The sequence below is a fragment of the Streptomyces sp. BE303 genome, assembly GCF_036290945.1.
Classification (GTDB): domain Bacteria; phylum Actinomycetota; class Actinomycetes; order Streptomycetales; family Streptomycetaceae; genus Kitasatospora.
Genome location: NZ_JAQYWZ010000891.1, coordinates 1 through 113174, shown reverse-complemented (window position 1 = coordinate 113174; position 113174 = coordinate 1). Strand labels below are relative to the sequence as shown.

At 74.4% G+C, this 113174-nt stretch carries 97 protein-coding genes and 7 pseudogenes (1 of these 104 running past the window's edge); 45 read left to right on the top strand and 59 right to left on the bottom strand.

The features are described 5' to 3' along the window. Nucleotides 1-518 carry the 3' portion of a TetR/AcrR family transcriptional regulator gene (locus PUR56_RS34150; protein ID WP_329879277.1) on the top strand. 73 nt of this gene lie to the left of the window's left edge, so 518 of the gene's 591 nt are visible here — the last part of the coding sequence; its start codon lies beyond the left edge, outside the window; its stop codon occupies nucleotides 516-518. 171 nt (nucleotides 519-689) lie between these two features. Next, nucleotides 690-1460, top strand: a complete 771-nt coding sequence (locus tag PUR56_RS34145) for an SDR family NAD(P)-dependent oxidoreductase (protein ID WP_329951792.1) — start codon at nucleotides 690-692, stop codon at nucleotides 1458-1460. Between the two features lie 175 nt (nucleotides 1461-1635). Here the strand turns inward: PUR56_RS34145 and PUR56_RS34140 are convergent, their stop codons facing one another. After that, entirely contained in the window at nucleotides 1636-1905 is a 270-nt protein-coding gene (locus tag PUR56_RS34140; protein WP_329879275.1) for a helix-turn-helix domain-containing protein, read from the bottom strand. Between the two features lie 123 nt (nucleotides 1906-2028). After that, nucleotides 2029-2295 (bottom strand): hypothetical protein, encoded by a 267-nt coding sequence (locus PUR56_RS34135; RefSeq protein WP_329879274.1) that lies wholly within the window; start codon nucleotides 2293-2295, stop codon nucleotides 2029-2031. 199 nt (nucleotides 2296-2494) lie between these two features. Here PUR56_RS34135 and map point away from each other — a divergent pair, with 199 nt between their 5' ends. From map to PUR56_RS34120, 3 genes are all read left to right on the top strand, one after another. Continuing rightward, complete coding sequence (map, locus tag PUR56_RS34130) at nucleotides 2495-3262, top strand: type I methionyl aminopeptidase (protein ID WP_329951791.1); 768 nt, start codon at nucleotides 2495-2497, stop codon at nucleotides 3260-3262. Nucleotides 3263-3443: 181 nt separating this feature from the next. Further along, nucleotides 3444-4349 (top strand): universal stress protein, encoded by a 906-nt coding sequence (locus tag PUR56_RS34125; protein WP_329951790.1) that lies wholly within the window; start codon nucleotides 3444-3446, stop codon nucleotides 4347-4349. A gap of 106 nt (nucleotides 4350-4455) precedes the next feature. Then, entirely contained in the window at nucleotides 4456-5295 is an 840-nt protein-coding gene (locus tag PUR56_RS34120; protein WP_329951789.1) for a universal stress protein, read from the top strand. A gap of 54 nt (nucleotides 5296-5349) precedes the next feature. Here PUR56_RS34120 and PUR56_RS34115 read toward each other — a convergent pair whose 3' ends face one another. Next, entirely contained in the window at nucleotides 5350-6276 is a 927-nt protein-coding gene (locus PUR56_RS34115; protein ID WP_329951788.1) for a hypothetical protein, read from the bottom strand. Then, a complete protein-coding gene (locus PUR56_RS34110; protein ID WP_329951787.1) occupies nucleotides 6273-7328 on the bottom strand; it encodes an SPFH domain-containing protein in 1056 nt (351 codons plus the stop codon). Before PUR56_RS34110 ends, PUR56_RS34115 begins: the two co-directional genes overlap by 4 nt. Before the next feature lie 120 nt (nucleotides 7329-7448). On the opposite strand from PUR56_RS34110, the gene PUR56_RS34105 reads away from it, so the two are divergent. Both PUR56_RS34105 and PUR56_RS34100 read left to right on the top strand, forming a co-directional pair. Then, nucleotides 7449-8531: a hypothetical protein gene (locus PUR56_RS34105; protein WP_329951786.1), complete on the top strand. Its 1083-nt coding sequence runs from the start codon at nucleotides 7449-7451 to the stop codon at nucleotides 8529-8531. 315 nt (nucleotides 8532-8846) lie between these two features. Further along, nucleotides 8847-11207, top strand: coding sequence for a transglycosylase domain-containing protein (locus PUR56_RS34100; RefSeq protein ID WP_329951785.1), 2361 nt, complete (start codon nucleotides 8847-8849; stop codon nucleotides 11205-11207). Nucleotides 11208-11298: 91 nt separating this feature from the next. Here the strand turns inward: PUR56_RS34100 and PUR56_RS34095 are convergent, their stop codons facing one another. The 3 genes from PUR56_RS34095 to PUR56_RS34085 all read right to left on the bottom strand — a co-directional run bounded on the left by PUR56_RS34095 (nucleotide 11299) and on the right by PUR56_RS34085 (nucleotide 13856). Beyond that, the gene (locus PUR56_RS34095; RefSeq protein ID WP_329951784.1) at nucleotides 11299-12585 is read right to left on the bottom strand and encodes a glycerophosphodiester phosphodiesterase; all 1287 of its coding nucleotides are present in this window, start codon (nucleotides 12583-12585) and stop codon (nucleotides 11299-11301) included. A gap of 251 nt (nucleotides 12586-12836) precedes the next feature. Beyond that, entirely contained in the window at nucleotides 12837-13109 is a 273-nt protein-coding gene (locus tag PUR56_RS34090) for a hypothetical protein (RefSeq protein WP_329951783.1), read from the bottom strand. A 201-nt stretch (nucleotides 13110-13310) separates the two neighbouring features. Continuing rightward, nucleotides 13311-13856, bottom strand: coding sequence for an RBBP9/YdeN family alpha/beta hydrolase (locus PUR56_RS34085; RefSeq protein ID WP_329951782.1), 546 nt, complete (start codon nucleotides 13854-13856; stop codon nucleotides 13311-13313). A gap of 240 nt (nucleotides 13857-14096) precedes the next feature. Here PUR56_RS34085 and PUR56_RS34080 point away from each other — a divergent pair, with 240 nt between their 5' ends. The 3 genes from PUR56_RS34080 to PUR56_RS34070 all read left to right on the top strand — a co-directional run bounded on the left by PUR56_RS34080 (nucleotide 14097) and on the right by PUR56_RS34070 (nucleotide 16963). Then, nucleotides 14097-14663, top strand: coding sequence for a DJ-1/PfpI family protein (locus PUR56_RS34080; protein WP_329879263.1), 567 nt, complete (start codon nucleotides 14097-14099; stop codon nucleotides 14661-14663). Between the two features lie 275 nt (nucleotides 14664-14938). Continuing rightward, entirely contained in the window at nucleotides 14939-16288 is a 1350-nt protein-coding gene (locus PUR56_RS34075; protein WP_329951781.1) for a serine hydrolase domain-containing protein, read from the top strand. Nucleotides 16289-16411: 123 nt separating this feature from the next. Further along, the gene (locus PUR56_RS34070) at nucleotides 16412-16963 is read left to right on the top strand and encodes a gamma carbonic anhydrase family protein (protein WP_329951780.1); all 552 of its coding nucleotides are present in this window, start codon (nucleotides 16412-16414) and stop codon (nucleotides 16961-16963) included. Between the two features lie 50 nt (nucleotides 16964-17013). On the opposite strand, the gene PUR56_RS34065 is transcribed toward PUR56_RS34070, so the two are convergent. Further along, nucleotides 17014-18276 carry an MFS transporter gene (locus PUR56_RS34065; protein WP_329879260.1) on the bottom strand — a complete coding sequence of 421 codons (1263 nt, stop codon included), beginning with the start codon at nucleotides 18274-18276 and terminating at the stop codon, nucleotides 17014-17016. Between the two features lie 145 nt (nucleotides 18277-18421). Here PUR56_RS34065 and PUR56_RS34060 point away from each other — a divergent pair, with 145 nt between their 5' ends. The 4 genes from PUR56_RS34060 (at nucleotide 18422) to PUR56_RS34045 (ending at nucleotide 20422) form a co-directional block, all read left to right on the top strand. Beyond that, nucleotides 18422-18658, top strand: coding sequence for a DUF2277 domain-containing protein (locus PUR56_RS34060; protein ID WP_329879259.1), 237 nt, complete (start codon nucleotides 18422-18424; stop codon nucleotides 18656-18658). Between the two features lie 152 nt (nucleotides 18659-18810). Beyond that, entirely contained in the window at nucleotides 18811-19047 is a 237-nt protein-coding gene (locus PUR56_RS34055) for a DUF6296 family protein (RefSeq protein ID WP_329879258.1), read from the top strand. A gap of 99 nt (nucleotides 19048-19146) precedes the next feature. Then, nucleotides 19147-19431, top strand: a complete 285-nt coding sequence (locus tag PUR56_RS34050) for a DUF427 domain-containing protein (RefSeq protein WP_329879257.1) — start codon at nucleotides 19147-19149, stop codon at nucleotides 19429-19431. 103 nt (nucleotides 19432-19534) lie between these two features. After that, nucleotides 19535-20422, top strand: coding sequence for a hypothetical protein (locus PUR56_RS34045; RefSeq protein ID WP_329951779.1), 888 nt, complete (start codon nucleotides 19535-19537; stop codon nucleotides 20420-20422). A gap of 223 nt (nucleotides 20423-20645) precedes the next feature. Here the strand turns inward: PUR56_RS34045 and PUR56_RS34040 are convergent, their stop codons facing one another. From PUR56_RS34040 to PUR56_RS34020, 5 genes are all read right to left on the bottom strand, one after another. Further along, on the bottom strand, nucleotides 20646-21047 hold the full coding sequence (locus PUR56_RS34040; RefSeq protein WP_329951778.1) for a hypothetical protein: 402 nt from the start codon (nucleotides 21045-21047) through the stop codon (nucleotides 20646-20648). Between the two features lie 109 nt (nucleotides 21048-21156). Further along, the gene (locus PUR56_RS34035; protein ID WP_329879254.1) at nucleotides 21157-21318 is read right to left on the bottom strand and encodes a hypothetical protein; all 162 of its coding nucleotides are present in this window, start codon (nucleotides 21316-21318) and stop codon (nucleotides 21157-21159) included. 364 nt (nucleotides 21319-21682) lie between these two features. Continuing rightward, entirely contained in the window at nucleotides 21683-22897 is a 1215-nt protein-coding gene (locus PUR56_RS34030; protein ID WP_329951777.1) for a cytochrome P450, read from the bottom strand. A 147-nt stretch (nucleotides 22898-23044) separates the two neighbouring features. After that, complete coding sequence (locus PUR56_RS34025; RefSeq protein WP_329951776.1) at nucleotides 23045-23290, bottom strand: ferredoxin; 246 nt, start codon at nucleotides 23288-23290, stop codon at nucleotides 23045-23047. Nucleotides 23291-23526: 236 nt separating this feature from the next. Beyond that, nucleotides 23527-25071, bottom strand: coding sequence for an ATP-dependent DNA ligase (locus PUR56_RS34020; RefSeq protein ID WP_329951775.1), 1545 nt, complete (start codon nucleotides 25069-25071; stop codon nucleotides 23527-23529). 343 nt (nucleotides 25072-25414) lie between these two features. Between PUR56_RS34020 and PUR56_RS34015 the strand changes: the two genes are divergently transcribed. Continuing rightward, nucleotides 25415-25909 carry a GNAT family N-acetyltransferase gene (locus PUR56_RS34015; protein WP_329951774.1) on the top strand — a complete coding sequence of 165 codons (495 nt, stop codon included), beginning with the start codon at nucleotides 25415-25417 and terminating at the stop codon, nucleotides 25907-25909. 126 nt (nucleotides 25910-26035) lie between these two features. On the opposite strand, the pseudogene PUR56_RS43685 reads toward PUR56_RS34015, so the two are convergent. Continuing rightward, nucleotides 26036-26287 (bottom strand): annotated as a pseudogene (locus tag PUR56_RS43685) (dihydrofolate reductase family protein); the annotation flags it as partial. Nucleotides 26288-26506: 219 nt separating this feature from the next. Between PUR56_RS43685 and PUR56_RS34005 the strand changes: the two are divergent. The 3 genes and pseudogenes from PUR56_RS34005 to PUR56_RS33995 form a co-directional block, all read left to right on the top strand. Beyond that, nucleotides 26507-26644: pseudogene (locus PUR56_RS34005) on the top strand (RNA polymerase subunit sigma-24); the annotation flags it as partial. A 139-nt stretch (nucleotides 26645-26783) separates the two neighbouring features. After that, nucleotides 26784-27812 carry a CAP domain-containing protein gene (locus tag PUR56_RS34000; RefSeq protein ID WP_329951773.1) on the top strand — a complete coding sequence of 343 codons (1029 nt, stop codon included), beginning with the start codon at nucleotides 26784-26786 and terminating at the stop codon, nucleotides 27810-27812. Between the two features lie 199 nt (nucleotides 27813-28011). Beyond that, nucleotides 28012-29631 carry a sigma-70 family RNA polymerase sigma factor gene (locus tag PUR56_RS33995; protein ID WP_329951772.1) on the top strand — a complete coding sequence of 540 codons (1620 nt, stop codon included), beginning with the start codon at nucleotides 28012-28014 and terminating at the stop codon, nucleotides 29629-29631. Nucleotides 29632-29757: 126 nt separating this feature from the next. Here PUR56_RS33995 and PUR56_RS33990 read toward each other — a convergent pair whose 3' ends face one another. The 4 genes from PUR56_RS33990 to PUR56_RS33975 form a co-directional block, all read right to left on the bottom strand. Further along, a complete protein-coding gene (locus PUR56_RS33990; RefSeq protein WP_329879247.1) occupies nucleotides 29758-30006 on the bottom strand; it encodes a hypothetical protein in 249 nt (82 codons plus the stop codon). A gap of 101 nt (nucleotides 30007-30107) precedes the next feature. Next, a complete protein-coding gene (locus tag PUR56_RS33985; RefSeq protein WP_329951771.1) occupies nucleotides 30108-30998 on the bottom strand; it encodes a hypothetical protein in 891 nt (296 codons plus the stop codon). Next, nucleotides 30985-31506 (bottom strand): SigE family RNA polymerase sigma factor, encoded by a 522-nt coding sequence (locus tag PUR56_RS33980; RefSeq protein ID WP_329879245.1) that lies wholly within the window; start codon nucleotides 31504-31506, stop codon nucleotides 30985-30987. Before PUR56_RS33980 ends, PUR56_RS33985 begins: the two co-directional genes overlap by 14 nt. Nucleotides 31507-32137: 631 nt before the next feature. Next, nucleotides 32138-33679 carry a M1 family metallopeptidase gene (locus PUR56_RS33975; protein ID WP_443034607.1) on the bottom strand — a complete coding sequence of 514 codons (1542 nt, stop codon included), beginning with the start codon at nucleotides 33677-33679 and terminating at the stop codon, nucleotides 32138-32140. Nucleotides 33680-34178: 499 nt separating this feature from the next. Between PUR56_RS33975 and PUR56_RS33970 the strand changes: the two genes are divergently transcribed. Beyond that, nucleotides 34179-35081, top strand: coding sequence for a carbohydrate kinase family protein (locus PUR56_RS33970; RefSeq protein WP_329951769.1), 903 nt, complete (start codon nucleotides 34179-34181; stop codon nucleotides 35079-35081). A gap of 48 nt (nucleotides 35082-35129) precedes the next feature. Here PUR56_RS33970 and PUR56_RS33965 read toward each other — a convergent pair whose 3' ends face one another. The 9 genes from PUR56_RS33965 to PUR56_RS33925 all read right to left on the bottom strand — a co-directional run bounded on the left by PUR56_RS33965 (nucleotide 35130) and on the right by PUR56_RS33925 (nucleotide 40481). Further along, complete coding sequence (locus PUR56_RS33965; protein WP_329951768.1) at nucleotides 35130-35657, bottom strand: 2'-5' RNA ligase family protein; 528 nt, start codon at nucleotides 35655-35657, stop codon at nucleotides 35130-35132. Beyond that, nucleotides 35644-36255: a GNAT family N-acetyltransferase gene (locus PUR56_RS33960; RefSeq protein ID WP_329951767.1), complete on the bottom strand. Its 612-nt coding sequence runs from the start codon at nucleotides 36253-36255 to the stop codon at nucleotides 35644-35646. Before PUR56_RS33960 ends, PUR56_RS33965 begins: the two co-directional genes overlap by 14 nt. A gap of 7 nt (nucleotides 36256-36262) precedes the next feature. Next, nucleotides 36263-36811 carry a GNAT family N-acetyltransferase gene (locus PUR56_RS33955; RefSeq protein WP_329951766.1) on the bottom strand — a complete coding sequence of 183 codons (549 nt, stop codon included), beginning with the start codon at nucleotides 36809-36811 and terminating at the stop codon, nucleotides 36263-36265. Then, nucleotides 36808-37650, bottom strand: coding sequence for a protein kinase domain-containing protein (locus PUR56_RS33950; RefSeq protein ID WP_329951765.1), 843 nt, complete (start codon nucleotides 37648-37650; stop codon nucleotides 36808-36810). Before PUR56_RS33950 ends, PUR56_RS33955 begins: the two co-directional genes overlap by 4 nt. Next, a complete protein-coding gene (locus PUR56_RS33945; protein WP_329951764.1) occupies nucleotides 37614-38270 on the bottom strand; it encodes a hypothetical protein in 657 nt (218 codons plus the stop codon). Before PUR56_RS33945 ends, PUR56_RS33950 begins: the two co-directional genes overlap by 37 nt. Then, the gene (locus PUR56_RS33940; protein WP_329951763.1) at nucleotides 38267-38686 is read right to left on the bottom strand and encodes a hypothetical protein; all 420 of its coding nucleotides are present in this window, start codon (nucleotides 38684-38686) and stop codon (nucleotides 38267-38269) included. Before PUR56_RS33940 ends, PUR56_RS33945 begins: the two co-directional genes overlap by 4 nt. Nucleotides 38687-38845: 159 nt before the next feature. Then, on the bottom strand, nucleotides 38846-39694 hold the full coding sequence (locus PUR56_RS33935) for a helix-turn-helix domain-containing protein (protein WP_329951762.1): 849 nt from the start codon (nucleotides 39692-39694) through the stop codon (nucleotides 38846-38848). 9 nt (nucleotides 39695-39703) lie between these two features. Further along, the gene (locus tag PUR56_RS33930) at nucleotides 39704-40225 is read right to left on the bottom strand and encodes a DUF6879 family protein (RefSeq protein ID WP_329951761.1); all 522 of its coding nucleotides are present in this window, start codon (nucleotides 40223-40225) and stop codon (nucleotides 39704-39706) included. A gap of 1 nt (nucleotide 40226) precedes the next feature. Further along, complete coding sequence (locus PUR56_RS33925) at nucleotides 40227-40481, bottom strand: hypothetical protein (RefSeq protein WP_443034606.1); 255 nt, start codon at nucleotides 40479-40481, stop codon at nucleotides 40227-40229. 313 nt (nucleotides 40482-40794) lie between these two features. Between PUR56_RS33925 and PUR56_RS33920 the strand changes: the two are divergent. The 3 pseudogenes from PUR56_RS33920 to PUR56_RS33910 all read left to right on the top strand — a co-directional run. Further along, nucleotides 40795-41268, top strand: a pseudogene (locus tag PUR56_RS33920) (MerR family transcriptional regulator); the annotation flags it as partial. Next, nucleotides 41268-41441: pseudogene (locus tag PUR56_RS33915) on the top strand (alpha/beta hydrolase); the annotation flags it as partial. The pseudogenes PUR56_RS33920 and PUR56_RS33915, both read left to right, overlap by 1 nt. A gap of 4 nt (nucleotides 41442-41445) precedes the next feature. Next, a pseudogene (locus PUR56_RS33910) lies at nucleotides 41446-41655 on the top strand (IS5/IS1182 family transposase); the annotation flags it as partial. A 504-nt stretch (nucleotides 41656-42159) separates the two neighbouring features. Here the strand turns inward: PUR56_RS33910 and PUR56_RS33905 are convergent. Both PUR56_RS33905 and PUR56_RS43680 read right to left on the bottom strand, forming a co-directional pair. Then, on the bottom strand, nucleotides 42160-42741 hold the full coding sequence (locus tag PUR56_RS33905) for an RICIN domain-containing protein (RefSeq protein WP_329951759.1): 582 nt from the start codon (nucleotides 42739-42741) through the stop codon (nucleotides 42160-42162). 452 nt (nucleotides 42742-43193) lie between these two features. Next, nucleotides 43194-43507, bottom strand: a pseudogene (locus tag PUR56_RS43680) (IS630 family transposase); the annotation flags it as partial. A gap of 174 nt (nucleotides 43508-43681) precedes the next feature. Here PUR56_RS43680 and PUR56_RS33900 point away from each other — a divergent pair. Next, a complete protein-coding gene (locus tag PUR56_RS33900; RefSeq protein ID WP_329951758.1) occupies nucleotides 43682-44083 on the top strand; it encodes an AbfB domain-containing protein in 402 nt (133 codons plus the stop codon). A gap of 79 nt (nucleotides 44084-44162) precedes the next feature. Next, nucleotides 44163-45134: a polysaccharide deacetylase family protein gene (locus PUR56_RS33895; protein WP_329951757.1), complete on the top strand. Its 972-nt coding sequence runs from the start codon at nucleotides 44163-44165 to the stop codon at nucleotides 45132-45134. A gap of 33 nt (nucleotides 45135-45167) precedes the next feature. Here PUR56_RS33895 and PUR56_RS33890 read toward each other — a convergent pair whose 3' ends face one another. Beyond that, a complete protein-coding gene (locus tag PUR56_RS33890; RefSeq protein ID WP_329951756.1) occupies nucleotides 45168-45605 on the bottom strand; it encodes a YchJ family protein in 438 nt (145 codons plus the stop codon). A gap of 441 nt (nucleotides 45606-46046) precedes the next feature. Here PUR56_RS33890 and PUR56_RS33885 point away from each other — a divergent pair, with 441 nt between their 5' ends. Both PUR56_RS33885 and PUR56_RS33880 read left to right on the top strand, forming a co-directional pair. Further along, nucleotides 46047-51185 carry a non-ribosomal peptide synthetase gene (locus PUR56_RS33885; RefSeq protein WP_329951755.1) on the top strand — a complete coding sequence of 1713 codons (5139 nt, stop codon included), beginning with the start codon at nucleotides 46047-46049 and terminating at the stop codon, nucleotides 51183-51185. Then, nucleotides 51182-56734 carry a non-ribosomal peptide synthetase/MFS transporter gene (locus tag PUR56_RS33880; protein ID WP_329951754.1) on the top strand — a complete coding sequence of 1851 codons (5553 nt, stop codon included), beginning with the start codon at nucleotides 51182-51184 and terminating at the stop codon, nucleotides 56732-56734. The genes PUR56_RS33885 and PUR56_RS33880 overlap by 4 nt, the downstream gene beginning before the upstream one ends. A 157-nt stretch (nucleotides 56735-56891) precedes the next feature. Here the strand turns inward: PUR56_RS33880 and PUR56_RS33875 are convergent, their stop codons facing one another. Next, on the bottom strand, nucleotides 56892-57533 hold the full coding sequence (locus tag PUR56_RS33875; RefSeq protein WP_329951753.1) for an NADPH-dependent F420 reductase: 642 nt from the start codon (nucleotides 57531-57533) through the stop codon (nucleotides 56892-56894). 160 nt (nucleotides 57534-57693) lie between these two features. Here PUR56_RS33875 and PUR56_RS33870 point away from each other — a divergent pair, with 160 nt between their 5' ends. Continuing rightward, nucleotides 57694-59343 (top strand): outer membrane protein assembly factor BamB family protein, encoded by a 1650-nt coding sequence (locus PUR56_RS33870; protein ID WP_329951752.1) that lies wholly within the window; start codon nucleotides 57694-57696, stop codon nucleotides 59341-59343. Nucleotides 59344-59374: 31 nt separating this feature from the next. Here PUR56_RS33870 and PUR56_RS33865 read toward each other — a convergent pair whose 3' ends face one another. The 10 genes from PUR56_RS33865 to PUR56_RS33820 all read right to left on the bottom strand — a co-directional run bounded on the left by PUR56_RS33865 (nucleotide 59375) and on the right by PUR56_RS33820 (nucleotide 69154). Then, entirely contained in the window at nucleotides 59375-59707 is a 333-nt protein-coding gene (locus PUR56_RS33865; protein ID WP_329951751.1) for a hypothetical protein, read from the bottom strand. A gap of 71 nt (nucleotides 59708-59778) precedes the next feature. Next, the gene (locus tag PUR56_RS33860; RefSeq protein WP_329951750.1) at nucleotides 59779-61122 is read right to left on the bottom strand and encodes an aldehyde dehydrogenase family protein; all 1344 of its coding nucleotides are present in this window, start codon (nucleotides 61120-61122) and stop codon (nucleotides 59779-59781) included. Between the two features lie 96 nt (nucleotides 61123-61218). Then, on the bottom strand, nucleotides 61219-62985 hold the full coding sequence (locus PUR56_RS33855; RefSeq protein WP_329951749.1) for an asparagine synthetase B family protein: 1767 nt from the start codon (nucleotides 62983-62985) through the stop codon (nucleotides 61219-61221). A 48-nt stretch (nucleotides 62986-63033) separates the two neighbouring features. Beyond that, nucleotides 63034-63579 (bottom strand): hypothetical protein, encoded by a 546-nt coding sequence (locus PUR56_RS33850; protein ID WP_329875603.1) that lies wholly within the window; start codon nucleotides 63577-63579, stop codon nucleotides 63034-63036. Between the two features lie 41 nt (nucleotides 63580-63620). Further along, nucleotides 63621-64475 (bottom strand): hypothetical protein, encoded by an 855-nt coding sequence (locus PUR56_RS33845; RefSeq protein ID WP_329951748.1) that lies wholly within the window; start codon nucleotides 64473-64475, stop codon nucleotides 63621-63623. Continuing rightward, nucleotides 64472-65605, bottom strand: a complete 1134-nt coding sequence (locus tag PUR56_RS33840) for a hypothetical protein (protein ID WP_329875607.1) — start codon at nucleotides 65603-65605, stop codon at nucleotides 64472-64474. Before PUR56_RS33840 ends, PUR56_RS33845 begins: the two co-directional genes overlap by 4 nt. After that, entirely contained in the window at nucleotides 65602-66831 is a 1230-nt protein-coding gene (locus PUR56_RS33835) for a hypothetical protein (protein WP_329951747.1), read from the bottom strand. The genes PUR56_RS33840 and PUR56_RS33835 overlap by 4 nt, the downstream gene beginning before the upstream one ends. Then, nucleotides 66828-67496 (bottom strand): cupin domain-containing protein, encoded by a 669-nt coding sequence (locus PUR56_RS33830; RefSeq protein ID WP_329951746.1) that lies wholly within the window; start codon nucleotides 67494-67496, stop codon nucleotides 66828-66830. The genes PUR56_RS33835 and PUR56_RS33830 overlap by 4 nt, the downstream gene beginning before the upstream one ends. A 126-nt stretch (nucleotides 67497-67622) precedes the next feature. After that, on the bottom strand, nucleotides 67623-68720 hold the full coding sequence (locus tag PUR56_RS33825) for a polyprenyl synthetase family protein (protein ID WP_329951745.1): 1098 nt from the start codon (nucleotides 68718-68720) through the stop codon (nucleotides 67623-67625). Next, the gene (locus PUR56_RS33820) at nucleotides 68717-69154 is read right to left on the bottom strand and encodes a hypothetical protein (protein WP_329951744.1); all 438 of its coding nucleotides are present in this window, start codon (nucleotides 69152-69154) and stop codon (nucleotides 68717-68719) included. The genes PUR56_RS33825 and PUR56_RS33820 overlap by 4 nt, the downstream gene beginning before the upstream one ends. A gap of 330 nt (nucleotides 69155-69484) precedes the next feature. Here PUR56_RS33820 and PUR56_RS33815 point away from each other — a divergent pair, with 330 nt between their 5' ends. Further along, nucleotides 69485-69898, top strand: a complete 414-nt coding sequence (locus PUR56_RS33815; RefSeq protein ID WP_329951743.1) for a hypothetical protein — start codon at nucleotides 69485-69487, stop codon at nucleotides 69896-69898. Nucleotides 69899-69983: 85 nt separating this feature from the next. On the opposite strand, the gene qcrB is transcribed toward PUR56_RS33815, so the two are convergent. After that, a complete protein-coding gene (qcrB, locus tag PUR56_RS33810) occupies nucleotides 69984-71636 on the bottom strand; it encodes a cytochrome bc1 complex cytochrome b subunit (protein ID WP_329951742.1) in 1653 nt (550 codons plus the stop codon). Nucleotides 71637-71998: 362 nt separating this feature from the next. On the opposite strand from qcrB, the gene PUR56_RS33805 reads away from it, so the two are divergent. The 3 genes from PUR56_RS33805 to PUR56_RS33795 all read left to right on the top strand — a co-directional run bounded on the left by PUR56_RS33805 (nucleotide 71999) and on the right by PUR56_RS33795 (nucleotide 73330). Beyond that, a complete protein-coding gene (locus PUR56_RS33805; RefSeq protein WP_329951741.1) occupies nucleotides 71999-72373 on the top strand; it encodes a hypothetical protein in 375 nt (124 codons plus the stop codon). 103 nt (nucleotides 72374-72476) lie between these two features. Further along, nucleotides 72477-72920 (top strand): SRPBCC domain-containing protein, encoded by a 444-nt coding sequence (locus PUR56_RS33800; protein ID WP_329875623.1) that lies wholly within the window; start codon nucleotides 72477-72479, stop codon nucleotides 72918-72920. After that, on the top strand, nucleotides 72917-73330 hold the full coding sequence (locus tag PUR56_RS33795; protein ID WP_329951740.1) for an ArsR/SmtB family transcription factor: 414 nt from the start codon (nucleotides 72917-72919) through the stop codon (nucleotides 73328-73330). The genes PUR56_RS33800 and PUR56_RS33795 overlap by 4 nt, the downstream gene beginning before the upstream one ends. A gap of 53 nt (nucleotides 73331-73383) precedes the next feature. On the opposite strand, the gene PUR56_RS33790 is transcribed toward PUR56_RS33795, so the two are convergent. After that, nucleotides 73384-77280, bottom strand: a complete 3897-nt coding sequence (locus PUR56_RS33790; protein ID WP_329951739.1) for an amino acid adenylation domain-containing protein — start codon at nucleotides 77278-77280, stop codon at nucleotides 73384-73386. Between the two features lie 485 nt (nucleotides 77281-77765). Then, nucleotides 77766-78662: a LysR family transcriptional regulator gene (locus PUR56_RS33785; RefSeq protein WP_329951738.1), complete on the bottom strand. Its 897-nt coding sequence runs from the start codon at nucleotides 78660-78662 to the stop codon at nucleotides 77766-77768. A 71-nt stretch (nucleotides 78663-78733) separates the two neighbouring features. On the opposite strand from PUR56_RS33785, the gene PUR56_RS33780 reads away from it, so the two are divergent. After that, nucleotides 78734-79519, top strand: a complete 786-nt coding sequence (locus tag PUR56_RS33780) for an NAD(P)-dependent oxidoreductase (protein WP_329875631.1) — start codon at nucleotides 78734-78736, stop codon at nucleotides 79517-79519. Nucleotides 79520-79653: 134 nt separating this feature from the next. After that, nucleotides 79654-80493: a hypothetical protein gene (locus tag PUR56_RS33775; RefSeq protein ID WP_329951737.1), complete on the top strand. Its 840-nt coding sequence runs from the start codon at nucleotides 79654-79656 to the stop codon at nucleotides 80491-80493. Between the two features lie 89 nt (nucleotides 80494-80582). On the opposite strand, the gene PUR56_RS33770 is transcribed toward PUR56_RS33775, so the two are convergent. After that, the gene (locus PUR56_RS33770; RefSeq protein ID WP_329951736.1) at nucleotides 80583-81497 is read right to left on the bottom strand and encodes an MBL fold metallo-hydrolase; all 915 of its coding nucleotides are present in this window, start codon (nucleotides 81495-81497) and stop codon (nucleotides 80583-80585) included. Between the two features lie 204 nt (nucleotides 81498-81701). On the opposite strand from PUR56_RS33770, the pseudogene PUR56_RS43675 reads away from it, so the two are divergent. The 7 genes and pseudogenes from PUR56_RS43675 to PUR56_RS33740 form a co-directional block, all read left to right on the top strand. Continuing rightward, nucleotides 81702-82292, top strand: a pseudogene (locus PUR56_RS43675) (cupin domain-containing protein); the annotation flags it as partial. Beyond that, nucleotides 82275-82778 carry a helix-turn-helix transcriptional regulator gene (locus PUR56_RS43670; protein WP_443034608.1) on the top strand — a complete coding sequence of 168 codons (504 nt, stop codon included), beginning with the start codon at nucleotides 82275-82277 and terminating at the stop codon, nucleotides 82776-82778. The pseudogene PUR56_RS43675 and the gene PUR56_RS43670, both read left to right, overlap by 18 nt. A gap of 339 nt (nucleotides 82779-83117) precedes the next feature. Then, entirely contained in the window at nucleotides 83118-84212 is a 1095-nt protein-coding gene (locus PUR56_RS33760) for a sugar ABC transporter substrate-binding protein (RefSeq protein WP_329951734.1), read from the top strand. Between the two features lie 267 nt (nucleotides 84213-84479). After that, nucleotides 84480-85268, top strand: coding sequence for an ATP-binding cassette domain-containing protein (locus tag PUR56_RS33755; RefSeq protein WP_329951733.1), 789 nt, complete (start codon nucleotides 84480-84482; stop codon nucleotides 85266-85268). Further along, nucleotides 85265-86539, top strand: coding sequence for a sugar ABC transporter permease (locus PUR56_RS33750; protein WP_329875643.1), 1275 nt, complete (start codon nucleotides 85265-85267; stop codon nucleotides 86537-86539). Before PUR56_RS33755 ends, PUR56_RS33750 begins: the two co-directional genes overlap by 4 nt. Nucleotides 86540-86733: 194 nt before the next feature. After that, entirely contained in the window at nucleotides 86734-86970 is a 237-nt protein-coding gene (locus PUR56_RS33745) for a hypothetical protein (protein WP_329875645.1), read from the top strand. Nucleotides 86971-87141: 171 nt separating this feature from the next. Beyond that, the gene (locus PUR56_RS33740; RefSeq protein WP_329951732.1) at nucleotides 87142-87654 is read left to right on the top strand and encodes an isochorismatase family protein; all 513 of its coding nucleotides are present in this window, start codon (nucleotides 87142-87144) and stop codon (nucleotides 87652-87654) included. A gap of 8 nt (nucleotides 87655-87662) precedes the next feature. Here the strand turns inward: PUR56_RS33740 and murQ are convergent, their stop codons facing one another. The 4 genes from murQ to PUR56_RS33720 form a co-directional block, all read right to left on the bottom strand. Further along, on the bottom strand, nucleotides 87663-88655 hold the full coding sequence (murQ, locus tag PUR56_RS33735) for an N-acetylmuramic acid 6-phosphate etherase (protein WP_443034605.1): 993 nt from the start codon (nucleotides 88653-88655) through the stop codon (nucleotides 87663-87665). Nucleotides 88656-88727: 72 nt separating this feature from the next. Continuing rightward, a complete protein-coding gene (locus PUR56_RS33730; RefSeq protein WP_329951730.1) occupies nucleotides 88728-89408 on the bottom strand; it encodes a DUF6445 family protein in 681 nt (226 codons plus the stop codon). Between the two features lie 100 nt (nucleotides 89409-89508). After that, nucleotides 89509-90510: a YdcF family protein gene (locus PUR56_RS33725; protein WP_329951729.1), complete on the bottom strand. Its 1002-nt coding sequence runs from the start codon at nucleotides 90508-90510 to the stop codon at nucleotides 89509-89511. An 86-nt stretch (nucleotides 90511-90596) separates the two neighbouring features. Then, nucleotides 90597-91853 carry an MFS transporter gene (locus tag PUR56_RS33720; protein WP_329951728.1) on the bottom strand — a complete coding sequence of 419 codons (1257 nt, stop codon included), beginning with the start codon at nucleotides 91851-91853 and terminating at the stop codon, nucleotides 90597-90599. A 94-nt stretch (nucleotides 91854-91947) separates the two neighbouring features. On the opposite strand from PUR56_RS33720, the gene PUR56_RS33715 reads away from it, so the two are divergent. Next, complete coding sequence (locus PUR56_RS33715) at nucleotides 91948-92568, top strand: MarR family winged helix-turn-helix transcriptional regulator (RefSeq protein WP_329951727.1); 621 nt, start codon at nucleotides 91948-91950, stop codon at nucleotides 92566-92568. A gap of 60 nt (nucleotides 92569-92628) precedes the next feature. On the opposite strand, the gene PUR56_RS33710 is transcribed toward PUR56_RS33715, so the two are convergent. From PUR56_RS33710 to PUR56_RS33690, 5 genes are all read right to left on the bottom strand, one after another. Next, nucleotides 92629-94212, bottom strand: a complete 1584-nt coding sequence (locus PUR56_RS33710) for a lipase family alpha/beta hydrolase (protein WP_329951726.1) — start codon at nucleotides 94210-94212, stop codon at nucleotides 92629-92631. Between the two features lie 221 nt (nucleotides 94213-94433). After that, nucleotides 94434-95387 (bottom strand): prolyl aminopeptidase, encoded by a 954-nt coding sequence (gene pip / locus PUR56_RS33705; protein WP_329951725.1) that lies wholly within the window; start codon nucleotides 95385-95387, stop codon nucleotides 94434-94436. Nucleotides 95388-95614: 227 nt separating this feature from the next. Continuing rightward, nucleotides 95615-96469 carry a lysophospholipid acyltransferase family protein gene (locus tag PUR56_RS33700; protein ID WP_329951724.1) on the bottom strand — a complete coding sequence of 285 codons (855 nt, stop codon included), beginning with the start codon at nucleotides 96467-96469 and terminating at the stop codon, nucleotides 95615-95617. After that, the gene (locus PUR56_RS33695) at nucleotides 96466-97359 is read right to left on the bottom strand and encodes a GNAT family N-acetyltransferase (protein WP_329951723.1); all 894 of its coding nucleotides are present in this window, start codon (nucleotides 97357-97359) and stop codon (nucleotides 96466-96468) included. The genes PUR56_RS33700 and PUR56_RS33695 overlap by 4 nt, the downstream gene beginning before the upstream one ends. A 424-nt stretch (nucleotides 97360-97783) precedes the next feature. Further along, entirely contained in the window at nucleotides 97784-99163 is a 1380-nt protein-coding gene (locus tag PUR56_RS33690; RefSeq protein WP_329951722.1) for a serine hydrolase domain-containing protein, read from the bottom strand. Between the two features lie 379 nt (nucleotides 99164-99542). On the opposite strand from PUR56_RS33690, the gene PUR56_RS33685 reads away from it, so the two are divergent. After that, nucleotides 99543-101213 (top strand): carbohydrate binding domain-containing protein, encoded by a 1671-nt coding sequence (locus tag PUR56_RS33685; protein ID WP_443034604.1) that lies wholly within the window; start codon nucleotides 99543-99545, stop codon nucleotides 101211-101213. A 160-nt stretch (nucleotides 101214-101373) separates the two neighbouring features. After that, nucleotides 101374-102696 carry a YhgE/Pip domain-containing protein gene (locus PUR56_RS33680; RefSeq protein WP_329951721.1) on the top strand — a complete coding sequence of 441 codons (1323 nt, stop codon included), beginning with the start codon at nucleotides 101374-101376 and terminating at the stop codon, nucleotides 102694-102696. A gap of 96 nt (nucleotides 102697-102792) precedes the next feature. On the opposite strand, the gene PUR56_RS33675 is transcribed toward PUR56_RS33680, so the two are convergent. The 5 genes from PUR56_RS33675 to PUR56_RS33655 all read right to left on the bottom strand — a co-directional run bounded on the left by PUR56_RS33675 (nucleotide 102793) and on the right by PUR56_RS33655 (nucleotide 110902). Next, nucleotides 102793-104169: a M1 family metallopeptidase gene (locus PUR56_RS33675; RefSeq protein WP_329951720.1), complete on the bottom strand. Its 1377-nt coding sequence runs from the start codon at nucleotides 104167-104169 to the stop codon at nucleotides 102793-102795. 154 nt (nucleotides 104170-104323) lie between these two features. Continuing rightward, the gene (locus PUR56_RS33670) at nucleotides 104324-108367 is read right to left on the bottom strand and encodes a Pls/PosA family non-ribosomal peptide synthetase (protein ID WP_329951719.1); all 4044 of its coding nucleotides are present in this window, start codon (nucleotides 108365-108367) and stop codon (nucleotides 104324-104326) included. A gap of 369 nt (nucleotides 108368-108736) precedes the next feature. After that, a complete protein-coding gene (locus PUR56_RS33665; RefSeq protein ID WP_329951718.1) occupies nucleotides 108737-109603 on the bottom strand; it encodes an NmrA family NAD(P)-binding protein in 867 nt (288 codons plus the stop codon). Between the two features lie 98 nt (nucleotides 109604-109701). Further along, nucleotides 109702-110169 carry a hypothetical protein gene (locus tag PUR56_RS33660; protein ID WP_329951717.1) on the bottom strand — a complete coding sequence of 156 codons (468 nt, stop codon included), beginning with the start codon at nucleotides 110167-110169 and terminating at the stop codon, nucleotides 109702-109704. 211 nt (nucleotides 110170-110380) lie between these two features. Then, the gene (locus tag PUR56_RS33655) at nucleotides 110381-110902 is read right to left on the bottom strand and encodes a MarR family winged helix-turn-helix transcriptional regulator (RefSeq protein WP_329875677.1); all 522 of its coding nucleotides are present in this window, start codon (nucleotides 110900-110902) and stop codon (nucleotides 110381-110383) included. A gap of 362 nt (nucleotides 110903-111264) precedes the next feature. Here PUR56_RS33655 and PUR56_RS33650 point away from each other — a divergent pair, with 362 nt between their 5' ends. Then, on the top strand, nucleotides 111265-112854 hold the full coding sequence (locus PUR56_RS33650; RefSeq protein ID WP_329951716.1) for an FAD-binding oxidoreductase: 1590 nt from the start codon (nucleotides 111265-111267) through the stop codon (nucleotides 112852-112854). A gap of 96 nt (nucleotides 112855-112950) precedes the next feature. Continuing rightward, on the top strand, nucleotides 112951-113174 hold a 224-nt coding region (locus tag PUR56_RS33645; RefSeq protein ID WP_329951715.1), incomplete at its 3' end, for a transposase.

Below are 113174 nucleotides of genomic sequence, written 5' to 3'. Positions count from 1 at the left end.
ACGAGGCCACCTCGATGGCCGACCTGGTCGACCACCTCGGGATCGCCCGCGCCAGCATCTACGCCACGTTCGGCAGCAAGCGCGAGCTCTACCTGCGCGCGCTGGAGCGGTACGGGGAGCAGCAGAACCCGTTGCTGCTCTCCGAGCTGTCCCAGCCCGGGCCGGTGCTGCCGGCCGTCCGCGCGCTGGTCCGCCGCTTCGCGGGGGAGTCCGCCGCGGACGGTGAGGGCGGTCCGCGGCGCGGCTGCTTCGTCACCAACACGGCGGTCGAGCTGGCCCCGCACGACCAGGGCGCGGCCCGTCGGGTGGAGGCCAGCCTCGGTCACCTGGAGACGCTGCTGACCGCGGCCCTGGTGCGGGCCCGGGTCCAGGGGGAGTTGCCCGAGGGGCGCGACCCGCGGGCGCTGGCCCGGCTGCTGCTGGTGCTGTTCCAGGGCATGCGGGTGATCGGCAAGGCCGGTGACGGCTCGGCGCGCCTGCGGGACGCCTCCGAGCAGGCGCTGGCGCTGCTGGACTGACCCGGGCCGGCCCGCGCCGCGCCCGTTCCCGCCCGGACCCCGTTGCTCCGGTCCGCCTTTCCGTCCGTCGCTCCGCACCACTGCCCGCACCACTGCCTGAACTGCTTCCTGAACTGCTGTCCCGATATTGAACCGAACGGTCAATTTAGACCTCGATCGAGGAGTCCCCGCATGACCCGCACCACCACGCGCTTCACCGGTACCTCCGTCCTCGTCACCGGCGGTGGCAGCGGCATCGGCCGCGCCGTCGCCCTCGCCTTCGCCCGTGAAGGGGCCCGGGTGGCCGTCGCCGGCCGGACCGCGAGCGCGCTCGCCGAGACGGTCGCCCTGATCGAGGGCGAGGGCGGCACCGCGGTGGCCCTGGTCGGCTCCGTGGCCGACGGCCAGGACGCCGCCCGACTGGTCCGGGAGGCCGTCGAACAGCTCGGCGGGCTGGACATCGCGGTCAACAACGCCGGCATACTCGGCGGCCTCGGCCCGGTCGCCGACGTCGCCGAGGACGACTGGCAGCGGCTGATCGACACCAACCTCACCGGCACCTGGCTCGCGATGAAGCACCAGATCGCCCACCTGCGGGCCAACGGCGGCGGAGCCATCGTCAACATCGCCTCCAACCTGGGCGTCCACATGCGTCTGGAGGGCCTGGGCGCCTACGCCGTCTCGAAGGCCGCCGTCGCCGCGCTCACCCGCAGCGCCGCCCGCGACCACATCGCCGAAGGCGTGCGGATCAACCTGGTCAGCCCCGGCCCGGTCGACACCGGCATGTCCTCCCGCCCGGGCGAGACCGCCGCCGACAAGGCGGACCGGATGAAGGGCGACGTTCCCGTGGGTCGCGCCGGTGCCGTCGAGGAGGTCGCCGCGGCCGTCCTGCACCTGGCCTCGCCCGAGTCGGCCTACACCGTCGGCGCCGACCTCGTCCTCGACGGCGGCATCACCGCCTGAGGCGCGCCGGAGCCACCGCAGCCCCGAACGGCCGGCCCCCCACCCGGCCGTTCGGCCCGTGCGCGACCCGCACGACCTGCACGACCTGCATGGCCCGTCCGACCTGCACGACCTGCGCGACCCGCATGGCCCGTCAGACCTGCGCGACCCGTCCGTCTTGCTCGCCGCGCGGCGGCTACGCCGAGAGCGCCTCGTCGTCGGCCGGGGCGCCGCACGCGGCGGCGAGGTCGTCGAGCGAGAGGCCGAGGGCGTAGGCCAGGGCGGTGACGGTGAAGAAGGCGGGTGTCGGCGCGCGTCCCGTCTCGATCTTGCGGAGCGTCTCGGCCGAGATGCCGGCCGCCGCCGCCACCTCCACCATGCTGCGCGCGCCACGCGCCTCGCGAAGCAGCGCACCGAAGCGCTCGCCGCGCTCGCGCTCCCAAGGGGTCAGCGGAGTCCTCACCATGCCCCGATGGTAGGCCAGCGCCGTGGCGGGAGGCAGCGCCCCCGGTCATCGGCTCCCGTCAGGTTCGTCGCCGACGGCGGAGAGCCACCCGCCCCGCCGCCGCCCCGCGGTCGGCGTGCCCGGTCACCGTGTCCTCAGGGCCCGCTCGCACTCGGCGCAGCGCCGGTCGGTCAGCCCCGGCGGGTACCAGGGCTCGCCCGGCCGGGCGGGCCGGTAGTGCGAGTGCTCCATCGGGCCGGTGTCCAGGCCGCAGAGGGTGCGGGGCTGCGGATCCTCGGGGACGTCCGGGTCGGCGCCCGCGGCGTGCACCGCCAGCACCGCGGGCTCGACTCCGTCCGGGCCGAGTGCCCGGTCGGGCTCCGTCTCGAAGAGGACAACGATCGATCCCATGAACCCAGGCTCGGTGACTCCGGCCGGACCCACATCCCGGGGTGCGCCTTCCGTGGCCCGGACGCCCCGTGGCCCGGCCGGGTGCGGCCCCGTGCCCGGCCGCAGGTCCCGCACGCCCTCCGACCGTGATAGAAATACCGGTATAAGAATTGGAGGCCGACCCCGCGGAGGCGTTGGCTCCTCAGGAGTGAGGTATCGCATGGTGGAGTTCAAGTCGGAGGCGTCGCTGGCGTCGATGCGGGAGGCCGGTCGGGTGGTCGCCACGGCGCTGGCGGAGGTGGAGCGGGCCGCCGCGGTCGGGGTGAGCCTGCTGGAGCTGGACCGGGTGGCGCGCGAGGTGCTGCGGGCCGCGGGCGCGAGTTCGCCCTTCCTCGGGTACCGGCCGAGCTTCGCGCCGGTACCGTTCCCGGCGGTGATCTGCGCCTCCGTCAACGACGTGGTGGTGCACGGGATCCCGGACGGCTACCGGCTGCGCGACGGTGACCTCGTCAGCATCGACTGCGGGGCCGTGCTGGACGGCTGGGCCGGTGACGCGGCCGTCAGCTTCACCATCGGCACGGCGCGTCCCGAGGACTCCGAGCTGATCGCCGCCACCCGCCGGGCGCTGGAGGCCGGGATCGCGGCGGCCGTGGTCGGCAACCGGATCGGCGACGTCGCGCACGCGATCGGCAGCGTGGCGCGCGAGGCGGGCTACGGTCTGCCCGAGGGGTTCGGTGGCCACGGCATCGGCCGGCGGATGCACGAGGAACCGGACGTCCCGAACGAGGGCCGTCCGGGCCGGGGTTTCCCGTTGAAGCCGGGGCTGGTGCTGGCGATCGAGCCGATGCTCACCGCAGGCGGCAAGGACGAGCACGCCACCGACGCGGACGGGTGGACGATCCGCACGGTCGACGGCAGCCGGGCCGCGCACGTCGAGCACACCGTGGCGGTCACCGAGGCCGGTCCCCGGATCCTCACGCTGCCGTAGCGGCCCGGCGCAGGCCGCGCCGCCGCGGGGCCTCGGGGCCGCCGCAGGTCCCAGGGGCCGGACGGTCCTCCGGGCGGGGGACCTTGGGCCCTGGGTGCACGGGGCCGCGGCGGGAAGGGTGGTGGGTGCGGCCGGGGAGGTACCCCGCCCGGCCGCTCCGAACGAATGCCGGAGGTCCCCCATGTCCGCTCCCGTCGTGGTCGGTGTCGATGGTTCGCCGGAAAGCCTGGCGGCCCTGGACTGGGCGGCCGACGAGGCGTCCCGCCGCGGCGCGCCGTTGCGGCTGGTGCACGCCTGGCCGAGCCCGGTCACGCCGCTGGCGGTCCTGGGCACGGCCGACCTGGAGCGGCGGCAGGCGGACGTGGTGCTGCGCGAGGCCGAGCTGAGGGCGCGGGACCGGTGCCCGGAAGCGGCGGTCACCGCCGTGCACGTGCCGGGCGACTCGGTGCGCGCCCTGGTCGGGGAGGCAGGTGAGGCCGGGCTGCTGGTGCTCGGTTCGCGCGGGCTGGGCACGGTGGCGGGGTTCCTGGTGGGCTCGGTGAGCCACCGGGTGCTCGGCCGGGCGGCCTGCCCGGTGGTGCTGGTCCGCCGCGGCGAGGACCCGGACGCGCCCGCCGGGGCGGAGGTCGTCGCCGGTGTCGACCCGTACGACGGCGCCGACGAGGTGCTCGCCCACGCCTTCGAGTCGGCCGCGCGGCTGCGGCTGCCGGTGCGCGCCGTGTACGCGTGGACGCTTCCGCCGTCCTACCAGTACGCGGGCATCGCGGCCGGTGTCGACGTGACCGGCGAGATGTCGGCGCAGGCGCGGCGCGAACTGGCCGCCCTGATCCTGCCGTGGCGCGAGAAGTACCCGCAGGTGACAGTGGTGGAGGAGACCGTGAACGCGCGGCCGGCCCGGGTGCTGGCCGAGCGCGCGGCGGACGCGGAGCTGCTGGTGGTGGGGCGCAGGGTGCGCCGATCGCCGGTGGGCGTCCACGTGGGCGCGGTGGCCCACGCCGTCCTGCACCACGCCCCGTGCCCGGTCGCCGTGGTGCCCTACGAGCGGGTGCGCGAGCAGGAGCGGGGCGCGGACGCCGACACCCCGTAGACGTCCCGGCTGCGCCCGGCGGCGTCCGGTGGACGGCGGCGGGCGCGGGTGGGCGACGGCGGACGGCAGGCGGCAACAGGTGGACCCGACAGCGCGGAGGCAACGGATGAGCGACCCGGTACTGGTGGGTGTGGACGGCTCGGAGGCGAGCCTGGCCGCCGTGGACGTGGGGGTCCGCGAGGCCCGGCTGCGCGGCTGCGGACTGAAGATCGTGCACGCGTTCATCTGGCCGCTGATGCACGTGTCGCTCGGCCCCTCCCCGAACGGCCCGGCCGAGGGCGGGCTGCGCCACCAGGCGGAGGGCGTCCTCGCGGACGCGCGACGCCGGGCCCGGGCCCTGGATCCCGCCCTGGAGGTCGAGGCCGAACTCGCCACCGGGGAGCCGCTGGGGGTGCTGGCCGGCCGGTCACGCCGCGCGAGCCTGGTCGTGGTCGGCAGCCGCGGGCTCGGCCGGTTCAGCGCCCTGGTGATCGGCTCGGTGGCGGTGCACCTGGCGGCGCACGCGGCCTGCCCGGTACTGATCGTCCGCGGCCGGCCGGATCCGGAGGGCGACGTGCTGGTCGCGGTGGACGGCTCGGGCGTGGGCGCGGAGGCGGTGGGCTTCGCCTTCGCGGAGGCCACCGCACGGAGGGCCCCGCTGACCGCTCTGCACGCCTGGCACCCCCACACGGGTCCGGCCGACCGGGCGGAGCCGGTCCCGGCCGACGCGGTGGTCGGCTGGCGCGAGAAGTACCCGGACGTCGACGTCCGGATCCGTCTGGTGGAGCAGCACACCCGCCCGGCCCTGATCGAGGCGAGCCGCGACGCCCAGCTGATGGTGGTCGGCGCCCGCGGCCGGGGCGGCTTCGCCGGTCTGCTGCTCGGTTCCACCAGCCAGGCGGTCATCCAGCACGCCCACTGCCCGGTCGCGGTCGTCCGCCACACCGAGGCCGCAGGCCCGGCCTGAGCCGTGTCCCGGGTCGCGGGGCCGCGACCCGGGGCGTACGGCCCCGCCCGGGCCTCAGACCAGCAGCCGCAGCCGGGCGGCGGCGACGCCGACCCGCACGGTCTGGCCCCAGGCGAGTTCCAGGGCGTCGCTCTCGATGCCGTCGCCGAACGCGACCAGCCGGTCCGACTCGACGGTCAGGACCAGCCGGTGGCCTGCGTCGAGCAGCCCGTGCACCCGGCCGGTGCCGGTGGCGGGGGAGGGCCAGGCCTCGCGCACGAACCAGGCGAGTGCGGCGGCGTCCGGCCCGGGCAGGGCGAGCGGGGCCCCGCGCTCCAGCCAGGCGGAGCGGCACCAGCCGGTGCCGCCCGTGCCGGTGCCGACCAGGACGCCCGAGGACGCCTGGGCCTCGCCGGCGTCGGGGCCGTCCGGAGCGTCCCCCGGGAGGCCCTCGACAGCCAGGCGGTAGCGGGCCGTCTGGTGGCCGGGCTGCCCGACGTAGACCTCGTTGAGCGCGAGCAGCCGCTGGGTGTCGTCGGCCACCGCCTCGACCATCGTGCGCTCCTCGACGCGCCGCGAGACCCCGGGGCCGGCGGCGGCCGGCAGGAGCAGCGGCAGCGCGTCCGCGCGGTGCCGGACCAGGACGCCGGGGTTGCGGCCGGGGTCGGCGTCCACCCCGATCACGGGTTGCCCGGCGAGGTACTTGGCGACGTTCGCGACGAGGCCGTCCTGGCCGACCACGACCACCACGTCCTCCGGCTCGAAGAGGAACCGGGGCAGATCGGCCCGTTCGACCCGGGTGCGGCGCCAGTCGAGCGGGACGGCGCCGGCGGCCCGGGCCAGGGCCTCGGCCTGCCGCCGGTGGCGCCGCTCGACGTCCTCGATCGAACGGCCCCGGCTGTGCAGGAAGTACGAGGCCTGGCCGGGCGTCCCGTGGTGGGCGACCAGTTCCTCGTACTCGGTGCGGCGGTGGACCAGGACCGCCCGGGGCGCGAGCGTCACCGCGCGCCCCCGCCGCCCGCCGTACCGCCGCCCGCCGGACCCTCACCCGCCGGACCGCCCATGGCGCCGAGCTTGGCGAGCAGGCCGGTGACCAGGTCCGGGGTGAGCGTGAGGTTGTCGATGCGCGGCAGGTGCTCGGCCAGCCGCATGAGGGCGAGAGCCCGCAGCACGGCCGGGTCGGCCTGCTGGTGGGCGGCCAGCCAGGCCGCCTCGCTGGAGGCCCGGGCGTCGCCGAGCGCCCGGGCGGCCTCGGCCTCGGCGACCGCGAGCCTGCTGCGGCGCTCGGCCTCGGCGTCGGTGCGGATCCGGTCGGCGGCGGCGTCGTCCTCGGCCTTGAGCCGGGTGTTGGCGGCCTGCTGGGTGATCAGCTGTTCCTCCCGCCGGGCGAGTTCGATCCGGTTGGCGAGTTCGTTCTCGGCGATGCCGCGCTCGTGCTCGACCGCGACGGCCCGTCGTTCGAACGTGGCCCGGTCGGCCTCCTGCTGGACCAGTTCGCGGGCGGGGGTGCGCAGCGCGCGTTCCACCTCGGGTTCGGGGCGCAGGGCGACGACGCGGACGGCGATGACGGCGAGCCCGGTCTCGGCGAGCCGCGGTTCGGCGGTGAGACCGGTGGACATCCGGTCGCGGACGGTCGCGACGCCGTCGGCCAGCGCCGCGGCGAGCGGGGTGCGGGCGAGCAGGCCGAGGGCGTGCTGCTGCGCGGTCTCGGTGAGCAGGGTGGCGAGCTGGTCGAGCGGGGCGGCCCGCCAGGCGCCGGTGTCGGGGTCGATGCCGAAGTCGACGCGGGTGGCGGCGGTGGCCGGGTCGGTGATCCGGTAGGTGAGGGTGGCCTGGACGGTGAGGTCCTGGAAGTCGGCGGTGCGGGCGTGGAAGAGCATGGCGAGTTCGCGGTCGTCGACCGGGACTTCGGAGAGGGCGGCGGTGAGCGGGCGGAACCAGAAGGCGAGCCCGGTGCCGTCGTGCGTGAGGCGGCCGCGCCGGAAGTGGCGGATGTGGGCGGTCGGGACGGCGCGCAGGTGGCGCAGTCCGAAGCGCCTGGTGATGTCGGCCATGAGTGCGTTCCCCTTGTCGTCACGCCGACGATATGGGGCGCCACTGGATCTCGTCAAGGTGACGAGAAGGGAAGTCCGGCCCGGTCGCGGGAGCCGTGGGAGGATCGGCTGGTGCTGAGGATGCGAACGAAGAGGCCGGCGACGACGCACCCCGCCGGCCCCGGGGCGGCCGTGCGGCTCTCCACCGCGCTGCTCGCCGTCTGCACCGGCGCCTGCGCCGTCCTCGCGGTCGGCGCACCGCCCGCCCGCGCCGCCGACGGCCCCGGCGAGGCGTTCACCCTCACCGACCCGCGAATCACCGAGTCCAGCGGGCTCGCCGCCAGCCAGGTCCACCCCGGCGTCTACTGGACCCACAACGACAGCGACGACGGCCCGTACGTCTACGCGGTCGACTCCGGGGGCCGCACCGTCGCGACCGTCACCCTGCGCGGCGTCGAACCGCGCGACGTCGAGGCGGTCTCGCTCGGTCCGGACGGTCGGCTCTACCTCGGCGACATCGGGGACAACCTCGGCGGCAAGTGGCCCGAGGTCTGGATCTACGCCTTCGCCGAACCCGCCGAACTCCGCGACCAGACGGTGGAGGTGACGCGCTACAAGGTCCGCTACGAGGACGGGCCGCGCGACGCCGAGGCGCTGATGGTCCACCCCGTCACCGGCCGCGCCTACATCGCCAGCAAGCGGCAGGGCGGCGGCGGCCTCTACCAGGGGCCCGAGAAGCTCTCCCCGACCGGTGTCAACACCTTCCGCCGGATCGGCGAGGTCTCGTGGATCACCGACGGCGCCTTCTCCCCGGACGGCACCAGGCTCGTCCTGCGCGGCTACTTCTCGGCCGCCCTCTACCGCTGGAAGGACGGCGCGCCGGCCCCCCTCGGCGCGCTCACGACCCCGTTCCAGCAGCAAGGCGAGTCGGTCACCTTCAGCGCGGACGGCCGGGCCCTGCTCTACGGCAGCGAGGGCAAGGGCAGCCCGGTCTGGCGCGCGCCGCTGGACGACGGTCAGCTTCCGGACACCGTGAAGCCGCTGCCCCGTCCGACCGCCACCCCGACGCCGGGTGCCGCCGCCCCGCCCGGTGGTGCGTCGCCGGACGCGTCGGCCCCCGGGGGCTCCTCGGACGGTCCTTTCGACCAGGCCCTCGGCGTGCTCTTCCTGGCGGCCGTGGTGGGGGCGGTCCTGGGCCTTCGGCGGAAGAAGAAGAGCGACTGACGGCGCCCGCCGGGCGCCCGTCCGGTCCACTCGCGCGGGCCGCGCCGGGCCGGCCCGGGTACCCGGGCCTGCCTGCTCCGCAGGGCCGCCGCCCGTCCGCCCCTTCGGTCTGTCCGTGCGCCGTCGGCCGGCCGACCGGCTGCCGCCGCCTTGATCCAACCGTCGGCACGTGTGCGAACGGGCGCCCCGTCCGGCGGATCGTTCGTCGACCCGCTCACCTGCCGTCGCCAACCAGGCCGATCTGTCGCCGATTTGTGACCAAGGTTGGCCAACACCGGCCCCTCGCGCGGTTTTCGTGGACGTAGTGTTCCGACTATGTCACGGAGAAGCCGCCGCAACGCCTCCCCGGAGCCCTTCGACACCTGGGTGCCACGTCCCCGGCGCCGCGAGACCCCGTTGGGCCTGCTCGGCCACGGGGTGAAGTTCCTCGGTTACAGCACCCTGGCCGGCGTCCTGCTGGCGGGCATCGCCCTGCCGGCGGCCGGCGCCCTCGGCCTCGGGGTGAAGAACAGCGTCGACGGATTCGACAACATCCCGGACGACTTCAGGACCCCGCCGCTCACCCAGGCGAGCTGGATATACGACTCGACGGGCGGCCTGATAGCCAAGGTCTTCGAGCGGGACCGCACGGTGCTCGCCGCCGACCAGATGTCCCCGCTGATACGCCAGGCCCAGGTGGACATCGAGGACGCCCGCTTCTACGAGCACGGCGCGGTCGACCTCAAGGGTGTCCTGCGGGCCATCTCCAAGAACGCCGAGAGCGGCGCCACCGTCCAGGGTGCCTCGACGCTGACCCAGCAGTACGTGAAGAACGTGAACGTCGAGAAGGCCGGTGACGACCAGGCGGCCGTGCTGGCGGCCCAGCGCAAGACCCTGGGCCGCAAGATCCAGGAACTCAAGTACGCCATCAAGCTGGAGGAGGAGCTGACGAAGGAGCAGATCCTCACCAACTACCTGAACATCACCTTCTACGGCCGCCAGGCGTACGGTATCCAGGCCGCCTCCCAGCGGTACTTCAGCAAGGACGCGAAGGACCTCACCGTCCCCGAGGCGGCGACCCTGGCGGGGCTGGTGCAGAACCCCTCCCAGTACGACCCGAAGCTCCACCCGGTGGCCGCGCAGAAGCGCCGCGACACCGTCATCGACAAGATGGTGGAGAACAAGCACCTCACCCCGGAGCAGGCCCGCGAGGCCAAGGCCGCGCCGCTCGGCCTGCGCTACAAGGAGCCGCAGAACGGCTGCATCACGGCGCAGTCGGGGATGGGCTTCTTCTGCGAGTACGTCCGTCGGGTGGTCAAGCAGGACCCGGTCTTCGGCAAGACCGCCGCCGAACGCAAGAAGCTGTGGGACCAGGGCGGCCTGGCCGTCCACACCACCCTCGACCCGGTCAAGCAGGCGGCCGCGCAGAACGCGGTGACCAAGCGGGTCAACGTGACCGACCCGGTCTCCGCGGCGATGACCATGGTGGAGCCGGGCAGCGGCCGGATCCTGGCAATGGCCCAGACCCGCCCGTACGGGCTCGACCCGAACAAGAACCAGACCGTCGTCAACTACAACGTCGACGCGGCGATGGGCGGTGGCAACGGCTTCCAGCCGGGCTCCAACTTCAAGCCGATCGTGGCCGCCGCCGCCCTGGAGGCCGGCCTGCCGGCCACGCAGTCCTACCCGTCGCCGAACCGGATGGAATGGCCGACGATGAGCACCTGCGACGGCACCTGGAAGAACCTGGCGAAGAACGACAAGAAGAACGGCACCATCCCCAACGAGTCCGCGGGCGAGGTCGGCCCGTACCAGCTCAAGGAGGCGATGGCGCTCTCGGTCAACACCTACTTCGTGCAGATGGAGCAGGAGATCGGCCTCTGCGCGGTCAAGCAGATGGCCAACAAGCTCGGCGTGGCGGGCAAGGCGAGCGGCAAGCCGCTGGAGGAGCTGCCGGCCCTCGGCCTGGGCACCCAGGAGGTGAGCCCGCTGGCGATGGCCAACGTCTACGCCACCTTCGCCGCCCGCGGCACCTACTGCGCGCCGCTCGCGATCAGCAGGATCAGCACGGTGGACGGCAAGGAGATCCCGGTCAGCCCGCCCAAGTGCGACCGGGTGCTCTCCGAGAACACCGCCGACGTCATCAACACCGTGCTGCTCGGCGTCACCGAGAAGGGCGGCACCGGGCGCGACCTCGGCCTCGACGACGACCGGCAGATCGCCGGCAAGACCGGTACCAGCGACGAGAAGAAGTCGGCCTGGTTCAGCGGCTACACCGGCAACCTGGCCGCCTCGGTCTGGCTGGGCGGCCCGGCCAAGGGCGTGCCGATGAAGAACATCAGGATCGGCGGCCGGTACTACGAGGAGGTCTTCGGCGCCACCGGCCCGGGACCGATCTGGCAGATGGGCATGAGCGACGCCGTCAAGGGCATGCCCGAGAAGGAGTTCGCGACCGTCCACATCCCGGACCCGCCGCCGAAGCGCGACCCGTCCGGGAGCCCCACCGGTTCCGGTGGCTCCCCGTGGCCGGGCGGTTCCGCGACGGACACCGCGCCGACCTGGCCCGGCGGGCGCAACACCGCCCCCGGACGGCCGCGCACCTCGCAGCCGGCCAAGCCCGTCCAGCCCGTCCAGCCGCAGACCAAGCCGGACGAGCAGGCGCAGACACAGTCCGACGACGGGTCCGCCGACGGCTGACCCCGGCCGGGTCCGGCGACGCGCCGACGACCGTGCCCCGGACCGTCCGAGACGGTCCGGGGCACGGTCGTTCAGCCGGGAGCGCCGGGTGTCAGTGCACGCCCTTGGCGGCCCAGAAGTCCTGGCGGGCCAGCACGCTGGTGTCGGTCTGGTCGGTGAAGAACCCGTCCACGCCCAGCTCGTACAGGTACCGGGCCCAGCCGATCGCGTCGCCGTACGCGTTCGGGTCGGTGCCCTTGCGGTAGTCGAGCGGCAGGAAGCCGTTCTCGTTGCGCACCGTGTAGGGGTGCAGCAGCAGGCCGGCCGCGTGTGCGTCCCGGACGAGCGTGGTCGGCGGAAGGAGCTTGCCTGTGGCGTCGACCGGTGCGATCAGCTGCGTGGTCGGGCCGATGCCGTGGGCGAAGCCGGCGATCCAGCGCAGCCCGGCCGGGGTCACGAGGTCGGCCACCGTGCGCCGGTCCCCGGCCAGCTCGAAGTCGTACGGCCGGCTGGCCGCGCCGCCGAGCAGCTGGATCCGCGGGTTGTCGACCAGCTTGGCGAGCCGCTGGAGACTGCTCGGCTCGAAGGACTGCAGGATCGCCCGCCCGTTGCGCCCGGCCAGCCCGGTGCGGCGCAGCTCGTCCGCGAGCCGCTCCTCCAGGGGCAGGCCGATCGACCGGAAGTAGCTGGGGTGCTTGGTCTCCGGGTAGACCCAGACGTCCCGGCCCAGCTCGCGACCGCGCTTGCGGGCGAAGTCGGCCACCTCGCGGAAGGTGGGGATCGCCCAGCGGCCGTCGTAGACCGTGTTCCGCTGACGCTGCTGCGGCAGCCGCTCCTTGGCCCGCAGGGTGCGGAGCTCGGCGAGCGTGAAGTCCTCGGTGAACCACCCGGTCTGCGCCGCGCCGTCGATGGTCTTCGAGGTCTTCCGGCCCGCGAACTCCGGGTGGTCGGCGACGTCCGTGGTCTCGGTGATGTTGTTCTCGTGCCGGACCACCAGGTGGCCGTCCTTGGTCGGGACGAGGTCCGGCTCGATGACGTCCGCGCCGAGCTGGAGGGCGAGGTCGTACGAGCCCAGGGTGTGCTCCGGGCGGTAGCCGGGGGCACCGCGGTGTCCGACGATCAGCGGGTGCGGCAGCCGGTCCAGGCCGGTACCGGTGCGGACCGGCGGGCGGGTGCCGGACGGACGGCCCGCGGCGGCGGCGCGCTCGTCGGCGGCGGGCTGCTCGGCGTCCGGCCGGTCCCCGCCGGGGGCCGCGAAGGCCTCCCCGGCACCGGCGGTGGCGAACGCCGCCGCGCCGATCCCGGCCGCGCCGGTGGCGCGCAGGAAGCGGCGGCGGGAGGATCCGGTGCCCTCGGCGGGCTCCGCCGGGCTGCTGCCGTCGAGCGGACGGTTCGTCATGGGTTCTCCTTGGTCGCCCTGGTGGCGTGGCGTCGGGGTCGTCGCCCGCAGACTAGGAGCCGTCGCGCCCGGCCGGGTGGCCTCCGGGCGAACTGCGGGAGAAGTTCCGACACCCACCGCCCGCCCGGAGAACGGGACCGCCCCGCCAACCGCTCCCGTCACGCCCGGGCAACCCCGCCCCGGGGAACGGGAGGGGGCCGGCCGCGGTCACGCACCGCGGCCGGCCCCGGCCCGGGCGAGCCGGGCGCCGGTCAGCCCACCGCGGCGCAGAGGGCGTAGGTCTTCTCCGCGTGCAGCAGGGACTCCAGCTCGGGGTAGCCCTGCTGGCGGTAGCTGTAGTAGGCCACGGTGTACTCGACGTCGCACCTGTAGGCGGCGGCGACCTGCTCGACCGGCTTGGGGTCGACCGAGAGGTCCCCGGTCGTGGCGCCGGGCGGGGCGGCGGCCTGGGCGGCCGCCGTCCCGGTGAGCAGGGCGGTGGCGCTGAGCGCGAGGACGGCGAACGAGCGGGAGAGACGGTTCATCGGTGCACACCCTTCGGGTAGTCGGTCTGCCCCGATTCTGTCCGGAGGGCTGATCCACTTCCCATCCCCGAAGTCTGGGATGCCGGCCGGTCCGCCCCGCCGGCGGCCCCCGTCGTCACCGGCTGCCGAGTCCGCGACCGCCGAGTCCGCGACCGCCGGGTCCGCCGCCGCCGAGTCCGCCGCCGCTGCGCCGTCGTCGTGTCAGAGCCCGGCGAGCAGCTGGCGGCCCTCCGGCCAGTCGCCGAGCCCCGAGTCGGAGTTGAGGTGCCCGTACGCGCCCGGCTCGACGTAGCGGGCGCCCCAGGAACCGGCGAAGTGGCGGGCACGGTCCGGCGTGACCCACGGGTCGTCGGTGCTGGAGACCACGACGGCCGGGAACGGGAACCGCGGCAGGGCGACCGGACGGAAGCCCAGGAGCTCGGGGACGTCGGCGTGGTCGATGTCGGCGGGGGCGACGAGCAGGGCGCCCCGGACGAGAGCGGTCCGCGCGGCCGGCGCCCCGGCCACCCAGCGGGCCACCGTCGCGCAGCCCAGGCTGTGCGCCACGAGCACCACCGGCCCGTGCGCCGCCGCCGTAACGATCGCCGCGTCCACCCGGGCCACCCAGTCCACCGGGTCCGGGTGGTCCCAGTCCGCCTGCTCGACCCGGACGAACGCCGGGTCGCCCGCCTCCCAGCGGCTCTGCCAGTGGTCCGGGCCGGAGCTCTGGTAGCCGGGCAGGACGAGGTAGGTGGTGCGGTCCGACATCGGGGCGGATTCCCTCCGTGGGCAGGGGTGCGGGCAGCAGGGAGTCTAGGCGCAGGCCGTTCAGGGGGCGTGCACCGCCCATGTCCGGCGCACGGGGGCGTACATGCGCCGTCGGATGCCCGTGCGCCCTGTTGCGCGGGCGCCGTACGGCGCGGAACGCTGGGTGCGGCCCGCGCCGGGATCCCATCAGGCGGGGCCTGTAACAGAACTGACGATCGATCGATTCGGAGGGATGTCGCGATGGCATCGAAGATCCTGCTCGTCACCGGGGACGCCGCGGAGTCACTGGAGGTGTTCTACCCCTACCAGCGGCTGCGCGAGGAGGGCTACCAGGTCGACATCGCGGCCCCTGCCAAGAAACGGCTCCAATTCGTCGTGCACGACTTCGTCGACGGCTTCGACACCTACACCGAGAAGCCCGGCTACACCTGGCCCGCCGACGTCGCGTTCGCCGACGTCGACCCGGCCGACTACGTGGCGCTGGTGATCCCCGGTGGCCGTGCTCCCGAGTACCTGCGCAACGATCCGGACGTGCAGCGGATCGTCCGGCACTTCTTCGAGAGCGAGAAGCCGGTCGCGCAGATCTGCCACGGCCCGCTGGTTCCGGCCGCCGCCGGGGTCCTGGCCGGGCGCACCAGCGCCGCCTACCCGGCTCTGGAGCCGGACGTGCGGGCGGCCGGCGCGAGCTACGTGGACGGCGAAGCGGTGGTCGACGGGGTGGTGGTCTCGGCGCGGGCGTGGCCCGACCACCCGGCGTGGCTCCGGGCGTTCGTCGAGGTGCTGCGGGTGAAGGCCCCGGTCGCCTGATCCCGAGGCCGGTGCCGGCACCGACCTCCCGGTGCCGGCCGCCGCCCCTGAGTCTCCGTCCCGGCGTCTCCACCCCTGGTCGGAGGCGCACCCCGAGGCCCGTCGGGGGCGCCGCCGACCTGAGGGTGAGCGACACGCGGCAAAGGATGGGACCAGGGGCGGAGAAGGTCCGGACCAGGGGCTGACGCCTCCTTCGTGTACGGCTGGCAGAGTGTCAGCTGCCATGGAAGGCAAGGGTGTTGTGGACACCCGTCGGCGCTGATTCGGGAGGCATCATGGCCGGGACGTACAGGGGAACGGTGGACGGCGGGGTCGGCGGCGAGACCGCGGACCGGGCGGGGGTGACGAGGCCCGGGCGCCGGCGCGGCGCGGCGGTCCGCGTGCTCGCGGTCGCGCTGGCCGGCGCCGGCCTGGTGGGCGTGGTCGCCCCGGCGGCCGGTGCCCACGGCGCGCCCGGGCCGGACGGAGTGGTCGTGGCGGGAGCCGGGAAGGGCGTCGACGTGAAGGCGCTGGACGACGCGGTACGCAGGATGGTGGAGCAGGGCGGGGCCTCGGCCACGCTGGCGAGGGTCAGCGAGCGCGGCCGGTCGGTGTGGAAGGGCGCGGCGGGCACCGCCGACTTCGCCACCGGACGGAAGGCCGGCGCGGACGGCCGGTTCCGCATCGGCAGCGTCACCAAGACGTTCGTCTCCACGGTGGTTCTCCAACTGGTCGCCGAGGGCCGGCTGAGCCTGGACGACAGGGTCGAGCGCTTCCTGCCCGGCCTCGTCCCCGGTGGACGCGACATCACCGTCCGCCAGCTGCTCGACCACACCAGCGGCCTCTTCAACTACACCGAGGACGACGCCTTCGCGCACGAGGAGAGCGCCGAGTCGATGCAGCGGTGGCTCGACACCGGGCGCTGGACGGTCTACCGGCCGGAGCAGCTCGTCGCGATCGCCAACGGCCACCAGCCCTACTTCGCGCCCGGGCAGGGCTGGCACTACTCCAACACCAACTACGTCGTGATCGGGCTGCTGATCGAGCGGGTCACCGGTCGCAGCTGGGCCGACGAGGTGGACCGCCGGATCGTCCGGCGGCTCGGCCTGACCGCCACCTCGATGCCGATCCACTCGACGACCGTCCCCGGTCCGCACGCACACGGCTACTACAAGCTGCCCACCGGCCCGGCCGACGTCACCGAGCTGGACCCGAGCATGGCGGACGCGGCCGGCGCGGGAATCTCGAACACGGCCGACCTCACCACCTTCCTCAAGGCCCTGCTCGGGGGCAGGCTGCTGCCCGCCCGCCTGCTGGCCGAGATGAAGGCGGTCACCCCGCAGAGCGGCGAGGCGCAGTACGGCCTCGGTCTCCAGCGGACGCCCACCGCCTGTGGCGACGTCTGGGGCCACGCCGGTGGCATCCCGGGCTACAACACGTTCGTGTTCGGCGACGCCGACAACCGCCGGCAGTTCGCGGCCTCGGTCAACGCGTACGACGTCTCGGACCTCCCGGCCACCAACGCGGCGTTCGACAACCTGATCAACACCGGTGTCTGCGGCGGCCCGCCGCCGGCCCCCGCCGCCGGTGCGCCCCGCACCGTCGTGCCGGCCGTGGAGGGCGTGCTGGACGGTCCGCGCACCTGACCGGTGCCCGACGGGAACTGACCGGCGCCGGGGCGGCAGGCCCGGGCCCCCCGGCCGGTCCGGCGGCCGGGGATGCCATCATGGCCCGCACCTGATGGGCGGTCGTCACCGGGAGGACGCAGCATGGCAGAGCCGTTGATAGCCGAGGTCGCGGGCCGGGCACCCGCCGTCGACCCGACCGCGTTCGTCGCGCCGAATGCGGTCGTGGTCGGCAGCGTGACACTCGGTGCAGGGGCGAGCGTCTGGTACGGCGCGGTGCTGCGCGGCGACGCCGAGGCGATCACGGTCGGCGCCGGCAGCAACGTTCAGGACAACTGCACGCTCCATGCCGACCTCGGCTTCCCGCTGGTGATGGGCGAACGGATCTCGGTCGGGCACAACGCCGTGCTGCACGGCTGCGTGATCGAGGACGACGTCCTGGTCGGGATGAACGCCACCGTGCTGAACGGTGCCCGGATCGGCGCCGGCTCGCTGGTGGCGGCCGGTGCCGTGGTGACCCAGGGCATGGAGGTCCCGCCCGGCTCCCTGGTCGCGGGCGTCCCCGCCAAGGTCCGGCGGGAGCTGACCGAGGACGAGCGCGCCGGCATCAAGGTCAACGCGGAGGGGTACCGGCTGCTGGCCGAGGGCCACCGGGACCTCCGTCCCGTCCCGCCCGCCCCCGGCGCGCCCGCGTAGCGGAGCCGCCCGGGCCGGGCTCGGCCCGGGAGGCTCCGGTCGGGTACCGCTCAGCAGCCCGCGCCGGCCCCGGCGCCCACCACCCGGTCGCCGACGTCCGCGCGGACGCCGGCCTCGGGGGCCGGAGCCGGGCCGGGAACGCTCGACGGGCCAGGCCCGGCCAGTGCCTTCCGGCGGCGGTCGAGGGCCCAGGCGAGGACCGCGATCACCGCCCCCGAGGCCGCCAGCCCGGAGCCGACCAGCGTCGGCGAGGTCCAGCCGAGCCCGGCGTCGAGGGCGAGCCCACCGAAGTACGCGCCCTGGGCGTTGGCGAGGTTGAACGCGCCCTGCACGGTCGCCGAGGCGAGCGTCGGCGCGCCGCGGGCCTCGCGCAGGACCAGGGTCTGTACGGCCGGCACGATCGCGAAGCCGAACAGCCCGACCAGCACCACCGTCACCGCCGCCGACCACTCGGTGCGTGCGGTCACCGCGAACAGCGCCAGTACGGCGGCGAGCAGCAGGAACGCGGCGCAGACCGTCGGTCGCAGCGCACGGTCGGCCGCGTATCCGCCGAGCACGTTGCCGATCGTCATCCCCACCCCGAACAGGGCGAGCACCAGGGTCACCGACCCGGTCGCGTACCCGGAGACCTCGGTGAGCAGCGGGGTGATGTAGCTGTAGCAGGCGAAGAACCCGCCGCAGCCGAAGACCACGGTGGCCAGCGCCAGCCAGAGCTGGCCGCTGCGGAACGCGCCCAGCTCGTGCCGGAGGCCGGCCTGGGCGGGGGAGGGCAGGTGCGGGACCAGCCGCGCGATCGCGATCGTCCCGGCCACGCCGATCACGACCACGACCAGCATCGTCGCCCGCCAGCCCAGGTGCTGGCCGAGCAGGGTGGCGGCCGGTACGCCGACGATGTTGGCCACGGTCAGGCCGGAGAACATCACGGCGACGGCCCGGGCCCGCCGGTGCGGGGCGACGAGTTCGGCCGCGGCGACCGCGCCCGCGCCGAAGAAGGCGCCGTGCGGCAGCCCGGTGATCAGCCGGGCGGCGGCCAGGGACCAGAAGTCGGGGGCGACCGCGCAGAGCAGGTTTCCGGCGGCGAAGAACCCGGCGAGTGCGACCAGCACCGTCTTCCGGGGCCGGCCGGCGGCGAGGGCGGTGAGCAGCGGAGCGCCGACCACCACGCCGACGGCGTAGGCGGAGATCAGCCAGCCCGCCTGCGGGATGGAGACGTCCAGGTCGCCGGCCACTTGGGGGAGCAGCCCCATGGCGGCGAACTCGGTGGTTCCGATGGCGAAGGCGGTCACGGCCAGGGCGACCAGCGCGAGAGGCAAGGGGATACTCCGGGACGAGCGGGAGGAGTCAGGATTGTTCGGCCGAAATCCTAATCCGGTCTGATGACCACACCGTGTGGCGGTCATGGCGGACCGGTGACGTACGGGGGTCGCCAGTCGGGCGCTCGCGCGCAAGACTGGGAGCATGTGCCGCAGTATCAAGACGCTGAGACCACCCGTGACGCCCGACGCCTCCGAGGAGGACTTCCGGGCGGCAGCCCTCCAGTACGTGCGGAAGGTCTCCGGTTTCCGGGCCCCCGCCGCGCACAACCGGGAGGCTTTCGACCGGGCCGTGGACGCCGTGGCCGAGGCGACCGGGCGGCTGCTCGACGAACTGGAGGTCCGCGGCGCCGTCGCACGGTCCGCCGGAGCCTCGGCCTAGCACCGGCCACGGGCCCGCACCGGCTCGGCGGCGGCGACCAGCGCCCGGGGCCGTGACGAGAGACGACGACCAACGGCAGACCGGCGGTGACCCGGAACGACCCGGAGTGACCGGCAGGACGAGCAGGACGAGCAGGGACCAGGAGGCCGGCGATGAGTTCAGCCAGCCGTTACGCACTCACCTTCCCCGGCACCCCCGGCACCCAGGCCCCGCAGGACGTCGTGGTGGTCGCCCGCACCAGCGCGACCGGCCCCGGCGGCCACCCGGTGTACGAGGACGCCAGCGGCATCGTCCGGGCCGAGATCAGCGACGCGGGGGAGGTGCGGATGCTCGCCAGCGGAGGCCACCAGACGCCGCACTTCCCGGTCCACGCCGAACCGCTGCCCTGAGCCCGCCGCCCTGAGCCCGCCGCCACCCGGGCTCCGCCCACTGCCCGGAACCCGCCCCGACCGCCGGGCCCCGCGCACGGCGTCGGGCAGAATCGCGGTATGACCACAGCGAGCTGGCAGGGCACGGTCATCGCCGAGAGCGATGACACCACCGTCGTCGAGGGCAACCACTACTTTCCGGCCGACTCGGTGCGCGCCGAGTACCTGCGCCCGTCCGACACCACCACCGTCTGCGGGTGGAAGGGCACGGCGGCCTACTACACCCTCGACGTCGACGGGCTGACCAACCCCGACGCAGCCTGGTACTACACCGACCCGAAGCCGGAGGCGGAGCACGTCCGGGACCGGGTGGCGTTCTGGCGCGGGGTCGAGATCACCGGGTGACGCGGCGGGGCGGCGGCGGGCGGCACGCGGCCGTGGCGGGACCGTCACAGGACCCGGACACCGGTGGTGCGTACCGCGCCGCACCACCGGGTACCCGCGGAACATGGCAATCTTCAGGAAGCCGGGACGCGGGAGTGAGCCCGAGCCGACCCCGGACCGTGTCGCCGACGAACTCGCCGAACTGGTCGAGGAGCTGGAACGCCCCGTCCCGGAAGCCCCAGGCGGCCCCGTGGGACAGGTCGTCGAGTACGGCGCCGGGGTCGAACGCGGCCGCCGGCGGGGCGCCCGGCTGGTCGCCGACATCGCCCGTCGGCTCGGCACCCGCGGCCAGGCCGCGGCCAAGGGAGCCGCGTACGGCGGCCGGGCCCTCGCCGAACAGCTGATCCACACGGCGCCGCGCATCCCCGTCCGCAACCTCGCGACACTGCGGGCCCAGCACCCCGGTGCCGCCGACCCCGACAAGCTCGCCGAGCTGCTGATCGTCGGCGCCGGCCGGGCCTCCAGCGCCCTCGGCGCCGGGGTCGGCGCCGCCGCGATGCTCCCGGTGCCTCCGGCGATGCCGCTGGAGATCGCCGCCGAGACGCTCGCCGTGGCGGCCGTCGAGATCAAGCTGATCGCCGAACTCCACGAGGTCTACGGCGTCCCCGCCCAGGGCAGCACCGCCCAGCGGGCCGCCGCGTACGTCACCGCCTGGGCCAACCGCCGCGGCATCGACGGCTCCCTGCTCGTGAAGCCGGCCGGCCTGGCCGCGATGGCCCTCGGCTCCGAGGTGCGCCAGCAGGTCCGCCGTCGGCTCACTCGCAGCTCGCTGCGCCGGCTGCCCTCCCTGACGCCGCTGCTGGTGGGCGCGGGGATCGGGGCCACGGTGAACCGCCGCGACACCCGCAAGCTGGCCCGCGAGGTCCGCGAGGACCTGAAGGGCCGCCTCCCGGTGGACCCGGGCTACTGGTCGGCCGCCGCCCCGGTGCACCGGGGCGAGTCGCGCGGCTGACCGCTCGCCCCCGGCGCCGGGCACGGGGTGCCGGGGGCGGCGGGATCGGGCCGGGCAGGCGCCGCCGGGACGCAGGGGCCCGACGCGGAACCGCCGTCCGAACCCGGCCGCGGCACCCGTGCGCGGACCCGGCACCCGTGCGCGGACCCGGTGGCCGAAGGAAGGCCGAAGCCCCCGGGGCCCGGGAAGTCGAGGGAGCCCCGAGAGCCGTCGGCCCGTGCCGTCAGCCCGCCGGGGGTGACGGCGCCCCGGCGCCCCGCCCGGACTTGACGCCGTTGACCATCGCCTGGTGGACGGCCCGCGCCGCGGCCTCGTCGGACGCCGGCACCGGGCTTCCCGCCACGCTGTACCAGTCCAGTGCCCCCGTGTACTGCACGGTGAGGCGGGCCTCACCGTCCACCCACGTGGTGTGCACGGTGAGGTCGCCGGAGATCGGGCCGACCTCCGCGGTGGTCACTCCGCCCGGTCCGCTGATGATCGACTGGGTGGTCCAGGTGGCCCACGAGGCCCGGGGGTCCACCGGCGGATCCACCGGTCCGGCGCCGCGCGTCCCGGCCGGTTCCGGTGCGGCCGAGCCCTGCCCGGCCGCACCGCGCCCTGCTGTGCCCTGCTGCTGTTCGGTCATGCGCCCATCCTCCCTCGCGGTCCGCCACCGCTCGCGGAGCGGCACCGTCGGTCGCGGAGACCGCCCGTGGGAGCGGGCGGCCTCGTCGTCACTCCCCCGTCGGGAGCGGTCAATCGCTCGCCCCCGGCTCCGCCAGGGAATCGCCCTCAGCCTGGGAGGTGTCCTGCGCGTGCTGGTTCTGCATCGAGGTGATGCCCTCCTCCGGGTCGGCCGCGCGGACGTCCTCGTCCCGGTCGGCGCCCACCTCGGAGCGTGCGCTCATGTCGGTCATCGCGGGCTCCTCTGCTCGGGCCGGCCGGGCCGCCCCGATCCGGCGCGACACGCCGCCGTGCCGGACGGACACCGGCCGTGCTCTCTCTCGCCCCTCAAGCCTGCCTCCGCGCCCGCGCCACGGCCAACCGGACCGGCCCGGAAGCCGGCGGGAGGTCGTGCGAAGGACGGTGCGGAGGCCCTACGGAGGCCGCACGGGCGACCTTCGGGGGGAAGGCTGCCCGGCCTTTCGAAGAGCATTCCTGTGACTGACCACCCGACCCGGCCGCCCCCCCCGAGCCCTGCTCCACGGGACCCCGCCCGCCCCCGCCGGCCGCCCCCGCCCGCCCCCGCCGCCCGCCCCCGCCGGCCGACGGCCCCCGAGGTCACCAGCTGACCGGCAGCGACCTCAGCCCGTAGATCACCGCCTCGGTGCGGAAGTCCAGCTCGCTCTCCGGCACCGCGAGCCGCAGCCCCGGCAGCCGCCGGAACAGCGTGGCCAGCGCGATCTGCAGCTCCGCCCTGGCCAGCGGCTGGCCCAGGCACTGGTGCACCCCGAAACCGAAGGCGACGTGCCGTCGCGCGTCCCGGCCGAGGTCCAGCTCGTCGGTGGGCAGCCGGTCCTCGCCGCCGAACAGCCGCTCGTCCCGGTTCGCGGTCGACAGCATCGCGATCACGCCCTCCCCGGCGCGGACCGGCGTGCCGCCCAGTTCGACGTCCTCCACCGCCAGCCGCGGCACCCCGGTGTGCACGATGGTGAGCAGCCGCAGCAGCTCCTCCACCGCTCCGGGGAGCGTTGCCGGGTCGGCCAGCCGGGCGGCCTGCTCCGGGTGGCGCAGCACCAGGGCGGTGGAGAGCCCGATCATGTTGGCCGTGGTCTCGTGGCCCGCGACCAGGAGCAGAAGCCCGGTCGTGGCGACCTGCCGGGGGGTGAGGTCGTCGCGGGTCGCGAGCCGGCTGAGGATGTCGTCGCCGGGCCGGTCCCGCTTGCGGGTGGCGAGGTCGCCGAGGTAGTCGAGGAGCTCGTTCTGCGCCCGGGCGACCTCCTCCTTCGCGGCGTTGATGGTGAGCAGCAGCCGGCTGCGCTCCTGGAACGCCTCCCGGTCCGCGTACGGGACCCCGAGCAGCAGGCAGATCACCAGGGAGGGCACCGGCAGCGCGAAGTGGGCGACCAGGTCGGCGGGCGCGCCCTCGGCGGTCATCCGGTCGAGTGCCCGGTCCACGATCTGCTGGATGCCGGGCCGCAGCGCCTCCACCCGCCTGACCAGGAAGTCGCCGGTGACCATCCGGCGGAGCCGGGCGTGCTCGGGGTCGTCGAGACGGAGGAAGGACGGGTTGGTGGCGATGATCTCGCGCTGCCCGACGGTGAGGAACGGGAACTCGGGCCTGCGGGCGTCGGCGCTGAACCGCCGGTCGGAGAGGACCGTGCGGACCTCCTCGTAGCCGGTGACCAGCCAGCAGGAGGTGCCGTCCGGCAGTTCGGCCCGGCTGACCGGGCCGGAGCCGGCCGCTTCGGTGTACACGGGCGGCGGGCTGTACGGGCAACGGGTGTCGTGGCGGGCCGGGAGCAGCGGGGCCGGGGCGGTGGGTGTGCTCGTCAAGGTGAGGTCTCCTCGTATGACGACGTGGGCACAGGTCGACGAAGTGATGCGTGAAGTGATGCGCGAGGCGGGGTACGCGGCACGGTGCGGCGAACGGGGCGCGGCGCGACGGGGTGGTTCAGGGGCGGGGCGGGGAGGGGCCGGTGCCTACGCCGCGTCGCCGCTCGTCCGGCCGTCGGAGCCCCCGGCAGGGCCGGCGCCCTCGGTGACGGTGATCGCGCCACCCGGGCAGAGCTGGGCGGCGAGCCGGACGTCGGCGAACCGGGAGAGCTCCACGACGACCGGACGAAGCCTCACCAGCCCGTCCGCGTCGTCCTGCTCGAAGAGCTCCGGCACGGTCATGACGCACTGGCCGGAGCTGCAGCAGCGGTCCGGATCGACACTCACGCGCATGGTCGGACACCTCTCACTGGTGTGGCACCGGACTGCCCGGGCCGTGCCGCCCCCGCTGTCGGTGTCAACCTAGCCCCAGTTCCCGTCGCACACGAAGAGTGCGTGGCCGCCTTGCGTAGAATGGCCGGTTTGCCACTGCTCGGTGAACGCGTGTGGCAAAACCGACGTTTGATTGCGGATCGGACGGAGTGGCGGGCCGACCGGCCCGGGTGGCCCGGCCCGGTCGCGCGGCGTCCTCACAGCCCTTCGGCGGCGGCGATCTCCCGGACGGCGGCCACGGTGTCCGCCTCGGCCGCGGGCTTGTCGCTCCGGTAGCGCACCACCCGGGCGAAGCGGAGCGCCAGCCCGGCCGGGTAGCGGGGACTGCGCTGCACACCGTCGAAGGCGATCTCCACCACCAGCTCCGGCCGCACCCGTACCGTCCACGCGTCCCGCTCGACCTCACGGGCGAGCAGCGCCGCGGTCTGCCAGGCGAGGGTCTCGTCGGTCAGCCCCTTGAAGGTCTTGCCGAGCATCACCCACGGCCCCAGCCCCGGTTCGGTGCCCGCGCGGGCACCGAGGTGCAGGTTGCTGAGGAGGCCGCTCCGCCGCCCGCTGCCCCACTCGGCGGCCAGCACCACCAGGTCCAGGGTGTGCCGGGGCTTGACCTTGATCCATCCGGCGCCGCGCCGGCCCGCCCGGTAGCCGGCCGCCGGGTCCTTGACCAGCACCCCTTCGTGTCCGCGCGCGAGGGTGGCCCGGAAGAAGGCCAGCGCCTCGTCGCCGTCGTCGGTCTCGGCGCGCGCCACCCGCAGGTCCTCCGGGACGGCCCCGGTCAGGGCGGCCCAGCGTTCCCGGCCGGGCCGGTCCACCAGGTCCTCGCCGTCCCGGTGCAGCAGGTCGAAGAAGTGCACGCTGAGCGGGACCTCGGCGCGCAGGCGTTCCGGGTCCCGGCGGGCGGCGGTCCGGGCGGCGGTCTCCTGGAAGGGGCGCGGGCGGCCGTCGGGGCCGAGCGCGATCGCCTCGCCGTCCAGCACGGCAGACCGGACCGGCAGGGCCAGGGCGGCCTCCACCACCTCGGGGACCCGCGCGGTGATGTCGTCCAGCGAGCGGGTGAAGGCCGCCACCTCGCCGCCGTCCCGGTGCACCTGGAGCCGGATGCCGTCCAGCTTCCACTCCAGTGCCGCCGGGCCGTCGATCCGCTCCAGGGCGGTCCCGACGTCCGGCGCCGAGGCCGCCAGCATCGGCCGGACCGGGCGGCCCACCTCCAGCCGGAACGCGTCCAGCGCCGGCACGCCGCCGGTCAGCGCCGCCGCCGCGACCGCCCGCGCCGAGCCCCGGAACATCAGCGCCCGGCGCACGGCCGCCGCCGGCACCCCGGCGGCGCGCGCCACGGCATCGGCCACCACCGCGTCCAGCGCGCCCTGGCGCAGGTCCCCGATCAGGACCGCGCGGAGGAAGGTCTGTTCGGCCTCGGTGGCCCGCTCGAAGAGGCCCGCCAGCAGCCGGCGCCGCTCGGCCTGGGCGCCCGTGCCGTGCACGGCGGAGATCTCCTCCAGGATCCGCTCCGTCTCCCGGACCCCGAGCACGGGCTCGGCCCCGGCGGGCGGCAGATCGCGCAGGGCGGCCGGTCCGATGCCGGTCCGCATCCGCTGGGACTCGCCGGAGAGCAGTGCAACCGCCGCCGGGGCCTCCTCGGGGCCGAGGCCGCGCAGGCAGTCCGCGAGCAGTTCGGTCTTGGCCCGGCGGCCCGGCTCGGCCGCGACGGCTCGGGAGGTCAGGGCCAGGTGCCGGAGCAGCATCGCGGGCTCCTCGGGGAACGGGGGAACGGGTGGGCGGGCGGGGTCCAGCATCGACGACGCGGACCGATCGCGCGCGGCGGACACGCCCCGCTGCCGCCCGTCCCGCTCCCGGTCGGCGGTGCCGGGCGGTCGCGCTGCCCCGTTCCGCGCCGCCCTGCCGCCCTGCCGCCCTGCCGTCCTGCCGTCCTGTCCGCTGCCGCGGTGGAGTGAGGGCGGGACCGTACTTGGCCGGACTGTCGATCGGCTCCGAACCGACGGTCCGTCATGCTGTCCCGCGACCGCAGGACCGCACCAGGACCGCGCCAGGACCGCACCAGGACCGCAGCTACCCGGGGAGCCCGCCATGACGTCCGAGACCACCCCCGCCCGCTGGACCGTGGACGCCCCGGACAGCGGGGACTTCGCCGCCTGGCGGGAGCTGTTCCGGGGGTACTGCGCGTTCTACCGGGTCCCGTGCCCGGAGGAGAAGGCCGAGCTGGTCTGGTCGTGGCTCACCGACCCCGCCCACGAGCTGGACGGCCTGCTGGTCCGCGACACCGACGGCACCCCGGTCGGCCTGGCCCACTACCGCCCCTTCGTCCGCCCCCTGCACGGCGCCGTCGCCGGCTTCCTCGACGACCTCTTCGTCGCCCCGGCCGTCCGCGGCGGCGGCGCGGTCGACGCGTTGCTCGCCCGCCTGCGCGGGATCGCCGCCGAACGGGGCTGGAACACGGTCCGGTGGATCACCGCCGACGACAACCACCGGGCCCGCAGCAAGTACGACCAGGTCGCCGTCCGCACGATGTTCGTCACCTACGACATGCCCCCGGCGGCCTCCGCCCCCGAGACGGGGCACTGACCGGCCGGGTCGTCGGGTCGCAGGGGCGCCGGTCCGTGGCCGGGCCGGGCGGGCCGGGCGCCCGACTCGGCGGGCCCGGTCGTGGACCACGGCCACCGTGCCGTGCTCGCCCGCGGCCTGACTGACGAGTGTCCACGTCCCGGTGGGCAGGCCGTCGTCGAAGAGTCGGGGGCCGCCGCCGAGGAAGACGGGGAAGACCGTGAGCGCCAGACGGTCGACGAGGTCGGCCGCCGGCAGGGCCTTGATGACGCTCGCGCCGGAGAGCACGAGGATGTCGCCGCCCTCGGCGGACCTCAGATCCGCGAGTATCTCGGCGGTCGGTCCGTCGACGATCGTCGTGCGCTCCCAGGGCGCCTCGCGGAGCGTGGAGGAGAGCACCGCCTTCTCGGTGTCGACGAGCCACCTCGCGAAGCCCACGTCGCGCGGGTCGGCCCCCTCCGTGTCGAGGGCGGTGGGCCAGAACCCGAGGAAGCCCTCGGCGCAGATACCCCCACGGGGGTAGCGGCATACGGCCGGCCCCGCCGCACGTGGGGGAGGGCAGGCCGTCGAACCGCCGGACGGGGGTACGCGTCGGAGGGATGCGCACCGTACGTCGTGGTCCTCGATGTGCTGGACGGGCGGATCCAGACCGTCCGCCGCGTGATCAACCCCGACAAGCTCGGTCACCTCGGGCCGGTCGCCGACGCCTGGGCGGTCGACCGCGAGGCGAAGCGGGCCCGTCGACGGGCGGCCTGACCGCGACCGCGTACCCTTGCCGCGCCTGGCCGAGATGCTTCGGAAATTCGTTCGTACTTTCTGTTATCCCCCCTCCGCCGCGGGGTCTCCCAGGTGTCGGCACCCTCCCGACGGACCCGGATACAGGAAGCGTGCGCAGGTGAACAGCGAAGACCGGACGACCATCCTCCCCGCGACCGGACGCCAGGACGGCGTCGGTGGACGCGCCGCGCGGCGGGCCGTCGCACGGCGTCGCGGGTCCGGCCGCCGCGGCCGGCGGCGCGGCGGCCTCGGACCGATCGTGGCGGTGGTCGCAGCCGTCGCGGGGACCGGGGTGATAGCCGCGCTGGCCGGCGCCGGATTCGCGGTGTACCGCGGCGAGGAGGGCACCGACGGCGGGCAGCAGGCCGTGGCCTACGAGGCGCTGATCGCGGCCGAGGCCGGCGACCACGACGGCATCCAGGTCCCCGGGGCCGGCGCCGTCGACCCGGCCGCCGTGGCCGCGGCCTCCCCGGCCTCCGGTGACCCGGCCCGCGCCGCGACCGCGGCCCCGGCCACCGGTGGCACGTCCACCGCGCCGTCGACGACGCCGTCGCCGTCGGCCTCCGCGGTCGTGCCCGGTCCGTCCGGCTCGGCCGCGCCCGCCTCCGGCTCCGGCACGCCGCGCAACCCCGCCGCGAGCACCTCCGCGACCGCCACCGCGAAGCCGGAGTCTCCCGCCGCCACGACCGTCACCACCGCCCCCGCCAAGCCGTCCGCGACCAGCGCCCGGCCGACCTCCACCGCCGGACCCGGTGGGTCGAACAGCCAGTACGCGCAGCAGGTGGCGGACCTGGTCAACACCCGGCGCGCCCAGGCCGGCTGCGGGCCGCTCACCGTGGACTCCCGGCTGAACACCGCCGCCCAGGTCCACAGCGAGGACATGGCGACCCGCAGCTACTTCGACCACGCCAGCCCCGAGGGCAACCACGCCGACCAGCGCATCGAGGCGACCGGCTACCGCTGGAGCAGCTGGGGCGAGAACATCGCGCGCGGCCAGAAGGACCCGGCGGCGGTCATGGAGTCGTGGATGAACAGCCCCGGGCACCGGGCCAACATCCTCAACTGCTCCTTCAAGCAGATCGGTGTGGGCGTCCGGACCGGATCCGGCGGCCCCTGGTGGACGCAGGTCTTCGCCTCACCGTCGTGACCGCGCCCCGTGTCCCGCGTCCCGGATCCGGTCCCGCGTTCGGCCCCGGCGGCAGGGGTCGGGGCCGGGGCCGATCGGGGCGGACCCCCGCTGACCTCGGATTTTCCGAATCCGCGCGAATTGTTGTTATCTGAGCACTCCCCGAAGGTCTCCGAGGAGGCAGCGGCGGACGGACGACAGCAAGACGGAGTGCGGACCCATGAACGTTGACGTGCAGAGCAGGACCGGGACGACCCTGGTGCTCGCGGCCCAGGCGGGCGACCCGCAGGCGCGGGAAGCGCTGGTCGCCGCCTGGCTCCCGCTGGTCTACAACGTTGCCGGCCGGGCGCTGAACGGCCATGCCGACGTGGACGACGTCGCGCAGGAGACGATGATCCGGGCCCTCGACGGCCTGGACGGCCTGCGCGACCCCGAGGCGTTCCGCTCCTGGCTGGTCGCGATCACCATGAACCAGGTCCGTCGGCGGTCGACCGGGCAGCAGCAGGCCGCCGTGGGCGGTCTCGACGAGACCTGGGAGCTGGCCGACCCCCGCGCGGACTTCACCGATCTGACCATCCTCCGGCTCGGCCTCTCCGGCCAGCGCCGGGAGGTCGCCGAGGCCACCCGCTGGCTGGACCCGGACGACCAGGAACTGCTCGCCCTCTGGTGGCTGGAGGCGAGCGGTGAACTCACCCGCGCCGAGCTGGCCGCCGCGCTCGACCTGACTCCCCAGCACACCGCCGTCCGGGTGCAGCGGATGAAGAAGCAACTGGAGGCGGGCCGGGTGGTGGTCCGTGCGCTGACCGCCTACCCGCGGTGCCCCGAACTGGCCGAACTCACCGGAGGATGGGACGGCGCGCCCGACTCGGTCTGGCGCAAGCGGATCGCCCGGCACATCCGGGCCTGCGCCGCCTGCGACGGACTGGGCCGCGACCTCTTCCCGGCCGAGGGACTGCTGGCCGGTCTGGCCCTGGTCCCCGTCCCGATGGACTCCCCGACCGGGCTCGCCCTTCAGGCCGCCTCCGCCGCCTCGGCCGCTCCGCCCGCCGGCTCCGGAGGGACCGGGTCCGGCGCCACGGCGCCCGGCGGCTCCGGTGCGCCCCCGGCCGACCCGGCCGGAGGGCACGGCGGCTGGGCCGAGTTCGCCCGTCGGAAGACCGTCCTGGCCGGCGGAACGGCGGCCGTGCTGGCGGCGGCGACACTCGCCATGGTCTGGCCCCACCACCCGCAGCCCGGCGAGACCGTGCCCGAACCGACCACCCCCGCCGCCGCCCCCGACACGCCGTCGACGGTCTCGATACCCGCACCGCCGGAGCCCCGGCCGGAGACCCCGAGCGCGGTGCCGTCCCCGACCGTCACGGCCGCTGCCGTGCCCGCGCCCGTCGAGCCGCCCGTGCCGAGCACACCGCCGGCCACGGTGAACCCGAGCAGCAGCCGTTCGGCCACTCCGCCGCCCAGCCCGGAGCGCCAGCTGGTGGACCTGGTCAACGCCGAGCGTGCCAGGATCGGCTGCGGCCCGCTGCGGATCGACCCCAAGCTGCACGCGGCCGCCCAGAAGCACTCCGAGGACATGGTGGCGCGCGCGTTCTTCGACCACATCAGTCCGGACGGCACCCGCGCGGACTCCCGGCTGGGAGCGGCCGGCTACCGCTGGTCGCAGTGGGGCGAGAACCTCGACCGGGGACCGAGCGCCCCGGCCGTCGTCTTCTCCCGCTGGATGGACGGCGGGATCCACCAGTCGAACATGCTGGACTGCGCCTTCAAGGACGTCGGCATCGGCGTGGCCGGCGGCCCGGCCGGCCTCTACTGGACCCAGGACCTCGGCGCGCCGCTCGGCTGATCCCCGGCCGGACCACGCGGTCCGGCCAGGGTCATCGGCGGGGCGACCGCGCCCGCGTGACCGACCGTTGCGCCCACGGTCCGCAGGAGCGTCCGGCCGAGTGTCAGGTCGAGGTCAGGTCGAGTGTCAGGAGGGCAGCCCTACCAGCCCGGGCGCCTGGCCCGTCACGTACCCGGTCGCCTCCCCGACCACCCCGCCGGCGTCTCCGACCTGGCCGGGCAGCGCGTCCGGCGCCGAGGCCGGCAGCGCGCCCTGGAGCGGCCCGGCGAGGTCACCCTGCCCGCCGACGGCGGAGGCGTGGGCGCTGGGAGCGGTCAGGGAGGCCACGACGCCCACGGCGAGCGAGGCGACGGCGAGCATGCTGCGCTTCTTCATGCCCTGTCCAACGACGCTGCGCCACTCGGGTTACGGGCCGCCCCCGGCTGTCCCGCCCCGGCCGCCCCGGCTCGCTCCGGCTGCCCGGCCCCGGCCCGCCGTCACTCGGGGGCGATGGTCGGGGCGTCCACGGCCCCGCCGTTCACCCGGATCGAGTCGAGGATCCGCTCCACCGCCAGCACCGACACGGCGTCCGACACGCGCAGGCACGCGGTCAGCTCGACGACCGCCGGCCCGGACGGCGCCTGCACCGTCCGGTATCCCCGGAGCGTACGGGTTCCGCCCTGGACGACACAGGACTTCTCGGGTACCGCGTAGAAGAGGGGCCCCGTCTGGCCCTTCTGCTCGCCCGTCACCACCGGGTCCCGGACGAGCGTGAGGCCGACCAGCATCCCGCCGGCGTCGAGCGCCCCGTCGGCCAGGCAGACCCGTTCCCTGGTCCCGTTCCTGGTCGGGCACCCCAGCTCGCCGACGAGGGGCTGGCTGGCGGTGTAGCCGCGCGCGTACGCGGTGTCGTCCTTCCGGTTGTCGGTGCCGGGGACCGACAGCCGGTACCAGTCGGGCGGGATGTCGATGATCACCCCGTCCAGCTCGGGGAACCTGACCGGCCCGCCGGTGTCCGATCCGGTGCTGCGGCTCGGTGACGCGCTCGGGGCGGCATCCGGTGACGCACTCGCTGACGCGCCCGGGGGCACCGAGCCGGGCGCGACGGGTCCGGAGGACCCCGGAGCGAGCGCCGTACCCGGGGGGCCCGGTGCCAGGGCAGGGGCGGCGGCCAGCACGGCGGCGGTCAGGCCGACGGCCAGCCCGGTCGAGAGGGCGGCGGTGCGGCGCCGCCGCCGGGTCCGGGCGGCCCGCTCGCGGACCCTGGCCATCCGGTCGTCGGGCGCCGTGAGGTGAGGGGCGGCCAGGTGGAGCAGGATCCGCAGTTCGTCCTCGACCTCGGGGCCGGTCGGCCTGCCGTCGTCCGGGTCGGACTCACGCCCCGTCACGGTGTCCTCCGTGCAGCAGAAGCTCGCGGGTGGGCATCTTGCCCCGCAGGGCCTGAAGGGCGCGGTGCGTCTGACTCTTGACCGTGCCCGGGGAACAACCCAGGACCTCGGAGGTCTCCTCCACACTGAGGTCCTCGAAGAATCTCAGCACCACGACGGCCCGCTGCCGCGCCGGCAGTGCCCGGACGGCGGCGGCCACCACCTGGCCGACCACCACGTCCTCGAACGGGTCCGCGTCGGTCGGCGGCTCGGGCAGCCGGTCGTGCGGCAGTTCCCCGTGCCAGCGCCGGCGCCACCAGGAGACGTGCGAGTTCACCAGCACCCGCCGGACGTACGCCTCGGGCCGGTCGATGGAGATCTGCTCCCAACGGGGCCAGACCTTGGCGAGCGCGGTCTGCAACAGATCCTCGGCCAGATGCGGATCGCCCGTGAGCAGCCACGCCATCCGGAGCAGCCGAGGGCTGCGGGCGGCGACGAACTCCTCGAAGTCCGGTGTCGCGTCCCTCATCCTGCTGCCCCCGCCATGCCGTTTCCGCCGTTGTCTCGGTCGCCTCCGCCGCCGTGCCGGCGACGGAGGCCCTGCAGGTCGGCCGTGGCCGCCGTGTCCTCGCTGTCGTTCTCACGGCTGCTGAACGCGTTGGACCGGGTTTCCGGTTGCCTCGACGCAGTGACATTCCGAGCCCCGGCCGGACGGGCGGTGTCCGTTCCGCCGTCGCCCGGCCGTAGGCCTGCGACCCGGCAGGGGTCGGCTCCACGGTAGGTGAACCGGGAACCGCCCCGTACGGCGCCCCCCGGTCCCGCGCGGCGGTGGGAGTCGCGTCCGGTGACCGGTTCTCGAAACGGTGGTCCGTTCCCGAACGGTGGACGGCCCGCGAGCCGGCCGGGACTTTGCCGGGCGGCGGGCGGGCCGTGGACACCACGATCCGCGCGTCCGCCGGGGCCGTCCAGGGGCGCTCGGACGGCGCCAGGGCGCACCGACCCGGCGCGTCGGTCCGCCCGACCGGTCCGGGCCGCCGGTTCGGAGGACCGAACCGGCGGGGATCCGGAGCCGCCCAGGTTCAGAGCCGCCCAGGTCCAGGGCGGCACAGCTTCATCGCGGCCCAGGTCCGGAGCGGTCCGTGTGGAGCGCGCTCCGGGTGTCAGAGCGTTCCGGAGCCGCGCGGTGCCTCGGTGCTCCGGCGGGCGGCGCGTTCCACCTGGTCCACCGTCCAGCCCGGGTGGCCCGGCATCGGCGGGGTGTGCTCGCCGTACAGCCACTCCGTCAGGAACCCGCTCAGCTGCTGCCCGGAGACCTCGTCGGCGGTCCGCAGGAAGTCGGCGGTGGTGGCGCTGCCGTTCCGGTGGCGCTGGAGGAAGGCCCGCTCGATCCGGTCGAACACCTCGGCGCCGACCCGCTCCCGCAGGGCGAACAGGACCAGCGCTCCGCCGGTGTACCGCTGGCTGTCGAAGAGGGTGGCGGCGGTCGGGGCGGCGACCGGGCCGGAGTCGTGGCGCCACTGGTCGCCCTTGGCGTACACCGACCGCATCCGGTCCGCGAGGGTGGTGTAGCCGGACGAGTCCGGCCAACCGCGCTCGTAGCGGTACATCAGGCCGTAGAAGTCGGCGTGGCCCTCGTTCAGCCAGAGGTCGGCCCAGGTGCCGGGGGAGACGCTGTTGCCGAACCAGGAGTGCACCAGCTCGTGCACCATGTGCGAGCCGATCAGGTGCTCGGGCTGGCGGAGGAAGTTCGGCTTGTAGAGCGTGAGCGTCTGCGTCTCCAGCCCGGTGAAGTCGAACGCCGCCGGGTCGTCCGTGTCGGCGGGCATCAGGCCGTACGTCTCGAACGGGAACCGGCCGAGGTGCGCCTCCGCCCAGGCGAGCTGTCCGGGGGTCAGCGCGAGGGCGGGCTCCAGCGCGGCGGCGCGCGCGGTGGGGACGACGTCCCGCAGCGGCAGCCCGCCCGGGCCCCGGCTCTCACGCACCGTGTACCGGCCCACCGACATCTGGACCAGCTCGGTCGCCATCGGCTCCCGTGAGCGGTAGCGCCGCGTGGTGGTGCCGTCGGTGTTCGGCTCGGTGGCGGCGAGCAGTCCGTTGGCCACGCCGTACAGACCGTCCGGCGCGGTGACGGCGATGGCGAAGCGGGCCTTGTCGCCGGGGCGGTCGTTGCACGGGAAGACGGTGTGCGCGCCGTCCGGCTGGCCCGCCACCGCGAAGCCGTCGGGTGTCACCACCCAGCCGGTGTGCGGCAGCGCGGCCCGCGGATCGGCCGTGTAGGCGACCTCCACCCGCAGGGCCGCGCCGCGCCGCACGGGCCGGGCGGGTACCACGGTCAGCTTCTCGTCGTGCGTGCGGAACTCCGCCGGCCGGCCGTCGACCCGGACCGCGTGCACGGTCAGCCCCAGGGCGTCCAGCTCCAGGCTGCGCAGCGCCGTGAGCGCCCGGGCGGTCAGCACGGTGGTGCCGTCCACGGTGCGGGTGTCGGCCCGGTACGTGAGGGCGAGGTCGTAGGCGAGCGCGTCGTAGTCGGTCGTGCCGAGCGAGGGGAACACCGGGTCCCCGGTGCCCGCGGTCGCCTCCGCTCCCACGTCCGCGCCCGGTACCGGGACGGCCGAGACCGGCGGGGCGAGGCCGAGCAGGGCGGTGGCGGTGAGGGCGAGGGCGGCGGCAAGGGCGGAGCGGCACCTCGACAAGGTGATCACCTCTCTCGTGTCGTACGGCGCGCTCCACGGCCCGGGCGCGGCCCGGTCCCGCAGAGCGACCTTCCGGACACGGAACGTAGCAGAGGGGTCCGACAACCCCCAGTCCGTTCGCTCCCGTCGACCCTGCCGCCGCCGCACGACACGCGGCCGTCCCTCGGACGGACCAGTGCGGTAGCCGAGCGGCTGCGCAGTGTCATAGGTTCGAAGAGCCCCACCCCCTGACGGGCGGGGCCACGGTCGCCGGAGAACCTGGCCAGGTCCGGCGGCCGTACTCATGCCTACGGTCGCACCCGCGCTCCCCGGCCGCACCCCTGCGGCCGTCCCCGACCGACCGCCCCGCTGCTCCCGCCCGGCCCGCCCGCGTCCGCCGGTGGTGCAGCCGCTGTCCGCGCGCCCGCCGTCCGCGCCGGACCGCGCCGGTCCGCCGCCTCGTAGGCTGGGCAGCCGTGCCGGCCGCCCAGCAGCCCCGTCGGTGCCCCGGACCGGCAGGAGCAGCCCCGTGACCAGCCCGCACTTCGTGGTGATCGGCGAATGCGTCGCCGACGTCGTCCGCACCGACGGCGCGCCCGACACCGTCCACCCCGGCGGCAGCCCGGCCAACGTCGCGTACGGGCTGGCCCGGCTCGGGCTGCCGGCCGCCCTGCTGACCCAGCTCGGCGACGACCCCTACGGCGGCTTGATCCGGGCCCACCTGGAGTCGGCCGGCGTCGCCGTCCTCGCAGGCCCGGCGGAGGGGCTGCGCACCCCCTCCGCGGTGGTCCGGCTCGACGGCGAGGGGCGGGCCCGCTACACCTTCGACATCGGCTGGACCCTCCCGGCCGGTGAACTCCCGCACCCGCCCGGCCACCTGCACATCGGCTCGATCGCCGCAGTCACGGAGCCCGGCGCGGCCTCGGTGCTCGCGCTGGTGGAGCACTGGCGAGGCCGTGCGGGCGTCAGCTACGACCCGAACGTCCGGCCCGCGCTGCTGGGAGGGCGTGACGAGGCCGTCCGCCGGGTCGAACGGTGCGTCGGGCTCAGCGACCTCGTCAAGGCGAGCGACGAGGACCTCGCCTGGCTCTACCCGGGCCGTGACCCCGAGGACGTCGCCCGCCACTGGCTCGGCCTCGGCCCGGCCACCGTCGCGGTCACGCTCGGGCCCGACGGCGCCTTCGCCGTCACCGCCGACGGTCGCCGCAGCGAGGTACCGGCCCGCCCGGTCGAGGTCGCCGACACCGTCGGCGCCGGCGACGCCTTCACGGCCGCGCTGCTCCACGCCCGCCACACCGGAGCGGGTCTCGACGAGGCACTGACCCGGGCCGCCACCGCGGCGGCGCTGACCGTCTCCCGCCCCGGCGCCAACCCGCCCGACGCCGCCGAACTCGCGGCAGCCCTGGAGGCCCCGGCCTCCGCGCCGAACTGACGGTACGTCAGGTCGGCGCGGATCGCGGGGCGTTCGGCGATCCGCCCCTCACCCCGCACCCAGTGGACGGGCCAGCTGCGTCTCGGAGTCGAAACTGCGGGCCGCGTCGAAGCTGCCGACGTGGTCGGGGTGACGGCCGAGCAGGGTGTGGGCGAGGGCGACGTCCTCGGGGGTGAGGCGGCGGGTGAGCGACAGATGCGGGGACCAGCGGCCCGGCACGTAGTGCTGGTCCGGGTCCTCGGCCCCGTCCAGCGCCTCCCAGACGCGGTGGTGCAACAGGACCAGATCGAGGGTCGGCACCACCGGCAGGCTCAGCACCCGCCGCCGGCTGCGCGCGCTGAACGAGAGCAGGCCGGTCAGCCGGACCGTCAGGGGCAGGGCGTCGCGGAGCAGCCGGTCGAGCCGCTCGGTGGCGCCGTCGGGCATCCGGGCGCACGAGGCCAGGGTCAGGTGCGGGCGGTGACCGGGGTGGGTGTTGTGCGCGAGGCTGTCCACGCCGCCGTCCGCCAGCCGCTGCCAGACCGTCCGCACGGCGCGGTCGAACGGCGCGTCGCAGAGCAGCTCAACGGTCTGCACGGTGCCCGCCGACGGCCGGTGCCGGCACGCTGCGTCCGGCCGGGGCGGAGCCCCCGGCCGCGCGGTCCGTCCGGCCGGGCGCGAGGTCCTTGCCGTACCAGACCTCGGCGTAGGGGCTGGTGCTGTAGGCGGGAATGTCCCGGTAGCCGTGCCGCAGGTACAGCGTGCGGGCCTCGACCAGGTCGAGACGGGTGTCGAGCACGACCCGCGCGGCGCCGAGCTCCCGGGCCGCCTCGTCGACGGCGGCCAGCAGCTGCGCGCCCCCGCCGGTGCCGCGCCGCGAAGGGCGTACGTACACTCTGGTCAGCTCCACCGTCCGGGGGTCGAGCACCCGCAGGCCGGCGCAGGCGTCGGCCGCGCCGTCGTACCGCCCGAGCAGGAACACCCCGGTGGGCGGGGCGAGGTCGTCGCTGGGCGAGTCGGCCAGCCCGGTCTCGATCTCCTGCGCGGTGCCCTCCCGGCCGAGGTGGAGCCGGTAGTACCGGTTGGCGACGTCCACGTAGTACTCCCGCAGCAGCGCCAGGGCCTCCGGGGAGCCGACGTCGGCGGCCGAAACGGTCCAGGATTCCGCGGTGCCGCGTGGCGTGCTGTTCGTCATGCGCGCATTATCGGTGCCCCGCGGCCCCGGCTGCGAGCCGTTTTCGATCATGCCGGACACCGGACGCCCGGTTGGACAGGGTGGGGATGACGCCCCTCTGGGGAGGCCGAATTGCGTAGGTCGCGAACTCGGCGTGGACCCCGGTGGGTGTGAAGCCCGCCTTGCGGAGGACCCGGCCGGAGGCGAGGTTGTCCGGTCGGTGCTTGGCGTGGATCTCCGGCAGTCCCAGGTGGCCGAGCCCCAGGGCGAGGATCCTCCGAACACCCTCAGTGGCGTGGCCCCGTTCCCAAGCGTCCGCGCGCAGGATGTAGCTGATGGTCGCGGTCGGGCGGTCCAGGTGGAGTTTGACGATCCCGAGAAGGTCGCCGTCCTCGGCCAGGCCGAGTGTGTACAGCCCGCGTGGGCGGCGTTCTGCCGCCGTCAGGGCGCAGGCCACGTACTCCCGGGCTTCGGAGGTGTTCATCGGTCCCCGTCCCAGGAACCTGACCGATTCGGGACCGTAGACGAGCCGGACCGCGTCGGCGTCGCCCGGGATCAGCTCCCGTAGGGCGATCACCCGCTGACCGCCTCGACAAGCATCTTCAGCTCGGCGGCGCTCGGCCGGTCGTCGGGACCGGCGAGCAGGACGTACCGCAGGCGGGCCTGGAGGGAGGGCCACGGCATCACGGTGGACATCGGGACGGCTCGACGGGCGATGGCCCTGAGCTTTTCCTCGACCGGGGCGTCCTTGTCGACTCCGCCGGCCTCGTAGTCCAGTGGCCACTCCCCGGTGATGCAGGTCCACAGGGTGCCGGCGAGGGCGTACACGTCGGCGGGTCGGGTCGTGTTGACGGGCTGCGGGCCGTCGAGGATCCGGGCAGCCAGTTCAGGGGCGGTGAGGTGGACCATCGTTCCGCCGAACGTCCGCCACGGGGTGATACCGACATGCCGGGACCAGGCGAAGTCCAGGAGACGGACACCGCCCTCGGTGTGAATACCGTGCTGGGGCTGGAGGTCGCCGTGCACCCAACCGGCCCGGTGCAGGTCCGCGACGGCGCGGCACAGCGCGACCGCGGCTTCCAGGGCTTCGTCCCGTCCTCCGGTGCCCTTGCGGACAGGCCGGAACACGTCCCAGGTGGACGGCCCGACCAACCACGGGGTGACGTACCACACCCCGCCGTCGAAGCGGCCGGCCGTCACGGTGTAGCCGGGGATCTGGTCCAGTACGGAGGCTTCGCGGGCGGTGACCTCGGCGGCCTCGCCGGCGCCGAGCTTGATGCCCACCACCCCGCGCGGGCCGCTGGCCTTCCACACCGCCGAGCCCCGCCGATCACTGATCTCTTCCAGCTTCAGGGGACCGCAGATCGCCTCCGCGACCGTCAGCGCCTCTGCGGCATCGGAAGTGAACTCGCCCATTCTCTGACTGCCTTCCATTCGCAAGGGATGTGCTCGAAGACGTTTCGCCCGTCGTCGACCGCCACGGACAGTGCCGTCGCGAGGTCGGGCGTAGCCTCCAGGAACCTCGGGTCCAGAGGCCGGACCCCGGCCCGTACCGGGAGGAACGAGAAGGACGGTGGCGGAATGCTCCGGCCGCGCCGGCCGGTCTCGACGGCGCCCTGGGTGAACTTGCCGAACATGACCCCGACCGGCCCGTACAGGTTCTTCAGCGCCCAGTGCGGCCAGGCCGTCAGCTCCCGGTGGTCCGCGCCCTCGCAGTGCCCGACCAGCACCACGTTCTCGCAGGTGAGAACACCGTACGGGCGCCCCATCAGCGGGCGGACCCATTCTGCGGCCTGCACTCCGGCGTAGAACAACTCGGCTTCCACGGCGTACCGGCGGCTGCCGGGGGCGATCTCGTAGACGGTCCACCCGGTCATGCCCCGTCGGGTGGACGGGCGCAGGAACGGACAGTGCTCGTACAGCCCGGTGAGGTAGGCGTCCACGTCGATGCTGGTCGGGTTCTCCGTCCGGGCTTCGGTGAGGCGGAGCGCCCCGGCGGTCGGCCGGGACGCTCCGTCACATGGTGCTGTGATCACTGGTGGGGCGTCGCCGGGGCCAGGTCGTCGCCGTCGCCGGGCTCGGGGCCACAGTCCCACTCGGCGACGACGGTTCCGGTCTCCCGGTACTGCGTGAGGGCTGCGGTGTTCACGGTGCCGTCGGCGCTCGTGAACCAGATGTCCGGCAGCGGCCCGTACGCCTCCTCGTACGCGGCCACCCACGTGATGGGACCGAAGCCCTTCGTCTCGACGTGTTCGAGCCTGCGGCCGGCGTGCTGGAGCACGAACGCGTCGTGTGCGGCCGGGTCCGCGACGAGGGTGTGCCACGCGGAGTCGATGGCGGCGGAGAACATCTCCGGCGCGGTCTCGCCCGCATCGATCCGGCGTGCGGCGATCGTGAAGAACCTGCCCAGTTCGGCCAGCTCGGCGCTGGGCTCGATGGTGGCGGTGCTCATGTGCCTCTCCGATCGGGTTGGCTCTGCTCGCCCGAGGTGGGCGAGCAGAGGTGCGAGGTGGAGCAACCCGGCCCGTCAGATCCGCCCGGGGGGTGCGTGATAGACCGTAGGAGGTGCGTACGACCGCTCTCCAGCGAGTTGCACACAGTTGCACGCCGATCACCCGAGGGTGTCTGTAGCCCGTCTGATCAACTCACGAGCGGCCGGCCCGTAGACGGCGGAAGCGGAGAGGTCCCGGTACCGTTCGGCGTACAGGGCGATCTCTGACGGCTGGGTGATCGTGAGGTACCCGGAGACAAGCTCGACATTGACCTGGGCGTTGTCGAAGAGCCAGAAGCCCTCGACGTGCATGGACACGCGGTCGCGGCGATGAGGAATGATTCCGAGGCTCACGTTCGGGAGGGACGCGCGCGCCAGCAGGTGCCCGAGCTGCTCGGCAGCGGCCGCTTCACCCGCCAGGCCCGACAGCAGGACCGCCTCTTCGATCAGGAAGGCGAAGGTCCGTTGAGGGTCGCCGAGGAGGAGTTGCCGGTCCATACGAACCTCGACAGCGGCCTCGACGTCGTCCACGGCGACCCGCCGCCTCTGCGTGGCGCGGAGCATCGCCGTTGTGTAGGCGCGTGTCTGCAACAAGCCCGGGACGATGCCCGGTTGGTAACAGCGGAAGCGACTGGTCCGCTCGAACAGAGGGAGGACGGCTTCCTGTGCCCTCCTGAGTCCCGTGCGCTCCATCCGCTTCCACTCCACGAACATGCCGTCGACGGACTGGAGGCTCGCGGCCAGGTCGTTCGTCCGGTCATCGGCATTGCAGGCGTGGCACCAGTCACGGATGTCCTGTTCGGACGGCGCCGTGATGGCGTTCTCGATGCGGGACACCTTGGACTTGTGCCAACCGCAGCGTGCGGCCAGGGCGAGTCCGGTCAGGCCGGATTGCCGGCGAAGTTCGCGCAGCCGGTCGGCCAGTACCTTCCGGGCCTGCTGGACGCTCGATGAGCGAGAGGTTCGCATGACACTTGACTACTCGGGCTCGTACTCCTGGTGGGGGGTGGCGAGGTCCCAGAGTGAACGAAAGGCCGAAGCGAAGAAGCGCACCAGCTCCGGTTCCTCGGCTTCGCCGACAACCTCGCGACGACTGATCTCGCCGTCTCCGGTGAAGTGGTTGACGACGGCCTGTGCGCCGTCGAACAGCCAGAAGTCGTTGGCGGGAAGGGCCGTGGCCCTGATCCTCGCGCGCCGGAGCCAGCGGACCTGCTCGCCGACCGCGACGTTGAGGTAGGTGACGTGGTGCTCGTACTTGACGTAGTCGGTGACCGGCTCGGAGACGATCCGGAGCCGTTGCACGGCGACACCCCGGGACACCGCCTCCTGGACCGCGGCCCCCCACGTCCGGAACCACTCGGGTCGGTCCTCGGGCGTGTAGCGGTGGCCCTGCCGCCACCTCTGGAACTCGGGATCGCTCGCACCGTAGGCGTCACGCATCTCCAGGTGGACGGCTGTTCGCGTGGCCTTGGCCAGCCCTTCACGGGTGGGCGATGTCACGTCACTCCTTTGTGCCCTCGCCCAGGGCGAGGATGAACTGGATCATGACTTCGGGGAGCCGGATCACGGTCTCGTGCTCGGGGACCTTGGTGGAGTGGCCGGGGATCGAGTCGACCTCCTCGCACCGGCGCAGATCTTCCTCGCCCGCCTTGTAGGACTGGATGAGCAGGTCCCCGTTCTCCGGGTCGCGCCAGATGGTCGGTGAGTCCTCGGTCGGGGTGTTCGGGATGATTCCCAGAAACTCTAGAGGCTGCACGATGCTCCCTGTGAACTGAGTTCCGTGTAGATGCACAACCGGTGGGCCCATCCTGGCGCGTGCACGGCGGACCTGTCAGGCGGTTCGTTCTGATGGAGTGCCGGCTCGACAGCCGGGGCTTCGCCACGGCCGCGGCCCGAGCTGCCGGAGGTAGGACCCCGTCCCTCGTGTCCCCCGAGGAAGGGCGGGGAGCCGGGACCGCGATCACCCTGGATGGCGGGGTGGCTGCGGGGGCGGGAGTGGGGTGCTCGACCCTCACGCGGCGTCATGCGGCATCGTCGGCGGCGTGGAGGAGCACCTGACCGTGGGGCGTGTGGCCGAGTTGGCCGGCGTGAGTGTCCGCACGTTGCACCACTACGACGGGATCGGTCTCGTGCAGCCGTCCGCGCGGACCGGGGCCGGGTACCGGGCCTACGCGGCGGCGGACGCGGAGCGGCTGCGGGAGGTGCTCGCCTCCCGTCGGCTGGGCTTCGGACTGCGGGAGATCGCGGATCTGGTGGACGACCCGACCACCGACGCGGTCGCGCACCTGCGCCGGCTGCGCGGCCTGGTGCTGGAACAGCGCGACCGCGCCGTCGCCACGGTGGCGGCGATCGACAGGGAGCCGGAGGCGCGGGCCATGGGGATCAGGACGACACCGGAGGAGCAACTGAAAGTGTTCGGAGCGCAGTTGTACGAAGCCATCGGATCCGACTACCCGGCGACGCGGCGCACCGAGCCGCGGATTGCCGAGAGGGTCTGGGACGCGCTGGGGGACGCCCGGACGGTCCTGAACGTCGGCGTCGGCTGCGCCGGCCCGGCCTCGTCCGGTGCCTGGTCGTGATGGAGGCACTGCTCGGCCGCCTGCCCGGAGCGGAACACGTCGTCGCGGGCGGCACCCCGTGGTGGTTCGGCTTCCACGCCGTGCCCGGCCTCGCCGAGACCGTCCTGGCCGGCAACGAGGTCCCGTACATCGACTGGTCCCAGGGAGCGGACCCGCCGATCGGAGGACCCGTCCCTCTTTGCTATCGACACCCGGTCCGTGCGTGCTGCCGCGGGCGTCCCGAAGACCACGACGGGACTGGACGCGAAGAAGAGGGCACCGGGACTCAGGCGTGAACTGGCCGTCGACGTGCTGGGGCTGATCATCGGGGTCGTGGTCCCGGCCGCGTCGGCGCCCGAGAACGCCGCCGGCACGGCCCCGACCACAGGCCCGATTTCTCCGCCACCCGAGCGGACTGCGCCCAGCCGTTCCAGCCGGCCGCTGAACTGGCGGTCCGGGCCGAGGCACGCAAACTCACCTGCGCCCCGGGCCGAAACTCACCACCAGGTCGGCGAAACTCCCCACCGCAGGTCAGCGCCCTGGGCCGGTCCGGGTGAGGCCGGTCGGGAGCGACGCCACCGGGAGCCGGTGCGCTTCACTTCGGCGGGCGCGTGAGCATGGCAGTCCCGGGCACCATGTTGCTGATGCCCGGGACTGACAGACCGGATCGCGCCCGACCGGGCTGGAGCCTGGTCAGCTCCGGCCCGCAGGCGTGGAGGGCGCTGCCGAGATGCCCCCATTCAGCCAGAGCGGCTGCATGGGGATCCCTCTCTCATAGGTATCGAGCTCCCACGTCGGCCGGCTGGCCGGCGGTTTTCCTACTCCGAGGCGGGCGGCTTCTTCTGGGGAGACCGGGAGGTCATCCACCAGCCTGGTTCACCACCACAGCTGGTCCGGAAAGTTGAGGCACGTGTACTGAACCACCGGGTTGTTGTCGGCGCCCCCCTGGACGAGAAGGCACTTGCCACTGTTCGCGTTCTGGAACTTGTACTGACCGGAAGAATTGACGTACACCGCCCAGAACTGGTCAGCGAACCCCGCACAAGTGGACTGGAAGGCGCCGCTATCGCCGAATCCCTGGGCCGCGAGGCACTTGCTGCTGTGGACGTTCTTGAGCTGGAAGAACTGGCCGGAGGAATCCGGAACGAGGTTCCACTGCTGGTCGGCGTACCCCGCACAGGTGAACTGGAAGGCACTGCTGTCGCCGAACCCTTGGGTCACAAGGCACTTGCCGCTGTTGACGTTCTGCCACTGGACGCCTGCGAGCTGGGAGCTCGCGATGTTCTTGCCGTCCGCCTTGGCGGTGATCCGGGTGAGGGTGGGGTCTGAGGCCGGGGCGTAGCTCGCCGCGGACGCGGAGGTCGTCATTCCGAGCAGCGAGGAGGCCGCCACCCCGACCAGCGCAAAAGCAGAACCGATAGCGCGGGATTTCCTGTTCAGAAACGCAAGCATTTCCATCTCGTCTCCCGTCGATTGACTCGGCAAAACCACCGAGTCGCGCCGCAATTGTTTGCGGTCGAGTTGACCGTAGCAGCGCCGGGCGCCGCACTCAAGACCCAACGTGCTCGAACCACTATGGTGTGGCGCGGCAATCCTCCCATTTTCCCCGCAATATCTACTTTTGAGGCGCCTTCGGTGCGATATGCATTCAAGTCGATAAATTCCAGGTTCCTGACCGCGCTGTGAGCCGGTTGGTAATTCGCGGCGGAATTCAGTCGTCCGCCTACGGATTTCGCACTCGCCCCGTAGGTGAAGATCCACGCAAAGGGTGATGGCGTGTTCGATCAGGCGATGTGCCCACTGGTGAAAGACCGAATCCGTGGTGCTGAAGTTGAATTCGTGACCACCGCCGGTCGGCCGTCCATGATCAGGCCGGTGGCGGCAAGGGCTCCGTCGATGAGGTGAGGGTCTTACTGGATCTGCGTCAGGCCGCGCTTGACGGCTCGGGCGGACTGGCCGACGGTTGCTGCGGCGAGGTTGCCGAGGGGGTGCCCTTGACCGGCGATCGGATGCCCTGCCGTGGGTTGAGGTCCGGCGCGTACGAGGGGAGCCGGGAGGTGGTCGGCCAGTCCATTCGGGACGGCCGACCGGCCTTGTGGCAGCTGAGCCCTGCCAGGGAGACCCGGCCGGCTCCCCGGCGGCGCACCCGCACGACCGGGGAGCAGCCGACCCTGCCCCAGGTCCTGGCGCGCGGAGGGCCCATCGACTTCCCGGCTTCGTCCTCGGAGTGCGTCAAGTCCGCTTCTGGTCGGAGCTTCGTTCGGGTTGAGTGAGGAATCCTTGGAGGGTGAGGCGTCCCGGGCGGCTGCGGGTGACGTTCAGGGCCGGGTCGCCGGTGGGCATGCCGAGGAGTTCGCGGACTCGGAATGCCTGGTCGGGATGCCGGTTGAAGGGGGCCGTGACGGTCTGGCGGGCGGTGTTCGCCTCGGACGGATCCGGTGTGTTCCCGGTCGGCGTGAGTTCGGCGACCGGTCACCGTATCCGCCACCGAAATTCTCTCGTCGAGTTGACACCTGTGGCCGACGACCTGGACCGCCCTGACGCGGCGTTCATGGCACACAAGACGCTCAATGAATCCGTTATTGGCATCGGCCTTGAATCGATCAATTTCTCCGGGAGATTCCTTCGGTATCAGGATTTTCGCCCCGAGCCGCAAGTCGATGACGGCAGCGAGCTTCTCAACCGTGGTGCGAGTCATGCTTATGGCGAAGGAAGTACGCCGACGTGCGTCAGGGGCCCGGGCCGACTGGGGATTGCCGCACTGTTCCGTCGCCGCTCCGCCGCTGCTCCGGGCGGGTGATGGGGGGGTTGGGGTGTGGGCGTGGCGGGGGAGCAGTGGGGCTATGGACAGACCATCAGATTGTCGTATTAGCGAAGGTTTGGCCGGGCGTCACCGGAGCCGTGCGGGGCTGGCCGCCGCGGTGTGCCTGGCGGCCGTCGTGGCGGCGGGCTGCGGCGGGCCGGCCGGGGGTTCGGCGGCTCCGGAGCCCGCGGTGGCCGGGGCGGGCGCGGTGACCGGGACCGGTGCGGCGGCCGACCGGGACGGGCCGCGCCCGCCCGCCGTGCCGCTGTCGCTGCCGGGGCCGGCGCGGGCGGAGGAGGAGACCAGCAGCGAGGCGGTGGCCCGCAAGGCCGCGACGGTCCGGACCGCGCTGGAGACCGCGCGCCGCTGGGGCCTGGAGCGCCCGCCGCTGGCAGCTCCGCCGCGCCCGGCCGGCCGCCCGGAGCTGCGCGCCGGGCAGGGGGTGAAGCTCGCGGAGGGCCTGCCGCCGGTGGTGTACCGGGTGCCCACCGAGCAGGAGATCGTCTTCCTCACGGTCGACGACGGTGCCGAGAAGGACCCGGAGTTCAACCGGATGGCCGCCGAACTCGGGATCCCGCTGTCGACCTTCGTCGCCGACTACCTGGCCCGCTCCGACTACGGCTACTTCCGCCAGCTCGCGGCCCAGGGTGACGCGGTGAACAACCACACGATCAACCACCGCAACCTCAAGGTCCTCGGGTACGAGACGCAGCGCGACGAGATCTGCCGCCAGCAGGACCAGCTGGAGCAGCAGATCGGCGCTCGTCCACGCCTGTTCCGGCCCCCGTACGGGGAGTACAACGAGGACACCCTGCGGGCCGCCGCCTCCTGCGGCATCGAGGCGGTGCCGCTCTGGAACGAGGAGGCGTTCCCCGACCGGATGGAGTACCGCCAGCTCGACCAGCGGCTCCACTCGGGCGACATCATCCTCACCCACTTCCGGGGCACCGACCTGTGGCCGGGCACCATGACCGACCTGCTCCGCAAGGTGGTCGACGAGGTCACCGCGCAGGGCTTCGCGCTGGCCCGGCTGGACGACTACCTGTAGCGCTGCGGGCCCGCCCGCCCCGGGGTGGGCGGTTCAGTCGAGCGAGAGGGCGTCGAGGTACACCCAGGCGCCCTCGTGCCGGACGAAGCGGCTGTGCTCGGTGAGAACCCCCTCCTCCCGGCCCTCGACGTAGTGGGCGCGGAAGGCGACCGTGCCCTCGCTGTGGAACGGCCCGCCCTCGGAGCCGGAGAGCACCTCCAGGCGCACCCAGCGCAGCCCCGCGTCGAACTCGACCGAGTCCGGCCGGGTGTCGGGGTGCCAGGTGCGCAGCAGGTAGGCCTCGTCGCGGGCGGCGAAGGCGCTGAACCGCGAGCGCATCAGGGCCTCGGCGGTGGTGGCGGCGGCCTGCCCGCGGTGCAGGAGGCCGCAGCACTCCCCGTACGTGCCGGGCAGGCCGCACGGGCAGGGGGAGGAGGGCAGCAGGCGGGGCGCGGGCGCGGCGGCGCGGGGCGCGGGGCGTCGTCGTGACATGGCGTACATTCTGGCCCCTGCCCGGGGCGGCTCCCGCCCGCCGTGCCCGGACCGGTGCCCTCCGGGGCGGACCGTCAGGCCCTCCGGGGCGGGGGTTCCGTGCGCTCCAGGGGGTGTCAGGTATCTGACAACGTGGAGGTCAGAGGCTCTGCCGGGTCGCCGGCGGAATCGCGGCCACGCCCCCTCGTCGGGTCGTTGGCGACGACCGTAGCGCCACTGGGCCTTGATGCCAAGGGTCCTGACAATCTGTCCGAAATCGCCGACGAACCGTCACACTTTCGCGCCGATGACGAGCGCGACGGAGGTGATCTTTCCGGCATATCGAACGAGTGACGGAAATGTGCTGGTCATTCGAAGATCTTTACCCCAGCATCTCCGAGGGCACACCGCCCGTTTCCCCCCGGCCACAAGTCGGAGCAGCATCACCCCCCAGGAGAGTTGATGAGTTCGACGGGACATCCACCGCTGGACCCGGCAGCATCGCCGGCCGAGTTGTTCTCCGCTCAGGCCGAACGCACCCCCGACGCCCTCGCCGTGATCGACGGCCACCGTCGGATGACCTACCGCCAGTTAGACCTCGCCGTGCAGGCGGTGGCGGACCGGCTGGCAGTCGCCGGGATCGGTCCGGAGGCCCTGGTCGGGGTCTGCCTGCCGCGAACGGCAGACCTCGTGATCACCCTGCTGGCGGTCCTGCGGGCCGGTGGCGCGTACGTGCCGCTCGACCCGGCCTACCCGCGCGACCGCCTCGAACTGGTCGTCGGCGACGCCCGGGCCTCCGTGGTGGCCACCGACCGTGCGCACGAACACCTGCTGGCCGGCGCCGGTGCCACCCTCCTCCACACCGGCGGGGACGCCCCCGACGTCCCCGCCGCCCCGGCCGTTCCCGCCCCCGCCGCTCCTTCGGCCCCCGGCCTCGCCACCCCGGCTCCGACCGGCCCCGCCGCCGACCCGGCGGACCCCGTCGCCCCCGCCGACGCGCTCGCCTACGTCCTCTACACCTCGGGCTCCACCGGCCGCCCCAAGGGCGTGTCGGTCACCCGGCGCGGCGTCAACGCCATGCTCCGCTGGGCCGCGCGGACCTACACCCCGGCCGACCTGGCCGGCGTGCTCTTCGGCACCTCGGTCTGCTTCGACATCTCGGTGTACGAGCTCTTCCTCCCGCTCGCCGTCGGCGGCACGGTCGTGGTGGCCGAGAACGTCCTCGCCCTGCCGGAGCTGCCGGCCCGCGACGAGGTGACCCTGGTCAACACCGTGCCCAGCGCCATGGCCGCGCTGCTGCGCGGCGACGGCCTTCCGGACGGCGTGCGGGTGGTCAACCTGGCCGGCGAGGCACTGCCCCGGCACCTCGCCGACAAGGTGTACGCCCAGCCCAAGGTGGAGCGGCTCTACAACCTCTACGGCCCCACCGAGGACACCGTCTACTCCACCTGGTCGCTGGTCGGCCGCCACGAGGACGGCGAGCCGGTCATCGGCCGCCCGCTCGACGGCACTCTCGCCCACGTCCTCGACGAGCGGCGGGCGGCCGTGCCGGACGGCGGCATCGGGGAGCTGTACCTCTCCGGCGAGGGCCTGGCCCGCGGGTACCACGGCCGGCCCGACCTCACCGAGGAGCGGTTCGTCACCGTCGACGGCGTGCGCTGCTACCGCACCGGCGACCTCGTGCGCCGGCTCCCCGACGGGGACCTGGAGTACCACGGCCGCGTCGACCACCAGGTGAAGGTCCGCGGCTTCCGGGTCGAGCTCGGCGAGATCGAGGCGGTGCTCGCCGCCCACCCCGCGGTCGAGGCCGCCGCCGCCGTCGTCCAGCGCGACGAGGCCGGCGAGTACCTGGCCGCCTTCGTCCAGCCCGCGCCCGGCCTCGCCGAACCGGCCCCCGCCGACCTGCGCGCCCACTGCGCCACGGCCCTGCCCGGGTACATGGTGCCGCTGGCGGTCGCCGTGCTGGAGCACCTGCCGCTCACCCCCAACGGGAAGACCGACCGCAAGGCACTGCCGCCGGCCGCCCGCAGCCGCGCGGGCCACGAGCTGTTCGTCGCGCCCCGGACCCCCGTCGAGACCCGCATCGCCGGACTCTGGCAGGGCCTGCTCGGCGTGCCCGAGGTCGGCGTGCACGACGTCTTCCTCGACCTCGGCGGGCACTCGCTGCTCGCCGCCGGGCTGCTGGGCCGGATCGAGCGGGAGTTCGGCACCCGGGTGCCGCTCGCCGAGTTCTTCGCCGCGCCGACCGTGGCCGCGCTGGCCGTCCGGGTCGCCAACGGCGGCGGCGGACGCCGCTCCGTCGCCCCGCCCGAACGCGAGGCCCACCTGCCGGCCCGCGCCACCGGCTTCCAGCGCGAACTCTGGCTGCACGAGTCGATCCAGCCCGGCAGCTCCCTCTACAACGTCCCGCTGCGCGTCCGGGCGGACGGCGCCCTCGACCGCGAGGCCCTCGGCCGCGCGCTGACCGAGGTGGTCCGCCGGCACGAGGTGCTGCGCACCGCGCTGCGCGGCGTCGCCGACCCGCTCGGCGAGGACGAGAACGAGGTCACCGCGGAGATCGTCGCGCCCTACCCCGTCGACGTGCCGCTGCTCGACCTCACGGGCGCCGACGACGAGGCCCTCGACGCCGCGCTGCGCGCCGAGGCGGCCCGGCCGATCGACCTGACGACCGGCCGGCTGCTGCGCGTCCTCGCCGTGCGCACCGGCGAGGACCGGCACGAGCTGCTGCTCACCGTCCACCACGCGGCGATGGACGGCTGGGCCGCCGGACTGCTGCTCGACGAGATCGCCCGCGCCCACCGGGACGGCGAACTGCCCGAACCCGCCCTCCAGCTCTCCGACGTCGCCCGCTGGGAGGAGCGCGCCGTCGCGGCCGGCCGTGACGCGGCCCGGCGCTGGGGCCGGCAACTGCGCGGTCTGGACGCCGAACAGCACCTGCCGGGCGACCGCCCGCACCCCAACCCGCAGGACATCGCCGGCCGTCGGATCGCCCGCCGGATCGACGCCGACCTGGTCCGCTCCGTCGAACGCCGGGCCGCCCAGGAGGGGGCCAGCCTCTACATGGCCGTGTTGGCCGCGCTCGGCGGCGTCCTGCACCGCTACACCGGCCGCACCGATCTCGCGGTGCTCAGCCCGTTCGCCGTGCGGCCCGTCCCCGAGCTGGAGCAGGTCCTCGGCTCGCTGATCAACACCGTCGCGATCCGCCTGGAGGTGGCCGGCACCGACACCTTCCGCGACCTGGTCGCCCGGGTCCGCCCGGCCGTGCTGGAAGCCGCCGAGCACAGCGGTCACCCGTTCGTCGACCACGCGCGCCGGTTCGGCCGCTCGGCCGGGCTCACCGCCTCGCCGGTCTCCCAGGTGCTGCTCGCCGTCCAGAACCACCCGGTGGCCGCCGTCGAACTCCCCGGCCTCAGCCTGCGGTTCGTCGCCGAGGTGTGCAACGGCACCGCCAAGACCGACCTCTCGATCTTCCTGGAGTTCCCGGCCGACGGACCGCTGCTCTCCGCCGAGTACCGGACCTCCCGCTACGACGAGCGGTCCGTCCGGGCCGTGCTCGACCACCTGGTCGCCCTGCTCTCCGCCGCCGTCGCCGAACCCGACCGGCCGCTCGGCGAGCTGGCCATGCTCTCGGCCGCCGAACTCGCCGCCGACGATCCGGTCAACCGCACCGAGGCGCCGATACCCGACGCCCCGCTGCACCGGCTGGTGGCGGACCAGGCGGCCCGCACCCCCGACACGGTCGCCGTCTCCGCCACCGACGGCGCCCTCACGTACGCCGAACTCGACGACACCGCCGACCGGTTGGCCCACCTGCTCGCCTCGCGCGGTGCCGGGCCCGGGACCGTGGTCGCGGTCGCCGTCCGGCGCGGCCGGCTGCTGCCCGCCGCCCTGCTCGGCGTGCTGCGCAGCGGGGCCGCCTACCTGCCGCTCGACGTGGAGCAGCCGCTCGCCCGCAACCGCGGCGTCCTCGACGACGCCGGTGTCACCCTGCTGGTCGCCGAGAGCGCGACGGCGGGCGACCCGCTGCTGCACGGCCGCGAGGCCGTGCTCGTGGACGGCCCCGAGCACGCCGCCGCCCCCGCCGCGGCGCGGGCCGCCACCGTCGGCCCGGAGGACCCCGCCTACCTGCTGTACACCTCCGGCTCCACCGGCCGCCCCAAGGGCGTCGCCGTCCCGCACCGCGCGATCGTCAACTTCCTCACCTCGATGGGCCGCGAGCCGGGCCTCACCGGGCGGGACGTGATGGCCGCCGTCACCACCGTCACCTTCGACATCGCCGGTCTGGAGCTCTGGCTGCCGCTGGTCACCGGCGCCCGGGTGGAGATCGCCGACCGTGCCACCGCCACCGACGGCCACGCGCTGGCCGGCTGGCTCGGGTCCCGCGGCGTCACCCACCTGCAGGCCACCCCCGCCACCTGGCGGATGCTGCTGGAGGCCGGGTGGTCCGGCCGTCCCGGTCTGACCGCCCTGTGCGGCGGCGAGGCGCTCACCGCGGACCTCGCCGAGGCGCTGCTCCCGCGCGTCGGCGCGCTGTGGAACCTGTACGGGCCGACCGAGACCACCGTCTGGTCCACCGTCCAGCGGGTCACCCCCGAACTCGCGGCCCACGGCGGGGTGGTGGCCCTCGGCGCGCCCGTCGCCAACACCCGGCTGCACCTGCTGGACTCCGCCGGAGGCGCCGTTCCGGTCAACGGCGTCGGTGAGCTCTGCATCGCCGGCGCGGGCGTCGCCCTCGGCTACCACGGCCGTCCGGAGCTCACCGCCGAACGGTTCACCGCCGAGCCCGGCGGTCCCGAGGGCGCGCTGATGTACCGCACCGGCGACCTCGCGTGCCGCCGCGCGGACGGCCGGTTGGAGTACCACGGCCGCGCCGACGCCCAGGTGAAGCTCCGCGGCTTCCGCATCGAGCTCGGCGAGATCGAGGCCGCGCTCACCGCGATCCCCGGGGTCACCGCGGGCGCCGTCCGGCTCGTCGGGACCCCGGCGGGCCCGGTCCTCGCCGGGTACGTCGTCACCGGCGCCGAGCCCGCGGGCCGCGGGTCCGTCGACGCCGGGTCCACCCGGAGCGCGCTCACCGAGGACGAACTGCGCATCACCCTCGCCGAGCGGCTGCCCGACTACATGGTGCCCGCCGCGCTCGTCCTGCTCGACGCGCTGCCGCTGACCCCCGGCGGCAAGGTCGACCGGGCCGCGCTGCCCGCGCCACGGCTCGGCGGCGCCGGCTCCCCGCCCGAGGGCGACTGCGAGGAACTCCTCGCCGACCTCTGGCAGGAGGTGCTCGCCGTCGAACGGGTCGGCCGGCACGACGACTTCTTCGCCATCGGCGGGCACTCGCTGCTCGCCACCCGGCTGCTCACCAAGGTGCGCGACACCTTCGAGACCGAACTTCCGCTGCGCACGATCTTCGAGGCCCGCACGCTGGCCACGCTGGCCCGCCGCATCGAGGAGCGGATGCTCGCCGAGATCGACGCACTGGGCGACCTGAACGACCTCGACGACCCGACCGGCCGGAACGGCCGGAACCGCCCCGGTGCGCCCGGGGTCCCGCACGACCGCACGGCCGACGGCACCACCGGTGCCCGGACGGGGGAGACCGCATGACCGACCAGCCCACCACCGGTCCGGCCCCGGACGCCGAGGCCCGACGGCAGGAACTGCTCCGCCGCCGCCTCGCCAAGGCCAAGGCCGCCAAGGCCGCCGCCGCGGACGGCGCCGCCGACCGCTACGCCGTCACCCCGCGCCCCGCGGGCGCCCCCGCGCCGCTCTCCTCGGCCCAGCGCCGGATGTGGTTCCTGGCCCAGTACGAGCCCGACAGCGCCGCGTACCACATCCCGCTCGCCCTGCACATCGACGGTGCGCCCGACCCGGCCGTCCTCGGGGCGGCCCTCACCGACGTCCTCGCCCGGCACGAGGTGCTCCGCACCGTCTACCCGACCGTCGACGGCGAGGTCCGCCCCGAGCCGCTGCCCGCCGAGCGCCTCACCCTCACCGTCGCCGACGTCCCCGCCGACCGGGTCGACGCCTGGCTGGAGACCGAGGCCCACCGCCCCTTCGACCTCGCCGCCGACCTGCCGCTGCGCGCCGCCCTGCTGCGCACCGGCGACGGCGCCGTGCTCAGCCTGGTGCTGCACCACATCGCCGCCGATGGCTGGTCGATCGGGGTCCTGTTCACCGACCTCGCCACCGCCTACGCGGCCCGGCGGGAGGGCCGCGCCCCGGGGTTCCCGCCGCTGCCCGTCCAGTACGCCGACATCGCGTACTGGCAGCAGACCGGGCTCGCCGCCGAACTCGACCGGCAGCAGACCTGGTGGCAGGAACGGCTGCGCGGCGCGACCGCCACCGTCACGGTGCCCCCCGACCGCCCCCGGCCGGCCGTGGCCGGGACCGCCGGCGACCGGTTCACCGCCGAGCTCGGCGTCGAGCGCACCCGCCGGATCCGGGCGCTCGCCGACCAGACCGGCACCACCGTGTACATGGTGCTGCTCGCGGCCCTGCAGACCGTCCTCGGCCGCTACACCGGCAGCGAGGACGTGACCGTCGGCACCCCGGTCGCCGGGCGCACCCGCAGCGAGACCGAGCCGCTGGTCGGCTGCTTCGTCAACACCCTGGCGATGCGCACCGACCTCTCCGGGGACCCGACGGTCCGCCGGCTGCTCGACCGGGTACGGGAGTCGGCCCTCGGCGCCTTCGGGCACCAGGACCTTCCCTTCGAGCGGCTGGTCGACGCGCTCGGCCCGGAGCGCGAACTGGCCCACACCCCGCTGTTCCAGATCCTGCTCAACGTCCACAACCAGGCGCAGGCCCGGCCGGGGCTGCCCGGCCACGCCGTCGACTGGCGGCCGATCGGCACCGACACCGCCAAGTTCGACCTGTCGGTGGCCGTCGTCGACACCGGCGGCGAGCTGGTCGCCGACCTCGTCTGGCGCACCGAGCTGTACGACGAGCCGACCGTCCGGCGCGTCCTGGGCCACCTCACCACCGTCCTCGACGCGATGGCCGAGACCCCCGACCGCCCGCTCTCCGGTCTCCCTCTGCTCACCCCGTCCGAGCAGCGGCAGATCGCGGACTGGGACGACACCGCGCGCGACTGGGACCTCGGGGGCACCCTGCACGGCCTGGTCGAGGAGCAGGCCCGCCGCACCCCGGGCGCGCCCGCCGTCCGCGGCGCCGACGGCGTCCTCGACTACGCCGAACTCGACCACCGCGCCAACGCCCTGGCCCACCGGCTGCGCGCGCTCGGCGTCGGGCCGGACCGCCCGGTCGGGCTGCTCGTCGAGCGCTCCGCTGCGCTGGTGGTCGGCATGCTCGGCATCCTCAAGGCGGGCGGCGCCTACCTGCCGATCGACCCGGTCTACCCGGACGAGCGCATCCACGGGTTGCTCGCCGCGGCCGGGGCCGTCGCGGTCGTCACCACCGAGGACCTCCGCGACCGGCTCCGCGACCGGCTCCCCGCCGGGATCCCGGCGGTCGTCCCGGACGGCTCGGCCACGGCCGAGGCCCCCGAGGTGGACGTCCGGCCCGAGCACCTCTGCTACCTGGTCTTCACCTCCGGCTCGACCGGCACGCCCAAGGGCGTGGCCGTCGAGCACCGCAACGTCCGCAACTACCTGCACGGCCTGCGGGAGCGGATCGGCGGTGACCAGGACGGCTGGAACTGGGCGCTGGTCTCGACGTTCGCCGCCGACCTCGGCATCACCAACGTGTTCGGCGCGCTCACCGGCGGCGGTTGCCTGCACCTGCTCACCCGCGATCAGGCGACCGATCCGGAGGCCTTCGCCGCCTACGCGGCCGAGCACCGGATCGACGCCATGAAGCTGGTCCCCAGCCACCTGGAGGGACTCGCCGCGCACGGCGCCGGCCTCGGCGGGATCCTGCCTGCCCGGCTGCTGATCTGCGCGGGCGAGGCCCTACGGCCCGACCTGGTCGCCCGGATCCGCGCCGCCCGGCCGGACCTGACGCTGCACAACCACTACGGTCCCACCGAGACCACCGTCTCGATGCTCGGCGCACCCGTGCCCGCCGACCTCGGGGACTGCGCGACCGCCCCGCTCGGCCGGCCGTTCGGCAACGTGGGGGCGCACGTCCTGGACGCCCGCCGCCGTCCCGTCCCGGTGGGCGTCCCGGGCGAGCTGTACGTCTCCGGCGCCGGAGTGGCCCGAGGCTACCTCGGCCGCGACGACCTCACCGCCGAGCGCTTCACCGAGGTGGCCGGCCGCCGCTGCTACCGCACCGGCGACCTGGTCCGGCGCCGCCCCGACGGCGCCGTCGAGTTCCTGGGCCGGATCGACCACCAGGTCAAGATCCGCGGCTTCCGGGTCGAGATCGGCGAGGTCGAGGCCGAGCTGACGGCCCGCCCCGAGGTCCGCGAGGCCGTCGTCGTCGCCCGGGGCGAGGGCGCCGCCCGCACCCTGGTCGGCTACCTCGTCCCCGCCGATCCGGCCGCCGCCCCCGACCCGGGCACGCTGCGCGCGGCCCTGCGCACCCGGCTGCCCGACTACATGGTGCCGGCCGCCCTGGTCGTGCTGGCGGCCCTGCCGCTGAACGCCAACGGCAAGGTCGACCGGGCCGCGCTGCCCGAGCCGGTCGCCGCCCGGCCCGTCCCGGCGGGCGGCGGTGAGCCGATCACCGCGACGGAGCACGCGGTGGCCGCCGCCTACCGTCAGGTGCTGGTCGCCGAGGAGGTCGGTGCCGCCGACGACTTCTTCGCCCTCGGCGGTGACTCCTTCTCCGCCGTGCACGCCGTCCGGCTGATCGGCCGCGGCCTCTCGGTGATCGACCTGTTCCAGCACCCCACCGTGCGCGAACTCGCCGCGCTGCTCGACGCCCGGGCCGGCGGCACCGCCGACGAGGGCCCGCGCACCCTGCTGCACAAGCTCACCCGCGGGAACGCCCCGGCGACGGTCAACGTCGTCTGCGTCCCGTACGGCGGCGGCAGCCCGATCACCTTCCAGCCGCTCGCCGACGCACTGCCCGCCGGCCACCGCCTCTACGCCGTCGAGCTGCCAGGCCACGACCCGAGCCGCCCCGACGACGACCTGGTCGAGCTCGACGCGCTGGCCGACACCCTGACCGCACAGATCCGCGAGCGGATCGACGGTCCGGTGCTGCTCTACGGGCACTGCCTCGGCGGCGCGCTCGCCACCGCGCTCGGCTCCCGGCTGGAGGCGGCCGGCGCCGACCTGCGCGGGGTCGCGCTGGGCGGCACCTTCCCCGCCGCCCGGCTGCCGGGCCGGTTCGCGGAGTGGATGGCCCGCAGGCTCCCCGGCGACCGGATGCTCTCCAACCGCTCCTACCTCGACTACCTGCGGGCGATGGGCGGGTTCACGGACGTCTACGACCAGGCCGAACAGGACTTCCTGGTCCGGGCGCTGCGGCACGACGTCCGGCAGGCCGAGGACTTCTACACCCGCGCCTACGGGGACGCCCGCCCGGTCGCGATCGGGGCGCCGATCCTCTGCGTCGTCGGTGAGAAGGACCGGGCCACCCTCCTGTACCAGGAGAGGTACACGGAGTGGGAGCACTTCGGCGAGACCGTCGACCTCGCCGTCGTGCCCCGCGCCGGGCACTACTTCCTCAAGCACCAGGCCGGCGAACTCGCCCGCGTGCTGGTCGAGTTCGCCGCCACCGGCGCGGTCTCGGCCGCGGACCGGGCCGACGCCCGGCGGCCGGCGGCCCGCGCCGAACTCGCCACCTTCGCCAAGGTGGCGATCGGTCAGTTCGTCTCGATGATCGGCACCAGCCTCTCCACCTTCGCGCTCGGCGTCTGGGTCTACCAGCAGACCGGCTCGGCCTTCGACTTCGCGATGATCGCGGTGGTCGCGGTGCTGCCTGCGGTCCTGCTGCTGCCGATCGCCGGTGCGCTCGCCGACCGGGTGGACCGCCGCCGGATCATGATCGTCACCGACACCGTGGCCGCCGCCGGCATGCTCGGCCTCGGCGCGCTGCTCTGGGCCGACCTCCTCCAGGTCTGGCACATCTACGCGGTCGCCTGCACCGGGGCCGTCTGCTCGGCCTTCCAGCGCCCCGCCTACCTGGCCGCGATCACCCAGCTGGTACCCAAGCGCTACCTGGGCCAGGCGAACGGCCTCGCCCAGCTCGGCACGGGCGCCGGCGACATGATGGCCGTCCTGGGCGGCGGCGTGCTGGTCTCGCTGATCGGCCTGCACGGGGTGGTGCTGTTCGACATGGCCACCTTCCTCACCGGCGTCACCTGCCTGCTGCTGGTGCGCTTCCCGGACGCGATGTTCGACCGGCAGGAGGAGCCGCTGCTCCGCGAGGTGGTGACCGGCTGGCGGTACATCGTGCGCCGGCACAGCCTGGTCGCGATGGTGGTCTTCTTCGTGGTGTTCAACTACCTGTTCGCCGTCGCCACCGTGCTCATCACCCCGATGGTGCTGGCGGGCGGCTCGGCGGTCCAGCTCGGCGTGATCACCGCGCTCGGCGGGCTCGGGGCGATGACCGGCGCCCTGGTCATGGCCCTCTGGGGCGGCACCCGCAGACGCACGTTCGGCATGATCGGCTTCACCTCGGTGGTCGGTCTCGCCGCCGTCCTGACCGGCAGCCGTCCCGAGGCCGCGCTCACCGCCTGCGGGCTCTTCGTCCTCTGGGCCGCGATGATGATCCTCAACTCGCACTGGATGGCGCTGATCCAGACCAAGGTCGGGATGGAGCTCCAGGGCCGTGTCCTGGCCACCAACCAGATGCTCGCGATGTCGATGATGCCGCTCGGCTTCCTCACCGCGGGGCCGCTCTCGGACCACGTCTTCGAGCCGCTGATGCGCCCCGGCGGCGCGCTCGCCGACTCGGTGGGCCTGGTCCTCGGCACCGGACCGGGCCGCGGGGCGGGACTGCTGCTCGTCGTGGTCGGCCTGGTGCTCACGGTCTGGGGCGTGCTGGGACTGGCCTACCGGCCGCTGCGGCTGCTGGAGGACCTCCTCCCGGACGCGCTGCCGGACGCCGAGATCGGCGACAAGGACGCCATCCAGGCCGAGGCCGACCGCCGGCTCGCCCAGACCGAGGCGGCCCGGGCCGGGCGCACCGGCCGCACCGGGCGTCTCACCGGTGCCCGGGTACCGAGACCGGCCGGTGCCCCCGAGCCGGTCGAGGACGACCCGGCCGACCGGGTCCCCGCCTCCACGGCCCGCCGCTAGCGGCCCCCGGGCCGACCGCCCGGGCCGACCGGCGGCCTCACCCCGGCGGACGCGCCCGCTCCCGAAGGAGGCTCCCGTTCCCGGAAGGCGCGTTCCCGGAAGACGCCCCCGCCCTCCCGCTCCGACGAGCGGGAGGGCGGGGGCGTCCGCGTGGCGCCTACTTCGCGCGCGTGAAGGAGTAGTTGAACTCCGCCGTGCCGAAGGACTGCATCAGCCGGATCCAGAACGGCATGGTCATCTCCAGCGCCCGGGCCCCCGCGATGTCCCCGAGGTCGATCACCGAGCCCGCCGGCCAGCCGAACTCCGTCAGCACCGCCGCGACCTCGGCCTTGGCGTCGGCGTCGTCCCCGGCCACGAAGACGTTGTGCTCGCCCGGCAGCCGGGCCGGGTCCACCATCAGCGGCGCGGTCAGGGTGTTGAGCGCCTTCACCACCCTGGTCCGCGGGAACTCCCGCTGGATCCGCTCGCCGACACTGTCGGTGTTGACCGGGTCCAGCGTCACCGCGCCCTCGGGGGAGAACACCAGCGGGTTGGAGAGGTCGATCAGGACCTTCCCCGCCAGCCGGTCCGCACCCGCCGCCCGCAGCGCGTCCAGCGACACCGTCCCGGCGGTCGCGTTCACCACCACCTCGCCGAACTCCGCGGCGTCCGCGAACGTGCCGGCGTGCCCGGTCGGCCCGGCCTGCTCGGCCCAGGCCACCGCGTTCTCGTTCCCCCGGGAACGCGAACCGATCGTCACCTCGTGACCGAGTGCCACCAGCTTGTCCGCAATCGTCCGGCCCACCCCACCGGTACCCATGACCCCGTACCGCACAACCGCACCACCCGTCACTCGGAAACCTGCCGCGACGACCATAGAGCAGCCCGCCCGGCCTGTCCGGTGAACGCCGCGAACGGCCGACCGCCGAGTGGACCACCTCCGCTGGTGGCCCCACCCGCCCCGCCGAACCATGGGCGCCATGAACCGAACCACCCACCCGTGCCGGACCGCCCTCCGGGGCCCGACACCGCCCCGCCGCCCGGGCACCCGCAGCCTGCCGCGCGCCGCGGCCGTGCTCACCGGCCTCGCCCTGCTCGCCCCGGCCGCCGCAGGCACCGCCCGGGCCGACGTCAGCACCGTCTCCTTCTCCGCCGACCGCACCGCCTGGGACCGCGACGAACCCGCGCTGAGCCCCGCCGAGGTCGGCAGGTCCGACTTCGGCGTCCGCTTCTCCACTCCGCTCGACGGCCAGGTCTTCGCCCAGCCCCTGGTCATCGGCCCGACCGTCGTCGTCGCGACCGAGACCAACCACGTCTACGGCATCGCCGCAGGCACCGGGAAGATCACCTGGCACCGGGAGATGGGCCCCGCCTGGGCCTCGGCGGCCATCGGCTGCTCCGACCCCGGCCCCAACGTCGGCACCACCTCCACCCCCGTCCACGACCCCGCCACCGGCACCGTCTACCTCACCAGCAAGGTCGACGACGGCCCCGACGACAAGCACCCGCACTACTACGTGCACGCCGTCGACGCCCAGACCGGGGCCGAACGCAGCGGCTGGCCCGTCACCGTCCAGGGCGACCCGGTCAACGCGCCCGGCAAGCCGTTCAACGCCTACCGCTCCCTCCAGCGCCCGGGGCTGCTCCTCCTCGACGGCCGGCTCTACTTCGGCTTCGGCTCGCTCTGCGGCATCGGCGACTACATCGGCACGCTGGCCGGCCTCGACACCCGGACCCGCAAGCTCACCCTGTTCTCCACCGTCGCGGGCTCCGACACCCAGCGCGCCTCGATCTGGATGGCCGGCAGCGGCCTCGTCTCGGACGGCCCCGGCCGGTTCTTCCTCACCACCGCCAACGGCCAGGGCTCCGGCGCCTCGCCGGCCGTGGGCCCGGGCAACCGGCCGCCCGGCGGCCTCGGCGAGTCGGTGGTCCGCTTCGCCGTCGACGCGGACGGCGGCTTCGCGCCCGCCGACTTCTTCAGCCCCACCAACAACGCCACCCTCGACAAGCGCGACACCGACCTCGGCTCCGGCGGCCCGGTCGCCCTGCCGTCCTCCTTCGGCACCCCCACCCACCCCCGCCTGCTCGTCCAGGTCGGCAAGGACGGCCGGATCTTCCTGCTCGACCGCGACGACCTGGGCGGCATGGGCCAGGGCCCCGGCGGGACCGACAGGGTGGTCGGGCTCACCGGCCCCTACGGCGGTGTCTGGGGCCACCCGGCGGTCTGGGGCGGCGACGGCGGCTACGTCTACACGGTCGAGAACTTCGGCAAGCTGCGCGCCCTCAAGTACTCGGTCACGGCCGCCGGCAGCCCGCAGCTCAGCAGCGCCGGCACCAGCGCCGGGGACTTCCTGAAGATGTCCGGCTCGCCCGTGGTCACCTCGGACGGCACCCGCTCCGGCTCGGCCCTGGTCTGGGTGATCTGGTCCGGCACCGGCCAGTACGGTGAGGGCGGTGAACTGCGCGCCTACGACCCCGTCCCGGTCGACGGCGTCCTCAAGCTGCGCCGCTCCTTCCCGCTCGGCACGGTCAGCAAGTTCTCCGTCCCGGCCACCGACAAGGGACGGATCTACGTCGGCACCAAGGACCACCGCCTGGTCGCCCTCGGACGCCCGGGCGCCTTCGCCTGAGCGGTGGCCGTTGCCCCGCGTCCGCCCGGCCTCACGTGCCGGGCCTGACGGAGAACAGCACGGCCACCGCCGCCACCAGTGCGGCGCCCGGCGCCAGGCCCGCCCACAGGCGGGCCCGGCGCACCAGGTAGGACAGCGGCCACTGGACCGCCAGCAGCACCACGGTCGTGAGCAGCAGACGGTCCGACAGGGCCAGTCCCGCGTAGGTCTCCGGGCAGGATCCGGGCTCGAAGCACGGGTCGGTCGTCATCTCCGCCACCCCGCGCAGGGGCAGCGCGAACAGCAGGCACGCTCCCGTCACCAGCGTCGAGCGCACCGGCACCAGCCACCACCCGGTCCGGTCCCGGCCCGCGATTCTCCTCATGGCCGGATCCTGCCCGGCCGCACCGCCGCCCCGTCAGCGCACGGGTACTCAGTTCCCCGTGCGCGATGTACTCAGAGCCGGGCGGTGACCGTCTTCGGGCGCCGGTACTCCTGGAGGGCGAGGACGGAGAGGTCGGTGCCGTGGCCGGAGGCGCCGCGACCGCCGTGGGGGAGTTCGGCGGTCTGGACGAGGTGGCAGTTGATCCAGGTCTCGCCTGCGTCCAGGCGGGCCGTGAGGTCGAGGGCGGTGGGGAGGTCGCGCGTCCAGACGCTCGCCCCGAGGGCCTGCGGGACGGAGTTGGCGAGGGCGAGCGCGGCCTCGACGGTGGGGGCGTGCTGGACGGTGAGCAGCGGGCCGAAGACCTCCTCCAGGACGGCGGGGTCGTCGTCCGGGAGGTCGGCGAGCAGGCGGGCCGGGCGCCAGAGGCCGTCGGTCCGGCCGGGTGCGGCGGGCGAGCGCTTGGCGGCGGACGCGGCGACGATGCGGTCGTAGCGGGCGGCCTGGTCGGGGTTGTTGAGCGGGCCGAAGTCCCGGCCGGCCCGCCGCTCGGCGAACGCGGCGGTGAGCGCGGCGAGGACGTGTTCGTAGTGGTCGGACAGGGTGATCACCCGGGCGGGGGCGGCGCAGCTCTGGCCGGCGTTGTAGGTGCACGCCTCGGCGAGCGCGGACCAGGTGTGCGCGGGGGCGTCGGGCAGGACGAGGACGGGACTGTTGCCACCGAGTTCCAGGCTGACCCGGCGGTGACCGGCCCGGGCGGTGACGTCGGCGCCGGCGGCGGCGCTGCCGGTGAAGGCGATCAGGTCGACGTCGCCGGCGACCAGCAGCCGTCCGGTCTCCCGGTCGCCGGGCAGGACGGTGAGCACGTCCTCGCCGAGCGCCTCGGCGGCGTGGGCGGCGAGCAGGGCGGCCGACTCGGTGGTGGTCTCGGCCGGTTTGACCACGACGGTGTTGCCCGCGGCCAGCGCCGGGGCGCCCCGCCAGGCGGCCATCAGCAGCGGGTAGTTCCACGGGACGACGGCGGCGACCACGCCGACCGGCTCCCAGCGCACCCAGCTCTCGTGGCCCGGGAGGTAGCGGCCGGCGGCGGGCGCGCTGTCGGTCCGGGCGGCGCCCGCGTAGAACCGGAACAGGTCGGCGGCCTGCAGGATCTCGCCGGTCGCCTCCGCCTCGGGCTTGCCGGTGCCGGCCTGCTCCAGCACGGTGTACTCGGTGAGGTGCCGTTCGACGAGGTCGGCGAGCGCGTCCAGGCGGCGCTCGCGCTCGCGCGGGGTGAGCGCGCGCCAGCGCGCCCCGGCGGCGCGGGCCCGGGCGACGGTCTCGGTGACCCTCCCGGCGCGGGCGGGCACCAGGGTGCCGCGGGTGTCGCCGGTGCGCGGGTCGGTCAGGTGGATCGAGGGTTCGGTGGACGGTTCCATGGGTGGGCCTCCCGGGCCGGGGCAGCAGGGGGTTGCGGAGCGGTCGGTGGTGGCGGGGCGCTCACCGGTGCGGGGCGGGTCCGGTGGCGGGCGGTCTCACAGGTCGTAGGCGCGCAGCCAGAGTTCGAGCGTGAGCACCAGCCAGAGCTTGCCGCCCTGACGCGGTAGCAGGGTGCCTTCGCGTCGCATCCAGGTACGGACGGTGTCGGGGCGGACCAGGCCGCGCTCGCGGGCGGTGCGGCCGAGCAGCAGGTCGCCGGAGAGGTCGCGCAGCGGGCCGTGCAGCCACTGCTGGACCGGCACCCGCATGCCGCTCTTCGGCCGGTCGACGACGGCCCCCGGCAGCAGGTCCCGGACGGCCTCCTTGAGCACCCACTTCTCCACCGTGCCGCGGAGCTTGAGCGTCGGCGGGGTGGCGAAGGCGTGGTCGACGACGTGCCGGTCGAAGAGCGGGGAGCGGCCCTGGACCCCCTGCGAGGCGGTCAGCCGTTCGACCTTGGTGAGGATGTGGTGGGCGCCCTTGGTCCGCAGGTTGCAGTGGAGCAGCTGGTTGAGGAGCGTGTGCATCGGCCCGGGCCGCAGGTACGGGGCGACGAAGCGGCGCGGCTGCGGCTCACCGGCCAGTGCGCGCAGCGCCTCCGGGGTGAGCAGCCGGGGCAGGTCCTCGTAGCACTTGCGGTAGGACCGCAGGTACGCCTCGGCCCGCGCCTCGGGGTCCGGGTCGTCCCGGTGCATCTCGTGGACCAGCATCGGCAGGTTCTTCGGGCCGCCGAACACCGGGTCACCGCCCTCGCCGTTGAGCGAGACGGTGATCCCGTCGCCGGAGACGGCCTCGGCGAGCATCAGGTTGGGGACGGTCAGCGGATCCCCGACCGGGCTGTCGAGCAGGGCGACGGTGTCGGCGAGCCGGGCGGCGACCTCGGTGCCGGAGACGGTGAGGACCCGGTGGGTCGTCCCGCAGTGGCTCGCCACCAGGCCCGAGTAGCCGAGTTCGTTGGGGAGGTCGTCGCCGAAGCTGATCGAGTAGGTGTGCACGGGGCGGTCGTGCAGCCGGGCGGCGAGCGCGGTGACCAGGGAGCTGTCGACGCCGCCGGAGAGCAGGACCGCGACCGCCTCGCCGGCCGGCAGCCGCTGCTCGGTGGCCCGTTCCAGCAGCGACCGCAGCTCCTGCGCGTACCCGGCGGGCGGGACGAGCCCGTCGTCGGGGAGCAGTTCGGCGGGCTCCCAGTAGGGCTCCTGGTGGGCGGAGCCGTCGGCCGCGAGCCGCAGGACCCGCCCGGGCAGGGCCTCGTGGACGCCGCGCACCAGGGTCTCGTCGCCGGGCAGGTAGGCGAAGGTGAGGAAGGAGCGGACGGCGGTGAGGTTGAGCCCGGTGTCGAGCGCGGGCCAGTGGCGCAGCGTGCGCAGCGAGGTGGACGCGGCCCAGCAGCCGTCGGCGCGGGCGTAGAAGAGCGTGCGGGCGCCGGCGTGGTCGCGGATCAGGACGAGGTCGGGGCCGTCGACCACGGCGAGGGCGAACATCCCGTCGGCGCGACGGACGCCGTCGGAGCCGAGCCGGAGCCAGAGCCGCAGCAGGAGTTCGCCGTCCGGGCAGGTCCCGGGTGCGGGGGCGCCGGCGGCGGCGAGGGCGGAGTGCAGCTCCGGCCGGTTGTGCAGGGTGACCTCGCCGACGGCGGTGGTGCCGTCGACGGTGAACGGGCCGGTGGCGAAGCCGGGTTCGCCGTGGATCAGGGCGGCCTGGCCGTCCCGGCCGCCCCCGCCCGCCGGGGCGCCGGATTCGTGCAGGGCCGTGCCGGTGAGCGAGGCGAGGTGGGCGCGGGCCCGGTCGGCGTCGGGGCCGGCGCAGGCGCAGCAGCGGGGCATGGGGGAGTGGTGCCTTTCGTCGAGGGGCCGGCGGCGGGGCGCGGCGGGTCAGCCGAAGTCGTCGCCGTCCCAGTCGTCGCCGGAGTCGTCCCAGCCGTTGTCGGTGTCGTCCCATCCCGCGTCGGACCCGGTGTCGGACCCGCCGCCGTCGGAGCCCCCGCCCCCGCCGCCGTCGGAGGTCTGCTGCCGTTGGGCGGCCTGGCGCAGCGCCTCCTCCTCCGCCTCGGACAGCGTCTCCGGGGGCAGTTGCGCGGCGGTGATCGCCGCGGCGCCGGCCACGCCGAGGGCGCCGACCACCACGCCGAGCCGGCCGCTGAAGGAGGTGCGGTTGACGGTGACGTGTCCGCCTGCCCAGACGGTGCGCCCGTACCCGATGTCGCGGCCGTACTCGGTGGTGCCGTCGGTGTGGAGCCGCTTGACGAGGTCCCGGCCGAGCCGTTCGTCGGTGCCGGACCGGCCGAGGCTGTCCTGCCAGTGGACGAGGTGGCCGGCGCCGCGCCGGCGCCACTCGCTGCGGCCGTCCTCGTACCGCCGGTGCAGTTGGCCGTCGGCCAGCAGTTCGTCGCGGTAGCCGAGGTGGCGTGCGTTGCTCATGGTCGAGGGGTCCTCACACGTCGGGGGGGCGGGTCGGTCGGTCAGGGGGTGGGCCAGCTGAGGAAGCCGGCCTCGCGGGCGGTGCGGACCCGGCTCCGCAGCGGGGTGCGGCGCGGGCCGGTGGCGCCGCCCCGGACCTGGCGGATCGCGGTGTGCAGCAGCCTGGCCGGTCCGACGGCGGCCAGTTCCACGGTCCGGCCGCCGCCGAGCCAGGCCCGCTCCTCGGGGCGCAGCCCGGCGGGGAGCAGGCCCCGGTAGGCGTGCGGGCCGCGGCCGGTGGTGAGGTGGAGGGCGGTGGCGTGCCGGGGGACGAGGCCCATCGAGCGGACCCGGACACCCGCGGGCCCGTCCACCGCGCCGCCGCTGCCGTACTCCGCCCGGACCCGTTCGAAGCAGGCCAGCCCGGCCGGGCTGGCGTCGTGCAGCACGTGGACCACGGCGTCGCCCGCCCGCTCCAGGGCCGCCGTCAGCCGCGGGTCGAGCGGCAGCCCGTCGGCGGCGACGATCGGGCAGGCGGCCTCCAGGTGCAGGTCGTTGGCCACCAGCATGGCGGCGATCGCGGGGCTCTGGCAGACCAGCAGCCGGGGCAGCCCGTAGTCGTAGAGGTCGCCCTCGGCGGCGGTCCGGGTGCCGGGGGTCACGGCCGCTGCGGGATCCAACGGCGGTAGCAGGCCCGGCAGTTCGTCACGCCGGGTGGCCAGGGCGGCGGCGAACCGGCCGTACCGCACCGGTGGCGCCAGGGTGTACGGGATCCGGCGCGGGCCGGCGTGCAGCGGCTGGAGCACGCGGCACAGCTCGTAGTAGAGCTGGCGTTCGGTGTAGCGCAGGCCGCCGGGAGCCCCGGCCCGGTCGGCGGCGAGGGTCAGTGCGCCGTCCAGCAGCGGACGCAGGGTCATGCGGTGCCCTTCCGGGTGGGCCCGGGCCCGTGGCCGGGCTGCTCCTCGGGCCAGGTCAGGAAGCCGACGGCCAGAGCTCGCCGGCGGGTCTCGATCGGGTTCTCGGGCCGGTCGGGCCGCCGGGGCGCCGGGATCCCGGCGGGGCCGCCGGCGGTGCCCCGCCCGCCGGCCCGTTCGGCGGCCCGGACGGCGACGGCCAGCAGCCGCTTCGGCGGCAGGGCGGCCAGCGGGCTCCACCAGCCCTCGGCGAACCAGGCGCGCTCGCCGCCGGTGAGTCCGGGCACCGTCCGCTCCAGGCGGGCCTGCAACTCCTCGGAGCGGTGCGGGTCGCGCAGCAGGACGAACTTGTCCTGGTCGACGAGCACCGTGCGGACCGGGAGGCCCGCGTCGAGGACCCGCCGGCCGCGCAGTGCGGCTCGGGCGTCGGCCACCAGCAGGCAGCCCTGCGGCGAGGCGTCGTGCAGCACCACCACGGGAAGGCCCGCGGGGACGGCGCGCAGGTCGGTCACGAGCAGCGCGCGGTGGCGGCGGGGGTAGTCGTTGGCCTGGAGGAAGGTGGTCACCGTCCGGTCCGGGCAGAGCAGGACGAACGCCGGTTCGGCGGGCGGCGGGCCGGGCCGGACGAGGTCGTCCTCCACCAGCCCGGACGGCAGCGTCCCGTAGACCTTCTTCCACCGGTCGACCACGGTGCGCCGGAAGTCGTCGGCGTCCCAGCGCAGCTCGACCGGTGCGGGCGGCGCGGGCGTGTCGGCGAGCCAGAACTGGCGGACGCCGGTGCCGATCAGGACCATCCCGCCGAGGGCCAGCAGCACGGTGAGCGAGCCGTTCAGCGCGAGGCCGACGACCATGGCCGCGATCCCGAGCACGCCCAGGCACGAGCCGCCGCCCCGGCTGCCGAGGAAGGACGGCTCGGGCCGGCCGCGCCGTTGCAGGGCGTACCGCAACTGGCCGACGGTGCAGGCCAGTCTGCCGTCCAGGGTGAGCTTGGCGGTCAGCTTGCGGATCCGCAGGTCGTTGAGCCCGGTGCCCTCGGACTTCGGGTCGAGGGCGAAGTCCTTGCGGCAGTACGAGCAGCGGTGCCCGCCGCGCTCGCGCTGGCGCAGGCTCTTCGCACAGTGCGGGCAGATCATCGGGGCACCTCCGGGGTCGCCGTGTCCGGATCCGTCGGGCGGTCGGGCCAGCTCAGGAACCCGAGGTCCGAGGCCGACGCGCGCGCGTCGGCGGGCTCGTCGGCCGGGCCGGGGCGCTTGTCGAAGGTCTTCGCCACGGCCCGCTCGGCGGCCTGCTCGGCCGCCGCCAGCACCCGCTTGGGCGGCTGGGCGGCGATCGGGCTCCACAGCCCCGCGGTGTACCAGGCGAGTTCCTCCCGGGTGAGTCCCGGGAGCCGCGCCAGCTGTTCCGCGAGGGGCTCGCGCAGCCGGCGTTCGTACAGCTGCACCGTCCGCTCGCCCCCGGCGAGGGCGGTGCGCGCCGAGAGCCCGGCGTCGACGACCCGGCGGCCGGGCAGCGCGGCGCGGGTGTCGGCGACCAGCAGGCAGCCCTGCGGGGAGGCGTCGTGCAGGACCACGACCGGCACCCCGGCGGGTATCTCCTCCGGACGGCCCACGAGCAGGGCGCGGTGGCGTCCGGGGAAGTCGTTGGCGTGCAGGAAGGCCGTCACCGTCGGGTCCGGGCAGAGCACCGCGAGAGCCGGGGTGCCGGCCGGGCGGACCGGCACGACGGCGGCGTCGTCGACGACGCCCGTGGGCAGGGCGCCGTAGGTGCTCGTCCAGGAGGCCAGGACCGAGTCCCGGAACCGCCGGGCCGTCCAGTCGACGGGGGTCAGGAGGGGATCGGTCCAGCGGCGCTGCTCGTCCTGCCACGTCCGGAGCTGCTCGGTCCACCGGTCGTGCGAGCGCTGCCACTCCCGGCGCAGGCGCGGGAGCTTGCGGCGTTCCTGCACGATGACCAGCAGGCCGAACAGGAACCAGAGGCCGAGCGCGGCCGGCGCGAGGGCGAGGAGCCGGTGCCCGGGCACCAGGACGGCCCAGAGGACGGCGGCGGCCAGCGGGACGACGGCGCCGGCCGTCGCGCAGCCCGGTCTGTCCGCGTCGGCGGTGGGTTCGGGCGGGGCCTGCGGCGGGCGGGCCCGCTCGGCCCGGGGGAGCTGCCGCGTCACGACGGACCAGCGGAGCTGGTCGGTGGTGCAGACGAGCCGGCCGCCGTCCGTGAGCCGGTCCGCGTGCTGCCGCAGCCGGAGGTCGGTCAGGCCCTGGTCGAGCTTCGGTTCCAGGGCGAAGCGGCGCCGGCAGCGGGTGCAGCGGCGGTCGGTGCGCTCGCGCCGCAGCAGCCGCTGCCGGCAGTGCGGGCAGATCACCGCGACACCTCCAGGGCGGCCGCCAGGCGGCGCAGCCGGGCGGCCAGCCGTTCGCGGGCGCTGACCCCGCCCACCTGCTGTCCTCGTTCCACGGCCCGCAGCGCCTCGGCGAGTTCGGTGTCCTGCCGGCGCTCCGCCTCGGCGGCGGTGATCGCGTAGTCCTCGTGATCGATGCCGTAACCGGTGTTGGCGGCGAGGATGTTGAGCGGTTCGGTGCCCCGGTTGGCGAAGGAGTGCGGCATCAGCTCGGGGATCCGGATCAGCAGCCCGGGTGTCAGCGGGACGTCCACCACCCGGCGCCGCTCGGCGTCGTACAGGCCGCAGGCCGCGTGGCCGAGGCTGAGGACCAGGTGCTCACCGCCGTGGGCGTGCGGGGTGAAGGCGCTGCGCGGGGCGACGATGCCGAGTTTGTAGGTGGCGTTCGACGGCCGCTCGGGCGAGGTCTTGGCGTCGCCGACCAGGTAGTGGGCGAACTGGCCCTCGTCGATGAAGCGGAGCAGTTCCTCACCGGCGGGCCCGTGCACGGTGTCCGGGCCCAACTCCCGTGCGCCCTCGCGGTCGGCGAGCAGGACGCGGCCGTCCGGGCGGAGCCGGTACAGGTCGACCCCGGCCGGTAGCCGCCCGGCGAGCCGTTCGAGCTCGCGCAGCCCGGATTCTATGGACATCGGCCACCCACCCCCACGTTGACCGCAGCGACGTCATTCCCGGTGACGTCGACCGACCCGTGACCGGTTCCCGTCCTCCGGGGCCGGCCTTGTGGATCTTACGCAGGGTGGGTGAACGCGCAAGGGTCAGCGTCCGCGGGCGACCACGAATCCGGGCAGGGCCAGCAGGAACTCCCGCGCCTCGACGGTCCGCTCGACCGCGTCGGCGTCCTCGCCGGCCGGTTCGGGCAGGTCCGCGACGATGCCCTCGATCTCCCGCTCGGCGGCCGCGACCAGCCCGGCGGCGGCCTCCTGGGCGCCGGCCACGCAGTCGTACGCCGCCATCCGGTCGAGCAGCCAGTGGACGTCGTCGGCCGCGTCGGGGCCGCGCTGGGCCCGGGTGCTGCTCAGGTACCGTACGACCCGGGCCCGTTCGGCGGGGGTGGCGCGTTCCAGCAGGTGGATCAGCATGAGGGTGCGCTTGCCCTCCCAGAGGTCCCCGGCGATCTCCTTGCCGTACTCCTCGGCCGTTCCGACCAGGTTGAGCACGTCGTCCTGGATCTGGAAGGCGGCGCCGAGGTACCAGCCGAACCGGTCGAGCCGGGACGCGTCCGTGGAGGCCCCCTCGGCGACCAGCAGGCCGGAGCGGCACGGGTAGAGGAAGGTGTACCAGGACGTCTTCTTGAGGCACATCCGGTAGTAGTCGGTGGCGGTGAGGTCGCAGACGTTGTCCCGGATCCAGCCGATCTCCAGCGCCTGTCCCTCCAGCGACTGGCGGCACATCAGCTCGGTCTCCTCGAACAGCCGCCAGGCGAGCTCCCCGCCGAGCGCCCGCCGGTTGGCCATCACCCGGCGCAGTCCGAGCAGGTTGGTCGCGTTGCCGACGTTCAGCGCCACCTCGACGCCGTACCGGGCGGGGAGCGTGGGCGACCCGCGGCGCAGCTCGCTGCCGTCCTGGATGTCGTCGTGGATCAGGAAGGCGTTGTGGAACAGCTCGACGGTGACCGCCGGGTTGAGCGCCCGCTCCGCGGAGCCGCCGAACGCGGTGCAGGTGACCAGGCAGAGCGCTGCGCGCAGGCCCTTGCACGGACGGGCCGGGTAGTCGGCGGTGAGCTCGTAGAGGTACGGCGGGCTCTGTTCGGGGATGTGGCGGAGCAGCTCGGCGACGGTCCGCTCGCGGTACCGGGCGAGGACCCGTTCGACCAGCGGCGCCCCGACGGCCGTCGGACCGGCCGCCGTGCTCACCCGGTCGGCCGGGCGGAGGAGCCGTCGCCGGTGGCGTCCCCGGCCCCGCCGGTCGGCCCGCGCTGCGGACCGAAGGCGCTCTGCATGGTGCGGTTGGCGAAGCCGGGGGCGAGGCTGCTCAGGTTGAGCAGCAGTTCGAGGACGTCGTGCGCGTTGGTGGCGAGCCGCTCGGCCTGCTCGGACACCTCGCCGGTGGTGGCCGCGAGCACCCGGGTGCTGACCGCGTCGATCAGCTGGTGGGTGTTCTCCGAGACCCGGCGGACCAGTTGGTCGAACTCCTCCTGGTCGACGCGGTGCTCGCCGGTCAGCCGGGCGGTGGCCGCCTTGGCGTCCGCCAGTCCGGCGGAGAGCTCGCGTTCCAGGACGGCGGCGGCTTCCATGACGGCGCGCGAGCCCTGCTCGCCCAACTCGCTGAACCGACCGGCGTCGGGCATGGCTGACCTCCTGGTTCGCGCCCCGGGCGGGCCGGGGCGGGCCGGGCCGACGCGGAGCAGGGCGCCGGTCTCGATGGCTGATGGTACACGGCCATGTGCGGAGCGTGTCCGTGGTCCTCCGGTGTCACCGCGCCCGTGCGCACCCGTGCCGACGTGCGCCGGAGCCTCCCCGGCGCGCGTTGTGCGCCGCGCGCCGGTGCCCTGCGGGCCGGGCGGCCGGCGGCCCGGCGCGTCTGGCGCCGACCGCCTCCGGTCACTGGTAGTAGTTGCGTGGTCGCGGATCGGTCCGCGCCCGGGGGGTGCTGGACGACGACGGCACGAGGAGCGGTCATGGGTGGCAGAGAGCGCCCGCCGAAGGCGCGGAACGCGCGTCCCGGCAGGCGGGCGACGGGCCCGCAGGCGGGCGGACAGGCGGTGGACGCCCGGGTGGAGATCGCCCGGCTGGAGGGCTACCTGGCCTGGGAGGCGGAGGTGGCGGCGGCCGAACGGGACGCCCGGGCCTTCGCCGACCGGTTCCCCTGGCTCTCGCCCGACGACCGGGATGCGCTGGAGCGCGCCTACGCGGACGACCGCCTCCGGTACGCCGAGGAGGTCGTGGACCGGGCGGTCGAGCGGTGCCGGCAGCTCGCCGCCCGCTACCGCTCCGAGTGCCGCCGGATCTGCGCGCGGTGGGCGGCCGTCTGCCTCTCCGTGGCGCTGGCGGCGGCGCTGCTCGCCGCCCTCCCGGCGGCCCTGCACGGCTGACGGCCACCGGTTGCGCGACCGGGGCCCGCCGCACACCTTGAACCCAAGGAGTGCGGCGGGCCCCGGTCGCGCGGGGGCGTCCGGGTCAGTGGTGCCCGTGGCCGCTGGTGATCTCCTCGTGCTCCTCGGCGGTCGGCTTGGCGATCTGGCCGCCCCCGCCGTAGAAGCCGCGGGAGAGCTTGGCGCGGGTGCGCGTCAGCAGCCCGGTCCTGCGGGCCACCCCGTTCTCGTCCACCTCGGCCGGCAGCTCGACGGGCTGCGGCTGGTCGTGCGAGGTGAGCGTGTACAGCCGTCCGGGCGGCAGCGGCGCGTGCACCTCGACGAACTCGCCGTGCTGGAGGCGCTTGATGACGCCGGTCTCGCGCCCGTGCAGCACCTTCTCCCGGTCGCGTCGCTGGAGGCCCAGGCACCACCGCTTGGTGATGACGAAGACCACGACCGGCGCCACGAAGAACGCGATCCGCACCGCGTTGGTGATCGAGTTGATCGACAGGTGGAAGTGGGTGGCCAGCAGGTCGTTGCCGCCGCCGGCCAGCAGGACCAGGTAGAGGCTGATCCAGGCGGCCCCGAAGGCGGTGCGCACCGGGGCGTTGCGCGGCCGGTCGGCGATGTGGTGCTCGCGCCGGTCGCCGGTGATCCAGGCCTCCAGGAAGGGGTAGGACCAGATCGCCACCAGGACCAGCGGGAAGATCATCAGCGGTACGAAGACACCCAGGTTCAGGGTGTGGCCCCAGAGCCCGATCTCCCAGCCCGGCATGATCCGGATCAGGCCCTCGGAGAAGCCCATGTACCAGTCGGGCTGGGCGTCCGTGGACACCTGGTCGGGCCGGTAGGGGCCGTACGCCCAGATCGGGTTCACGGTGGCGATCGCCGCCATGGCCGAGATGACGCCGAACACCAGGAAGAAGAAGCCGCCGGCCTTGGCCATGTAGACCGGCATCAGCGGCATCCCGACGACGTTCCTGTTGGTCCGGCCGGGCCCGGCGAACTGGGTGTGCTTGTGGTAGAAGACCAGGATCAGGTGGGCCACCAGCAGCCCCAGCATGATCCCCGGGATCAGCAGGACGTGCACGGTGAACAGCCGCGGGATGATGACCACGCCCGGGAACTCGCCGCCGAAGATGAAGAACTGGAGGTACGTGCCGACGATCGGCACGGCGAGGATCGCGCCCTCCATGAACCGGATGCCGGTGCCGGAGAGCAGGTCGTCGGGCAGCGAGTAGCCCATGAAGCCGTCGAACATGCCGAGGAACAGCAGCAGCGCGCCGAACATCCAGTTGATCTCGCGCGGCTTGCGGAACGCCCCGGTGAAGAAGACGCGCATCATGTGCACGAACATGGCCGCGACGAAGACGATGGCGGCCCAGTGGTGGATCTGCCGGATCAGCAGGCCGCCGCGGAGGTCGAAGCTGATCTCCATCGTCGAGGCGAAGGCCTCCGACATCGGGACGCCCCTGAGGGGCACGTACGAGCCCTCGTAGATGACCTCGCCCATCGACGGGATGAAGAACAGCGTCAGCCAGACACCGGTCAGGATGATGATGATGAAGGTGTAGAGGCAGATCTCGCCCAGCATGAAGGACCAGTGGTCCGGGAAGATCTTGCGCAGGTTGGACCTGGACAGGGCGTAGATGCCGAGCCGCCCGTCGGCCCAGTCGGCGAACGCCTCGACCTTGTTGGCCGGTGCCGCGCGGGTGCTGGTGGCCGGTGCCGGGCTCGGCTGCTGACCGGCTCTCACGACGGGCTCCCCGGTGTCCGCTGCGGAACGTCCTGGACGCCCGGCCGCTGAGCTGCCGGCCGGCGGAGTGATGTGATCATCGGACCTCTCGATGCGGGGGAGCCGGGTACGCCGGCGCGCGGATCCGCCGACCCGCCGCCCCCGTTGCTCAAAGTGATGGAGCGCTTACTCTGACATGCTGTCGGCACCGCGCCGACTGTGCACGTCCATCGGCCCGTCCGGCCGCTCGTGTCGGCTCGCCCGAGGGTCCCCCGTCGCCTCCGGCGGCCGGGATGCTGCGCCCGGGTGCTGTGCCGGGGCGCCGGAGCGTTTGGTGCGCGCCGTGCCCGGGGAGGGCGTGGCGGCGGGCCTACGCTGCGCCAATGGTGGATCACCGGGAACTCTTCGAGGACGTGACGACCGACCTGGCCCGGGCCGGGTTCGACACCGGACGGGGGCCGTCGGGCCTGCGGATCGGTCACCGCCCCCAGGGGGTGGTAGTGGACTGGCGGCCGGTTGACCCGGCCGACGGGGCGGGCGGGTCCGACGAGGTGGAGCGGGCCGACCCGCCGCCGGTCGAGGGGATCAGGGCGGCGGTCACCGGTGCGGTCGCCGTGGTCCTGCGGGAGTCCGGCTACCAGGTGGCCGCGACCGGACGGGACGAGCTGCTGGTCACCGCCGGCCCCGCGCGGGCCGTCGAGGCCCCGGCCGGGCCGGCCCGCGACGAGGTCGCCGTTCCGGAGCAGTGGTGGGGCTGACCGGTGCGGCTTCGCGGCCCGGGCGCAACCCCATGGTTGCGCCCGGGCGGGGCCAGGTGCAACCATGGGGTTGCATTCACTGGTGACGACGGAGGAGCATCCCATGAGCGAGGACCGGATCGAGCGCGAGACCCTGATCGCGGCCCCCCTGGACCGGGTCTGGGCACTGGTGGCCCAGCCCGGGTTCTGGGTGGACGCGCAGAGCGTGGCCGGCACGGTGGCGCGCGAGGGCGAGTCGACCGTGGCGCGGAGCGCCGAGTACGGGGACTTCCCCGTGCGGGTGGAGAAGGTCGAGCCGCCGACCTACCTGGCCTACCGCTGGGCCAGCGCGTTCCCCGGCGAGGAACTGCGCGAGGACAACACCACGCTGGTGGAGTTCACCCTGACCGAGGAGGGCGACAAGACCCGCCTTCGGGTCGTCGAGAGCGGGTTCGCGGCCCTGGCCGTCTCCGAGGAGCGGCGGAGCCAGGCCGTCCGGGACAACAGCGGCGGCTGGCCCCAGGTGTTCGACGCGCTCCGCACGCGGGCCGAGCAGCGGTCGGCGTGACGGAGCGGCGGAGCGGCGGCGCCGAGGTCGTCGACGGCGTGCTCGGCGCGCTGGCGGACCCGACCCGGCGCCGGCTGCTCGACCTGCTCGCCGCCCAGGGCGAGGCGACCGCGACCACGCTCGCCGGGCGACTGCCCGTCACCCGGCAGGCCGTGGTCAAGCACCTCGCCGTCCTGGACACCGCCGGGCTGGTCACCGGCCGTCGGACCGGCCGCGAGGTCCGCTACGCCGTCCGGCCCGAGGCGCTGGACGCGACCGCGCGGTGGATGGCCTCGCTCGCGGCGGACTGGGACCGGCGGCTGGCGCGGATCAAGCTGTTGGCGGAGTCCGCCGAGTCCGCCGGGACGGACGCGGGGGGGCCGGGAGGCGCGGGGCCGGTGTCGGAGCCGCCGGACCGGACCCGCGGCTGAACCACCCCGCCTGTCCCGGCCCGCCCGGCCGGGACGGGTCGGGAAACGGCGGGTCAGCGGTTCAGGCCCCCGGACCGGGACCGGACCGCGGCCACCAGCTCGCCGACGCCGTGCTCCTTCAGCACGCCGTAGTGGTCGCCGGCCAGCTCGATCACCGTCGGCGCCGTCGCCGAGTAGCCGGAGCTCTCCTCGATGAACGAGTAGTCGTCGCCGGTGGCCTTGAACACGGTCACCGGCGCCGACAGCCGCCGCTCGGCCAGCTCGCGGAAGCTGTAGTCGAACTCGTAGGTCTCCCCGACGATCCGGGCGATCCGGCGGACGACCTCCTCGTCCAGCTCCGGCATCAGCCCGTGGACGAAGGCGGCGAAGCCGTCCTCGTCCCGGACCTCGGCCAGGCACCGGTCCAGCCCCGGCCCGCTGATCGAGCCCGCGAACACCGAGTACAGGATGGTCAGGTACGCCGGGTTGCGGTAGGAGTACTCGCGTCCGTACCGCTGGCCGCCGGCCTTCCGCAGCTCCGGGTTGCCCGGGCAGATCAGCAGCAGGTCGTCCACCCGCCGGCCCGCCTGCTCCAGCTGCCACGCGGCCTCGAAGGCGACCCGGGCGCCGAAGGAGTACCCCCACAGGGTGTACGGACCCTCCGGGCGGAGCCGGAGGATCTCCGCCACGTCGGCGGCGGCCATCTGTCGGATCGTCGGGTACGGCGTCTCCCCGGGGTTGATGCCGTACGTCTGCACGCCGTAGAACGGCCGGCCCGCCCGGCCGGCGAGCGGCCGCAGGTTCATCGGGTAGCCGCCCAGCCCCGGCCAGCAGAACACCGGGTCACCGGCGCCCCCGCGGTGCAGCGGCACCAGCCGGGAGGCCGGCCCGCCGGAACCGCCGGCGGCGCCGGAGCGGTCGATCCGCTCCGCGAGGTCGGCCAGTCCCGGGCTCTCGAACAGCACCTGGAGCGGCAGCCGGGTGCCGAACTCCCGGTTGACCCGGTTGACCAGCGCCACGGCGATCAGCGAGTTCCCGCCCGCGGCGAAGAACTCGTCGGCCAGTGAGACGGCCTCGTACTTCAGCGCGGCGCCCCAGACCTCGGCGAGCCGGCGCTCGGTCGGCGTCGACGGCGCCACGAACGGCGCGCCCGTTCCGGCGTCCCGGACCTGCTCGCCGGCGGCGAGGGCCCTGACGTCGACCTTCCCGTTGGCGGTGAGCGGCAGCTCGTCCAGGACCAGCACCCGGTTGGGGACCATGTAGTCGGGCAGCGCGGCGGCCAGCTCGTCCCGGATCATCTCCGCAGGGCCCTTCATGTGCACGGCGTCCTCCCGCATGCCCTCGCTGCGGATCTGCTCGCCACTGACCCGCCCGCCGAGGAAGAAGTACGACGGCCCGGGCGCGATCCCGCACGACGCGAGGACGGCGTCCAGTCGCCGGGCGGCCGGCAGCGGGTGCCCGGTCCTGGAGCTGTAGCCCGAGGACATGAACCCGAAGCCGAGTCCGTTGCGCTGCAGGCGGTGCAGCCGGGTGCCCAGGCCGATGTACTCCAGCCACGGCTCCGCCGCCCGGCTCACCGCCGAGATGCCGAAGTCCGCCCGCCGGTACACCTGCTGGTTGATCGCGATGACGTGCCGGGCCTCCACCAGCTCGTCCGAGATCAGCGTCAGCCCGCCGTCCTCGTACCGGTGGGTGCCGGCCGGAAGGCCCTCGACCCGGCCCGGCCGGGCCTGGACGTAGAGCTCGGTGTCGTCCCGGTACGGCCGACCGTCCTCCGGGACGACCGTGAAGCTGCCCAGGTAGAGGTCCTCGTCGGCGACGTCCAGCCGCCGCCGGACGGCCGGCTCGTGACCGAGCGGCCGCACCGCCAGCCCGTACGCGGGCAGCACCTCCTCCAGGACACCGAGCATGTGCCCGGTCTCGAACTCCAGCACCTCCTGGATGTTGTTCCGGTACACCGGCTCGATCGCGCTGCGCCGGCCGAGGAAGTGCAGGGCCAGGGGCGCGGCGCCGTCGGCCGCGTCGCCGACCCGGACCAGGGTGTGCTCGACCGGGTGGTAGTAGTGGACGCCCGCGGCCAGGCCCTCGGAGCCGTTCGTCTCCAGGTACAGCTGGGTGGCGTACAGCGCGCCGGGGGAGGCGTACGCGTACTTCGGCAGCAGCCGCTCCTCGCTGTGGAACTGTCCGAACCACCGCAGGATCCCGCCCAGCTCGGCCAGGGTCACGCCGCCGTCCCGGCGGGCGGTCCGGTGGTGGTCCGGCCGGTCCGCCGGGTGCGGGGCGGCGAGCAGGGCCAGCAGGTCGTCGCGGGTCACCGGGCCGCCCTCGAAGAACCGGTAGGTCTTGCGGGCGAACGCCTCCCGGCGCTGCCGTTCGCTCTCCTGCCGCCCCGGAAGCCCGACCACCGGACGGCCGGCCAGCTGACCCGGGCTCCGCAGACCCGGGTTCGACAGCTGCGCCTTCACCTGGAGCTTGCTCGCCTTGGACCGGTGGTGCCCGCCGTGGCTGCCCTGGTCCATCAGGGCCGCCTCCTTGGGGTTCAGCTCCACGCAGGCCACCAGGTTCCGGTGTCCCGTCCGCGCGTCGTCGGTCACCACGGCGGCGGCCCGGCGCACCCAGGTGTGGTCCTCGATCGCGAGTGCGATCTCGTCCAGCTCGACGCGGTACCCGCGCAGCTTGACCTGGCTGTCCGTCCGGCCGGCGCACTGCAGGGTGCCGTCCGGGTTCCACTGGGCGAGGTCGCCGGTGCGGTACAGCCGCTCGCCCGGGAGGTACGGCGAGGCGACGAACCGTTCCGCCGTCAGGTCGGGCCGGTTCAGGTAGCCGCGGGCCAGCTGGACGCCGCCGACGTACAGCTCGCCGGTGGCGCCGACCTCCACCGGGGCCAGCTCCGCGTCCAGCACGAAGCAGCGGGTGCGGTCGACCGGCAGGCCGATCGGCACCGAACCCGAGCCCTCGCCGAGGGCCTCCGGGTTGACCCGGTGGGCGGTCGCGTTGATGGTGCACTCGGTCGGCCCGTACAGGTTGACCAGCGAGGCCCGGGGCAGCTCGGCGGTGAGGGCCCGGGCGAGCCGGACGGAGAGCGCCTCGCCGCCCGAGTAGACCGCGCGCAGCGTGGTGCAGCCGGGCAACCGCTCGGTGTCCAGCAGCGCCTGGAGCAGGGTGGGGACGCACTGGAGGGCGGTCACGCCGTGCTCCAGCACCGCGTCGATCAGCCCGTCCGGATCCCGGTAGACGCCCGGCGCCCCCATCACCACGTGGGCGCCGGCGGCGGGCGCGAGGATCTCCCACTGCGCGGCGTCGAAGCTCATCGGCGTCTTCTGCAGCACGGTGGTGTCCGGGCCGAGGTGGCCGGCGTCGGTCAGCCAGCGCAGCTGCGACACGATGCTGTGGTGCTCGATCATCACGCCCTTGGGCCGGCCGGTGCTGCCGGAGGTGTAGATGACGTACGCCAGCGCGTCCGGGGTCGGGCCGGGGGCCGGGTCGCCGGGTCCCCGGCTCTGGTGCGGGATGGGGTGCGTGCCGGCGGCCTCGCGGAGGTCGGCGGGTGTGACGATCCGGACGCCCGGCGGGGCCAGCCCGGCCAGCCGGTGCCGCAGGTGGTCCTGAGCGACGATCACCCTGGTGCCACTGGACTCGATCATGTAGCGGATCCGCTCCTCCGGGTACTCCGGGGAGAGCGGCAGGTAGGCGGCGCCCGCGCAGAGGATGCCCCAGACGCCGGTCATCAGCTCCAGGGACGGTTCGGTGTAGAGGCCGACGCAGTCGTCGGCGCCCGCACCCAGCTGGTGCAGGTGGGCCCCGAGGGCGCCGGCGGCCTCGCCGAGCTCGCGGTAGCTGAGCCGGCCGCCGTCGCCGGTCACGGCCGTGGCGTCGGGCCGGGCGGCCACCTGCGCGCGGAGCAGGTCGGGCAGGCAGACGGAGCGGCGGGCGTCGAGGAGGGCGGCGGACAGGGCGGACTGTGCGGTCATGAGGGGGTTCCCGTGGGTGGGTGCGGATCGGTGCGCCCGGCGCGGGCCGGGCGTGGCTTCCAAGGTCCGCCGCCCGCCGTCCCGGACGCCTGGGGCAGCGGTCGCCTCCTGGCCCGATCCGGTGCCCGGCCCGTGTCGGGCACCGGCCCGGGCAGGGCCCGGTTCCGCCCGCCCCCGTCCCGGGCCTCCGGCCCCGCGCCGGGACCGGTTCCGCCCGCCCCCGTCCCGGGCCTCCGGCCCCGCGCCGGGACCGGTGCCCCGTCCCTGCCCCTGCCCCGGCCCTGCTCGCCCGCTCGCCGTCCGGTGTCCGCCAGCTCCGGACCGGCCGCGCCCTGCCGGTCGAGGAGGTGGTCGAAGTCCTGGTCGGCACCGCGGAGCGGGCGCTCTGCCGCTGGACGGCGGCGCGGGGACCGGCTCCCTGCCGACCCTGCGCCGCCGACCGGAGCGCAGGACCCCGGCCGGGGCTCCGGTCCGGGCCCGGCCGGTCAGCCCCGGGGGGTGGGCTCCGCCGCCGCGGCGAGGTGGCCGAGGAAGGCGGTGACCGCCGGCGGGACCGACCGGTCCCGGAGGGTGGCGGTGCGGACCAGGCGGACGGGCGTGTCGTCCGGGTGGAGCGGGACGAGGGCGACGTCCGGCCGGGCGGCGCGGGCGGCCAGGGCGGGGATCAGGGTGACACCCAACCCGACGGCCACCAGGCCGAGTTTGGCGGGCCACCCGGCCACCTCGTACTCGATCCGCGGCCGGAAGCCGCTGCGCACGCAGGCGGCCAGCAGGGTCGACTCGGCCCGCCGACTGGCGGCGATCCAGTGCTCCCCGGCGAGCTCGGCCAGCTGCACCGACGCGCGGCCCGCCAGCGGGTGGACCGGTGGAAGAGCCACCAGGACCGGATCGTCGACCAGCGGGCGGAGGTCGAACAGCTCGGTGTCGTAGGGGTGTTCGGGATAGGCGGAGACCAGCGCGAGGTCGATCGCGCCGTCCCGGAGCCGGTCCAGCAGGGCGGACGAGAGTCCCTCGGTGAGTGAGACCCCGACCAGCGGGTGCGCGGCCCGGAAGGCTGCCAGCGCGTCCGGGACCAGCGCCGCGTTGGCGCTGTCGAACGCGCCGACCCGCAGCCTGCCGAGGTTCAGCTCGGTGAGCGCCGCCAGGTCGCGGCGAGTGCCGTCCAGCCGCTCCAGCAGCGCCTCGGCGTGCGGCAGCAGGGTGCGTCCGTGCTCGGTGAGTCGCACGCCCCGGGCCAGTCGGTCGAAGAGCGGCGCACCGAACTCGGCCTCCAGGGTGGAGATCTGACGGGATATCGCGGACTGGGTGAACCCCAGCCGCTCGCCGGCGGCGGTGAACGAGCCCAGCCGGGCGGCGGTGCGGAAGACTTCGAGCCAGGCCATGTCCATTCCGCATGGCTACCATGCGAGACATTCGCTTGTCGCCTGGCTCGATGGTTCCTAGCGTGGAGGCCATGGAGAAGATCGCATTTCTCGGCCTCGGCCGGATGGGTCGACCGATGGCCCGCCGACTCGCCGCCGCCGGTTACCCGTTGACGGTGTGGAACCGCACGCCCGGGAGGGCCGAGGGGCTCCCGGAGGCCGCCGATCCGGCGGAGGCGGTGCGCGGGGCGGGCGTCGTCGTCACGATGCTGTCCGACCCGGAGGCGCTGGCGGCGGTGGCCGAGCGGTTCGTGGGGGAACTGGTGCCCGACACGATCTGGACCGAGATGTCCTCCGTCGGTCCGGCGGCGGTGGCCGCCCTGCGCGGACGACTGCCGGACGGCGTGGGGCTGGTGGACGCGCCGGTGCTCGGCAGCGTCGGCCCGGCCGCGTCGGGCGGGCTGACCGTGCTGGCGGGCGGGGAGCCCGCCGACCTCGACCGGGTCCGGCCGGTACTGGAGACGCTCGGTTCGGTGGTGCACTGCGGCGGTCCCGGGTCGGGCGCGGCGCTGAAGCTGGTGGTGATCGGCGCGGTGATCGGGGGAGTCGCCGTGGTGGCGGAGGCACTCGCCCTGGCCGACTCGCTCGGCCTCCCGGAGGAACTGGCCCTGGGCGCGCTGGCGAGCGGACCGCTCGGTGGTGCGGTCGGCCGGGCCCGCTCCGACGACGCCGACTTCCCGGTCCGGCTGGCCGCCAAGGACCTCGCGCTGGCCGGTGGCGGGCCCGTCCTGACCGCCGTGCGCGAGCGGCTGCTCGACCACCCCGAACTCGCCGAACAGGACCTCGCCCGCTGGGTGGACGCGGTCCGGGCCGGCTGACAAGCCCGGCCGCCCGGCCCGCCGGACGGGTGGCCGGGCCGGGGAGGCAGGCCGGTGGTTCCTCCCGCACTCCGGTCGGGACACGCCTTGCCGCGCAGGGCGGGTGACGGCCCGCTCCGGTCTAGGCTCGTGCCATGGTTCGCCGCGACGAGCGCGCCGAGGGCGCTGGACCGTTCACGACCCGGGTCACCTGGCGCAAGGCCGAGGGCGGCCTGGCGGTCTGGGAATCCCGGCCGGCCCGCAAACGCGGTGTGTTCAGGACGCTGGCGGAGTCGGGAGCCGAGGGTGCGCCGCACCGTGCGGACGGCCGGGCGCTGCACCGCCTGCGCACACTCAACACCGTCGCCGCCGTCGCGTTCGTGATCGGTGGCGGGCTGTTCGCGCTCGGCGCCCTCCTCGCGGCGGTCACCGGCGTCGGCCCGACGGCGATCGCCTCGGTCTTCTTCGTGGGAGGCCTGTTCTTCAACACCGGCGGCTACGCCTCGCTGCTCCAGGCGGTCAATGCCCCGCGCCGCTCCGGTGGGAGGGATGCACCCGTCACCCGGGCCTGGCGCTGGTGGAGCTACGAACCTCAGCGGATCGACTGGCTCAGCACGTTCGTCCTGTTCGCCGGGACCCTGGTGTTCGGTGTGAACCTGCTGGACTCCTTCCTCCAGGACCTCTCGGTCCGGCAGGCGGACCGGCTGGTCTGGGCCCCGGACATGGTGGGGTGCGTGCTGTTCCTGATCTCGGGACACCTCGCGCTGGTCGAGGTCTGCCACGGCCGCTGGTGCGTGCACGCGCGCGGCATCGGGTGGTGGATCGTGCTGGTCAACCAGATCGGGTCCGTGCTCTTCCTGCTCTCGGCGGTGGCGGCGTTCACCCGTCCGGAGACCGGTAGCCCGGTCAACACCGACATCGCGAACTGGGGGACCTTCGCGGGTGCGCTGTGCTTCTCGGCCGGCGGAGTGGTGCAGTACTTCGAGCGGCCGTAGCCGTTCGGGGCGAGTGGCGGTTCCCGGACGGCGGTGCCGCGGGGGGAGACGCCGCTGCTGCTGCCGGAGCCCGGTTGATCCCGGACCGGTCAGGCGGCCCAACGGGAGACCGCGAATCCGCTTCCCGCACGCCGTACTTCGACGGCGCCCGCGCCCGCGAAGTGGGCGGGGACCACGAGTTCCCTCGTGTCGGCGGCGCGTTGCAGCACCCGCTGCCGGCTGGCGGCGGCCCGGGCCGGGTCCTCGCAGAAGCAGCTGTTGCAGGCCGGGTGGAGCAACTGCACCGGGCTGTGCAGCAGATCGCCGACGAACACCGCCCGCTCCCCGCGTGAGGCGAGCCGCAGCACCGACGAGCCGGGGGTGTGACCCGGCGCGGGCTCCAGGGTGAGTGCCTCGTCGAGCCGGTGACCGCCCTCCCAGAGCACGGCCTGCCCGGAGCGGACGACCGGCGCGATGCTGTCGGCGAACATCAGCCGCCGTTCCTCCCGCCAGACCCGGGCGTCGGCGTCCGCCGGGGCCGGTCCCGACTCCGGCCCGTCCGGATCGATCGCGGCGTGGTCCGCGGCCGGCAGGTAGTAGGTGGCGTTGGGGAAGGCGGGGACCCACTCGCCGTCCCGCGCGACGGTGTTCCAGCCGACGTGGTCGGCGTGCAGGTGGGTGTTGACCACCACGTCGACGTCCTCCGGACGGACCCCGGCCGCTTCCAGGCGGTCGAGGAAGTCGCTCCGCCGGTCGTGGAAGTGCGGGCTGTGCGGGCGCTGCCGACCGTCCCCGACGCTGGTGTCGACCAGGACGGTCCGACCGCCGTGGCGGACCACCCAGGTCTGGAGCGCCCCCCGGTAGTCGTCCCCGGCCCGGTCCCAGTGGTCGGGGGCCAGCCAGTCCGCGTTCCGCTCCCACTCCCCGGTCGGCAGACCGGGCACGATCCTCTGCGCCGGGACGAACGGCCCCTCCCACTCGACCACCCTGATGATCTCGGCGTCGCCGAGCACGATCCGCTCCATGGTTCCTCCCCGTGTCGTTGTGCACCCGTGTGGTTGTGCACCTGTTCAGCTGTACAGCTGTGCGGCTGGTTCGTGGGGCGCCACTTCCGTACGCCGCCGGTGTCGAGCCTAGGAGGCGCCGACTGAGCGCCTCAATGCTTCAGAGGATCAATCGGATACGTGATCGGCTCACGGGTGCGTGGCCGGCCACCGTAGGATGACCGGATGGACGTGGTGAGCGACGCGATCGCGGCCGTGCGCATCGGCCGGCCCTCCTCGGTCCGGCTGCGGGTCGGCGGGCCGTGGTCCACCCGGATCCCCCCGTACGACGGGGCCGGGTTCCACGTGGTGCTGGAGGGCGCTTGCTGGCTGCTGCCCGACGGTGGCGCGCCGGTGGCCCTGGGCGCCGGTGACGCGGTGCTGCTGCCGCACGGGACCGGCCACGTCCTCGCGAGCGCGCCGCTGGAGCCGGCCGAGGCGGCGCGGGCGGTACCGATCGACCGGCTGCTCGGCCCCGGACGGCCGGTGCCGCCGCTCGGCCCCGCCGCCTCGTACGAGTCCGCCCCCGGCTCCGGGACGGGGGCGGCGGTCGAGCTGCTCTGCGGCAAGTACCGCCTGGAGCACAGCCGGACGCACCCGCTGATGCTGGAACTCCCGGACGTGGTCCACCTGGCGAACCGGGTCGGCGGCCACCCGCAACTGCGCTCGGCCGTGGACCTGTTGGGGGGAGAGCTGGCCGCCGACGAGGCCGGTGCGGCGCTGGCCGTGCCGAGCCTGATCGACCTGCTGCTGGTCTACATGGTGCGCGCCTGGCTGGCCGGGCCGCCCGGCGCCGGTCCGGGCGGTGCGGGCGGTGCGGGTGGTGCGGCCGACGGGGGCGGAGCCGGGGCGCCGGACGGTCCGGCCGCCACCGGAGGGCCGGGGCCGTCGGGGGCGCGGGGCGGTGGCTGGTCCGCCGCGCTGGGTGACCCGGTCGTCGCCGCCGCGTTGCGGGCCCTGCACGAGGACCCTGCGCGGGGCTGGAGCACCGAGGACCTCGCCGCCCACGCCGGGGTCTCCCGGGCCACCCTCACCCGGCGGTTCACCGGGCTGGTCGGCCGTCCGCCGATGGCCTACCTCACCTGGTGGCGGATGACGCGCGCGGCGGCGCTGCTCCAGCAGACCGCCGAGCCGCTGGACGTCATCGCCCGCCGGGTCGGATACGCGACCCCGTACGCGCTCTCGCACGCCTTCAACCGGCTCTTCGGGACGACGCCCGGCCGCTACCGGGCTCGCACGTCGCCCCTTCTCTCTGACGGTTGATCAAACTCTTGAACGCTTGAGTAGACCTGCCCTGTTCCTGTCAAGAGGGCCTCGGATGGTCGCTCGGGCTCGGTCCGTGCGCGCTCCGCTCGGCTTTCCCTCAGGTCCGTACCAGGTGGGGCCCATTTTCTGGAGGGATTCGTCCGTTCTGTCATGTCCTGTCATAGCTCGACTCGGAGGAATCTCCAGGTTTCAATCCCGAGTGGGCGTTCATGAAGATAACGAAAGAGTCGGGATTGAGGAGAGCTTGAATTTACTTATTGACGCCAGCTGACGGGGCCGGGTTAACTCCTCCCACCTCGCCGCAGCGCTGCGGCACCTGTCACGGAGGCACCCCCCATGAACGCAACGATGCGTCGCGTCCTCGTCGGCACCGCCGCGGTCTCACTGGCCCTGTCCATGGCCGCCTGCGGCAAGGCCGGTGGCGACAAGAAGGACAGCGCGAGCTCCGGGGACACCAAGTCCATCGGCCTGCTCCTGCCGGAGAACGCATCCTCCACCCGCTACGAGTCCTTCGACCGCCCGTTCATCGAGGCCAAGGTCACCGCGCTCTGCCCGGACTGCAAGGTCCGCTACAGCAACGCCGAGGGCAGCGCCGCGAAGCAGAAGCAGCAGTTCGACACCCTGATCGCGGAGGGCGTGAAGGTGATCGTCCTCGACGCCTTCGACGCCAAGTCCACCCAGTCGTGGGTCAAGGAGGCGGCCGGAAAGGGCGTCAAGGTCGTGGCCTACGACCGGCTGGCCACCGGCCCGGTCGCGGCCTACGTCTCCTTCGACAACGAGAAGGTCGGTGAGCTCCAGGGCCAGGCCCTGCTGGACGCCCTCGGCGCCAGGGCCGCCGACGCCAACATCGTGATGATCAACGGTGACGAGGCCGACCCGAACGCCGCCCTCTTCAAGTCCGGTGCCCACAAGGTGCTCGACGGCAAGATCAAGAAGGTGGTCTACGAGCAGTCCGGCGAGTGGAAGCCCACCGTCGCGGGCCAGAAGACCGGCGCCGCCATCACCCAGCTCGGCAAGGACGGCTTCCAGGCCGTCTACTCCGCCAACGACGGCATGGCCGGCGCCATCATCACCCAGCTCAAGGCGGCCGGCATCACCGTCCCGGTCGGCGGTCAGGACGCCGGCCTCGACGCCGTCCAGCGGATCGTCGCCGGTGACCAGGCCTACACCATCTACAAGGCCTACAAGCCGCTCGCCGACAACGCCGCCGAACTGGCCGTCAGCCTGCTGCAGGGCAAGGACGTCAAGGCCGTCGCCTCCACCACGGTGGACAGCGAGACCGACAAGGGCATCCCGGCCAAGCTGCTGCAGCCCAAGATCGTCACCAAGGCGAACATCAAGGACACCGTGATCGCCGACGGCCTCTACAAGCCCGCCGACATCTGCACCGCGGACTACGCCGCCGGCTGCACCGCCGCCGGCATCAACTAGCAGTTCCCGCAGGCCCGTCCGACCGGCTCCGGCGAACCGCCACGGCGCTCCCCGGCCCACCGGGGAGCGCCGGCCCGAGGCCCGGCCGCTCGCCCGCCGACCGGCACCCCCGACCGCGCGAGCACCCCGGCGAGCACCGCCGCGTCGCGGGCACCGCCGGGTCGGACGCCCCGTCGCGACACGACCACGTCGCGAGCACCACCCCCTCGCGGGTCCCACAGCCCCGCGAGCGCCCACCCACCCCCGCCACGCACACCCACGCAGGAGATGGTTCACGTGACAGGCGCACCCGTACTGGCGCTGCGCGCGGTCTCCAAGCGCTTCGGCGCCGTCCAGGCCCTCACCGACGTCGACCTCGACGTCCACGCCGGCGAGGTCCTCGCCCTGGTCGGCGACAACGGCGCCGGCAAGTCCACCCTGGTCAAGACGATCGCCGGCGTCCACCCCATCGACGAGGGCACCATCACCTGGGACGGGCGCCCGGTCCGGATCGCCCGGCCCCAGGACGCCCAGACGCTCGGCATCGCCACCGTCTACCAGGACCTCGCGCTCTGCGACAACCTCGACGTCGTCGCCAACCTGTTCCTCGGCCGCGAACTGCGCCGCCGCGGCGCGCTGGACGAGGTCGCCATGGAGCGCCGGGCCAAGGAACTGCTGGACACCCTGTCGATCCGCATCCCCAGCGTGCGGATCCCGATCGCCGCGCTCTCCGGCGGACAGCGCCAGGTCGTCGCCATCGCCCGCGCCCTGGTCGGAGACCCGCGGATCGTCATCCTCGACGAGCCCACCGCCGCGCTCGGCGTCGAACAGACCGCGCAGGTCCTCGACCTGGTCGAGCGGCTCCGCCAGCGCGGCCTCGGCGTCATCCTCATCAGCCACAACATGGCGGACGTCCGCGCGGTCGCCGACACCGTCGCCGTCCTGCGGCTCGGCCGCACCAACGGCGTCTTCCCGGTCGCCGGCACCACGCCCGAGGAGATCATCTCCGCCATCACCGGCGCCACCGACAACGCCGTCACCCGGCGCCAGGCACGTATCGCGGAGGAAGCGAAGTGACCACCAGCCAGACCACCCCCACCGCCGGGCCCACCGACGGGAGTGCGACCGCGACGGACCCGCGCCTGCTGGTCCGCCAGGGCGGCTTCGCCGGGTACGCCGAGGAGTTCCGCCGCAAGATCCGCAGCGGTGACCTCGGCTCGCTGCCGGTCGTGATCGGCCTCATCCTGATCGCGGTCATCTTCCAGAGCGTCACCGGCCACTTCCTCCAAGCGGACAACCTGACCAACATCACCAAGTGGATCGCCGGCTACGGCCTGATCTCGGTCGGGGTCGTCTTCGTCCTGCTGCTCGGGGAGATCGACCTCTCGCTCGGCTCGGTCGCCGGCGTCTGCGCCGCCGTCACCTCCGTCCTCGCCGTGCGGCAGGGCGTGAACGAGTGGCTGGCGATCGTGATCGCCCTGCTCACGGCCGCCGCGATGGGAGCCCTGCACGGCTTCTTCTTCGCCAAGATCGGCGTGCCCGCCTTCGTCGTCACCCTGGCCGGCATGCTCGCCTGGAGCGGCCTCCAGGACTACGTGCTCGGCCGGCTCGGCACCGTCAACAACATCAACGACGGCGTCGTCGCCCACCTCGACAACTACTTCCTCGGCGACGGCGACATCTCCTTCGCCTGGCTGCTCGCCGTCCTCGCCATCGGCGGCTTCCTCGCGGCACAGCTCCTCACCGCCCGGCGCCGCACCGCGGCCGGCCTGCCGGCCAGGCCGCCGGGCGACATCGCGCTGCGCACCGGCGGCCTGGCCCTCGTCGCCCTGGTCGGCGCCTACACGCTCAACCAGGACAGCGGCCTGCCGCTGCCGCTGGTCGTGCTGGTCGGCGTGGTCGTCCTCACCGACTTCGTGCTCCGGCGCACCTCCTACGGACGCCAGATCTTCGCGGTCGGCGGCGGCATCGAGGCCGCCCGCCGGGCCGGCATCAACGTCGCCTGGATCCGGATCTCGGTGTTCATGATCTCCGCCGCGCTGGCCGGTCTCGGCGGGCTCTTCATCGCCTCCCAGCAGGGCTCGGCCGACAAGCTCCTCGGCGGGGGCAACGTGCTGATGAGCGCCATCGCCGCCGCCGTCATCGGCGGGACCAGCCTCTTCGGCGGGCGCGGCAGCACCTGGTCCGCCCTGCTCGGCATGCTGGTGATCCAGTCGATCACCACCGGGCTGGACATGGTGCACGCGGCCCAGGCCATCCAGTACATGATCACCGGCGCGGTGCTGCTCGCCGCGGTGGTGCTCGACTCGGTCTCCCGGCGCACGCAGAAGTCCGCCGGCCGGGGCTGAGACGGGGCCGGCGCCCCCGGCGAACGGCCCTCCCGAACGGCCCGGTCCCCACCCCCACGGGGACCGGGCCTCCGCCGTGCGCGGGACGTTGGTCCCTCCCGTCCGTCCGCCCGGGCCCGCACCCTGGAATGCGGGCCCGCCGGTCCGCGGAGACCGGCGGCGCGAGCCGAGTATGTGAGGAAGTACCGCCGTCCATGTCCGCCGAGACGATCGTGCACCGTTTGGTCGACGCCTTCTTCACCCACTGCCACGAGTGCGGCGAACCCCGTGACTCCGACTGCCACCCGCGCTCCCACTGGCGCCTCTACCTGGACCTCGACGCGGAGACCGTCCGGCGGATCCGCACGTGGGCGCTCGATCCGGCCCAGCCGGTCGGCACCGACGCCGAGCGAGCCGTGCTGCTGCACTGGCTCGAAACGCAGGAGGCCTGAGGCACGCCGCGCGCCGGTCGCTCGGCCCCCGGGCTGCGACGCGGCACTCCCGCTCCGGCCCCGTGCCCCCGTGCCCTCTCGTCCCCGCCGGACGCGGGGCCGAGCGGGTGGAGCGGGCGGAGACCGGTGCGGCGGGTGGGGCGCGACGCCGTTCCGCTAGCGTGAGCGACCATGCAGACCCTTGATCCCGCCCGCACCGCCCTCGTCCTGGTCGATCTGATGCCCCGGATCGCCGCTCTGCCGCTGGCCCCGCGCACGGGTGCCGAGGTGGTGGCCGCCTCGCTGGACCTCGCGGAGGCGTTCCGCGCCGCGGGCGCGCCGGTGATCGCGATCCGCGTCGAGCGGCCGGGCGCGGTCGAGCAGCCGCCGGGGAGCGAGCTGGTGGCCGAGGTGGCGGAGGCCGCCGACGAGGTCGTGGTCAAACGCACGATCGGCGGCTTCCACGGCACCGGGCTGGACGAGCTGCTCCGGGCGCGCGGGGCGGAGACCCTGGTGTTCGGTGGCATCGCCACCAACCTCGGTGTCGAGTCCACCGCCCGCGCCGCCTCCGACCACGGCTACGCGCTGCTGTTCGTCGAGGAGGCGCTGGCCGCCCTGACCGAGGAGGAGCACCGGGCGGCGGTCGGCCTGAACCTGCCCCGCTTCGGCGAGGTGGTCGGGCGGTCGGCCGTCCGCCTGGGCTGACCTCCGGCCTACTCCTGCGCCGTCCTCACCGGCCGCCGGGCCAGCTCCAGGGCGTCGCGCAGGCGCCCGCCGGAGGCGGCCAGCAACTGCGCGGCGGCCGGTGCGTCGACCCCGGCGAGGACGACCAGGACGGCGTCCTTGGCCTCGCCACCGGTCGCGGCCAGTGCGCGCCGCGCGGTCGCCTCGTCCGCTCCGGTGATCTCGGTGACGATCCGGCGGGCCCGGTCACGCAGTTTGGCGTTGCCGGTCCGTACGTCGACCATCAGGTTCCCGTACGTCTTGCCGAGCCGGACCATCACCGCCGTGGAGATCAGGTTCAGCACCAGCTTCTGCGCCGTCCCCGCCTTGAGCCGGGTGGAACCGGCCACCACCTCGGGCCCCACGACCACCTCGATGCCCAGCTCGGCCGCGGCCACCAGGGGTGAGCCCGCCGTGCAGGACAGCCCCACGGACAGGGCCCCGGCCGTGCGCGCGTGCCGGACGGCCGCCACCGTGTACGGCGTGCGGCCCGAGGCCGACAGCCCGATCACGGTGTCGTCGGGCGTCGGCGCCAGCGCGTCCAGGTCGGCGACGGCCCGCTCCGGGCGGTCCTCCGCCCCCTCCACGGCGTGCAGCAGCGCCTGCGGTCCGCCCGCGATCAGCCCGACCACCCGGCCCGGCCCGGTGTTGAACGTCGGCGGGCACTCGCTCGCGTCGAGGACGCCGAGCCGCCCGGCCGTCCCGGCGCCGGCGTAGACCAGCCGCCCGCCCCGGCCCATCCGGGCGGCGACCGCGTCCACCACGGCGGCGATCTGCGGCAGCGCGCCGGTCACCGCGGTGGCGACGGTCCGGTCCTCGGCGTTCATCAGCCGCAGCAGGTCGAGCGTCGCCAGCCGGTCGATCCCGCCCCACTCCGGCCGCACCGTTTCCGTCACCGGTCGCGGCAGCGGCGGGGGAGGAGGCGGGGGCGGTGCGGCCGATGAGGTCGCGGCGGCGGGGTCGGACGGGTGCGCACTCTCCATACGCCCCACCTCCCCCCGCCGGACCGCGGCCAACCCGGCGCGGGCGGGTGGGCGGGCGGTGACGCCCGGCGGTCAGGCCATCCAGAAGAAGACCGCCGTCATGCGCCGGTCCTCCGGGGTGAGGCCGTAGTAGCCGGTGGCGCTGTGGATGAGGTTGGCGTGGTACAGCAGGAGCCGGTTGTAGCGGTTGGGCACGCGCACGTCCTCGACGAACGCGTCGGACGGGACGCGCCGGGTGCCGAGGGCCTCGACGAGGTTGTGGTGCGGCGCGGTGACGAGGTTGCCGCCGAGCCGCCCTCCCGGGAACTGCTGGCGGTAGAAGCCGGTGCCGGCGTCCGCGGGGGCGCCGGGGCTGAGGTAGAGCACGGCCGCGAAGCTGCAGAGCGCGCGGGAGTCGGTGTGGGGGCGCGGCTGCGACTCCCCGGCGCCGACCACCTGGACGCAGTTGTGGTTGAGGGTGCCGCCGGCGGGGGTGCTCCGGACCCAGAGCCGCCGGGCGCCGGTGGCCCTGCGGACCAGGGTCTCGACCCGGGCGAGTTCGTCGGGTTCGAGCCCGGGCATGGTCCGCAGCCCGGGCCAGGTCTCCGGCCGGTAGGGGTGGCCCTCGGTCCAGTCGCCGCGGTCGAGGCAGCGCCGCCGGACGGCGTCGGGGTCGGGCAGGACGTCGTCGATCACCCAGTAGTCGCGTCCGGGCGTGGGTTTGCGGTACGGGAGGACCGGCAGGGCGGTCCTCCCGGCGGGCAGTGGAGGCATGCGCCGACCATAGGATTCGGGGCCCCCAACGTTCTGCCGTGAGCAGGTCAACCTTTCGTCAAAGGCGTCGGGGGCGGGTCCGGACGGGCGGCGCGGCCCGTCAGTAGGTGGCGGCGAGCAGTCCGCAGACCGCCAGGAAGCCGCAGATCCCGAAGTTGACCAGCTTGTGGGCGAGGAACACCGCCGCGAACTCGCGTATGGTCGCGCTCGGCCAGTAGTACGCGGCCGTCGGCGAGCCGAAGACCTGCCCGTTGACGCCGGTCTTGCGGGCCATGAGCGCGGCGCGGAACGCGTGGAAGTTGTTGGTGACGATGACGCAGCGGTAGTCGGGCCGGGCCTGCTCCATGATCACCTTGCTGAAGACCAGGTTCTCCTCGGTGGTGCGCGAGCGGTCCTCCTGCTCCAGGTGCTCCGGGGGGAAGCCGCGCTCGACGAGGTAGCCGGCCATCGCGTGGGACTCCGCCACCTTCTCGTCCGACCCCTTCCCGCCCGAGGCGATCAGGATCGGCGGGTTGCCGCGCGCGGCCTGCCGGTCGTAGACCTGGCGGCCCCGGTCGAGCCGGCTGGCGAGCAGCGGCGGCACCCGCTCCCCGCCGATCAGGCCGGAGCCGAGCACCACCACGAAGTCGACGTCGCGGCGCGGGCGGTGGCGTCCGTAGAGGAAGGCGTAGCCGACGAAGCAGACGAACAGGAAGGAGACGTAGCCGACCACCAGGACGGCCGTTCCGGCGACGATGCCGAGCCGGACCGAGTGGGTGGCCAGCGCCGCCACGAGCAGGCCGATCACCGAGAGGATGCCGAGTCCGGCGAGCAGCGAGAGCAGGTTGGCGAGCCGCCACCCCTCCTTGCGGACCATGGTGAGCCCGTTGGAGATCAGGAAGCCGATCAGGGCCAGGGTGCCGGTGGCCGGAATCAGGATGATCGCGACCGCCGCCAGCTCCGCCACCAGCGTCGGGGCCTTGCGCAGCTCGGCGATCAGGGCGAGCGCGAGGAAGGACATGGCGAGGCCGAGCAGGACGGCGTTGCTGAACTGGCGGCGGTCCCGCAGGACTCCGATCCCGCAGAGGAGGAAGAAGAAGGCCGCTGGGGTATAGGCGATCATGCTCGTATCGTAGGGGCCCGGCCGGGGTGGCCGGCGGGAGCCTCCGGATCGGCCGCCGCCGGCGTGCGCGCCGGCGGGCGGGGCGACTACGGGCGCGCCGGCTCCGGCCGTGCGGGCCGCTCCTGCTCCTCGTGCGAGGCCCCGTCATTCGGTCCGATTCGCCCGATCCGGCGCACGCCCGGTACCGCCGCGGTGCCCGCGCAGGCGAGCGCCACCAGGGCGGCGGTGACGAGCAGGGGCCCGGTGCTGCCCCAGGCGTCGGCGGCGAGCGGGGCCAGCGTGTAGCCGAGCGGTGCGGCGGCGAGGGAGAGCAGCCAGTCGTAGGAGGTGACCCTGGCCAGCACCTGGGCCGGGAACTCCTGCTGGACGACGGTCTGCCAGACCGGGTTGAGGAAGCCGAGCCCGGTCATGGCCAGCGCGTAGGCGGTCACCGTGACCGGTGCGGGCGCGCTCACGGCGAGGGCCGTCAGCGGCAGCGCGTACAGGGCCAGGCCCAGGTTGGCGACGAGGACGGGCTGTCGCGGCCGGACCCGCCCGGCGATCAGCGAACCGGCCAGCACCCCGAAGGCGGCGGCCTGGGTCATGGCGATCCACACGCCGTCACCGCCGAGCCGCTGGGCCGCGATGAGCGGGCCGAGGGTCAGCAGGACGGCGCTGGCGCCGTTCCAGACGCCGTGGCCGATCAGACTGGTCCAGTACCAGTCGCGTGCGCGCAGCTCGCTCCATCCCTCGGCCAGGTCCGCGCGCAGCGGGCGACGGCCGCCCGGGGTGTGGCGGACCCTCAGCCGCGACATCAGCGCGGCGCTGACCAGGAACGAGGCGCCGTCCAGGACGAACGCCCAGCCGGCGCCCGCCGTGAAGACCAGCAGGCCGGCCAGTGCGGGGCCGCCGAGCCGCGCGGCGTTGGTGGCGGAGGCGAGCAGGGCGTTGGCGCGCATCCGCAGCGGGCCCTCGACGGTGGCCGCGATCAGCGGCGAGGCGGTCGGCATGGCGAAGGCGGAGGCGATGCCGCCGACCGCCTCGGCGACGGCGATGTGCGCCAACCGGGGCTCGCCGCCGAGTAGTTCGAGGCCGACGAGGATCTGGGCGGCGGCCCGGACCAGGTCGGTGGTGAGCGCGATCAGGCGCGGATCGAAGCGGTCCCCGACGACGCCGCCGAGCGGGAGGAGGAACAGGCGCGGCACCATGGCGCAGCCCAGGACCAGGGCGAGCGCGGAGGACGAGCCGGTCGCCCGGGTGATCGCGATGGCGAGCGCGGCCGGGACGACGGCGTCGCCGAGGGTCGAGACCGCCCGGCCGAGGAAGAGCAGGCGGAAGTCGCGCAGTCGCAGAGGGTGGGTCACGGACGGGACTATATTTCGGTACCGAAATTTCGGCAACGAAATAATGTGGGTTCGACGTGACAGGCCGTGACGTGCCGCCGCCTAGACTCGTGCCATGACGCGCGCCCCCCGCCCCGACCGACCGGCCGACCGGCAGCCCCCGGACGAGGCCCGGGCGGAGGAGCTCCGCGACTGGACCGACGGCCACGTCGAACGCTGGCAGCCGGTCCTGCCGCACCTCGACCCGGACATCGAGGGCGCCGTCACCCGGATGAGCAAGCTCTCCCGCCACCTCGGCCGCGTGCGCGAACAGGGCGTGGCCGACTACGGCCTGCAGAAGCACGAGTTCGACACCCTGCACGAGCTGGCCGGGCGCGGCGGCCACGCCGCCCCGTCCGAGCTCCGGAACGACCTCAACCTGGCACCGGCCTCGGTGACCGGCCGGCTCGAAGGACTCGAACGGCGCGGGTTCGTCGTCCGCACCCCCTCCACCGAGGACCGGCGGCGGGTCGACGTCCGGCTCACCGAGACGGGCCGCGCGGCCTGGCGCGAGGCGCTGGACGTGGTCGGCCGCGAGGAACGGCGCCTGCTCGGCGTCCTCACGCCGGACGAACGGCGCCGGCTCTCCGACCTGCTGCGCCGCGTCCTGCTGGCCGCCGAGGCGCCCGCGCCGGACCGGCCGGGCAGGCCCGAACGGCCGGGGAGGTCTACGGCCGCAGGCGGGCACGGCCACTGACCGCCGCGGGCCCGGCCGGGGCCCGCGCGCCGCGGCCCCGGGCGGGTAGCGGCGGGGGTGTCAGTTCCAGCGGCCGACTATGAGGCGGACCCTGGCCCCCTCGCCGAGGATCGGGGCGGTGGTCGACGGCAGCCGGACCCGGGTGACCCAGGAGTCCGCCTGCGGGTCCTCGTCCGGCAGCGGCCGCTCGTCCTCCGGGTGGAGGTCCTTGATCGTGCCGGTGACCTCGGAGTTCCAGTGCGCCCAGGCTGCCGGGCGCGGCCCGGCGGCCTGTACGTCGACGATCAGGGTGTCCGCGAAGTCGGCGGTCTGCTCCAGGTGGTCGCCGAAGCCGAAGAACCCCTTGTGCTCGCGCAGCGAGAGCACCCGCAGGTCGAGCGCGTAGCGCAGCGGCGCCGTCCCCGGCCGCGGCAGGGCGGTGGAGAGGAACGCGGTCGCCAGGGGGACGGCGCCGTCCCCGTCGGCGCGGTCGCCGTCCGGGTCCCGCCCGCGCCGGCCGTTGCGCCGGGGGTCGGAGAGCTGGATCGGGCACCAGTGCGGTGCCACCCGCTCGTGCATCAGCACCGGCAGCCCGCGCACCTTGAGCTCCACCTCGGCCTGCCAGGTGACGTCGGGGTCGTCCTCCGGCAGCTCCAGGCCGACCAGGTCGGCGCGGACCCGCAGGTCGCCGAACAGGAACCGGCGCAGGTTCTGGTACCCCTCCTCGGAGTTGACCAGCCCGTACCGCCCGCTGTGGCTGCGGTGGGCGAAGGCGCGGTGGGCTCCGGTGACCTGGGCGTTCTCGATCTGCACCAGCCCGTCGCTGCGCGGGCCGACCGCCGCCGAGGAGACGCCGTGGGCCACGTCGTAGTCGGCGGAATCGGTGCCGACGAAGCAGAACACCCGGTTCAGCGGGAAGCTTCCGGCCGCGTCCTCGGCGGAGCCGGTGCCGTCGTCGTCCGGCATGTCGACGGCCCGCCAGCCCACGGGCGGCCCGGCCTCGTCCCGGCGGCCGGCCGGGGTCAGGTACCGGTACATCCGGGCGGGTCCGAACACGTCCGCGCCGTTGAAGTTGACCATGTCCCGCAGCGCCTCGGGGACGCCGAACCCGACGTCGAAGGTGATGCCGCCGTGCGGCGTCCCGTACGTGAAGAGCTTCGCGACGTAGTCGGCGGCCCGCCGCCCCGGGCGCCGTTCCGGGATGACCTTCTGCAGCAGGCAGCGGCAGATCAGCCCGCCCATCGAGTGGGCGACCAGGTGGACCTGGGACGCGCCCGTCCTGGCCTGGAGCTTCTCGATCAGGTCCAGCAGGTCGGCGGCGGCCGTCTCCAGGTCGAACCGCTGCGGCCCGGCTCCCCAGGCGCCGGCGCAGCGGTCGTAGAAGCGGTGGATCCAGATGCTGTCGGGGGGAATCTCGTCGTGGTTCTCCAGGTAGTTCTCCTGGCTGCCCTCGACGAGGATGTGGTAGCCCTCGTCGAGGTGCAGGCGCAGTAACGGACTTTCGAACTGGTAGAAGACGGGGTCGTCCTCACGCCCGACGCGGATGTGCGTCGAGCCCTCGTTGAATCCGTAGAACGGATCCGTCACGGCCTTCTCGATCCCGGGGGTGCCTCCGGCGTAGCCCCGGACATAGATGATCGGGAGTCTGGCGGACGGCGTACGCATGGCCGGCCTGCCCTCTCCGCGGCCGGCACCGGCCGGCACCGGTCGACCCGTTGGCGTGGGAGCTTCTCCCCTCCAGTGTCGGAGTCCGGAGCCGACCTGTCACCCCCCGAGTGCGGACCGTTGATGGCCCGTCACCATCCGTGCCGGACCGTTCCGGCGTGCGGGCGTGCGGGCGGTGGGTGTCCGGTGCGCCCGGCGCGTCACCGGGGGTGCCGGGACGGCTACAGGAAGCGCTCCAGGGCGTCGAGGACGGCCCGGCGCATCACCGGGGTGCCGGTGTGCCCCGCCTCGTCGATGACGGTCAGCGTGGCGTCCGGCCAGGCCTTGGCGAGCGACCAGGGGGTGTCCAGCGGGCAGCCGAGATCCAGCTTCCCGTGGATGAGGGCGCCGGGGATGCCGGCCAACAGGTGCGCGTCGCGCAGGAGTTGGCCGTCCTCCAGGAAGCCCTGGTGGGAGAAGTAGTGTGCGGTGATCCGGGTGAAGGCCATCAGGGCGTCGGTCGGGCGGTCGGAGTACGCGTTCGGGGTGCCCAGCGACTCGTGGGAGATCACCGCGTCCTCCCAGGTCGCCCAGTCGTTCGCGGCCTTGCGCCGGACGGCCTCGTCCGGGCTGTTCAGCAGCCGGCTGTAGGCGGACACCAGGTCGCCGCCGCGGTCCTCGGGCGGCAGCGCGTCGCGGAACGCCTCCCACGGGCCGGGGAACAGCCGGCCGACGCCCCGGTAGAGCCAGTCGATCTCCTCGGGCCGGGTCATGGTGACGGCGCTGATCACGATCTCGGACACCCGCTCGGGGTGGGCCTGGGCGTACGCGAGGATCAGCGTGGATCCCCAGGAGCCGCCGTACAGCAGCCACTTCTCGACGCCCAGGTGCTCGCGGAGCCGTTCCATGTCGGCGATCAGGTGCGCGGTGGTGTTGTGTTCCAGGGTGGTGGCCGGGTCGGCGGCGTGCGGCTCGCTCCGGCCGCAGCCGCGCTGGCTGAAGAGGATCAGGTGGTACCGCTCGGGGTCGAAGAACCGCCGGTTGCCGGCGTTGAGCCCGGAGCCCGGCCCGCCGTGCACCACCAGGGCGGGCTTGCCCGACGGGTTGCCGGATGCCTCCCAGTGGATCCGGTTGCCGTCGCCGACGTCGAGCAGCCCCTCCGCGTACGGTGTGCCGATCGGATGGAACTCGGACATGCGGCGGCCTCCTCGGGCAGGGGACGGGGTGCCCGTGAGGCTAGCGGCCGGGACGGCGGTAGTCGAACGGTTTTCGGCGGCCGACCGCCGGTGGCCGCCGCACGGGGGACGGGCGGGGACGGGCGGGAAGCGGTCGGGGCGGGCGGGGCGGTCGCCCTGCTGCCGTGGCGGACGTGAGCGGTCCGGCGGCCGGCCGGGACGACCGCCGCCAGGCCGCTCCGCCGCCCTCAGCGGACGCCCTCCACCGATGCCTGGGCGGCGTGGGCCAGTTCGCGGCGGGCCTGCCGGAGGCCGCCGCCGGGCTGCGGGGCCGGGGCCGGGATCGGCGGACGGAAGGTCAGCTCCGCCACCAGCCCCCGCACCGCGACCACCCGGGCGAGCGAGTTGAGCAGCCCGTCCTCCCCGACGAACGCCGGCGCGCTGGTCGCCCGCCCGTCGGCCAGCCGGTAGCGGATCGTCATCGGCTGGACCGGGGCGCCCGCCCGGACGGCGGCCTCGAAGAAGGCCGGGCGGAACCGGCCGCTCTCGCGCCCGCACCAGGTGGACCCCTCCGGGAAGACGACCATCGGGTGGCCGTCCCGCAGCAGGGCGGCCACCTCGGAGACCGTCCCGGGAAGGGTGCGGAGCCGGTCGCGGTCCAGGAAGACCGTGCCGCCCCAGGAGACCATCCGGCCGAGCACCGGCCAGTGGCGGACCTCGGTCTTGGCCAGCGAGCGGCCGGGCCGCACGGCGGCGATGAGCGGGATGTCCAGCCAGGACACGTGGTTGGCCACCAGGAGCACACCGGAGTGCTGCGGGTTCGGGCGGTCGTTCGGGCGGTCGTTCGGGCGGTCGTCCGGGGTGGGGGCGATCCGCACCGTCACCCCGAGCGAGCCGAGGAGTGTGCGGGCCCAGAACCGGGCCAGCAGGTCGCGCGGCCCCCGGGGCAGGGTGCTCGCCGGCCGGGTGAGCGCCAGTCCCGTTGCCAGGACCAGCAGGCAGGCCGTCAGCCGCAGCACCCGCCGGGGGAGGGCGACCGTCGGCGCCGGGTCGGTGAGGCAGGACTCGGGTGTGCAGGACGCCGTCGGCAGCCAGACGCTCATGAGACCGGTCCTGCCGCGGGTTCGGTGCCGCCCGCCAGGGAGGCCGCCGGTGCGGTGGCCGCCGTGCCGGCCGTCACCCCGCCCACGCCGGAGAGGAAGTGCCGCAGGTAGCGGGGGTCGGTCCGCTCCAGCGAGAGCAGCACGAACAGGTCGGCGGTGTCGAAGTCCCGGTCGTGGGCGGGCGCTCCGCAGACCCAGGCGCCCAGCCGCAGGTAGCCGCGGAGCAGGGCCGGCAGCGCCGCCCGCTCGGCGCGCGGTACGCCGGTGGCGTCCCAGAGCCGGTGCGGCGCCACCCGGTACTCCTCGGGGGCGAGGTGCTTGGCGCCGACGGTGTCCCAGACCCGGGCCGCGGTGGCTCCGCCGTCGTCCAGCGGGATCGAGCAGCAGCCGCCCACCCAGGTGTTGCCGGTGTCGGCCAGGTAGCGGGCGATGCCGCCCCACATCAGGTTGATGACGGCGCCGTTGCCCCGGTGCTCGGGGGCGATGCAGGAGCGGCCCAGCTCGACCAGGCCGTCGCGCAGCGGCGCCAGGTTGCGGAGGTCGAACTCGCCGTCCGAGTAGAGCCGGCCGGCCCGGCGGGCGGCCTCGGGGCGCAGCAGCCGGTAGGTGCCGACCACGGTGCCGTCCTCGCCCTCACGGACCAGCAGGTGGTCGCAGAACTCGTCGAACGGGTCGACGTCCAGCCCCGCGACCGGGCTGTGCAGGGTGGCGCCGAGCTCGGCGGCGAAGACGCGGTGACGCAGCCGCTGGGCGGCGCGGACGTCGTCCTCGTCCCGGGCGAGGGCGACCGTGTAGACGGCGGGCGACGGCACGGCCGGGCGCGGGGCGGGCACCGCGGTGGGGTGGACGGGGGTGACTGCGGGCGGAGCGTACGTGGGGACGATGGTCATGGCGGACCCTCCAGGGCAGCACGGACGACGGCAGCCACGGAACTCCGTGGCACCGGGCAGGCCCGCGTCCTCGGCGGGCGTGCTGACCGGCACCCGTATGTCTCTCCAAGTCGGCTGGCGTCCACGTTGCGGTTCGGCGGAGAGCAGATGTGCACCTGCTGAATGCGGTCACCCGTCGTGTGCGGGACACCTGTCGGGCACCAGGACGCCGTCCGCTGCTCGGCTCGACGGGGTGGCGGACGCGGGCCCGGCCGTGACGGGGCTCGCCCGGCGGCTCCTCGGCGGTCCGGGAGGTCCGGGAGGTCCGGTCGTCCACCGGGCCGGGGCGGCGCCGGAGACGGGCCCGCCGCCGTCCCCCCGGAAGGACTGCGGGGGGACGGCGGCGGGGAGCAGCGGGAGCGGGGGAGCGGAGGCCGGGGAGGGCCTAGAACGCCTGCCACCCCTGGGGGTCGAGGCCGCCGGGGATGACCTCGGCGGGGCCGTAGGGCTCGCGGGTGAGCACGAACGTGCCGATGTCGAGGTGGCTGACCGATCCGTCGCCCGCCCGGACCACCCGCAGGGTCTCGCCGGCGTAGTAGCCGTCGAGACCGGTCCAGGTGCCGTCCGCCTCGGCCCGGAAGCGGGAGCCGCGGCCGGTGAGGCCGAGCGACGAGAGCTCCAGCATCCGGTCGGCCCTGAGCCGCAGGGTGTGGGGCGCGGCGCCCCAGTACCAGGGGCCGGTGAGGGCGAGGAGCTCCTCGTCCACGTCGGGCAGCGGACGCCAGGGCTCGGGGAGCCGGGGCTCGTGCTGCGCGGTGAGGGCGATCAGCTCGGCGGCGACCAGCGGCGTACGGGAGCCGTTGGTGGCGTTGGAGAGGGCGATCGCGGCGAGGCCGTCGGTGTCGCTGATCCAGAGGCCCGCCGTGAAGCCCGGCATCGAGCCGGAGTGTCCGTAGAGCGAGCGGCCCTCGTGCTGGATCAGCTGGAGCCCGAACCCGTAACTCTCGCTCCACTCGCCGGCCTCGGGGCCGACGGCGGGTTCGCGCATCTCGGCGAGCGTGTCGGTGGAGAGGACCTTCTCGTGGCCGCCGGTCAGGAAGGCGGCCCAGCGGGCGAGGTCGGTGACGGTGGACCAGAGCTGGCCGGCCGGCGCCATCAGGCCGGTGTCGGTGAGCGGCTCGGGCAGCATGACGTCCGCCCAGGGGTGGACGGCGAAGCCCCCGGCGTGCGGGTGCTCGGGCAGCAGGGTCGTGCGGTCCATGCCGAGGGGCTGGAGGACCTCCCGGCGCAGCACCTCGGCCCAGGGCTCGCCGCGCACCTGCTCGACGAGGGCCCCGAGCAGGGCGTAGGTGGGATTGGAGTAGTGGTGCCGCCGGCCGGCCGGGTGGCGGCGCGGCCGCTCCTGCTCCAGGATGTCGGCGAGGCGGGGGCGGAGCGCGCCGTCTGTCCGCTCCCACCACGGCTCCGGGGTCTCGGAGGCGAGGCCGGCGGAGTGGGAGAGCAGTTGGGCGACGGTGGCGCCGTCGGCGGGCGTGCCGGGCAGGTGACGCTCGATCGGGTCGGCGAGGTCCAGCAGGCCCTCGTCGCGCAGGCGCAGGACCAGGACGGCGACGAAGGTCTTGGTGATCGAACCGATCCGGTACTGCACGTCGGCGGTGGGGGCGTGGCCGTCGATCATGCTGCGGGAGCCGCTCCACACCAACCGCTCGTCGCGGACCACGGCGGCGACCATGGAGGGCGTGCGGCCCTCGGCCTGGGCGACCGCGATCCGGTGCGTGAGCGCACGGCGGGTGGAGGGGAGCAGTTCGTCGGACAGGTCGGTCATCTGATCCTCTGATTGATATCGATGGTGCGATCGATGCGCCGCGGACGGCACGGCGTGCCCACGCTAGTTGGGAGCGCGGTCGCCTTCCACCGGTTTTTCCCGGACGTCCTGGAATGTCGCAGGATCCGGCCGGTCCGGGCCCGTCGCCGGGTCCGGGACGGAACCCGGGACGGACCTGGGAAGTACCTGGGAGCGGCCCGGCGCGGACCCGGCGCGAGCCCGGCAACGGGGCCCGGACCCGGCGGTCCGCCGCGCGCCCCGGAGCCCGACGCGCCTTCACCGTCCGTTCGGCGGACGGTCCTTGACACGGTCAATTGGTCCAGTCCATTTTGGGCTCCTCCCCGCACCTCCACCCCCACACCCCCACTGGAGGTCACCGGTGCACAAGCGCACCCGACTGCCCGCCGCCGGCGCGGCCGCTCTGCTCGCTGCCGTCGCCGCGTTCGGCGCACCCACCGTCGCCCACGCGGCGAACCAGCTCACCAACCCGGGCTTCGAGACCGGCACCCTGTCCGGCTGGAACTGTTCCGGCGGCCTCGGCTCGGTCGTCACCACCCCCGTCCACGGCGGCACCAAGGCGCTCGCCGGCGCCGCCACCGCGGGCGACAACGCCAAGTGCGTCCAGACCGTCGCCGTCCAGCCCAACACCGCCTACACGCTCTCCGGCTGGGTCCGCGGCAGCTACGTCTACCTCGGCGTCACCGGGGGCACCTCCGCCTGGACCTCCGCCGCCGACTACACCCGGCTGAGCGTCTCCTTCACCACCGGCGCCACCCAGACCAGCGCCGAGGTCTACGTCAACGGCTGGTACGGCCAGGGCACCTACTACGCCGACGACCTCAGCCTCGACGGCCCCGGCGGCGGCACCCCCACCGACACCCAGGCGCCCACCGTCCCCGGCAACCTGCGCACCACCGGCAAGTCCGCCGCCAGCGTCAACCTCGCCTGGGACGCCGCCACCGACAACACCGGCGTCACCGGCTACGACGTCTACCAGGGCGCCACCAAGGTCGCCACCGCCACCGGGACCTCCACCACCGTCGGCGGCCTCGCCGCCGCGACCGCGTACACGTTCACGGTCAAGGCTCGCGACGCCGCGGGCAACACCTCGGGCGCCTCCACTGCGCTCACCGTCACCACCGACCCGGGCGGCGGCACCCCGACCGGCTTCAAGCAGGCCGCGCCCTACCTGTACAACGGCTGGGGCAACCCGCCGGCCGCCACCACGGTCATGAACGCCACCGGCATCAAGTGGTTCACGATGGCGTTCATCCTCGCCCAGAACGGCTGCAACCCCACCTGGGACAGCCAGCGCCCCCTGCTGAACGGCGTCGACCAGGCGACCGTCAACGCGGTCCGCGCCGCCGGCGGCGACATCGTCCCGTCGATCGGCGGTTGGAGCGGCAACAAGCTCGGCCCCAACTGCGCCACCACCGCCGACCTCGCCGCCGCGTACCAGAAGGTGATCAACGCCTACGGCCTCAAGGCGATCGACGTCGACATCGAGAACACCGACGAGTTCGAGAACTACGCCGTCCAGGACCGCATCCTCGGCGCGCTCAAGATCGTGAAGCAGAACAACCCCGGTCTGCGCACCATCCTGACCTTCGGCACCGCCACCAGCGGCCCGACCTCCCACGGCAACCGGCTGATCGAGCAGGCCAAGGCGCTCAACACCGACATCGACGTCTTCACCATCATGCCGTTCGACTTCGGCAACGCCTCGACCGACATGTACGCCGCCACCGTCAGTGCCACCGAGGGTCTGAAGACCAAGCTCAGGTCCACCTTCGGCTGGGACGACGCCACCGCCTACGCGCACATCGGCATCTCCGGCATGAACGGCCTCAGCGACAACAACGAGGTCACCACCGTCCAGAACTGGACCGCGATCCGCGACTGGGCCAACAGCCACCACATCGCCCGGCTCGCGTTCTGGTCCGTCAACCGGGACCGCGGCTGCCCCGGCGGCGGCCTGCAGGAGACCTGCTCCGGCATCGCCCAGAACGACTGGCAGTTCACCTCCATCACGGCCGGCTTCACCGGCTGACGCCACCCCGGCGGAGACCGGCCCGGCCCCCGCACCCACGGGGGGCCGGGCCGGTCCGTGTCCGGGGCCGCGCGGGCGGGTGACCCGGCGGCGTGGCGGCGTGCGCCCGCCGAACGCCGCTCCTAGTGTCGGCCGGGCCGCCGACCACGTACGGAGACTCATGCCCGACGTCCCCGAACCGAACCTCCCCGAGCCCCCGCCGCCGACCACGGCGCCCACGACCGGCGTCCGCGCCCGGCAGGTGCTGCGCAACCCCCGGCTCTGGGTGATCCCCGCCGTCCTGGTCGGGCTGCTCAGCCTGCTGATGTCGCTGCTCTACCTCGGAGGGATCCTCGACCCGCGGGCCGACCTGCACCACATCCCGATCGGGCTGGTCGACACCGACCGCGGCGCCACCGTCGCCGGACAGCAGCGGAACCTCGGCGAGCAGGTCGTCACCGGCATCGCCACCGCCCCCGGCCAGGGGGACACGGTCTCCTGGCGCCGCCTCGACGAGGCCGCGGCCAAGGAACAGCTGGCCTCCGGCAAGCTGTACGGCGTCCTCCAGGTGCCGCCCGACTTCACCGCGGCGGTCGCGGCCCTCGGCAGCAGCGGCGGTGCGGAACCCGCACGGCCGACCGTCGTCCAGTACACCAACCCGGGCGTCGGCAGTCTCGGCTCCTCGCTCGCCGCGCAGATCGGCCAGCAGGCCGTCCGGGAGGCGTCCCTGCGGCTCGGCGGCACGCTCACCGCCCTGCCGGGGACCCAGGGCCTGGACAACGCCGCCCGGCTGCTGATCGCCGACCCGATCACCGTCACGACCGCCGTCGGCCACCCCATCGGCAGCCGCAGCGGGCTCGGACTCACCGCGTTCTACTACACCCTGCTGCTGGTCCTGGCGGGCTTCATGGGCGCCAACATCATCGGCAACGGCGTCGACGTCGCCCTCGGCTACGCCGACAACGAGATCGGTCCCTGGCGCGCCCGCCACCCGGTCGTCCCGATCGACCGCACCGGCACCCTGGCCGTGAAGTGCGCGATGTCCGTCGTGCTCTCGCTGCTGACCTCCTCGCTGATCATGTTCGCGAGTGTGGTGGTCCTCGACATGGACGCCGCCCACCTGCCGCTGCTCTGGGTCTTCTCGGTCTGCGCGACCAGCGCCGTCGGGCTCGGGGTCCAGGCCATCAACGCGGCCTTCGGCGGGATCGGCCTGCTGATCAGCATGTTCGTCTTCATCGTGCTCGGCCTGCCGTCCTCCGGCGCCACGATCCCGCTCGACGCCCTGCCGTCGTTCTACCGGTTCCTGGCGCTGTTCGAGCCGATGCGCCAGCTCACCGACGGCGTGCGCGCCATCCTCTTCTTCGACGCGCAGGCGGACGCCGGCCTGACGAGGGCGTGGGTCTGGATCGGGATCGGCACGGTGGCGGCGCTGCTCTTCGGCTTCGGGATGACCCGCTACTACGACCGCAAGGGGCTGCACCGCACCGTGCCCGAGCTCTCCTGAGCCCGGGCACGGTGGTGCGGCAACGTCCCGGCACGCCGTCCGGGCGGGCCCGGCCGCGTACCGCCGGGAACGGCCGGCGGGGGCCGGCCGGGCCGGTCAGGCCGGCGGGGACCAGGCCCGGACCGTCGAGCCGGGTGAGCCCGGCGGCAGCGGCGGCAGCTCCGGCCGCCTCAGCCAGGCCTCGAACAGCCCCTCCAACGGCGCCTGCGTGTAGCGGGCGGTGTGCGCCAGGAAGTCGGCGGAGGTGACCGTCCCGTGCCGGTGGAAACCCGCCCAGTCCCGCAGCATCCGGAAGAAGGCGGTGTCCCCGAGGGCCTGCCGCAGGGCGTGCACGGTGAGCCCGCCGCGCTGGTACAGCCGGTCGTCGAACATCAGCTTCCGGCCCGGGTCGCCGAGCCGGAGGTCCTGCGGCAGCCCGGCCAGCAGCCGGTGCGCGGAGGCGGCCCTCGCCGCCGCGGACGGTCCGCCCGCCCGCTCGGACCAGAGCCACTCCGCGTACTTGGCCAGCCCCTCGTTCAGCCAGATGTGGCTCCAGTCGCCCACCGACAGGCTGTTCCCGAACCACTGGTGGGCCAGCTCGTGGGCGATCAGCCGCTCCCGCTCCCAGCCGCCCCCGAGATGGTTGGTGCCGAAGGTCGCCACGCCCTGCGCCTCGACCGGCACGTCCAGCTCCTCGTCGGCCACCACCACCGCGTACTCGCCGAACGGGTAGGGGCCGAACACCTCCTCGAAGTACGCCATCATCGCCGGCTGCCGGCCGAAGTCGGCGGCGAACGAACCGGCCAGCCGCTCCGGCACGAACCCGGTCTGCGGCACGTTCGGGCGCTCCGCCAGCACCACCGGCAGGTACTGGCCGATCGAGACCGTCACCAGGTACGTCGAGGTCGGCGCGGACTGCTCGTACACCCAGGTGGTGCTGGACGCCCGGGTGGTCCGGGTCAGCAGCCGGCCGCCGACCACCACCGTGTAGGGCGAGGGCGTGGTGACCGCTACCTGGTACGTCGCCTTGTCGGCCGGCCGGTCGTTGCACGGGAACCAGGACGGCGCCCCGACCGGCTGGCTGGCCACCAGCGCGCCGTCGGTCAGCTCCTCCCAGCCCAGGCCGCCCCACGGGCTGCGCACCGGCCTCGGGTTGCCGGTGTAGTGCACCTCGACGGTGAACGCCGCACCCGCCGTCAGCGCCTTCGCCGGACGGACCCGCAGCTTGCCGGCCCGGTGGGTGTACCGGGCGGCCCGGCCGTCCACCAGCACCCGGCCGATCCGGAACTCGGCGAGGTCCAGTGCGAACTCGGGCAGCGCGGTCACGGCCACGGCGCTGAGCCGGGCCGTGCCGCCCAGCCGGTTCGGGCCGGGCCGGTAGTCGAGCGCCAGCTCGTAGCGGTGGACGCGGTACCGGTGGTCCCCGCTGTTCGGGAAGTACGGGTCCGGCCCGGCGGCGGGCGCCGCCGCCGGGCCCCGGTGGACACCGTTCACGGAGCCCACCGGCGCCGCGGGGGCGGCCGGAGGACCCGGGGGCTGCGGGATCTGCGGGGACTGCTGGGACTGCACCGGGCGGGGTTTCACCGGGTCGTACGCTCCTGCGACAGGGGGAGGGGGGCGGCGTGGCGGCGGGCGGGGGAAACGGTGGTCAGGAGGTGGTCTGCCACACCTCGATGGGATTGCCGAGCCACCGCGTGTCCGCGGGGACCGACTCGGCGCGCATCACCAGCGAGGCCGGGCCCAGTGTGCTGCGCGCACCCACCGAGCTGCCGGGCAGCACGATGCCGCCGGGCCCCAGGGTGGAGCCCTCGCCGAGGACGACAGTATCCATCCGCATGATCCGGTCGTGGAAGAGGTGGGTCTGCACGACGCAGCCCCGGTTGATCGACACCCCGTCCCCGAGGGTGACCAGGTCCGCCTCCGGCAGCCAGTAGCTCTCGCACCAGACCCCGCGCCCGACGTTCGCACCGAGCGCCCGCAGCCACACGTTCAGCAGCGGCGTGCCCGGCACCGCGCCGACCAGCCACGGTACAGCCAGCACCTCGACGAAGGTGTCCGCCAGCTCGTTTCGCCAGACGAAACCGCTCCACAGCGGATGCTCCACCGCCCGGAACCGCCCCACCAGCAGCCACTTCGCCGCCACCGCGACCAGGCAGGCCACCCCGCCCGCGGCCAGCAGCAGCAGACCGGACAGCAGCGCCGCCGCCAGCGGCGACCACTCGACCGCCACCCAGGAGAGCGCCGCCAGCATCAGCGCGCCGAGCGCGCCCGAGGCCAGCACCGGCAGCAGCCGGCCCACCTCGACCAGCCCGCGCGCCCAGAGCAGCCGGGCCGGCGGCTCGTAGGTGAGGCTCTGGTCGGCCTTGTCGGCCGCCCGGGGCAGCCGCATCGGCGGCATGCCCAGGTACGAGCTGCCCTTCTTCGCCTTCGCCGGCGTCGCCGACAGCACGCCCACCAGCCCCCGCTTGGGCACCGAACGGCCCGGAGCGGTCATCCCCGAGTTGCCGAGGAACGCCCGCTCGCCCACCTTCGCCTCGCCCAGCCGCACCCAGCCGCCGCCCAGCTCGTACGGCGCGATCAGGGTGTCGTCGGCCAGGAACGCACCGTCGCCGACCGTGGTCAGGCTCGGCAGCGCCAGGACCGTCGACACCTCCGCGCCACGCCCGACCCGCATGCCCAGCGCCCGCAGCCAGAGCGGCGTCACCAGCCCCGCGTACAGCGGGAAGAGGATCTCGCGCGCCTGGTCCATCAGCTGGGTCACCGACCAGGCCTGCCAGCCGACCCGGCCGTGCAGCGGGTGGACCCCGGGGACCAGGCCGATCGAGAGCAGCCGCACCGCCGCGACCAGCTGCGCCGCGTACACCACGCCGTACGCCAGGGTGGCGGGCAGCAGGCCCAGCAGGGCGCCGCCGAGCGCCCCGCCCAGACCGTCCGCGGGATCGACGAACAGGGAGAGCACCGCCACACCGGCCACGGCCGGCAGCAGCGGCAGCAGGCCGAGGGCCGTGCCGCTGGCCCCGTACAGCGCGGACCAGCGCGCGTGGCGGACCGGGCGCCCCTTCGGCCAGAACCGCTCGGTGCGGCCCAGCTTGACGGCGGGCGCGCCGCCCCAGCGCTGACCGGTCGGGATCTGCCCGGTGACGCTGGACCCGGCCACCACCTGGGCCTGCTTGCCGACCCGGGCACCGGGCAGCATGGTCGAGCGGGTGCCGATCACGGCGCCCGCGCCGATCTTGATCTGCCCGACCTCCAACCGGTCACCGTCCAGCCAGTACCCGGAGAGGTCGACCTCGGCCTCCACCGCGCAGCCGCGGCCCAGCTTGAGCAGACCGGTCACCGGCGGCAGCGAGTGCAGGTCCGCCTCCGGACCGACCTTGGCGCCGAGGGCCCGCGCGTACCGGACCAGCCACGCCCCGGAGAGCGTGGTCGCCCCGCTCACCTCGGTGAGCCGCTCGGCGGCCCAGAGCCGCACGTGCACGGAACCGCCACGGGGGTAGCTGCCCGGGCGCAGGCCGCGCAGCAGCAGCCGGGCGCCGCCGGCCGCGACCGTGAGCCGTCCGGGCGGGCTGAACAGCGCCAGCGCCCCCGCCCCGACCGCCCACCAGGAGGCGGTCGGGGCCCAGGCGAAACCGTCGAGGTGCGACAGCAGGTTGCCGAGCGCCAGCAGGGCGACCGTCCAGCGCAGCCCCACCACCGTGAACAGCGGGACCAGCAGGAGCAACTGCAGGACCTTGGCCCGGGTCGGGACCGGCGCGATCGTCCGCACCTCGTTGCGCTCCGCCGCCGAGCGCTCCAGGTGCCGGGCGAGCTTGCGCAGCGTCGGGTTCTGGTAGATGTCCAGCACCGCGGCGCTCGGGTAACGGGCCCGGAGCAGGGTGGTGAGCCGGGCGGCGGCCAGACTGCCGCCGCCGATCGCGAAGAAGTCCTCCCGGGGGCCGCTCACCGGCACCCCGAGGATCTCCGTCCACTGCTCGGCCAGCCAGGCCTCGGTGCCGTACAGCTCCTCGGTCGGGCCGGTGGGCTGCAGCCCGGGCAGCGGCCACGGCAGCGCGTTCCGGTCGACCTTGCCGGAGGTCCGGGTGGGCAGCGTGTCGACCGTCGCGAGCAACGGGACCAGGGCGGCCGGCAGCTCGGCCCGCAGCCGCGCCACGGCCTGCTCGCGGTCCCAGCCCTCGGAGGTCACCAGGTAGCCCACCAGCAGCTGGTTGCCGCCGCGCGCGGTGCGGACCGCCGCCGCCGCGCCCGCCACGCCCGGCAGGGCCTGGAGCGCCGCGTCGACCTCGCCCAGCTCGATCCGGCGCCCGCCGAGCTTGATCTGCTCGTCGGCGCGGCCGAGGAAGAGCAGGCCCTCGGGGTCGGCCTGCACCAGGTCGCCGCTGCGGTAGGCGCGGTCCCAGCCGACCGACGGCAGCGGCGCGTACTTCTCGGCGTCCTTCTCCGGGTCGAGGTAGCGGGCCAGACCGACGCCGCCGATCACCAGCTGGCCGGTGCCACCCGGCGCGACCGGCTCGCCGGCCTCGTCGACGACGACCAGGTCCCAGCCGTCCAGCGGCAGGCCGATCCGGACCGGCCCCTCACCGGTGAGCAGCGCGGCGCAGGCGACCACGGTGGCCTCGGTGGGGCCGTACGTGTTCCAGACCTCGCGACCCTCGGTGACGACGCGCTGCACCAGCTCGGGCGGGCAGGCCTCGCCGCCGAAGATCAGCAGCCGGACCTCGATCAGCGCCTCGGCCGGCCAGAGCGCGGCCAGCGTCGGCACGGTGGAGACCACGGTGATCTCCTGCTCGGCGAGCCACGGGCCGAGGTCGGCGCCGCTGCGCACCTGGGAGCGGGGGACGGGCACCAGGCAGGCGCCGTAGCGCCAGGCGAGCCACATCTCCTCGCAGGAGGCGTCGAAGGCGACCGAGAGCCCGGCCATCACCCGGTCGCCGGGGCCGATGGGCTCGTCCTGGAGGAAGAGCGCGGCCTCGGCGTCGACGAAGGCGGCGGCGTTGCGGTGGGTGACGGCGACGCCCTTGGGGCGGCCGGTGGAGCCCGAGGTGAAGATGATCCAGGCGTCGTCGGCGGGGGAGGGGCGGGTCTCGGTGGGCAGGTCGGCGGCGGGCGTTCCGGATCCGGGTGTGCCGGCGGTGGCCGCCTCGGGGGTGGCCGCGCCCGCGGTCATGGTGAGCGAGCGGTCGGCGCCCAGGATCGCGGCGACCGCGGCCTCCTCGAACACCAGCTGGGCGCGCTCGTCCGGGTCCTCGGCGTCGACCGGGACGTAGGCGGCCCCGGCCGCGAGGACGGCGAGGACGGAGACGTAGAGGTCGTTGGTGCCGGAGGGCACGCGGACGCCGACCCGGGCACCGGGGCGGATGCCGGCGGCGGCCAGGCGGCGGCGCAGCTGCTCGACCTCGGCGGCGAGCGCGCGGTAGCTGAGGACGGTGTGGCCGTCGTCGAGGGCCGGCTCGGCCGGGTGGTCGCGGACGCTGGCGTCGAGGATGTCGATCAGGGTGCGCGGGGCGGGCGCGGGGCGGCCCGGGTAGCGGGCGTGCTTGCCGTCGGTGTCCGGTCCGTCGACGGCGTGCGGCCCGTCGCCGGGGGCCGTGGGCTCCGGCGAGGGCCGGTCCGCGGTCGCCGGGTCCGTGTGGTCCGCGGCCGTCCGGCTCGCAGCCGTGTCGCCCGCCTCCGTCTGGTTCGGTTCAGCTGTCATAACAGCCGTGCGCTCCTTGTCCTGCCCCGTCCCGACCGATGCTCGACCCTTGGGGGCGGTGGGAGCAACCGCCTGACGGGGTGACCCCACTCCGGGGCCGGAGCGGACAACCCGACCGATGGTAGCCCCGGGTGATGAACGGCGTACCGACCGACACTCTTCCCAACTGGCGCTGAAATGACCGAATCTGACTGTCCGTCAGTCAACAACTGCGCGACCGGCTCATTGATGTGACGGCCAATCAGTCATTTTGACGGACCGTCAGATGTGTTTTCCGGTCGTGACCCACGCCACATCGGATTGGCTCCTTTCGGGGCGACGGGCCCGCCGTCCGGGGATCGGCGGGCCCGTCGGGGTGTCCGGCAGGGGTCAGTGGAACCGGTGGAGATGCTCGCGGAGGAATGCCTCCAGGGTACGCGGAGCGCGACCGGTCAGCCTGGTGGCGGCGTCGGTCGGCGACTCCGGCCGCTCCACCGCGAGCCGCTGGATCTCCACCACGTGGGTGGCGAGCCAGTCCGGCATCCCGGCCCGTGAGACCAGGTGGGCGTGCAGCTCGGCCGGGGCCAGGTCGATGTACCGCACCGGCCGGCCGAGCAGCGCGCTCAGCAGCTCGGCGATCTCCTGGTGGCTGTAGGCCCGTCCACCGGTGAGCTCGTGGACGCCGCCCGCGGCCCTGGGATCGGTGAGGACGGCCGCCGCGACGTCGCCTATGTCCCGGCAGTCGACGTAGTTGCAGCGGGCGCTGCCCGTCGCGCCGTGGATCAGCCCGGCGGCCGCGATGCCGGGCGAGAGCAGCAGCAGCTTCTGCATGAACGCGTACGGACGCAGGACGGTGGCCGTGGCGCCGGAGGCCCGCAGGTGCTCCTCGATCCGGTGGTGGCCCCGGGAGACGGCGACGGGGGAGTCCGGCTCGGCGGCCGGGGCGGAGATCTTCACGATGTGCTCCACACCGCTCCGGGCCGCCAGGTCGACGGCCCGCAGCTCGTGCTCGACCTGCTGGGGGCTGTTGGCCATGGTGAGGAGCAGCTGTCGGGCGCCCTTGAAGGCGGCGGCCAGCGACTCCGGGTCGCCGGCGTCGGCGGCGACCGCGTCGACCAGCGGGCGGGTGCGGTCGTCGAGTCCGGCCAGCAGCCGGGCCGGGTCGCGGCTGAGGGCGCGGACGGGGATGTCCCGCTCGGTCAGGCTGCGGAGGGTGGCTCCGCCGGTGGCGCCGGTGGCGCCCATGATGACGATCATCTCTGGATCTCTTTCCGTGGGTGTGGGTGTGGGTGTGGGTGGGACCGGTCCGCGCGGCGGGGTGCCTGTGCCGCGCGGGTCAAGGGGGCGGACGGTTCTCAGCGCGCCCGGCGGCGGCGCGGGCGGGTGCTGCGCCAGCGCCAGGTGATCATGGTCGCGGCGATGGCCGCGGAGACCGGCAGGTCGATCCGGAGCCGGTCCGGCCACGGGCTGTCCGCGAGGGCCGGCACCCGGGGCAGCCAGTGGGCGCCCGACCAGCCGAGGGCCAGGCCTATCGCGGCGGCGCAGAGTCCGGCGCCGGCCGCGAGGAGCGTGCGCGGCGCATGGGTGCTCCACGAATCGGCCGGACGTCGGCGCAGCCTTGCGCCGACCAGGGCGGCCACGACGGCGGAGGTGCCGGCGATGGTGGTCGCGGCGGCGATCAGCAGCTGGGACTGCCCGGTCGCCAGGCCGCCGGCCCCGGCCATGGCGGCCGGCATGGCGTAGGCGACCAGGACCTCGCGCCAGAGGACGAACGGCGGCCGGGCGTCGTCCGGATCGGTGGGCGTGTTCTGCCTGTTGGGCATGGAAACTCCCGAGATATACTTAGGTGGCTAAGTATTGGTGATTAGGTAACTAACTATGTGGCCGTGGAGCGGTCGGGCCGCCGACTCTCGCCGGGCGGTCCGATGCTGCGCGCTGTTGTCGGGGTGGCCGACCGGTGCGGGGTCGGCCGTCGGTCGGTCGGAGGCCCTAGCTGGTCGGCGGCCGGTCGGCAGCCGGTCGGTCCGCGGCCGGTCAGTCGGCGGTCAGGGCCTCCATGCCCTCGACCAGCCTCGCCAGCAGGTCGAGGAACACCGTGCGCTCCTCGATCGAGAGGCCGCCGACCATGGCCTGCATCCGCTCGTAGTGTTCCGGCGCCATGTCGCGCAGGCGTTCCGATCCGCGGGTGGTCAGGACCACCACGTTGCCCCGGCCGTCCTCGGTGGACGGTCGGCGGGCGACCAGGCCGCCGCGTTCGAGGCCGTCGACCAGGCCGGTCACGGTCGCCCGGGAGACGCCGAGCGAAGCGGCCAGCTGGGAGGGGGACTTCTCGCCGCCGTGGTCCTCCAGGTCGGCCAGCAGTCGGTACCGCCCGGTGGAGAGGCCGAACCGTGCGAAGTGCGCCTCCCCGGCCTGTCCCAGTCGGGAGGCGGCGGCCATCAGGCGTGCAGCGACCAGGACCGCCTGCGGATCGGCCGCCAGGCCGTACCGGGAGAGCTGTCTGCGTGCCTGGTCGAGCGTCGGTGCGCCGCCGTCGACCTCGTGGTGTGGGGTCATGGCAGTAATATGGCGCCTAACTAGATGGCTCGTCAAGCCGGGTTCCCGGCGGTGCGGCGGGTCTTCGGAGTGCGGCCTTCGCGGTGGTGCGGTCGGCGTCGCCGAAGTGCCCCTCTCCTTCGGTGTGCGTCCGCCGAGACCTCCCGGAGTGCCGGTCGGCGGTGTCGCCGGGGTTGCCGGGTGGAGTCCCGAGTCGATTCCGGAAAGAGGTCGGGAAGAATATACAGTCACACTAGTTCGTGCAGGGATTCACATCGTCAGGAACCGGTGGTAGCTTTCCCGTGCCGGAATATCGGAGTCGGAAAAGCGGGTGGTCGATGAGCCGTGAATTCTCCCGTCGAGGTTTTCTCGGCAGCACCGGAATGACCGCCGCCGGCGTCTCCGCGGCTTCGCTGGGCCTGACCGCCGGCGCCGCCGGCCGTGCGGAGGCCGATCCGGTCGAGCTCCCGGAGGGGCGGACGGTCTTCCCCTCGGACTCCCGCTACGAGACGCTCAGCCAGGGCTTCAACCAGCGCTGGCGGAGCCGGCCGAACCACATCCGGCTGGTCGGCAACGAGGCCGACGCGGTGGCGGAGCTGCGGACGACGCTCGACCGCGGGCTGCGGCCGACGGTCCGCGGTGGCGGCCACTGCTACGAGGGATTCGTCGACAACGACAAGGGCGTCATCCTCGACCTCAGCACCCTGCGCGGGGTCCGCACGGGGACCGACAAGTTCGGCGCGGCCACCTACTGCGTCGAGGGCGGCGCCACCAACTGGGACGTCTACACCACCCTCTTCCGCACCTACGGCGTCACGATCCCGGCGGGTTCCTGCTACTCGGTCGGAGCCGGCGGTCACATCAGCGGGGGCGGGTACGGGCTGCTCTCCCGGCGCCACGGGCTGACGGTCGACCACCTGGTCCAGGTCGACGTGGTCACCGTCCGGGGTGGCCGGGTGGAGGTGACGACGGCCCACCGGGGTGATCCGGAGGGCTCGCCGGAGCGTGAGCTGTTCTGGGCGCACACCGGGGGCGGCGGCGGGAACTTCGGCATCGTCCTGCGCTATCACTTCGCCCACGCCCTGCCGAAGCCGCCGCCGCAGGTGTGGCTGAGCAGTGTCGCCTGGCCGTGGGACGAGTTGGTCCGGCGCCCGGAGGACTTCCGGACCCTGCTCGACAACTTCGGTGCCTTCTTCGCCCGTTACAGCGGCCGGAAGGAGACGGTGTACCAGGGACTGTTCTCCATCCTCCACCTCACCCACCGGTCGAACGGGAACGTCGTCCTGTTCAGCCAGTGGGACGAGGAGGATCCGGCGCCGTTGGACGAGTTCCTCGCGCTGGTGGAGTCCGGGATGAGGACCAGGTCGACCATCCAGACCCGGATCGCGGGGAGGCTCTACCTGCCCTACCCGGACAAGCGGCGCCGGCTGCCGTGGTTCCAGGCCACGATGACGGTCAACGGTTCCGGTGCCAACCAGCGCGGCAAGTACAAGTCGGCCTATCACCGGAGACCCTTCACCCCGGCGCAGATCGAGTCGTTCTGGACGTGGCTGACCAGGGAGGTCCCCGGTGTCGACCTGACGAACACGCTGGTCCAGATCGACTCCTACGGCTGCCGGGTGAACGACCGCGGGCCCACCGAGACCGCCGCACCCCAGCGCGACTCGGTCATGAAGCTCCAGTACCAGACGTACTGGACGGACCCGGCCGCGGACGCCGACCACCTGGCGTTCCTCCGCGGCCTCTACCGGGACGCGTACCGGGCGACCGGAGGCGTTCCCGAGATCGGTACCGACACCGACGGCGCCTACGTCAACTACCCGGACATCGACCTGGGCGTGGCCGGCGACGACCGGCCCGCCTACCAGCGCCTCTACTACAAGCAGAACTACGCCCGCCTGCAGCGGGCCAAGAAGCTCTGGGACGACAAGAACGTCTTCCACCACGCCCAGTCGGTGACCCTGCCGTCCTGACCGAGCACGCAGAGGCGTGGCGACCATCCGGCAATCGGGTGATATCGATGCGAAAGGTGTAAGAAGACGTCTCATTTGGGCTTGTAGGCTGGTCCGGTGACGATCGTGGAGCGTCTGGTGCCGGACGAGTTGTGGGAGTTGTTCCAGTTGGTGGTGCCGGCGGCGCCGACCCGCCCGCTGGGCGGTGGTCGGCGCCGCTACGGGGACCGCGAGGTGCTGGCGGCGATCGTGTTCGTCGCGACGTCGGGGTGCACGTGGGCCCAGCTGCCGCCCTGTTTCGGTCCGTCCGGGCCCACCGCGCACCGGCGCTTCACCGAGTG

Bases quoted from the DNA above. Each gene is read 5' to 3' on its own strand.
- PUR56_RS33710 (WP_329951726.1), bottom strand. From the start codon at position 94,212: ATGCGTACGCCGTCCGCCAGACTCCCGATCATCTATGTCCGGGGCTAC.
- PUR56_RS33670 (WP_329951719.1), bottom strand. From the start codon at position 108,367: ATGACAGCTGAACCGAACCAGACGGAGGCGGGCGACACGGCTGCGAGC.
- PUR56_RS33725 (WP_329951729.1), bottom strand. From the start codon at position 90,510: ATGATCGCCTATACCCCAGCGGCCTTCTTCTTCCTCCTCTGCGGGATC.
- PUR56_RS33700 (WP_329951724.1), bottom strand. From the start codon at position 96,469: ATGAGCGTCTGGCTGCCGACGGCGTCCTGCACACCCGAGTCCTGCCTC.
- pip (WP_329951725.1), bottom strand. From the start codon at position 95,387: ATGTCCGAGTTCCATCCGATCGGCACACCGTACGCGGAGGGGCTGCTC.
- PUR56_RS33890 (WP_329951756.1), bottom strand. From the start codon at position 45,605: ATGTCACGACGACGCCCCGCGCCCCGCGCCGCCGCGCCCGCGCCCCGC.
- PUR56_RS33730 (WP_329951730.1), bottom strand. From the start codon at position 89,408: ATGCCTCCACTGCCCGCCGGGAGGACCGCCCTGCCGGTCCTCCCGTAC.
- PUR56_RS34055 (WP_329879258.1), top strand. From the start codon at position 18,811: ATGAGTTCAGCCAGCCGTTACGCACTCACCTTCCCCGGCACCCCCGGC.
- PUR56_RS34040 (WP_329951778.1), bottom strand. From the start codon at position 21,047: ATGACCGAACAGCAGCAGGGCACAGCAGGGCGCGGTGCGGCCGGGCAG.
- PUR56_RS34070 (WP_329951780.1), top strand. From the start codon at position 16,412: ATGGCAGAGCCGTTGATAGCCGAGGTCGCGGGCCGGGCACCCGCCGTC.
- PUR56_RS34140 (WP_329879275.1), bottom strand. From the start codon at position 1,905: ATGGTGAGGACTCCGCTGACCCCTTGGGAGCGCGAGCGCGGCGAGCGC.
- map (WP_329951791.1), top strand. From the start codon at position 2,495: ATGGTGGAGTTCAAGTCGGAGGCGTCGCTGGCGTCGATGCGGGAGGCC.
- PUR56_RS34100 (WP_329951785.1), top strand. From the start codon at position 8,847: ATGTCACGGAGAAGCCGCCGCAACGCCTCCCCGGAGCCCTTCGACACC.
- murQ (WP_443034605.1), bottom strand. From the start codon at position 88,655: ATGGAGAGTGCGCACCCGTCCGACCCCGCCGCCGCGACCTCATCGGCC.
- PUR56_RS33740 (WP_329951732.1), top strand. From the start codon at position 87,142: ATGCAGACCCTTGATCCCGCCCGCACCGCCCTCGTCCTGGTCGATCTG.
- PUR56_RS34060 (WP_329879259.1), top strand. From the start codon at position 18,422: ATGTGCCGCAGTATCAAGACGCTGAGACCACCCGTGACGCCCGACGCC.
- PUR56_RS34035 (WP_329879254.1), bottom strand. From the start codon at position 21,318: ATGACCGACATGAGCGCACGCTCCGAGGTGGGCGCCGACCGGGACGAG.
- PUR56_RS34125 (WP_329951790.1), top strand. From the start codon at position 3,444: ATGTCCGCTCCCGTCGTGGTCGGTGTCGATGGTTCGCCGGAAAGCCTG.
- PUR56_RS33660 (WP_329951717.1), bottom strand. From the start codon at position 110,169: ATGCCCAACAGGCAGAACACGCCCACCGATCCGGACGACGCCCGGCCG.
- PUR56_RS34105 (WP_329951786.1), top strand. From the start codon at position 7,449: ATGCGAACGAAGAGGCCGGCGACGACGCACCCCGCCGGCCCCGGGGCG.
- PUR56_RS33745 (WP_329875645.1), top strand. From the start codon at position 86,734: ATGTCCGCCGAGACGATCGTGCACCGTTTGGTCGACGCCTTCTTCACC.
- PUR56_RS33775 (WP_329951737.1), top strand. From the start codon at position 79,654: ATGGTTCGCCGCGACGAGCGCGCCGAGGGCGCTGGACCGTTCACGACC.
- PUR56_RS33950 (WP_329951765.1), bottom strand. From the start codon at position 37,650: ATGGGCGAGTTCACTTCCGATGCCGCAGAGGCGCTGACGGTCGCGGAG.
- PUR56_RS33830 (WP_329951746.1), bottom strand. From the start codon at position 67,496: ATGTCCATAGAATCCGGGCTGCGCGAGCTCGAACGGCTCGCCGGGCGG.
- PUR56_RS34080 (WP_329879263.1), top strand. From the start codon at position 14,097: ATGGCATCGAAGATCCTGCTCGTCACCGGGGACGCCGCGGAGTCACTG.
- PUR56_RS34090 (WP_329951783.1), bottom strand. From the start codon at position 13,109: ATGAACCGTCTCTCCCGCTCGTTCGCCGTCCTCGCGCTCAGCGCCACC.
- PUR56_RS33715 (WP_329951727.1), top strand. From the start codon at position 91,948: ATGACGCGCGCCCCCCGCCCCGACCGACCGGCCGACCGGCAGCCCCCG.
- PUR56_RS34075 (WP_329951781.1), top strand. From the start codon at position 14,939: ATGGCCGGGACGTACAGGGGAACGGTGGACGGCGGGGTCGGCGGCGAG.
- PUR56_RS33650 (WP_329951716.1), top strand. From the start codon at position 111,265: ATGACCGCCGCCGGCGTCTCCGCGGCTTCGCTGGGCCTGACCGCCGGC.
- PUR56_RS43670 (WP_443034608.1), top strand. From the start codon at position 82,275: ATGGTGCGCGCCTGGCTGGCCGGGCCGCCCGGCGCCGGTCCGGGCGGT.
- PUR56_RS33655 (WP_329875677.1), bottom strand. From the start codon at position 110,902: ATGACCCCACACCACGAGGTCGACGGCGGCGCACCGACGCTCGACCAG.
- PUR56_RS33690 (WP_329951722.1), bottom strand. From the start codon at position 99,163: ATGACCGACCTGTCCGACGAACTGCTCCCCTCCACCCGCCGTGCGCTC.
- PUR56_RS33840 (WP_329875607.1), bottom strand. From the start codon at position 65,605: ATGATCTGCCCGCACTGTGCGAAGAGCCTGCGCCAGCGCGAGCGCGGC.
- PUR56_RS33960 (WP_329951767.1), bottom strand. From the start codon at position 36,255: ATGACGAACAGCACGCCACGCGGCACCGCGGAATCCTGGACCGTTTCG.
- PUR56_RS33885 (WP_329951755.1), top strand. From the start codon at position 46,047: ATGAGTTCGACGGGACATCCACCGCTGGACCCGGCAGCATCGCCGGCC.
- PUR56_RS33695 (WP_329951723.1), bottom strand. From the start codon at position 97,359: ATGACCATCGTCCCCACGTACGCTCCGCCCGCAGTCACCCCCGTCCAC.
- PUR56_RS33870 (WP_329951752.1), top strand. From the start codon at position 57,694: ATGAACCGAACCACCCACCCGTGCCGGACCGCCCTCCGGGGCCCGACA.
- PUR56_RS33770 (WP_329951736.1), bottom strand. From the start codon at position 81,497: ATGGAGCGGATCGTGCTCGGCGACGCCGAGATCATCAGGGTGGTCGAG.
- PUR56_RS34095 (WP_329951784.1), bottom strand. From the start codon at position 12,585: ATGACGAACCGTCCGCTCGACGGCAGCAGCCCGGCGGAGCCCGCCGAG.
- PUR56_RS34015 (WP_329951774.1), top strand. From the start codon at position 25,415: ATGACGTCCGAGACCACCCCCGCCCGCTGGACCGTGGACGCCCCGGAC.
- PUR56_RS33800 (WP_329875623.1), top strand. From the start codon at position 72,477: ATGAGCGAGGACCGGATCGAGCGCGAGACCCTGATCGCGGCCCCCCTG.
- PUR56_RS33940 (WP_329951763.1), bottom strand. From the start codon at position 38,686: ATGAGCACCGCCACCATCGAGCCCAGCGCCGAGCTGGCCGAACTGGGC.
- PUR56_RS34145 (WP_329951792.1), top strand. From the start codon at position 690: ATGACCCGCACCACCACGCGCTTCACCGGTACCTCCGTCCTCGTCACC.
- PUR56_RS33905 (WP_329951759.1), bottom strand. From the start codon at position 42,741: ATGGAAATGCTTGCGTTTCTGAACAGGAAATCCCGCGCTATCGGTTCT.
- PUR56_RS34110 (WP_329951787.1), bottom strand. From the start codon at position 7,328: ATGGCCGACATCACCAGGCGCTTCGGACTGCGCCACCTGCGCGCCGTC.
- PUR56_RS33785 (WP_329951738.1), bottom strand. From the start codon at position 78,662: ATGGCCTGGCTCGAAGTCTTCCGCACCGCCGCCCGGCTGGGCTCGTTC.
- PUR56_RS34020 (WP_329951775.1), bottom strand. From the start codon at position 25,071: ATGCTGCTCCGGCACCTGGCCCTGACCTCCCGAGCCGTCGCGGCCGAG.
- PUR56_RS33680 (WP_329951721.1), top strand. From the start codon at position 101,374: ATGCCCGACGTCCCCGAACCGAACCTCCCCGAGCCCCCGCCGCCGACC.
- PUR56_RS33850 (WP_329875603.1), bottom strand. From the start codon at position 63,579: ATGAGCAACGCACGCCACCTCGGCTACCGCGACGAACTGCTGGCCGAC.
- PUR56_RS34120 (WP_329951789.1), top strand. From the start codon at position 4,456: ATGAGCGACCCGGTACTGGTGGGTGTGGACGGCTCGGAGGCGAGCCTG.
- PUR56_RS33755 (WP_329951733.1), top strand. From the start codon at position 84,480: ATGGTTCACGTGACAGGCGCACCCGTACTGGCGCTGCGCGCGGTCTCC.
- PUR56_RS34045 (WP_329951779.1), top strand. From the start codon at position 19,535: ATGGCAATCTTCAGGAAGCCGGGACGCGGGAGTGAGCCCGAGCCGACC.
- PUR56_RS33990 (WP_329879247.1), bottom strand. From the start codon at position 30,006: ATGAAGAAGCGCAGCATGCTCGCCGTCGCCTCGCTCGCCGTGGGCGTC.
- PUR56_RS33820 (WP_329951744.1), bottom strand. From the start codon at position 69,154: ATGCCCGACGCCGGTCGGTTCAGCGAGTTGGGCGAGCAGGGCTCGCGC.
- PUR56_RS33665 (WP_329951718.1), bottom strand. From the start codon at position 109,603: ATGATCGTCATCATGGGCGCCACCGGCGCCACCGGCGGAGCCACCCTC.
- PUR56_RS34025 (WP_329951776.1), bottom strand. From the start codon at position 23,290: ATGCGCGTGAGTGTCGATCCGGACCGCTGCTGCAGCTCCGGCCAGTGC.
- PUR56_RS33855 (WP_329951749.1), bottom strand. From the start codon at position 62,985: ATGCCCCGCTGCTGCGCCTGCGCCGGCCCCGACGCCGACCGGGCCCGC.
- PUR56_RS34050 (WP_329879257.1), top strand. From the start codon at position 19,147: ATGACCACAGCGAGCTGGCAGGGCACGGTCATCGCCGAGAGCGATGAC.
- PUR56_RS34085 (WP_329951782.1), bottom strand. From the start codon at position 13,856: ATGTCGGACCGCACCACCTACCTCGTCCTGCCCGGCTACCAGAGCTCC.
- PUR56_RS33860 (WP_329951750.1), bottom strand. From the start codon at position 61,122: ATGGAACCGTCCACCGAACCCTCGATCCACCTGACCGACCCGCGCACC.
- PUR56_RS33845 (WP_329951748.1), bottom strand. From the start codon at position 64,475: ATGACCCTGCGTCCGCTGCTGGACGGCGCACTGACCCTCGCCGCCGAC.
- PUR56_RS33980 (WP_329879245.1), bottom strand. From the start codon at position 31,506: ATGAGGGACGCGACACCGGACTTCGAGGAGTTCGTCGCCGCCCGCAGC.
- PUR56_RS33780 (WP_329875631.1), top strand. From the start codon at position 78,734: ATGGAGAAGATCGCATTTCTCGGCCTCGGCCGGATGGGTCGACCGATG.
- PUR56_RS33880 (WP_329951754.1), top strand. From the start codon at position 51,182: ATGACCGACCAGCCCACCACCGGTCCGGCCCCGGACGCCGAGGCCCGA.
- PUR56_RS33815 (WP_329951743.1), top strand. From the start codon at position 69,485: ATGGGTGGCAGAGAGCGCCCGCCGAAGGCGCGGAACGCGCGTCCCGGC.
- PUR56_RS33790 (WP_329951739.1), bottom strand. From the start codon at position 77,280: ATGACCGCACAGTCCGCCCTGTCCGCCGCCCTCCTCGACGCCCGCCGC.
- PUR56_RS33935 (WP_329951762.1), bottom strand. From the start codon at position 39,694: ATGCGAACCTCTCGCTCATCGAGCGTCCAGCAGGCCCGGAAGGTACTG.
- PUR56_RS33865 (WP_329951751.1), bottom strand. From the start codon at position 59,707: ATGAGGAGAATCGCGGGCCGGGACCGGACCGGGTGGTGGCTGGTGCCG.
- PUR56_RS33805 (WP_329951741.1), top strand. From the start codon at position 71,999: ATGGTGGATCACCGGGAACTCTTCGAGGACGTGACGACCGACCTGGCC.
- PUR56_RS33875 (WP_329951753.1), bottom strand. From the start codon at position 57,533: ATGGGTACCGGTGGGGTGGGCCGGACGATTGCGGACAAGCTGGTGGCA.
- PUR56_RS33995 (WP_329951772.1), top strand. From the start codon at position 28,012: ATGAACGTTGACGTGCAGAGCAGGACCGGGACGACCCTGGTGCTCGCG.
- PUR56_RS33760 (WP_329951734.1), top strand. From the start codon at position 83,118: ATGAACGCAACGATGCGTCGCGTCCTCGTCGGCACCGCCGCGGTCTCA.
- PUR56_RS34135 (WP_329879274.1), bottom strand. From the start codon at position 2,295: ATGGGATCGATCGTTGTCCTCTTCGAGACGGAGCCCGACCGGGCACTC.